This is a genomic window from Rhizobium oryzicola (assembly GCF_030504645.1).
In the GTDB taxonomy this organism is placed as follows: domain Bacteria; phylum Pseudomonadota; class Alphaproteobacteria; order Rhizobiales; family Rhizobiaceae; genus Neorhizobium; species Neorhizobium oryzicola.
Genome location: NZ_JAUKWQ010000003.1, coordinates 518155 through 633497 on the forward strand (window position 1 = coordinate 518155; position 115343 = coordinate 633497).

Consider the following 115343-nt stretch of genomic DNA (forward strand, 5'->3'; position numbering starts at 1 on the left):
TTGTCGGCCTCGTTGGCGAAAGCGGTTCCGGCAAGTCGATCACCGGCTTTTCGATCCTGGGCCTCGTCGATCCGCCCGGCCGGGTCGTCTCGGGCAGCATCCGTTTTCAGGGCGAGGAACTGACGGGCCTACCCCAAAAGGCCATGCGGACCATTCGCGGCAAGCGCATTGCGATGATCTTCCAGGATCCAATGATGACGCTGAACCCGGTTCTCTCCGTCGGCACGCAGATGATCGAAACGGTGCTGGCGCATGACAATGTCAGCCGCGCGGAAGCACGCGCCCGATCGCGCGATGCGCTGGGGCTTGTCGGCATCCCCTCGCCCGACGAGCGGCTGGATGCCTATCCGCACCAGTTTTCCGGCGGCATGCGCCAGCGCGTTGCGATTGCCATTGCGCTTTTGCACCGGCCGGAACTGATCATCGCAGACGAGCCGACCACCGCGCTCGATGTCACCATCCAGTCGCAGATCCTCTTCGAGATCAAGCGGTTGGCAAACGAATTCTCGATGGCTCTTATCTGGATCAGCCATGACCTCGGCGTTGTTGCGGCGCTGGCGGACCGGGTCATGGTCATGTATGCGGGCAAGATCGTCGAGGCGGGGCCGGTGGATGATGTTCTGGCCCGCCCCGCCCATCCCTATACGGTGGGCCTGATGCAGGCGATCCCGGCGGCGGTGCCGCGCGGTGAACCGCTGAAGCCCATTCCCGGCATGGCGCCCTCGCCGCTGGCACGTCCCTCCGGCTGCGCCTTCCGCGATCGATGCGACCGCGCCACGGACATCTGCGCAACGCCACCGGCACTCGATCTTTCCGAGGCTCGCGAATGGCGGTGCTTTCACCCCAAGGAATGGAGGGCTGCATGATGGATGCGCCGCTTCTTGAAGCCCGCGGCGTCAGCCGCCGTTTCTCCCGCAAGCTGGATTACGCGGAAAAGATTGCTCGCATGTTCGGGGCGAACCTCTCGGAACGCACCGTGCATGCCGTCGATCAGGTGGATCTCACCGTCAATCGCGGCGAGGTGGTGGGACTGGTCGGTGAATCCGGCTGCGGAAAATCCACCCTTGGCCGCATGATGGCCGGCATCATGCCAACCTCCGACGGCGAAGTACGCTGGAAAGGCAAATCACTTTCAGCCTTGACGGGGGCGGATAAACGTCAGGCCCGGCTCGCCGCCCAGATGATCTTCCAGGACCCGATGTCGACACTCAATCCGCGCAAGCGAGTGATCGACCTGATTGGCGAGGCGCCGCGTGTTCACGGGCTGGTGCCGGACGGCAATGTTCGCGATTACGTAGCGAAACTGGCGGAACGAGTGGGGCTCGATCCCTCCTATCTCGATCGCTACCCGCACCAGTTTTCCGGCGGCCAGCGCCAGCGCATCGGCATTGCCCGGGCGCTTGCCGTAAAACCTGAGCTCATCGTCTGCGACGAGTCGGTCGCGGCCCTCGATGTGTCGATCCAGGCCCAGATCCTCAACCTCTTCATGGATCTGAAGAAGGAATTCGGCCTGACTTACCTCTTCATCAGCCACGATCTCAGCGTGGTAAAGCATATCTGCGACCGCGTGGTGGTGATGTATCTGGGCCGCGTGGTGGAGACGGGAACGCCGGACGAGCTCTTCTCCTCCCCCAAACATCCCTATACGCAGGCGCTGATCCGTGAACTTCCCAGTATTACCGATCGCCGGCGTGACTTCACGCCGATCCGGGGAGAAATTCCGTCGCCGCTCAACCCGCCGTCCGGCTGTCATTTCCATCCGCGCTGTCCCTTCGCCATCGAGCGCTGCCAGCGGGAAAGGCCGCTGCTGGAGCCGGCGGGGAATGGACAGATGAGCGCCTGCCACCTGAAGGACCTGTTGGGTTCTGCGGGAGCCTCCAAGCTTGCACAGTCGGCCAATGTTTAAACAAGAAGGGAACACCAGCATGTACCGAAAGACACTTCTGATGGCGACTGTCGCAAGCGCGTTGCTTGCCGCTTCGCTTGTCCAGGCCGCCGATCTGACCATTGGCAGTTCGACCGAGCCATCTTCTATCGATCCACAGTTTTCGCGCACCGGCAACAACCAGAACATTGCCATGCAGGTGTTTGACCGACTGCTGGAGACGGATACGACCATTGGCATCCACCCGGCGCTCGCGGTCTCCTGGAAGAACGTCGATCCCACGACCTGGGAAGTAAAGCTGCGCGACGGCGTAAAATTCCATGACGGGTCGCCGCTGACGGCAGAGGACGTCATCTTTTCGCTAACGCGCGCCAAGAACATCCCGAACAGCCCGGCCCCCTTCTCCGGCAATGTGGCGGCGATTGCCAGCATGAAGGCGGTGGATGATCTGACCATCGAGTTCAAGACCAAGACGCCTGCACCTGACTTCATTGAGCAGATCGGCTTCGTCTATATCGTCAGCAAGAAGGTGGCGGAAAAGGCCACGATCGAGGATTTCAACAGCGGCAAGGCGGCGATCGGTACCGGCGCCTACAAGTTCAAGTCCTGGACGCCGGGCGACAATATCAGCCTGACGCGCAACGACGCCTTCTGGGGCAAGAAGCAGGACTTCGACAACGTCACGATCAAGTTCATTTCCAACGACGCCTCGCGGGTCGCGGCCCTTCGTTCCGGCGCCGTGGACCTGATCGACGCTGTGCCACCGCGTGACATCAAGACTTTGACGGGCATTTCCGGCCTCAAGGTGTTTTCCATTCCCTCGGCACGTCTGATCTATCTCGCCATCGACAGTGCGCGCGACAAGACGCCCTTTGTGACCGACAAGGACGGCAAGCCGCTGGACAAGAACCCGCTGAAGGACAAGCGCGTGCGCCAAGCCTTGTCCAATCTCATCAATCGCCAGCTGATCGTGGATCGCATTTTGGAAGGTTCGGGCGAGCCGGCCGGGCAGCTGGTTCCGGCAGGCGTTGCAGGCAGCGATCCCACGGTGACGGCACCGGCCTATGCGCCGGATGCAGCCAAGAAGCTGCTGGCCGATGCCGGTTATGCCGGCGGCTTCGGCATTACGCTGCACACCTCCAACGATCGCTTCCCCGGTGATGCGGACATCGCCCAGGCGCTCGGCCAGATGTTTGCCCGAGGCGGATTAAAGGTGAACGGCGTCGTCGCACAGCCTTACAACGTCTACACCAAGGCAGCCTCCGCGCAAGAATACAGCGCCTTCATCTTCTCGCTCGGCAATTCCACACCGACCTCCGCCACAGGCCTGCGCAACCTGCTGATGACCGTCAACAAGGAGGCTGGAACCGGGTCGTTCAACCGCACCCAGTACAGCGACAAGGTGTTTGACGACATGATGCGCCAGACCATGGCGGAGTTCGATCCGGAGAAGCGCATTCAGCTTCTGCAGGAGGCGACGAAGTATGTCTTCGAAGACACGCCGATCATCCCGCTTTACTGGCAGAAGATACATTGGGCTGGCAAGGCCAAGGTTTCCTACGAGGCCAACATGACGGAAGACACGAGCGCCACGCTGGCAAAGCTCGTCAAGTAATTGACCGCCGGGCACCATTGGCAGGTGTCCGGTTCTTGCCCGATAACATCAAGGATCACGCGAATGAACATCCTGGCGCCCTCTCGCCTGGAGGCGATTGCTGACGACGTATTGGTCGAACGCGACATCATGGTTTCGATGCGAGACGGCATCCGCCTCGCAACGGACGTCTATCGCCCCGCCAAGGACGGTGTGCTGGTAGCGACACCGCTGCCGGCCATCATGGAGCGCACGCCCTACGGCAAAACCCAACGCTCCCGCTCCGAAATCGAGGTGGGCATGGACAGGCCGATGACACGCGAGGAGGTTGCCCTCTACTTCGTGCGCGCCGGATATGTCGTCATCTATCAGGATTGCCGGGGTCGCTACGGCTCGGAGGGCGAATTCTCAAAGTATATTTCCGAGGCAGCAGACGGTTACGATACGGCCGAATGGCTGGTGGCGCAGGATTGGTCGGATGGCCGGTTCGGCACCATGGGTCTTTCCTATGCCGCCCATACGCAGGCCGCCCTTGCCTGCCTCAACCCACGCGGGCTCTCCTGCATGGTGATGGATTCCGGCGGCTTCTCCAACGCCTATCAATGCGGCATCCGCCAAGGGGGCGCTTTCGAACTCAAGCAGGCGACCTGGGCCTATAACAATGCCAAGGAGGCCGTGGATGATCAGGCTCGTGCAGCAATCGAAGCAGAGGACCTGCGCGCCTGGTTCAAGGCCATGCCCTGGCGTGAGGGTGTTTCCCCCGTTCGTGCCGCGCCGGAATACGAGGCCTATCTGCTGGACCAGTGGCGCAGCGGTACCTTTGATGACAGCTGGCGCCGCGTCGGCCTTTACATGGAAGGCTATTACGACACCTTCCCGGAAATCCCCGTGGCCATGATGTCCAGCTGGTATGATGCCTACGTCAAATCCACGCTCGACAACTACAAGGGCCTGAGCGGCAATGCGAAGCGGCCGCTCTCGCTGATCATGGGTCCCTGGCTGCACGGCAACCGCAACAGCACTTTTGCCGGCGACATTTCCTTCGGGGCGAAGGCACCTCTTGGCGGGCATATGGCGCCCAGCTGGCTGGAATTCCGCCGCAACTGGTTCGATCACTGGCTGAAGGGCGCGCCCGCGATCGCCGCAGAGCCATCGGTCCGCTACTTCCTGATGGGCGGCGGTACGGGCACCAGAAACGCGGAAGGTCGCCTCGACCACGGCGGCGATTGGCATGAAGCTGCCGAATGGCCGCTGCCCGGCACGGATTATCGCAAGCTCTATCTCGATCAGCGCGGACACCTGTCAGAAAGCCAGCCGGCAGCGGATGCGCCTCCATTCATTTATGACTTCGATCCAGCCAACCCGGTTCCAACCATTGGCGGATCGCTGACCAGCGGCCAGCCGGTCTTCGAGGGCGGCGGGTTCGACCAGCGGGAAGCGGATCGTTTCTTCGGCTGCAGCAATCTGGGCCTGCCACTCTCCGCGAGAGCGGATGTCCTTTCCTTCGAAACGGAGTTGCTGGAGGAAGATCTCGCGGTTGTTGGCCCAATCACCATCGATCTGCATGTAGCATCATCGGCCCTGGATACGGACTTCACGGCCAAGCTCATCGATGTCTATCCGCCGAGCAAGGATTATCCGGCGGGTTATGCCCTGAACATTACCGATGGCATCTTCCGCTGCCGGTACCGCAATTCGTTTGAAAGCCCGGAGCCGCTGACGCCCGGCGAGACCTTCCAGATCACCATCGAACCCTTCGCGACGGCCAACCTTTTCAGGAAAGGGCATCGCATCAGGCTCGATGTTTCCTCGTCCAATTTTCCGAAATACGATGTAAATCCCAACACCTATGCACCGGAGGGTACGGGACGCGTGAAGGAGATTGCCCGCAACACGGTGTTTGCCGACGCCGCCAGACCTTCGGCATTGATCCTTCCCGTAGTGCCAGTTGGTGCTCTGACACCGCTGCGCAAAACCAATCAGCGGTAAAGGAGGATAGTATGCCCCTCACCATCGCCGTTACCGGTCAAGCACTGATCCATCAACCCTTGCAACTGTCGGCAGAGGCCTCGCTGCTTGCCCACTTTCTGTCTTCGGATGCCACGCTTGCAAACTTTGAAGGGGTGGTCGAGGCTTATTGCGCGTGGCCGACGAAGACCAAGACGGTGCATGCCGTCAAGCGAGATGTAGTGCGTTCTCTCGCAGAGCTTGGCTTCAGGGCCATGGCACACGCGAACAACCATGCCTTTGACCTGGGACCGCCCGGCATCATCGCATCCCGAACGGCATTCGATGTGCATGGCATGGCTCTGACGGGCAGCGGAAACGACCTCAATGAGGCGCTGAAACCGGCTTACATTTCGACACCGCAGCGGCGGATCAGCCTCTACTCCGTCGATCTCGGCCCGCAGCCGGATATCGTCTATGCCGCCCCGACAAGGCCTGGCATCGCCCCGCTTCGGTTGCGCAGGCGCATCCGTCTTCCCGAATCGGAATACCAGATGATGACCAGCATCCAGCAGGCTCTCGGCGATGATCGGCGGCTCGCGGCGCGGCGCGCGGTGGGTTACAGCCCAGCCCAGACCGAGGGCTTTGATGCTTTCGGTACAACGTTCCTACCGGGCGACAGGGTAGCCGCCGATTGGCAGGTGGACCCGGAGGACTGGCAACAACTGGCCTCTCGCCTGCAGGCAAGCCGCGACAGGAATGAACTGATCGTTGTCGCCATCCACAACCACCATTGGGATGCCGACTGGGCCACCACGCCCGCATGGTTGGATGCACTAACCGATCAACTCGTTGAGTATGGCGCCGATCTGGTGATCGGAACCGGTGCCCCCGTGATGCAGCCAATGCGCTTTCATCGCGGTCGGCCGATCCTGTCCGGGCTGGGCAACTTCATCTTCCACACAGCACGCTCGGACACATATGATCGCGAAGGCGTCGACGTCTGGCGAAGCGTTGCCGTACGCCTGACCTTCAGCGATGAGGGGTTGCTGGAGCACGTGAACGTCATGCCGATCGCCGTCGGCCGTCCCTCGAACGGTGAGGAGGCAGACCAGCCCATGCCGCTGGAGGGACAGGACGCAGACGAGATCTACACCCGGTACACCTCCCGCCTGCTGGCGGATGAGGAACAATTGGTCAGCCGCTTTCAGCCGGAGAAAGCCGGCTGAAACTGAGCGTCACACGTCATCCGAACGGCTTCCAGACGGACAGGACGCCGATGAAGCTGAACACAATCGAGGTTGCCACCAGCAGCATCAACCCCGCGAACACGATCTTCCTTGCCATTCATTCTCACCTGATCGGCTGCAGCAGCCGCAAAGCGTTTATCGTTACCAGGACCGTGGCTCCAGTATCCGCGAGAATGGCGGGCCAGAGACCGGTGATACCGGCAATCGTGGTCACCAGGAACACGGCTTTGAGGCCAAGCGCAATGGCAATGTTCTGCTTGATGTTACGCATGGTGCGCTTCGAGAGATCAATCATCAGGGCGACATCGCACACGCGGCCATGAAGGACTGCCGCATCCGCCGTTTCGAGCGCCACATCCGTGCCGCCACCCATGGCGATGCCAATATCGGCTGCGGCAAGGGCCGGCGCGTCGTTGATGCCATCGCCGATTTTCCCCACGATGAAGCCCTGGCCTTTCAACTCACGTACGATGCGCTGCTTGTCTTCCGGCATCAGTTCGGCATGCACTTCGAGCCCGAGGTTGGCGCCGATCGCCTCCGCCGTCCGCTTGTTGTCACCCGTCAGCATCACGGTCTTAATGCCCGCATTTGCGAGCGCCTTCAGCCCCTCGACTGCATCCGCCCTCGGCTCGTCGCGCATGGCAATGGCACCGGCAAGTACGTTGCCGATGACAAGCACCGAGACGGATTTGCCTTCGGCATTCAGACTGGCGATGGTTCGAGAATGGGCAAGCGGCAGCGCGACGCGTTCCGCCGCAGCCTTGGGAGAAAGGAGAAGTACCTCCTCCCCGTTGACGGTGGCGCGCACGCCCTTGCCGGCGATGGCCGCGGCATCCGATACAGGCGGCACGACAATACCGTCCTCCCTCGCCTGCTCCAGAATTGCCAGCGCCAAAGGATGGCTCGAACCTGCTTCGAGCGCGGCTGCATAGGTCAGTACTTCTGGGCCTTTTCGGCCGAAGGGCACAATATCCGTCACCCTCGGCTTGCCTTCCGTCAGCGTGCCCGTCTTGTCAAAGGCGACAGCCGTCAGCTTGCCCAGCCCCTCCAGCACGGCACCACCCTTCATCAGCAACCCGCGACGGGCACCGGCTGAGAGAGACGCAGCAATGGCGGCAGGCGTCGAGATGACAAGCGCGCACGGGCAACCGATCAACAGAATGGCGAGGCCCTTGTAGATCCACTCACTCCAGGCACCGCCGAACAGAAGCGGCGGAAGGACGGCCACCAGCGCTGCGACGACCACGACGCCGGGAGTGTAATAGCGGGAGAAGCGATCGATAAAGCGTTCCGTCGGCGCTTTGGACTCCTGCGCCTCCTCCACCAGCCGCACGACGCGGGCGATGGTATTGTCCTCAGCCGCCGCCGTGACGCGGACACGAAGTGCGGCATCGCCATTGACAGTACCAGCAAAGACGTTGTCGCCGAGCGTCTTCTGCACGGGCACGCTTTCCCCCGTCACCGGCGCTTCGTTGATAGCGGATTGGCCGCCCACGATGACACCATCAGCGGATATGCGATCGCCGGGCCGCACCAAAATGACGGAACCGACCGCCAGCGTTTCCGCCGCCACTTCGACCGTGCCGCCATCCTGCTCCAGAAGTGCTGTCTTCGGCACCAACGCCGTCAGCGAGCGGATACTGTCGCGTGCCTTGCCGGCCGCAACGCCTTCCAGCAGTTCACCGACCAGGAAGAGGAAGACGACCGTGGCCGCCTCTTCCGTGGCATTGATGATCAGCGCACCAATGGCAGCGATGGTCATCAGCATTTCGATGGAAAAGGGCGTGCCGGCCAAGGCCGCCATGATGGCGCGCCGCGCAATCGGCACAAGGCCCACCGCCATGGCCAGGATGAAGGCGTAGGCGGCAATGGCCGGGAAAAGATGTCCGACCGCATAAGCCAGGACAAGCGCCACACCTGCGGCGATCGTCAGCCGGCCCTTGCGGCTCTTCCACCACGGGCCGTCGGTTGGGCCGTGATCGTGCCCATGCAACCCCTCCACCGCAGCGACCTTGTTTGCCGCGTGCGCATGGGAATGCCCCTGAGCGCCATGACTGTGGTCGTGGTCGTGGTCGTGGTCGTGGTCGTGGTCGTGGTCGTGGTCGTGGTGAGCATGATCACCGTGATCATGATTGCAAGCGGGCGAATGGCCATGCACTGCGGCGGCTGGCGCACCTATGGCATCTGTCGGGACGATAGGCCTTGTGGGATAACCGAGACGGGTGATCTTCTGGCTGACGGCACTGCCATCGATTTCACCCTCATGCCGGATGGTCATCGTGCCGGCCATGACCGAGACGGAGACATCGGACACGCCGGACAAGCGTCTGACGGCCGCATCGATCTTGCTGGCACATGAGGCGCAATCCATGCCCTCAACACGAAATTTCGTCTGCCGTACTTCGCTCATCGCATTTGTCTCCTGCTCGTTGGCCCTGTCTAGGACCTCTAGTCACTAGAGGTGCAAGGGCAAAATCTGCTCGAGCGCTGGTTTTTTATGATCCGAAATGCATGCATGTCCGCAGGAACCGTCGCCCTGCCAGAGATATGCCTGGCGATAAAAAGAACCCTCGGACGTCAACAGACTGTCGCATAAATCGGTCAGAGCTTGGCCTTCAGGAATCCCGGGTTCCAAGCCCTTTGGAACCAAGCCAAGAGAAGAATGCATCCATGACATTGCCAGATGCGCAGCCCACCGTTCCCTCCCATATGTCCAATGATCTCATTCTCTTGGCGGCGGCGGCGCTTGAAGCGGGGGAGCTGGCGCGCGCATCCCTGAAGCGGCGTTATGCGCATCAGATGGTGGCCAAGGCTCCACGCGATTACCAAACGGAAATCGATGTCGCTGTCGAACGATTGATCGTCTCACGTCTACGCGAGAATTTTCCGGGTCATGCGATCACGGGAGAGGAAGGCGTCGGAAACCGCGATACCGGCAGCGATGCGCCCCGCATCTATATCGACCCTATCGACGGCACCACCAATTTCGCCTGGGGCATTCCGCATTTCGGCATGACAATCGCCATTGTTGAGCGTGGCGAAGTGATCTGCGGTGTCGTTTACGACGCTATGCAGAATGAGTTGTTCTGTGCCGAAAAAAGCAAGGGCGCGTATCTCAACGGCGAAAAGCTGGTCTGCCAACCGGTGGCAACGGTACAAGACGTGTTGATCGGTGCTGGCCTTCCCGTACCAGGGCAAGTCAAGACTGTCGATGAAGAGGTCTACTTCCGGGCGCTGCGCCGGCTGATGGCAAATACCGCAGGTGTTCGCCGGCTGGGATCGGCGGCACTGTCTCTCGCCTATGTCGCCTGCGGCCGGCTGGATGGCTTCTTCGAGGATGGGCTATCCTTGCACGATTATGGCGCGGCTGCACTGCTGGTCAAGGAAGCCGGTGGCACGGTGACCGGTTTTACCGGTGGTATTGTTACCGCTAACGGAGACGTGCTTGCCTCGAACGGCGGCATGCATGCCTGGCTGCTGGAAGGCTTCAAATCCTGAAGCCTTCCAGATTTTGCATCTACACGCTGAGGGCAGGTTCGACCTCTGGTGCCTGTTCGGAGCCACCAACAGGCTGCCCAATCGTCAGAAGGTGATTGTCGCGATAAAGCGCAAACTGACCTACATTGAGATGAACCGAAGCTCTCTTTTGCCACCGCTGATCCGGCGCAGTCATTGCTTTCAGGCGCGTGCCATCACGCAGCTGAAGATCGACCATGATATGGCTGCCGAAGTCCGTCGAGCGCAGAACGATTGCCCCCTGGTCGGCCTGGGCGGAAGCCAGATCCAGCGCCTCCGGGCGAACGGCCAGAACAGCAGGTCCATCCGGCACATTCACCGGCAGCATAAAATCGGGATGCAGGAAGCGACCACCTTCGACGGAGGCTGAAATGAAGTTCATCTGGCCGATGAAGCCCGCCACGAACTGCGTTTGCGGGTTGCGGTAGACGACATCAGGCGCATCCGCCTGTTCGCACTGGCCGTTGCGCAACACGACGATGCGATCGGCCATGGCGAGCGCTTCATCCTGTCCATGCGTCACGAAGAGCGTAGTGATGCCAAGACGCTGCTGGATGTCGCGCACCTCTTCCCGAAGCCGCTCACGCAAATGCTGGTCAAGGCTGGCAAAGGGTTCGTCCAGCAGCAGGATCTTCGGCTCCAGCACCAGCGAGCGGGCAAGCGCCACGCGCTGCTGCTGACCACCGGACAGCTGAAACGTCTGGCGCGTACCATAGCCGGCAAGACCGACAAGCTCCAAGGCATGTTCAACCTTGTCGCGGATCTCGGCGCGTGACAAGCGGCGAAGCTTCAGGCCAAAGGCGATGTTGTTGAAGACATTCATGTGGCTCCAGAGCGCATGGCTCTGGAACACCATGCCCGTCGGCCGGCGCTCCGGCGAGAGGCGCGTCACGTCCTGCCCGTCAATGCGGATCGCCCCGGAGCTGGGCTGCTCGAAGCCGCCGATCATACGCAGGACGGTCGATTTGCCAGAACCAGAGGGTCCGAGCAGGCAAACAAGCTCTCCATCCGCCACATCCAGCGAAAAGTCATCGACTGCGACGGTACCGGCGAAGGCCTTGCGCAGGTTGTCGATCGTCAATCTGGCCATGCTCTACTCTTTCATTGTGTCTCGTGAGCGGCGTCAGGCGCCAAAACCCTTGGCGAAGGCGCCCGTGCCGATGACGCGGCGGGCAAACATCAGGGCGATGAAGGACGGAACCCAGAGGATGACGGACAGCACCGCACCGTACTGGATGACGACCTGGTTGTTAATGAAGTTGATCATCAGCACCGGCATGGTGCGGATCTGCGGCGCACCGATCAGCCAGGCCCCTTCCGTCTCATAGAAGGTTGAAACGAAGGTCAGCAGCACGGCGGCAAAAATGGTCGGGAAGGCCTGCGGCAAGGTGATGGACCAGAAAACGCGAAGCGGCCCTGCACCTACATCCCGCGCGGCCTCTTCCATGCGCCGGTCCACCGCCTGGAAGGCCGCAACCGGGATCCAGATCATCAGCATCAGCGTGCCGACGAGCTGGATCAGCACCACGCCCCAGAAGGTAGCAATCAGGTTAAGCTGCAGGAAGATCGACGCGATCGCCACCAGCAGGCCGAATTTGGGGAAGGCGTGCGACGCGAGGAAGGAGAGGAAGAACAGATCCCTCCCCGGAAATTTCATGCGCGCAAAGGCATAGGCCGCGGGCAGGCAAATCAGCGCCGAGAGGAAGGTAACGGTTGCCGAAAGCCTGAGACTGATGGAGAGAGCCTCCCAGACATCGGCGCGCGAGAGCGTCTGGTCCCAGAAGCGAAGGCCGAATTTCTGCGGAATGACGGAAGGATAGCGCCAGACCTCGGTAAAGGCCCAGGTGAAGACGACCAGCAGCGGCACCGCAATCACGATGGCCAGCAGGATGGCGAAGATGAAGCCGGTCCAGTCGAAACGGCCCGAAGTGGTAGAGAAACCCGCAATCATCGGCTCTGGCCCTTCTGGTTGCGGGCAATCGACCAGACATAGAAAATGCCAAAGAACAGGCAGAAGGCAAACGAGATGACGGCCTGCGTCTTGGCGTTCAAGGGATCATAGAGCGCATTGAAGGTGCGCAGCATGAAGGGGCCCATCATTTCCGGCGAGGCGGGGCCTAGCACATAAGGCAGAGTGAAAGCCGAGAAGATGCCGAGAATGGTGAAGGACACCGTGACCAGAATGGAATTGCCCATGCGCGGCAGGATGATGTGCCAGAAGACGCGCAGCGGTCCGGCACCGACATCGCGCGCGGCCTCGATAGCGCTGTTGGAAATGCTACCAAGCCCCGCCGTCAGCATCAGCACCGTCAGCGGCAGATGATCCCAGACAAGCCCAATCACCGGCCCCCAAGGGGTGAGGTACGGGCTTTTGATCTTGGGCAGGCCGACCGCGTTCAGGAGGATGTCGACCGTGCCGTTCGGCCCTATGGTGCGGATCAGCGCATAAGACAGGATGATCGAGGGAACGAACATCGGGAAGATGGCAAGGCTCTGCACCAGATCCGCAAAGCGGTTGGTGGAAAAGCGCAGATAAAGCGCAATCGGCAGGCCGACGATCAGCAGTAGCACCGCACACATGCCGGTCGTCCACAGCGTCAACGCCAGATTGGCCCGGCTGTAAGGATCGGAAATGAAGAACTGGTAGGAGGCCGTGCTGAACCGCAAGCCTTCCGGGCCGTCGAAAAACAGCGTCGACAGGATCGCGGCAAAGATTGGGTAGATGATCAGCCAGCCGACCAGGAAGACAGGAATGGCAATGAGGAGGAGGCCCTTCAGCCCCCTCCCCATAACCGGCCTTGTTCCGCTTGTCGCGGAAAGAACTGCCGAGGTCGCCATGGTCAGCCGCGTGCGAGACCGGTTGCCACATTGCGGTACCAGCCGTCATTGATAGCCGAGTTCCAGTCGCCGCCCGGGAAGGTGGGGATGGAATTCGGAACGACGTCCTTGTACTTTTCGCGCAGATCCGTGGAAATGTGATCCCAGGAAACGCCCGGGAAGCCGCCAATCTGGGTGATGATGGCCGATTGCATTTCCGTGGTCAGCAGGAAGTTGCCGAGCTTCAGGGCGGCATCCTTGTTGGCGCCGTTGGAGAAGACGGTCATGCGAGCAAAGCCGCCGCAGAGTGCCAGATCCGTCAACTGAACGAGGCCGGTCGTTTCCGGCAGAACGCCCTGCGAGATCGCCTGCAGCACCTGATCCGACCAGACCGGAACCATGGTGACGACGCCCTGCGACAGAAGCTGGATCGACTGGGTGTTGCCGGAGGTGTAGGCGCCCTTTTCGTAAAGGAAGGGCGCGAGGTCCTTCAGCGCAGCCCAGGCCGGCATCAGCGACTTCTCGGCAAAATCGGCCGAGTAGTTCGAGATCGTGAACTTGGAGGGGTCGCGACCATTGACTTCATGGATCGCGCGGCGGACGAAATTGCCGCCGGAGCCACCCTTGTCGGGGCGATTATAGATGAACTGGCCGGGGTTCTTCTTGATCCAAGCCACCAGCTGTTCCCAGGTCTTCGGCGCATCCTTGGGATCGAGCTTGGTCTTGTCATAGGCCAGCAAAACCTGTGAACCGCGATAGGGCAGCTCCTGCTTCAGGTTCTGGGCCTGCGGGTTGATGCGGCCATAGTTCGGGATGTTTTCCGCCGAGAAGGATACCCAGAGGCCCGCTTCCGCGGCACCGGCGGGCAAGCGGGCGTCGAAGTTTTCGAAGGCATCGACCTGCGGATCAGTCTTCGACTTCAGCGCGGCGAGCGCACGGTCGGCAATGGCGCGAACGCCGTTTTCATCGCCTCCGCTCGCCAGCTTGACCTTCAGACCGGGATTGGCCTTGGTGAAGGCTGGGATGACCGTGTTGTTCCAGAAATCAATGATGTTGTTGTCGGAGCTGCTGAAGACAGTGATTGTCTTGTCGTCAGCAAGGGCGAAGGAAGGCAGGGCGCTTGCGGCTGCAATGGCAGAACCTGCCGCCAGGAATTCGCGTCTGTTCATGAGTGTCTCTCCGGATCTCGAACGTCCAGACCCTATGCAGGGCAAATGACAGTTGGATGATCCTTCGATGACAGTTCGTTGTAATTTGCACAGCTGTGCGGAATTTAATCCACCGACAAAGCTTCAAGCTAACCGAATGATTGAACCACACAAAATCCTTGTAACCCAGACTATGTAAGAACGTGCTGAAAATCCCGATCATCGAAATTGGCAGGCAGCGGCAGCGTGATGATGCTTCGCGCTCTGGCGGAGGCGTAGAACGCAGTGATGAGCTCGACGGAATGATACGCCTCTTCCAATGTCGGCAGATACATATCTGGCTGACCAGTCAATTTCCGGTGGACGTCTGCAAAGAAACCGGGAAAACGAGGGGGCACTTCGTCGACGGAGGAAACAATAGCATCCACCTCTGCCTGTCGTGCCGGGTCGGCCGCGCGGAATATCCACGGCGCGGAGCACACCTCGTACGGTTCGTCGCTGGACGTGACCGTCAGGTGCTCGAAGCTGGCGCGCAAGCGCGAGAGATTACCAGCAGACCCAAGCGTCACGGATGAGGTAATGAGAGCGCCCTCGGCGCTTCTCATGGAGATTGCCGCGCAATCCTCGGTCTCGATCGGGTTGACACGCGTCTCCATGAAGGCAGCGACGTCCGTGATCGGTCCCACCAGATGGGTGGCAAGATTGTGAAGATGGCAGGCATGGCTGACCAGAACGCCGCCCAACTCTCCCTTCCAAGTGCCCCGCCAGGGTTCGGCGTAGTAATCGGCCCCACGCTGCCAATGGGTCTCCATGGAAAGCACGTAAGGACGGCCCAGCATACCGCGTTGTTTCAGCTCATGCAGGGCGCGGTAGCTGGTGCCATAGCGATACTGGAAGACGGGGAAGACGTGGCGACCACTTTCACGGGCCGCCCTTAGCAGACGGCGCGCATCACCCAGCGACCCGGCGAATGGCTTTTCACAGACCACATGTTTGCCTGCCGCCAATGCCCCCAGCGTCATCGGCACGTGCAACTGGGGCGGCAGGCAGATGTCGACGATATCGATGGTAGGGTCGGCGAGCACAACTTCGATATCTGTGACCGCAGCTGCACCCGGCACCAGTGTGGCTGCATCTTCGCCACGAGCCTGATTGAGATCGCAGACATAGACGACGTCAAAGGCATCAGGCAGATGGGCGTAACCTTTCACATGTGCCTTGCCAATACCGGCACCGACAACGGCGACGCGAACCCGATCAGTCATCGTGCTTTCCCTTTTCCGCCAGGACCTGTGATTCCAGAGCGAGCTGTGTCGCCAGAAACGCATGCGCCTGGGCCATAGCGCTTTGCGTCCGGTCTCTGACGTCCGCGATGAGCTTTGCAAAGAAAGGCAGACCGGCGCCCTCAGCGTTCACCCTCTCGACGCCTTTGCCATCCACGACGATCACGTGATCCTTGCCGGGACTACCACCGATATCGATATATTTGCGAAGCTCGATATAGCCGTCAGTTCCGAGGATGGTCATGCGTCCATCGCCCCAGGTCGGCAAGCCGGCGGGTGTCAGCCAGTCGACGCGGGCATAGCCGCGTCCGCCATTGCCTTCCAGCAGAACCTCGCCGAAATCCTGAAAATGAGGCCGGTCAGAATTCGCGACATTTGCGACATGCGCCGAAACCACACGCGCCTGCGTCGATCCCGTGAAATGCAGGAACTGATCGAATTGATGCGCGCAGATATCGGTCAGGATGCCGCCGCAACGGTTACGATCCCAGAACCAGTATGCGCGCAGCGTTGGATTATGACGATGCGGCCCCAGGCCTATAGTCTGCACCACCCGACCGATGCGGCCTTCGGCAATCAGTCGATCCGCAACTGTTACGCTTTCGACAAGTAGCCGCTCGGAGAAGCAAACCGCCCAGCGCCGACCGGTCTCGGAGACGACGCTGCGGATATCAGCCAGTTGCGCCAGGGTCGTGCAACCCGGCTTATCGACCAGCACATCCTTGCCATGCCGCATGGCGGCAATTGCGATCGCCGCTCGCTCATCATTAATCGCAGCGCAGAGGATCAGATCAATGCTGCGATCGTCGAGAATGACACCATCCTCCACCATCGGGGTGCCGGGGTAAGACTCCCGAAAAATGCGGCAGGCCGCAAGCGGCGTATCTTCGCCAGTTGCCCAGGCGACAAGCTCAGCTCCTTCAGAGAGCAAGCCGTTCACCATGCCATAGATGTGGTTATGATCGATACCGATCACACCGATTCGCAAACGTGCAGTCATGGTCATCACCGAGGAAGAACAATGCCACGGGCGCGCAGCATCTGCTCGATATGAACCACGGATCCCGTTTCGATCGAAGCATTCGCAGCTATGCCCGTCAGGATCGACCATGAGCCTCCCACGTGATCCGACGCGCGGTTATAGCGGTCCGGCTCCATGTTTTCAGGGTCAAAGATATAGCCCAGCATGACCGGATCTGCCCCGCCGTGGTGGCCCTTCGCCTTCGGCACCTCCAGCATCCTTGGCAGCTGCCCTGCCAGATGTAGTTCGGTAGAGATGGCATCCTCATCGGCATGCGCCCGCTCGCCGCCAAACACGCCGTGCACCTCCACATGGCGATGGGTGATGTCACCCTTGGTGCCCTGGAACTTGATCTCCAGCCCTTCCCATGGAGAATAGGCGGTCAGCGTGTAGTTGGCCGTAACGCCGGAGGCGTAGCGGATATGCGCCTGCATCGTGTCCTCGATGCCGATCTCGGCATCGAACACGCAGCGATCACGGAAATAGCCGTCATCACCTTCAGCATCGAGATAGAGCGACTTGAGGTTCTGGTCGGCAGCAAGGTCGAGACGGAAATCGCATTTATCCGCGACGGGACAGTCCGCACAGCGGCTGCCACGCCCTTCAAGCCCCAGTTCGACCGCCATTTCCGGGCGATAGAAAACGCGTCGACCGGACGCGAACACTTCCGTTGGCACCGTGCTCAGCCACCAGTTCAAGAGATCGAAATGGTGAGTGGATTTGTGCACCAGTAGACCACCGGAATTTTCCTTCTGGCGATGCCAGCGGCGGAAATAATCGGCGCCATGCACGCGGTCGAGATGCCAGCGGAAATCCACTGCCGTCACTGTGCCGATGGTGCCTGATGCTATCAACTCGCGGATCTGGGTGCGTGCGGGAGAGTAGCGATAGTTGAAGGTAACCTTGACCTTGCGACCGGTACGCGCCTGCGCATCCACGATCATCTTCAGGCGGGTGAGATCGATGGTGAGCGGCTTTTCGCAGATCACATCGCAACCCGCCTCGAAAGCGCGAACGATGTAATCGGCATGCAGGAAGTCTGGCGTGGCGACCACCACCGTATCCGGCTTCTGCTCGGTGATCAGGCGATCGAAATCCTGCGCGAGATAGGTTGCGACACCATTGGTGCCGGGTTTGGAAGCGGCCTCCGCCGCCTGGTTCAGGCGGTGGGCATTGGTATCACAGAGAGCAACGATGTCGTGCTTGTCGGCGTAGTCCTGGATCACGGAGTCGCGGAACATCTGGTGCCGCGAGCCGCATCCTACGATGGCGATTTTCACTGGAGTCTGCTTTCATTCTGGGTGGGTTCGATGCGCTGGCCGGCGTCATCGAAATAGTGGAGATCTGTAAGGTCAAAACCGATGGTGAGCGCATCCCCCATCCGAAATGCCGACCGCCCTCCATGGCTGACGAGTACAGTCTGGCCGCTGGTGAGCGCCACATGCAGCAGGGTTTCGCTGCCGAGATATTCTACCAGCTTGACCGTGACGGATGCCGTCACATCACCGCCATCGAGGCGGACATCGGCGGGGCGCACACAGAGGGTGGCATTGGCGGGAGCCGATGGCAGGTTTGGAATCGAGAATGCGGGAAGGCCAGCCACGCGCGCCTCCGTCAAACCATTCACCTGCGATAGGTTTGCCTGCAGCATGTTGATCTTGGGTGAGCCGATGAAGCCGGCAACGAAGAGATTCTGCGGCCGCTCGTAAAGCTCCTGCGGCGTTCCGACCTGTTCGATGTGGCCGCCCCGCAGGACCACGATGCGGCTTGCCATGGTCATCGCCTCCACCTGGTCGTGGGTAACATAGATCATCGTCGTGCCGAGGCGGGTATAAAGAGAGGCCAGTTCGGCGCGCATTTGCACGCGCAGTTCAGCATCGAGGTTCGACAGCGGCTCATCGAACAGGAAGAGCTGCGGTTCTCTAACAATGGCACGGCCGATGGCGACACGCTGCTTCTGCCCGCCGGAAAGCTGGCGCGGCTTTCGCTCCATCAGCTTTTCAATCTGCAGGATGCGGGCGGCTTCCGCCACGCGCCGCTCCACCTCCGCCTTCGGCATCTTGAAGTTCTGCAGCCCGAAGGCGAGGTTCTTCGCAACCGTCATATGCGGATAGAGCGCATAGGACTGAAAGACCATGGACAACTCCCGCTTGGAGGCCGGGAGATCGTTGACGATCTTGGGACCGATCGCAATGGTTCCGTCCGTAATGTCCTCCAGTCCGGCAATCATGCGCAACAGCGTGGACTTGCCACAGCCGGAGGGGCCGACCAGCACCAGAAATTCCCCATCGCGGATGTCGAGGTTCAGCCCCTGGATCACCGAGAGCGCGCCGTAGCGCTTGCCGACGTTTCGAAGCGTCAATCCAGCCATTCTACCTTGATCCTTACTTCATACCTGACGTGGCGATGCCACGGACAATCAACTTCTGGAACAGGACGAAGAAGAGGACGACCGGAACCAGCGACAAAACCGACATCGCAAACATCTGGCCGTAGGCGGACTGACCTTCCTGATCGAGGAAGAGGCGCAGCGCCAGCGGCACGGTGTAGCTCTTGATGTCATTCAAATAGATGAGCGGAGCGAGGAAATCCTCCCACACCCAGATCAGCGAGAAGATGGCCGCCGTGCCCATAGCCGGCAGCGATAGCGGCAGGATGATGGACCAGTAGATCTTGAAGGGCGAGCAGCCGTCGATCATAGCAGCCTCATCCAGCTCCTTCGGCAGCTGACGGAAAAACTGCACCATCAAAAAGATAAAGAAGGCATCGGATGCGAGGAAGCGCGGCACCACCAGCGGCAGATAGGTGTCCACCCATCCGAGCTTCAAAAACTGCACGTATTGCGGGATGAGCACCACGTGATACGGGATCATCAGCGTCATCATCATCAGCGCGAAGAAGAAACTGCGTCCGGTAAAGGTGAGCCTTGCAAAGGCATAGGCCGCAAACGAGCAGGAAATCAGGTTACCGACCACGGAAAGGCTGGTGACGATTACCGAGTTGATGGTGAAGACCGTGAAGGACTGCGGCAGGGCGTACCAGCCTTTCACATAATTGCCCCACATGAACTGCGAGGGCCAGAGCGACAACGTGCTGAAGATCTCGTCTTCCGGCTTCACCGATGACGACAAAAGCCAGAGCAGCGGATAAAGCATGATCGCGGAAAAGCCGATCAGGAAGGCATGTTTCAGAAGCCGCCCGACGCGCTGCTGGCGCTCCCGCTTCAAGCGCAGCACATGCGCCATGCGCGCCGCTTCATCTATCTCGAAATCCAGTTTACTTGCCTCCGACAGAGGGTGGCCCGACTTAATCGCGCTCGTTTTCATAATGCACCCAGTATTTCGAGGTCAGGAAGGCAATGCCGGTGAAGACAGCGATGATGATCAGCAGCACCCAGGCGAGTGCCGAGGCATACCCCATACGGAAGAACTTGAAGGCCTCGTTGAAGAGATAAACCGTATAAAACAGCAGACTATCGGCCGGTGCACCGCTGCCATTGGAAATGATGAAGGCGCTGGAGAAGGTCTTGAAGGCCTCAATCGTCTGCAGAACGAGATTAAAGAAGATCACCGGCGCCAGAAGCGGCAGCGTGATGCGCAGGAACTGGCGCCATTTCGGCGTACCATCGATTTCCGCAGCCTCGTAGAGATCGCGCGGAATGCTGCGCAAACCGGCCAAAAAGATCAGCATGGGAGAGCCGAACTGCCACATAGCCAGCAACACCAGTGTGTAGATCGACGTATTGGGGTCCGTGATCCACGCATGGCTGGGAATACCGAAATCGGCAAGAACGCGGTTTACGACACCGTCGGCGGCAAACAGCTGTCGCCACAGAATGGCGATTGCAATGGATGAGCCCAGAAGCGAGGGCAGATAGAAGATTGCGCGGTAGACGCCGATGGTCCGCAAGCCCTTGTCCAACAACATGGCAACCACAAGCGCCATAATCAGACGGGCCGGAACAGCGAGTGCCACATAGGTGAAGGTAACGTTCAGCGCCTTCCAGAAGCGCCGGTCGCGGGTGAACATGTAGACATAGTTGTCGAAGCCAACCCACCGTGGCTCCGCGACCATGTCGTAGCGCGTGAACGACAGATAAAGCGACGCAAGAATCGGCCCTAGTGCCAACAGGAAGAAGCCGAGGAACCAGGGCAGCAGAAACGCATAGGCTGGACCGTTGCGGGCAATAAAGCGGTTCATGACCGGGCCTTGTCAAAGGGAGAATGCCGGGCGGCCTTTCCGCCCGGCGCAATGAAGATCAGCTTATTGAGCGCGGTCGATAATCGCCTGTGCGTCGTCGATGAAGCTTGCAGCCGCATCCTTCACGCTGGTGCGGGCAAGAACGACATCAGAGCCGGTACGCATGAAGGCATCACGCACTTCACCTGCCCCCTTCGGCGCGGGAAGTGGCAAGCCGCCCACCTTGTTCTGGATCGCGGTGAAATAATTAATAGACAGCTTTTCAACTTCGCTGAGACCCGGCGCCAACTGATCACGGATTTTCTGCGAAACGGGGATACCGCGCTCAAGCCCCAAGACCTTTGTAATGGCCGGATCGTTGACCCAGGCATTCATATAGGCAATCGCAGAGGCCGGATCCTTCACATCGCGGCTGAGCGACATGAACATCGACGGCTTGATGTATTGCCCCGGCTTTCCTCCAGCCTTGTGCGGCACCATGGCAGCGCCGATCTTGTCCTTGGACACCGCCTGAATGCCAACGAGCTGGTTGGACCAGAATTGCGACATCGCGGTATCGCCAACCGCGATACCGGACTCTGCGATCGGCACATCAAGGATGACGGTCTTGTCCTTGCTGCGGACAACATCCTTCTTGCGAAGATCGGCCCAGAACTGCCAGAAGGTCGCGACGTCATCAACGGTCGCAGCCACCTTGCCATTGGCATCATAGAATTCGCGGCCGTTCTGGCGAACCCAGGACTCAAACACCTCAATCATAAGGGCCAGATCGTCGGCACCCTTGACTTTACCGCCCGACTTGGCGGAGATCTTTTCACACGCCTTCGCAAAATCATCCCAGGTCCAATTGATCAGATCTGCATCGACACCGGCTTCCTGGAAGACGCGGGTGTTGTAAACCATGACCTGCGAATTGGCTCCGATGTTGAGCGCGTAAAGCTTGCCATCAACGCGGCCGCCGTCGATAGGTCCCTTGTCGAAATCCTGGATCATCAGCGACTTGCCGATGTATTCGTCCAACGGCTTCAGCGCGCCGCGGCGAACATATTCAAACAGATAGCGGTAATCCATTTGGACCAAATCCGCCATGTTGCGGCCAGCGGTCTGGGTTGCCATCTTCGTCCAGTAATCACCCCAGCCGATCGTTTCGCCGGAGACCTCGATGCCGGGATTGGCTTTCTGGAAAAGATCAATCACCGCAAAGGTGCGCTTGTCGCGCTCCGGGTTGCCCCACCAATAATGGCGAATGCGGGTGGCGGCCAAGGCGGGAACACCGACCAGCGCCGATGCCGCCACACCCGCAGCTGCCGTTCCCAACAGCTTGCGTCTTGTCATTTCAACCATGGTTTCCTCCTCCATAGCGGGCGCCCCTCAGCACCCCGTTGCTTATCTGGCATGGCGATCTCCTCCACCGCCCCGCCGGCAATTTCAAATGTAGCTGCGCAGCAATTCCGTCAGGCTGAGCATGGCCATGGCCTGTCCATAGGGCATGGAGGTAAGCTTGATCTGCCGGTAAAAATCGAGATCATGACCCATCGCCGTGCCGAAGGACACCTGCTGCAATTCACCGTCCCGGCTGATATTGTCGACCACGCCGCGTAGCGCGCGCTCAGCAACCTCGCGATATTCAGGACCGAGATAACGCTTGCGCGCCCCCTTCATCAAACCATAAGCGAAGCCAGCGGTGGCGGAAGCCTCCAGATAGCTTTCGGGGTCATCGATCAACGTATGCCATAGACCGGATTCGTGCTGATGCTCCTTCAACGCAGCGGCCTGACGATTGAGCAAGGAGATCAGGTGACGGCGCAGCGGATCACCCTCCGGCAGATCCAGAAGCTCCAGGAATTCCGGAATGACAATCGTGATCCAGCTATTGCCCCGTGCCCAGCGCGCCTTTGCGAAGTTGTGGTTTCCGTCAAAGCTCCATCCGTGGAACCAGAGCCCTGTCTGGCTATCAAGCAGATACTGAGCATGGACGAGGAACTGGTACTTCGCCTCCTCCACATAGTGCGGGCGGTTCAACACGAGGCCGATTTTCGCGAGAGGCAGCACGCTCATCATCAGCGTGTCGTCCCACATCTGCTGGTCGTTCACGCTGTTATAGACGATGTGCTGCAGTCCGCCCTCTCGCGTCCTCGGCATTTCATGCATCACCCATTCGGCCCACGTGTCAAGGTAAGGGAGCCAATGGGGATTGGGCGTCATTTCATAGAGGTGCGCCAACGTCAGGAACGGCGCGACCGTGTTGATGTTCTTGGTCGGCGTCCCCTCAGCCAAACGCGCCTCGAACCACTGGGTAATGATGCTCATCGCCTGAGGGTTGCCGGTCAACTGCCAGTATTTCAGCAGACCATAGAGCCCGATGCCATGAGTCCATTCCCAGCCGGCCCAGCCTTTCGTATCGATGACCCGGCCATCTTCCAGCCGCAGCAGAAACTCGCCGGTGCGGTCTTCGATGTTGACGAGATTATTGGTGAGCCGGTCAATCAGCTCGCAGACATCCGCACGCTGGATGAAATACTGCTTCTGCCTCAGCAGCGGATGCATGCTTCAACTCCTCCCAGGTTGAAAATTCGGAATAATGTTCCGAAAATTAGGAAATCACAGTCCGTACGTCTTTTCAATCCTGTTTTTTCGATTACCTTCAACCGTGATCAAGCCCATCCACAAACCAGATGCAGTCCATGTCCGAAGCCCAGAGCAAAACAGAAAATGTCGCATCCGTCCTCAAGGTCTTCGCGGTTCTGGAAGCCTTGGTGGATGAGAAGCGAATTGGGCTGGCCGAACTTGCGCAGCGGGCGATGACGTCAAAAACCACTGCGCACCGCCTGCTGCAAACCATGGCGGAGCTCGGTTACATCGAGCAGGACCCGGAAACGGAGAAATACGGATTGACGCTGAAACTTTTCAGTCTGGGCGCCCGGTCGCTGAACGAGCAATCCGATCTGTTGCGGGTGGCGGACATGGTGATGGGAAAGCTGTCACGTGCCACCGGTGAATCCATTAATCTTGGCATTCTGGACGAGCGCGACCAGAAGGTACTCTACATCCACAAATACGACTCCATCTACAATCTATCCATGAAGTCGACGCTAGGCTTACGCAATCCTCTTCACAGCACCTCACTTGGCAAAGCCTTGTTGGCCTGGCGCGATGAAGAGGAAATCCGCGAACGGATGGCGAAGATGGACTTCGCGCGCCTTGCGCCACGTACCGTCACGGACCCCACAGCACTGCTGACGCAACTGCATGACATTCGCTCGCAAGGCTATGCGGAGGAAATCGAGGAGAGCGAGGCAGGCGTGCGCTGCATGGCGGCACCTATCTTCAATCATCTGGGCAAGCCCATTGCGGCAATCTCGATCAGTTTTCCGCTCTTCCGGTTTGATGAAACACGAAAGCCGGATTACGTGACCAACTTGACCGAGGCCGGCATGACTGCGTCCCGGGCTTTGGGATACCATACGGTCAAGAACTGACCAAACGCTCAACCGGCGCGAACCAGCGGGATATCCCGCTCCAGATCATAGCGCGTCAACCAATCGAGCAACTCACGGCCAGGCATGGGCTTTGCCAACCAATAGCCCTGCAATTCGTCGCAGCCTTGCGCTTGCAGAACATCGCGGAGCTCAACACTCTCCACGCCCTCAGCCACGACCTGGTAACCGAGACTATGAGCAAGATCGATCATCGAACGGACAAGGACCTGCTCGCGCTCGCCCTTGATCATGGGCTTGATGAAACAACGATCAATCTTGACCACATCAGCCGGAAGTTTCTGCATATAAGCAAGGCTGCTATAGCCGGTGCCAAAATCGTCGATTGCAAGACGAATACCGGCCTGCGTCAGGCGGTGTAGAAGATCGAGCGCGCGCTCCGTTTCCTTCATCATCGCAGTCTCAGTTAGTTCGAACTCGATCTGGCCCGCTTCGACGCCGAATTTTCGAAGGAGCAGGAAGAGACGATCAAAGAGATCAGGCTCCTGCAGGTTGAACGCCGAAAGATTGATTGAAAGCCGCAGGCGAATACCAAGCCTGTTCCACTGATGAAGATGTCGGACTGCGTGTTCAATGACCCAGGCAGTCAAGTGGCGGGCATAGCAGGAGGCTTCAACAATGGGAATGAACTCGGCTGGCGAAATAGCTCCAAGCGTTGGATGCGTCCATCGCAACAGCGCCTCTGCACTCTCGATTTCGCCGGTCACGAACGTCATGCGGGGCTGAAATACCAACGAAAGCTGTTCGTGTGACTCGAGCGCTGCAGGAAAATCTTCCAGAATCTGGAAATGTCTCTGGTGACGACGATGTGCCGCGGCACAAAAGATCGCAACACCAGTGTCCGTCTCCCGCGCGTCCTGAACAGCGCTTTGCAGGCAGCGCAGCACATCTTCAGGCGCCGTTTCGCCCGGAACGAAGCGCATGACGCCGATGGCAGGTGTCATCGTCATGCGAAAATCGGGCTGCTGTTGCAGATTTTGGAGCGCGTTGCGCACCTCCGTTACATACGCAGCCGTATCACTCGCGAATGGAGCGAAGAAAACAAACTGGGTCGGACCGATGTGATACGCCATGCCATGAGGGCCGACGTGATCTGCCAGAATGGCTGTCACACGCTTGATTACTCGATCCAAATAGCCGGCTCCGACAACACGCGATACCCGATCGAACTGCGCGGTCTGCGCCAGGTCAAGAAGGCCGGCAATCCTCGGAGTATGGTCGCCTTGCGCCAAATCGGTCAGATCATTGATCATCTGGATACGGTTCGGAAGACCGCTTGTGACTTCAATGCGACCAACAGCATGCTGCAGCTCAACCTGATCCATGACCATGGCTGCGAGATCGGCAAGCGTTGCCATTTCCTGTTCGGTGACTTGGCGCGGTTCTGTCCCCAGAACACAAAGGGCGCCGATGCCGTGACCATCCGGCGTCAGAAGCGGTGCACCAGCATAAAAGCGAATACCGGATTTACCGAGTACGCTGTCGCAATAGAATTCATCACGCACGAAGTCCCGGATAACGAGATTTCTGCCGGTTTCGGCCACTTCAGCACAGGGCGCACGTTCGCGGGGAATCTGGTTATGGGTGACACCAACTTTCGATTTGAACCATTGGCGATCGTGATCCGTCAGTGAAACCGCGGCTATTGGCAGGTTGAAGAATTGCGCGACCAACCGCGTGATCCGGTCAAAGCTCTCGCTGGGGATTGTATCGAGCAGGCGCAGATTGCGTAGACTGTTCAGGCGGGCAGTTTCGTCATGGCGGATCATCGATAGCCTCGCTGGAGCCCGCGCGCAGCGAGCCGCGGAAATAAGTTCGAGTATGAGCTCATCAGGAAAAAAGGAGGCATCAACAATGCCTTCCCCGCGGTTCCCCCCCGGCATCATGCCGCGCAACGCTATGGAGCTTGCCGTCAATATGGCGCACCCTTCTCAGGAACCAATGAAGGAAGATGACAAAGCATTCGAATATTAGGAACATCATTAACAAGATGCATCAAGAATGCTGATGGGTAGAGATTCCAACAACCAGTCACGCTACGGGAGACAACCCTCATGAAAGCATTGCGATGAAGCGATGATGGCGAAAAGTTTAACTGAGTATTGCCGGTCGTTGCACTAGGATCGTGCCAAGGAATCATGAACCACGACCAGACCCGCGTGCAAAACTGCGGCGAACGGTTTGCTCAGGCGACAAGGCTGAATATTGCATGTCACAAGGGGTTGCCCTTCAACGCCCACGTTCCACCCCCTTCAACCGCGGCAGGTTGAAGCGCCTCCTGTTTCGGCTGCGGCTGATCTCGGGATTGATATTGATCGTCTACGTCGCCATGCATCTGACGAACCTGGCGATCGGCCTGCATTCTCTCCACGCCATGGAAGAGGCTCGCCATGTTCTTCTGTTTCCTTGGATGAGTTGGCCTGGCACCGCGCTCCTGATGAGCGCAGCTTTGATCCATGCTATTCTGGGGCTGGTGACTGTTTCCCTGAGGCGTAGCCTGACACTTAGCCGCACTGATTGGGTGCAGATGTGCCTTGGTCTCATCACGCCGCCGCTTCTGCTGAATCACGTCGCAGTCGCAGGCATTCTGCATCACATCGATCCTGACTTTCGACCGGACTATACCTTCCTGCTATCCGTCTACTGGAACATGGCGCCGAAGTCCGCGCTACAACAGGTCCTTGTCGTCGTTGTCGTGTGGATCCACGGCTCTATTGGCCTTTACAACTGGCTTATCCTAAAGCCTGTCTGGCGGCGCATCGGCGCGTTCGTCACACCGCTCCTTTTTTTCGTCCCCATTCTCGGTCTCCTAGGTTTCGTACGCGGCGGAAAGGAAGCGCTGGCGAGGCTGGCAGCCGACGGGCAGTGGCAGGACCGGATGCGACAATCGCTTGACATGATGACTGCGGCCAAGCCGACGCTCGAGCTAGTTCAGAGCGCCATCCTCCTGATCTACGGAGCCTTAGCCCTGGTTGCGTGCGGCGTCCTCATCTGGCGTATACTGGAGCGGCAACGGATGCGCGTCACCGCCACCTATGAGACGGGGCAAACAGTTTCGGCGCGTCCGGCTCTTTCGCTGCTTGAAATCAGCCTGCTCAATAACGTGCCGCACGCCAACATCTGCAGCGGGCGCGGCCGATGCGGCACCTGTCTGGTGGCAGTGATGTCGGATGCCTCCGGGCTGACGGCCATATCAGAAACGGAAGCACAAACGCTAAAACGCATTCACGCGACACCTGGCCAAAGACTGGCCTGTCAGGCACGCCTGATAAAGGGCTCAGTCAAAATTTCGAGGCTCTTCCCTTTTCACGTCGATGCAGCGTTCATGCGCGACCCACATGGTCCTGGAGAGACGCTTTCTGCGGAGCAACGCCCATGATCCGTCCATTGGCACGTTCCATCGGAATGATCGGCTTAGCGGCGATGACGGCCAACTGTGTGATGTTTGCCAACGCTGCCTTGGCGCAGCAGGCAGCACCGCAATCTCATTCAGAAGGGCGCTTGCTGATACATGCGCTGCACAGTGCAAATTATCGGCTGGGGCAATTGGGAACCGCGCTGGTGAATGCGCCAGCCGAATTTGCCACCGTCTGGCAAAATGCTTCACAGGCAAGCGCAAGCACGGATGGCATCGTCACGCTGACCTATTGGTTGATCGTGATGCTGATCGGTTGCGGCCTGGAATGGTATTATTGGACCTATGCTGCTTCCAGCATGCGGGTCATCGACGAAACACTCATCCAGTCAGCAGCTCAGGCATTTCGACTTGCTCTCCGGCGTTTTGTGCTGCTTGCCGCAGGCCTCATCCTCTTCACCGTTTCCATTTCCGGCAGCCTGACATTCTTCGAATGGCCTGCAGGTTATGAAAACGCAGTCTTTACAAGCCTTCTCCTTATTCTCAGCCTTCGCGTTACTTGGCTGCTGGCAGACACCGTTTTGGCGCCGGGACGCGGGCGATTTCGGTTGATCGACGTGGAGCCTCGCTGCGCCGCACTCTGGGTCGCAACTGTCGTTGCTGTTGGCATGCTGCTTGCCATTTCCACCATTGTCGGTCCGGTGCTCGAACAAGCGCAAGCGCCAGATGCTGCGGAAGCCTTGCATATCCTGACCGCCTCGTTGGGTGCGATCCTTGTTCTTGCGGCCGTCCTGCGTCATCAATACGTCATTGCAACGGGTGATGAGACCGAGCACCGAAAACCACCAAAGTTTCCCGTCGAGCTGCTTCTGCCGCTGATGATTGCCGCCGTTTTTGGCCTTTGGCTCGTTGCTGGCTCGCTGGCCTCCACCTTGCTGGCAAGTGTTTTCATCGTATCCATCATTCAATGGCACTTGCGCCGCGTAATCTTCTTTTTCTGGAGCGAGCGGGACTTCACCCGCAGCCCTGGAGGTGTGACGCTTCACGAAGATGTCTCCGCTATTGCGAGCCGCCTTGCTCCCTCTGTCGCACTCTCGGTCGCGCGTTACGGCGTCTGCGTGGTCGGCATTGCCGCTGCCCTTTTGGCGGTCGGCGTTCCAATCAGCGAAGTCGAAAACAGCCAGAACGCCGTCACGCGCTTCGTCGTGCATCTCTTCGGCGTTACGGGGCTTGCCCTCGTCACCCACGTCGCATGGGTGGCGGTGCGTGTGCCGATCGACCAGCGTATCAGGGAGCTTGGCCCGAGCGATACACACGGACGACCCAACCCGAATGCGCGCCTCATGACCCTTCTTCCCATGCTGCGGATGGCGGCGGGTGTTGTGTTCGGTCTGATGCTGGTGCTTTCAGCACTCTGGACATTCGGCGTCGATGTCACTCCGCTTCTTGCCGGTGCGGGCGTGTTCGGTCTGGCGCTCGGCTTCGGTGCGCAGGCGCTCGTGCGGGACATCATTTCCGGCATATTCTATCTGGCGGAAGATGTATTTCGCGTGGGGGAATATATCGAAAGTGGCAACAACACCAAGGGCACCGTAGAGCGGATTACACTTCGTACGGTGGCGCTGCGCCATCAGAATGGGCCCCTGCACTTCGTTCCTTATGGATCGCTTGGCAGCGTTCGGAACAATTCGCGTGACTGGTCGATCGACAAATTCAACATCCCACTTCCCGTTTATGTCGATAGCGAGACGGTTCGCAAGATCATCAAGAAGGTGGGAGAGTCGATGATGGAAGATCCGGAAATCAGCAAATTGATGCTGGAGCCCTTAAAGGCCAAGCTCTACCGCATTGATCCCGGTGTCAAAATCTTCCGCTGCAAGTTTCGCTCAGCACCAGGTAACCAGTTCGAAATTCGCACGGAGGCCTATCGCCGCATCGAACAGTCATTGAAGGATGCAGGGATTCCGTTTGCGGCGGGAACACAGGTTCTCATCAATGAAGCGACAGGGCTGCCACAACTTGCTGCGCCTCAGCGAACTGCCATCGCCACACAATCGGCTCCCTCAGAACCTCAGGCGCCGCCCATGCAACAACCGCAAGCGCAATTATCGTGAGCCCGCCATGGCTGCACCCGCCAGCCTGAATGGGCTTGCAAGCGTCGTTCCCACACCATTGAGGACGAAAGCCCCGGCCTGCTGAAGGCTCGTCGCACTTGCGGTTTTGTCTCGCTCCATAAGCTTCGGCATCATGGCTGCGAGTTCCGTAAACCGGTTGTGACGGAAGTCATCGTCAGTTTTGAGCGCGGAGATATCCACGACCTGCACATTCGCCTTGCGGGCAGCTTCCGCAACCTGCGGGTGATCAACATCGAGCGCGCCCAGCCGGTTATGCTCCCCTGCGATAAACCGGGATACCGCAAGTGCCTTGTCATCCTTTGAGACCAGAAGCGTCATCGGCGGATTGAGCGGCCCGATCACCTCCAACTGCGAGCGAAATACATCGACGTCAATATCCGGCGCGGCCAGCACCACTTTCATACGCTTGAAAACATCATCACGATGCATCAGGCGAAGCTGGCGCAAACTTTCCGCAGTCAACCAGCCCCCCATACTATGGCCGAGAACGATGGTGTTCCCCAAATTTGGGTTTCGGCCGAGCATGGTCAAAACGTCGACGAGGCCGTCACGAGAAATGGTGACCCCATCCTTGTCTGCAACGTAGCCGCCGATGCTCGCCTCCGACGGCCAGGAAAACAAGATGACGCTTCCCCTGCCACCGGCATCGGCATGCATCTGCGCCAACCGGTAAAGCGCCTCCTGGAAATTATTGTTGAAGCCGTGCACGAAGACCCCGACATTCGGTTTGGCGCCGTTTTGCCGGGAAGCAACCGCCCGTTCAAAAGCCGGCCGATCGAGCGGGCGATAACTGACTGTCACGAAGGAAGTCTTAGGGTCGCGCGCCGCCGTCGGCCATTCGATAGCTCCGGGTTTGTGGTTTGGCGGCACAGAGATCTGGTATTCCGCATAATGGGTCTGCAGCGACCGTTCGGATGTGAAGGCGCCCGGATTCGCACTCGACGGCATGCGGGTTGTCGCGACATAGATTGTCTGAACCTTGCCACCCGCCGCACTGACCTTTGCAGGTGCCGTTGGTTTCAGCACATCAGGACCTGGCCGACCAGCACAGCCAATCAACATGCATAAGAGCACGAGCATCAAACAATGCATCGCTGGCGGTAGGTTTTTCATTGGGCTCAAGATCAACAAAACCACGGGCTCCGGCTTGTCTCAACAAGTAGGCCCGGCCGTAGCAGCCGGGCCATTTTATTAATCAGGCTGTAACGTCATGCGGGTTTGGCGGCCGGGGGGAAGTATCCCGGGGGATGCGGAACCATGCCGCATAAAGCGCCGGCAAAAACAGCAGCGTCAGAACAGTGCCGACAACGATACCGCCCATCATAGCGTAAGCCATCGGGCCCCAGAAGATCTCACGCGAGATGGGGATCAGAGCCAACGTGGCCGCTGCCGCGGTCAACATGATGGGACGCATTCGATGTTCAGTCGCCTCAATGATGGCGTGCCAAGCCGGCATTCCGTCTTTCCTGAGGTCCTCAATCTGGACCACGAGAATGACCGAGTTTCGGATGAGAATGCCGATCAACGCGAGGACGCCAAGGATGGCAACAAAGCCCAACGGAGCATTGCTCAGGAGCAGCGCGGCCACCACACCGATAAGGGCCAGAGGCGCCACCGCGAAAACGAGGAACAGGCGGCTGAAACTCTGGAGCTGGATCATGAGGATTGTCGCCATGACAAACAGCATTAGAGGTGCAACGGCGGCAATCGGACCTTGCGACTTCGCGCTCTCCTCGACAGCACCGCCAACGACGACATCGTAGCCAACCGGCAGCTTCGCCTTGAACTCATCGATCTTCGGCTGAAGTTCTGTGACAATTGTCGCCGGCTGCGTGGCCCCCAGGACTGCGGCCTTGATTGTAATCGTTGGTGTGCGTGAACGACGCCAGATCGTCGGCTGCTCAAGCTCATACCGCAGATTGGCAACGGCCGAGAGTGGCACTGACTTGCCGTTGCTCCCGCTGAGCGGAAGATCCTGCAATGTTTCAATGGAGCCACGCTCGGCATCCGATGCGCGGCCGATGACATTGACGAGATAGATATCGTCTCGCACCTGCGTTGCCGTCGCACCCTTGACGACGCTGTTCAACGCCGTCGCGATATCTTCCGAGGAAACGCCGAGCTGTCGCGCCTTGTCTTGAAGCACGTCAACCTTCACGACACGCGACGGCTCGTTCCAATCCAGCACCATGTTCGAAAGGCGCGGATCAGTCGCGACAATAACGGAAAGCTCTTGTGCATACTGTCTGACCTGCTGGATATCGGGACCGCTGATGCGGTACTGAACCGGCTTGCCCACCGGAGGACCAAGCTCAAGCAGCTTAATGAAGGCATCCGTTCCCGGAAACGTCTTGGTGAGATAGGCCTGCAGGTCGGCGCGCAAGCGGTCCCGGACTTCAAGGCTCTTCGAAACAATGACGATCTGGCCAAAAGTCGCGTCCGGCGTCTGCACATCGAAGGATAGCAGGAAGCGCGGCGCACCCTGGCCTACATACGTCGACCAATGATCGATGTCCGGGTTCTTTGCGAGCACTTCCTTTTCGAACTGCGCCATCTGCCGGTTGGTTTCGGCGATGGAGCTGTTGTGAGGCAGGTTCCAGTCAACGACCAGTTCCGGACGGTCCGAGCTTGGGAAGAACTGTTGCTGCACAAAGCCCATGCCGGCAACCGAGCCTGCGAATACGCCGATGGTGATAATGATGGTCACCCACCGGAAGCGCATCGCCACATTCAGAAGACCGGAGAAGCTCTTGGCAAACCAACCCTTGTGCTCGGAGTGCTTTTTCATGGACTTCGGCAGCAGGGTCACGCCGAGAAGCGGCGTGAAAAGGACAGCAACGATCCACGAAACAATGAGGGATACGGCAATTACGACAAACAGTGTGAAGGTGAATTCACCTGCAGCGCTGCTGTTGAGTCCAACGGGAATAAAGCCCGCGACCGTGACCAGCGTTCCCGTCAGCATCGGGAACGCTGTCGATGTATAGACATAGGTTGCGGCTTTTCGCAGGCTATCACCCAATTCCAGGCGTGCAACCATCATCTCGACGGCGATCATGGCGTCATCGACAAGGAGACCGAGCGCAATGATCAGGGCACCAAGCGAAATTCGCTGAAGCGAAATACCCGAATACTCCATCACCACAAATGTGATCGCAAGAACAAGCGGTATGGAGATCGCAACGACCAGACCCGCACGCATGCCGAGGCTGATGAAACTGATAGCAAGAACGATGGCGATCGCTTCGAAAAGGGCCTTGGTGAAACCTGAGACCGCCTCTTCAACCACCTTGGGCTGGTCGGATACCCGATGAATGTCCACCCCAATCGGAAGCTCGCCTTGGATGCGCTCTATCTGCGCTTCCAGCGCCTCCCCGAAATGGAGAAGGTTCGCGCCCGTCTTCATACCGATGGCAAGACCGATGGCCGGCTGTCCGTTGAAGCGGAAAAGGGCGCTGGGCGGATCAACGTAGCCACGCCTGATTGTAGCGATATCCGTCAGCGGAAAGAAGCGGTCGTTGACGCGTAGATTGATCGCGCGAAGACTTTCCTCGGAGGTGAATGCGCCACCAACGCGGAGCGCGATGCGTTCCGGCCCAGCATCGATGACGCCGGACTGCGTCACCGCATTTTGCGCCCTTAGCGTTGAAATGATGGTCTGGCTGTCGAGCCCGAGAGCCGCGATTTTGCGGGTGGAAAACTCAAGATAGATGGCCTCGTCTTGCGCGCCGATCACGTCGACCTTACCAGCGTTCGCAACCGTCAGGATCTTCGATCGCGCATTTTCAACGAGATCACGGAGCTGCCGCTGCGTGAGCCCGTCGCTCGTAAATGCGTAGATATTCCCGAACACGTCGCCGAACCGGTCGTTATAGAACGGCCCCACGACGCCGGAGGGGAAGTTACCCTGGATATCGGAAATCATGTTACGCACGCGCGTCCAGATAGCCGGCACATCCTTGGCCTTGGTCGTATCGAGAAGCTGCACGAAAATTGTCGTCGTGCCAGCAAGCGTCACGCTCTTTGTGTAATCAAGCGAGTCGAGTTCTTCGAGCTTCTTCTCGATGCGGTCCGTGACCTGGCGCGTCACTTCCTCGGCGGATGCCCCAGGCCACTGTGCCTGGATGAGCATGGTCTTGATGGTGAAGTTCGGATCTTCTTCTCGGCCGAGTTCGATATAGGAAAGCACGCCGACGAAGACGAAGACGAGCATGAAATACCAGACGAGCGAGCGATGCTCCAAAGCCCAGTCAGAAAGGTTGAAGGACTTCACAGGCTCTTCCTTTCGGTAATCTTGACGGCCTGGCCGTCCTTCAGTTGATGTACGCCAGCAGTCACGATCTGCTCGCCTTCCTTCAGGCCATCGAGCACTTTGACGATGGTGGACCCGGGCGCATGATCTTCAACTGCCACCTTGCGGCGGCTTACCTTGGCGGCCGCGGCATCAACCACCCACACATAGGTCTGCCCGTCCTGCTCTGTCAGCAGTGCACTTGCGGGCAGGGTAATGCTGGAACGACCACCGAGGATGGTGGACGCGGTAACAATGGAGCCGAGACGAAAGGCGTCCGGCGGATTGACAAGCGTTACCTTCACGCGGCGCGTGCGCGTGGTGGCATCAGCAATCGGCGAAATTTCCCGCACTGTGCCCGCGGTTCGGATCGTCGGATCCAATTGCAGCGCAATGTCAAAGTTTGAGCCTACCTGCAATCGACCAATATTGCCTTCCGGAATATCGATCACCACTTCGCGGGGGTCGGGCCGAGCAATCGTCACGACGCTCTGGCCGGCCGAAACAGTCTGTCCGACTTCCGCAGACGTCGCGGTGACAACACCGTCGAATTCTGCAAGTAGCTGTGCGTAGCCAAGCTGCTCCTCCGCCTTGTCGAGATTGGCTTTTGCCTTAGCAACATTGGCATCAGCGGTCTTGAGCGCCTGCTGGGCCTGCTCCAGCGCGCTTTCCGTACCCGAGCGAGTTTCAGCAAGCTTCTTCTGCCGGTCAGCCGTTGTGGTGGCATTGGCCTGCTGGGCCTTTGCATTCGAGAGATCGGCTTCAGCGCTCTTCACGGAAAGTTCCAACGCGACGGAATCCAGAACGGCGACAACCTGGCCTTTCTTGACCGTGTCACCAACGCTGACCTTGCGGGCGACGACACGCCCCAGGACACGAAAGCCGAGTTCCGTTACATATTGAGCCTGCACTGCGCCGGGGGCCACAAGGGCGGTTGCGGCATCGTTCATCGCGATGACGCTCAGCACAGGACGAACCGGGGCGGGCTTATGCTCCTCCTGCTTCTGGCAGGCTGATAGAGCAAGCAGGGCAGCAATGGCAGCTGCGGTGGTCATTCGCGTCATTGCTGTTTCATCTCCTCATAGGCGACTTTTTCGCCAGGGCGGATAAACTTGAGGCCTTCAACCACAACCATATCACCGGCTTTAAGGCCGCTGCTGACCAGCAAGATCCCCGTCTGATAGGACGCCACCTCAATGGGGTGACTTGAAACCTTCGACGTGGCCGGATCGACAACCCATACGCTGGGCTTGCCAAGCGTCGATGTCAGGGCAGACCACGGAAGTTCCAATTGCTCGAAAGTTCCTGATTGGAAACTTCCGACAACAGGCGCACCCAGCGGCAGTCCCGCGGATTGGTCGATCCCGACCTTCACCCGTATCGTGCCCGTGGTGGTGTCGATGGTGGGAGAAATTTCACGCACATCGGCAACCATCTTGCGAGAGGGGTCGGAAATGAGGGAAACGGTCACCCTCCCCTCGGGCTTGCGGTTCAGATAGAGCGATTCATACACATCGAAGACCGCATCGCGCGGGCCATCATGCGCCAGCGAAAACACGGATTGCGCAGCTTGTGCCACCTGCCCAACTTCGGCGTCGCGCGCCGTGATAATCCCGTCGGCATCGGCCCGCAGTTCGGTATAGGAGAGAGCATCACGCGCTGAATCCAGCGCTGCTTGGGCTGAGGCTACGCTTCCCTGCGCCGTGGTTAGGGTTTCACGGGCTGAATCAAGCGCTGCCTGCGTCGTGACTTGCGTCCCGAAAAGGCTCTGCTGGCGCTGAAAGGCAAGCCGTGCCTGCACCTCTTGCGCCTTTGCCGAATTGAGGTTCGCTTCGGCAACTGCGACATCTGCCAGCTGCTGTTCGGCATCAATCCTGGCAAGCAGGTCTCCGGCCTTGACCACAGCCCCAACGTCCACCTTGCGCTCAACGATGCGACCGCTGACGCGGAAAGATAAATTACTTTGTACACGTGCACTGATGTCGCCCGTTACCGACGCCACCTTGCGACGCTGTTCCTCAGCAACCTTCACAATCTTCACCGTTGTCGGCGCTGATGCTTTCTGCTGCTCTTCCTTTTGGCAAGCAGTTAGAAGCAACGCAGCGGTTGTGAACACAATTGATATTCGGGCGTTTCGCATCGATGAACCCTTGTGGCAGACATCAGATCGGATATAATTGACTGACCGGTTAGTCAATAGGAACTCGCTTCAAATTTGGAATTGGATGAAGGAAATGCGCTGCAAGCTTAAGCTGACACGAGCCGAACAGAAGGCGCTTAGACCGCAACAAATTATAGATGCAGCCTTTGAGGAATTCGCGAGAAATGGATTTGCCGCCACTCGCGTGGAAGATATCGCAGCACGCATAGGCGTTACCAAAGGTACCGTTTACGTTTACTTCGCGACAAAGGAAGACCTTTTCGCTGCTGTAGTAATGCAGGTATCGCAACCTTTCGCGGAAATGATTCCATATATAGAAGCCGTGGAAGGAACGTATCAGGAGCGACTTAAAAAGGTGATACGATTATTCTATGACAAGCTGATGGTTGATCGCCGGGCCCGAGAACTCATCCGCTTCATGATTTCCGAAGCACCGCGCTTTCCTGATCTTGTCGACCGCCATGACGACGAGTTCATGGCCCCGATTGCCACGCGCATAAAAAGTCTGATCGACCAAGGGGTCGCCGCTGGCGAATTTCGCGATGGACCCGCCAGCTGGTTTGCGGAGATTATCTGCGCGCCAGCGCTCATGATGACATTCACAAGGGTTCTTTTCGATAATCGGCGTCCGCTGGATGAGGCGAAGTTCGTCGAAGCTCACATTGATATCATGATGAATGGACTCGCGGCGAATTAGCGGGCACGGAACAATCACCCACAGGTAAGGTTAGAGCGCGGTTATCCTATGGAGGAATATTATGAATCGCGGCTCAATCCTGAAAGCTGCCAGTGCAGCCGCCCTCATTCCCGCCCTGTCCATTGCCGGCATCGCAACAGCTCAGCCCAGAACGAGTATGGGAAATGCCGCAAAAAAGCACGCGACAGAAACAAAAAGGGTTGGCTCCCTCTCGCTTGCGACAAGCCGCATTGCAACCTCCAAGGCCAGCGACCCGATGGTCAAGGAATTCGCCAAGTGGGAGGTGGCGGAACAAGAAACCATCGCCGACATCCTGACATCAGCTGAAACCGGTAAAGCCGAGGGCGCTCTGAACCCACCCACCGAGCGCGAAACGGAAGCCAATCTGGACGCCGCGGGCAGGACCAGCCTCCAGAAGCTACAAGGCCTTTCAGGCGCGGATTTCGACAAGACCTATATCGCTGCCCAGTTGGATGGCCATCGGCAGTTGCTCGCAATCCAGGAAGATTATCTGAAGATCGGCAAAAACCGCGCGCAGCTCAGCATCACGAAGCTCGCACGCGGCCAGATCCGGGAACATATCGATCATCTCGAAATGCTTCGTTCGAAGCTTGGCTAACCCATGGCTTCGTTGGCGCTCTGTATGTTGGGATACGGGGCGCCAAGATATTCAACGAGCCTTTAACTGCGCGACGCAACGGTCCCTCTGCTGCGTGAGTGAGACGTCGCGCACGCGCTTGAGCGCAGAACGTGCCTGAGATTTAAAACGCTTTATAAGATCCGGCTTGCCATCCAACCCCTTGTTGAAGCAGGCGGCTTCAAGATCAATGCCATTATCAGCCATTCGCAACACCGCAGTCGGGTTTCGGGTCAGAGCGTTGCTAACGGCAGAATCCAGGGCCTGCGTTTGCGCCGGGTCCGTTGCCGTGCGGATTGTCGGCACCAGATGAAGCCAGGAGGACTGCCCTGCCTCGATATGCGACAATAACTGTGGCCATTGTCCAGCCTTGACGATGGCAGCCAGCGTTGTTGCGGCTCCCTTCACCTTGAGATCATGCCGAACTGTGGATGGTTGAAGAGGTGCAGCGGCGAAGGCCGCAGCGGGAAACAGACCAAATGCCACTACCGATACGCGAATCAAACGCATGAAAAGCCCCTCTGAACACACGCAGAAGATAGTTCCTACCTTACGATCCTGCTGCAAGGTGGAAAATAGGAGTTTCCTTTGTCTTTTTCGTGATCACTAAGATGAGAAGCACTCACATCAGCATATTTTTTTAATCGATTAGCAAATGTTTTAGGAGCAGGTGATCTCACCCGCTCCTAAATTTAGGCAAATATCTCTTACGTCCCCGGCGTCAAGGTAACAGATGTGCCGGTTGCTGCGAGGTTGAGGCCAAGCTGACCGGTAACGCTCACGGTCTGCAGATGGATTGAACCGGAGGTACCGCCAATCAGAATGTTGGTACCAACGCCGGCACCCACGGTGACTTCAGCCGTGGCACCCTGATAGAGGCCACCGAGCGAGCCGTGGTGATAGCCAGCGGTCGGAGCGAAAACAGCCCAGATCAGACGGCTGCGGGTGGTGAAACCCAGATCGACGCCCATCTTGCGAATAACGCCGGTGTATCGATCCAGCGGCTCGCTGCCGATCGTCGACGTAAAGACGCATTCCGCTTCCTTGGCGGAACCGAGCACATAGCCAACGCCGCCACCGATCGAGCAATCCAGATAACCGATACGAACGCCACCGCGCTCATCCGTTTCCTGATAGACCGGCGCGCGATCACGACGAACCAGATCCGCGGAAAGCGCAGTACCTGCACTTGCCAACACAGGCAGCGATGCAACTGCCACGGCGAAAATCTTCTTCATCCCTGTACTCCTTATCATTATCTCATTTCACTGGCCGCCGGATTGAGACTCAAACCCCGACCTCACGGCAGTGCTGTTCAACGCTTATGGCAAAAGAATGATCCATGGCGTCAATCACGATTTCGCAGACCTATTATGTGTGGGCTTGGAGGATAGAACCGTGATCTGCATCAAGCCTGCCATCATGCGCTCAGATTGGCATCGGTCAGGTAAGCGCCTATAACGGCCTTGGGTGGAGACTGCGGAATGCGACTGCTGATCGTTGAAGATAATCATGAACTGGCGGCATGGCTCGGCAAGGCATTGACGCAGGCCAAATACGCGGTCGACATTGCCCATGATGGCGAGGAGGCCGAGCACCTTCTCGCGGTCGCCGATTACGCTGCCATCATTCTGGACCTGTCGCTGCCGAAAATCGACGGCATGACATTGCTGAAGCAGATCCGGCATGCCGGCCGCAAAGTGCCCGTCATCATCTTGACAGCCAATGCCTCGCTTGATGGCCGCGTGGCAGGCCTAGACTCTGGTGCCGACGATTACCTGGCAAAACCCTTCGACCTGCCGGAACTGGAGGCGCGGCTGCGCGCGCTCATTCGGCGTGGCCACGACAAGGCAAGCCCCGAAATTGCCTTGGGCGACCTTGTTCTCAACAGCCTGACCCGGCAGTTTCTCCTGAAGGGCGAGCTTCTGGCGCTCACGCCAAGGGAGCATTCCGTTCTGGAATACCTCATTCTCAAGGCCGGCAGCACGGTGACGAAAACCGCCCTTTCGGAAAACCTCTTCGGGTTTGACGGCGAAGCCGATCCGAGTGCTGTCGAAATCTATGTCCATCGGGTCCGCAAGAAGCTGGAGGGCGCGTCGGTACAGATCGCCACATTAAGAGGCCTTGGTTATATGCTGCGGGTGGCCTGATGGCTCTATCGCCCTCGGCAGCACTGTCGCGGATGATCCGGCGGCTACGCCACAGTCTGCGCATCCAGCTGCTGGCCTGGATCATGGTGACGCTGGCGGGAGTCGTCAGCTTCAACCTCTATGCCGGCCTGCGACAGGCGCGGGAAACGGCAACCCTCGTTACCGACCAGATGCTGCTGGGCTCCGCGCGCATGATTGCCGAGGCGGTGCGCGTCGATGCGGGCGGCAATATGGAGGTGGATATTCCACCCGCCGCGCTTGAAATCTTCGACACAGGCTTCGGCGACCGGGTCTATTATAGGGTGACATCGGTCTGGGGTAGTCTTGTTTCAGGCTATGTGGACCTGAAGAGCCCGGACATCGAGCGCGAAGGCCAGGATATTCTTTTCCGCAATACGAGCCTGCGCGCCATGACGCTGACCCATCCCGTCGTAGGACTTGGTCCGGATGGCGCCGTCAGCGTCACCGTTGCCGTCACCCGCTTCAGCCAACAGGCCATGCGAACCGATCTTTGGTTTTCTGATTTCAATGATCAGATCCTGCTCGTCATCGTGGCTGGCCTGGTCACGGTATTCGGGCTGCAGCGCGGTCTTGCACCTGTCCTGCGCCTTCGCGACGCGGTGCGTCAACGACGTCGCGATCAACTGGAGCCGTTTGACGAACAGCTGGTTCAAAGAGAACTGCGCCCGCTCGTAGCAGCGCTCAATGATTACATGACCCGCGTGCAAGGCCAGATGGCCGCGCAACGCCGGTTCGTGGCCAATGCCGCACATCAGCTGCGCACGCCGCTGACGCTGCTTGCCACACAGGCCAGCTTCGCCGCCCGCGAAAACGACCCAAGCCGCCGGGAAGAGGCGCTGCAGGCCCTGGTCCGCAGCACGAGGCAGGCAACGCGCCTGGCGGAACAGCTTTTGACCCTCACCCGCGCCGAGCCGGGAAGCCGTGCGCCCCGCGCCGACCGCATCGACATGACAGCAGTCGCCCGGCAGGTTCTCGAAGCACATGCGGAGCAGGCCCTTCGCAAGAACATCGATCTTGGTCTCGAAGCCGAAGGCGAAGCCATCGTCATCGGCGATGGCACCATGCTGCGCGAGATGGTGGTGAACCTCGTGGACAACGCTCTGCGCTATACGCCGGACGGCGGCCGCGTGACCGTCAATGTTCGGGGGACCGATGATCGGATCCTGGTAAGCGTGGATGACAACGGCCCTGGTATTCCCGAGGCCGAGCGCCATCAGGTGCTCGAGCGGTTTTACCGCATCATGGGCACGCAAGCCGAAGGCAGCGGTCTCGGGCTCGCCATCGTCAAGGAAGTCGTCGAAGGCGCAGGCGGCACGGTGACGCTTGGCACATCGGATGGTGGCGGGCTGCATGTCGAGGTAAAGATACCGGCGGCGAACTGAACACCGCCGGTCAAGTGGAAAGTTGAAAGGCCGACGCGTCAGAAGACCTGACGCAACAGGATGAACAGCAGGGAGGACAAAGCAATCGACGCAGGAAGCGTCAGCACCCATGCCAGCAGCATATTGCGAACGGTCGACCATTGCAGGCCGGAGCCATTGGCAGCCATGGTGCCTGCCACACCGGATGAAAGCACATGCGTGGTAGAGACTGGCAGCCCGAGATGGTCAGCTGCGCCGATCGTGACCATGGCAACCACCTCAGCAGCTGCACCCTGTCCGTACGTTAGATGTGTCTTGCCAATCTTTTCGCCGACAGTGACAACAATCCGCTTCCAGCCAACCATCGTCCCGAGGCCAAGCGCCAGCGCGACAGCCACCTTAACCCACAGCGGGATGAACTTGGTCGCATTATCCACGGCCGCATGATAGGCCTTGACCGCGTTGAGGTCGTCCGCCTGCATGGGCAGAAGCTTGTTCTTGTCGATCAGCTTCAGAGCCTCACCGATCAGATAGATGTCATTGCGAATATTGCCGATCAGCGAGGTCGGGACGGCTTCCAGCGTCGGAAACTTCGAAATCTGCTCCGTGGAGCTATGCACGAATTGCTGCAAGGCAAGCGTGGTATTGTCATTCCACTTCTTCGTTTTGACGGCATTGGATACTTCGGCACGTGCGTCAGTCACCGTGAGGCCAGGCTTCACGTATTTCTGCAGAGCGGCTTCCACGTTATGGGAAGCAATTTCGTAAGCGCGCAGATATTGCGCATCCGGCGTGCGGTTGAGTGCGAAGGCGGTCGGCACGAGACCGATCAGAATGAGCATGATCAAGCCCATACCCTTCTGCCCGTCATTGGAGCCGTGCGCGAAGCTGACACCGGTGCAGGTGAAGATCAGCAGACCGCGAATCCACATCGGCGGCGGCTGGTTGCCTTTCGGTTCCTCGTAGAGCGCCTTGTTCCTAACCAGAAGCTTCAGCGCCAAAAGCAGGAGCGCGGAGCAAACAAAACCGATAAGGGGGGAAATCAACAGCGAAAGGCCAATATTGCTGGCTTGTGACCAGTCCACGCCGCTGGTCGCACTGCCCTGTGATGCCATGAACTGGTTGGCAAGGCCAACCCCAATAATAGAACCGATGAGGGTGTGGGAGCTGGACGAGGGAAGCCCGAGATACCAGGTCCCGAGGTTCCATATGATCGCAGCTGCCAACAAAGCGAAGACCATGGCAAGACCGGCGCCGGACCCGACTTGCAAAATAAGCTCAACCGGCAGCAGAGACACAATCCCGAATGCGACGGCACCAGATGACAAGACAACGCCGAGAAAGTTGAAGAAACCGGACCAGATGACCGCGATCTCTGCTGGCAGCGAGCGAGTGTAGATTACGGTCGCGACAGCGTTGGCGGTATCATGAAAGCCGTTGACGAACTCGAAGCCAAGCGCAATCAGCAGTGCCAGTCCCAGCAGGATCCACGGCACATAGGTCGCGCTCTGCAAATCCTGCGCAAGCGCATAACCGATATAGGCAAGGCCACCCAGGAGGATCGCCAGAAAGATCGGCGTGAACCATTTACCGACCACCGATGGGTGCTCGAGAGGATGATGCGCACGAGTGTGTTGGGGAGAAAGGCCTGCATTGGTCGCGTCAGTCACGTCATGTTCCTCGCGTCTTGGCATGATTGACGAATGTTAAGCATTTCCTCATGAACCGGTTGTGACAGCGCTAACGGTCTGCACGCAGCGGCTAGAGCGGAGTTCGACCTGATTGAATCATTCTGCGGCAATGGATTTTCGTCAGGAACCAGGATTTTGCCGAAGGGCATATCTCGATACACGTCCGAGGCGAAAGCCGAAGTTAATGACGAAAATACATGCCGCCCACCGGTCACGCCGCTTTGCAGACGGCAAAGCGACAAGCGTGCCCGGTATGTCAAATGCTGGCCGGATTGCCTTAGCAATCCGGCGGGTGGGTTGGCCGAAACCGGCCGTCCACTTTGTCGAAGGGCTTGGCCGTATGCGAGAGCGACGACACGCGCCCTTCTCCTCGTGGAACGAACCGGTTTGGGTCAACAGAAGTGATCCAATCAGATCGAATTCTGCTCTATGGGCCTACAACACCGCACTCTCGATCAACCCGGCACGGCGATGATCCTTCTCCCGTCCGCAGAGCCGAAAGAGTGCCGCCAGTCCTTGGGGCGTAGGGAGGAAAACAACTTCGGATCCCACACGATGCGCACGGGTCTCTCCGACGCTTATTTCCGCCCAACCGGAAGCCGTTGAGATACAGAATCCGCCAAGCAATTCCACCGGAACAGGACCGAGGTTAGGGCGCAGAAGATAGTCAGACCGGAAACGGGCCGAGCGTCCATCTGCATGATTGTGCCAAGAGAAGGCTTCGCTCAAACGTGCGGCGGCAGTTGCCGATATAATGACGTCAATGTCGGCGACGGGACCCTTTTCCAAGCCGTAAAGAACCATGGCGGCACCGCCAAAGACCAGCCACGGCACCTCCTGCTCGTTCAGAAGCCGCGCCACGTTTTCGAGGCTTTGCCGGAAGAGGTCATCATCAACGGGGATTTCCATGCCTCCTGCCCTACAAACACCGTGTGACCGGTGCATGACATGACATGCACGGCACAGGATTCAAAGGTGAATTGTGTCGCCGAATTCACAGGCACTGAATGCCCAGCCGCCCGCAGCTTGCGCTGCGGGCGGCTGGGATTATTTCACAAGTGGTGTCAGTTTAATGCGTATCGAGGCTCTGTTGAGGACGCCACTTGGCGAGCCGGTTCTCGATCAGCGTCATCACATATTCAGCGGCGAGCGTAACGATCATGACCAGTACGATGGCGGCGAACATGCCGGCGGCATCGAAGGTGCCCTTGGCAATCGAGATCAGCTGACCGATACCGAAACGGGCGCCAACGAACTCGCCTACGATCGCGCCGATGATGGCGAAGCCGAAGGAGACGTGGAGGCTCGCAAAGATCCAGCTCATGGCAGACGGGATGATGACGGTACGCGTCACCTGCCAATCGGACGCGCCGAGGATGCGGGCATTGGCGATCATGTCGCGGTCTGCTTCGCGCACACCCTGGAAGGCATTGGCGAACACGACGAAAAATACCATGATGAAGGCGAGCGCCACCTTGGAGGCGAGGCCAAGACCCATGATCATGATGAAGATCGGCGCCAGTACCACACGCGGGATCGAATTGATTGCCTTGATGTAGACCGAGAAGATATCGGAGAGCAGCTTGTTGCGGCCGAGACCAATACCGACGACGACACCGGCGATGGAGCCGGAGAAGAAGCCGATCAGCGCCTCTTCCATGGTGATGCCCAGATTGTACCAGAGCGAACCTTCTGTCGTGCCGTTCACCGCCCAATCATAAAGGCGGTCAGCCACGGCGCTCGGGCTTGCGTAGAAGAAGGGATCGATCCAGTTCATTTGCGACGAAAGTTCCCACAGACCGAGCGAGCCGATCAGGATCGCGATCTGCCAGAACAGCACGACCTGCTTGCGTCGCTTGATGGACTTCAGCGCAGCTGCCTCGATTTCCTTGTCCGATGTGCCGGGCCGGAAGATGGCGGCGGGGGCTTCCATGGTGATATCTGCCATCGTCTTGTCCTCCCTCAAGCGGCTTCGCTGGCGCGGCGATAGCTGGTTTCGACTTCCTGACGAAGATCTTCCCAGATGGTTTTGCAATAATCGATGAAGTTCTGCTCGTAGCGGATCTCGGAGACGACGCGCGGACGCGGAAGGTCAATGTTATAGACCGACTTCACCGTGGCGGGGCCCGCCGTCAGAACATAGACCTTGTCGGCGAGTGCAACGGCTTCTTCCAGATCATGCGTCACGAAGACGACCGACGCCTGGCGCTCAGCCCAGAGCTTCAACAGTTCCTCATGCATCACGGTACGGGTCTGCACATCGAGCGCCGAGAAAGGCTCGTCCATCAGCAGGATTTCCGGCTCGTTGATGAAGGTTTGCGCCAGTGCGACACGCTTGCGCATGCCGCCCGAAAGCTGGTGCGGATAATGATGCAGGAATTTGGACAGTCCTACACGTGCCAGCCAGTCCTTGGCCATGCGTTCGGCCTCCGCCTTGGACTTGCCTCGGAAGAGCGGGCCTGCCATGACGTTGTCGATGACGTTTTTCCAGGGGAACAACGCGTCTTTCTGGAAGGCGAAGCCGACACGTCGGTCGATACCATTGACCGGTCCGCCCATCAGCCGCACTTCGCCGGCACTTGGCTTCGCAAGACCGGTCACGAGATTGAGTGTCGTGGATTTGCCGCAGCCGGTCGGGCCGACAACGGCCACGAACTCGCCGCGCTCGACGGTCATATTGAAATCGCGCAGCGCCATCAGCGTCTTGCCGGTGGGAGACACGAAGCGGCGTGTCACATTGATCAGTTCGATGGCCGGGCTGCGGCTCGGTTCACTGGCCATGGGGCATCCTTTCGGCGGCGCGATCTGCGCCCGCAGAGTAAAATGGAACGAGGTGAAAGGGAGCCGGCGGTGAAGCCGGCTCAATCAGCGCATCTGGCAGCGGATCAGTTGGTCGCCGCCTTCTTCACGAATTCGCTCGTGTAGGTCTTCGCTAGATCGATCTGCTTGCCCTTCACGTTCTTGGAGAATTCAGAGAGAACGGCGAGAACCGTCTTCGGACCATCTTCCGGCATCACGCCATCGGGCGTAAACATGCCCTTGCCGGCATCGAGAGCCTTGATATAACCCTCCTTGTCGCCAACGTAGAAGTCCTTCGGCATCTTCTCGGCAATTTCCGCCGCGGAATGCGTGTTGATGAATTTCAGCGTCTTGACGAAAGCGTTGGCCAGCTTCTGCACCTGCTCCTTGTGCGCATTCACCCAGGCCGTTTCCATGTAGAGCGAAGCCGCCGGATAGGTGCCGCCAAGCGCTTCACGGGTCTTGTCGACCGTGCGCAGATCGACGAGGACAGATGCCTCGCCCGTCTTCACCATGCGGGAAATGGTCGGCTCCGTCGTCATGCCACCCTGGATGGTGCCCTGCTGGATGGCCGCGATGAAAGTGCCACCGGCGCCTACGGGAATGGTAGTGATTTCACCCGGCTTCAGGCCGGCCTTGGCCGCCATGTAGAGCGTCAGGAAGTTGGTGGAAGAACCGAGGCCGGTTACGCCAAGGCTCTTGCCCTTGAAATCGGCGAAAGACTTGATTTCGGGATTTTTGGCCGAGACCAGTTCCACTTCACCCGGTGCCTGGCTGAACTGGACGACCGACTGCACGAACTTGCCCTTGGCCTGCAGATCGACGCAGTGATCGTAGAAGCCGACGACACCCTGTACGGCGCCAGCAAGAAGCTGGTTTTCGGCGTCGACACCGGCCGCTTCGTTCAGAAGCTCGACGTCGATGCCCTCATCCTTGAAATAGCCAAGCCCTTCGGCCAGCTTGGCGGGCAGATAGATCTGCTTTTCGTAGCCGCCAACCATGATGGTGATCTTGTCGGCAGCATGGGACATGGCGGTGCTTGCCAACAGTGAGGCAGCAGCAAAAGCAGACAGGGAAAGAGCGCGGAAAGTGGCGCGTGCAGAACGCATGGATGAACCTCCTCATGGTCATCGTATCGATGGCACGCTGCTTTGCGCGTCTCCTCCACGATACGTCGCTTGCAGCATAAGGAGCTTAGCTTTCAGTCCGCTTTCATTCGTCAATTTTTTATGAACTTTTCAAGTGGCGCAGGAATGCTAGAAACCATAGGCAAAGCTGCAACGGATTCTGATTGATGACGAAACAATTTACCGCTGACGATATCGACACAACCGCCCTTCTTGCGGAACTGAAGCAGTGGGTGGAAATGGAGACCCCAACGGCGGATGGCGCTGCCGTGAACCGTTTGGCGGATCGAGTTGAAAAACTTGCCAAGGCAGCAAATCTGGAGATCGAGCGCCATCCGGGCACTCTGGGCTTCGGCGACGTACTGGCCGTCGGCACGCCTCGGCCGGCGGGCAGCAATGCCAAGACGATCCTGATCCTTGCACATCTAGATACGGTTCATGCTCACGGCACACTGACAAGTCAGCTGCCTCTTCGGCAGGAGGGTGACAAGCTCTATGGTCCCGGCATCTATGACATGAAATCCGGCGCGCTGATGGCGCTTGAAGCGGTCAAGCTGGCAGCAAGCGCAGGCTCACATCTGCCTGTCGACCTTGTCTTCGTACCGGACGAGGAAATGGGTAGCCTCTCCTCGCGCCAGGTTATCGAGGCCTATGCCTCGAAAGCCGCCTATGCCCTGGTTGTGGAACCGGCGCGGGATGGCGGCAAGATCGTCGTCGCCCGCAAGGGGATCGCCATGTATGACATAGCCGTCCACGGGCGCGCCTCTCATGCCGGCACACGCCCGCAGGATGGCAGGAGCGCCATTCGCGCCGCCGCACGGCTGGTGCTGGAACTGGAGGCACTGAATGATCCTGAGCGTGGCATCACGGTCACCGTCGGGACAATCGAAGGCGGAACGGGGCGCAACACTGTGCCTGCCCTCTGCCGAATGCAGGTAGACGTGCGCATCCCGGACGCAAAGACGGCGCGCGAGATCACAGACAAGATCATGGCGATGAAGCCTGTTGATCCTGACATTACATTCGAGATCACTGGCGATCTGAACCGTCCACCGTTCTCGCAATCTGAGGAAAGCCGAAAGCTCTTTGCGCACACGGCGAAGCTTGCCGCGCAACTTGATATTAGACTGGAAGGCGTCACCACCGGCGGCGGGTCGGACGGTAACTTTACGTCCGCCATGGGCATTCCAACGCTTGACGGGCTGGGTGCCGATGGTGCCGGCGCGCACACGTTCAACGAGTATATCCTTGTCAGCAGCGTGGCGCCCCGAACGGCTCTCCTGACAAACCTCTTGCTGACTCTCACCTGAAGCCGCCCTGCGAAGACTGTTGTGGCTTGAGGTTGCAATAACCTTCGTTCTGTTGCGATTATTGAGCAAAGTAGTTGGGAACAAAGGCATCTTTGCCGAGACTTCTGACAGTTGCGAAGAGGCATTGGCGAGACCCATGTATTGTAATAGTTTATGCATCAGCAAATCTTGAAATAGACGGAAGGGAACGAAGGTGACCCACAGCGCTATGGAGGCAAGTCCACACGCACTGCGCGATCCTTTCGGTTGCCAGGTCGACAAGCTGCAGGAAGATCGGCAGATCAGCAGCCCCCATATTCGGTTCTTCCGAAAAGCTGCAGATAAGGGTCCGGGACAGGTCGTCAGTGCTGGCGGGAACGAGGGCTATTTGCTGGGTGTTTCACTGTCCGCAGGCCATCAGCGCAAGATCTTCAGGGAGCATCACGCGACGATTCACGATTTCGAGCGGGATGCGATTTATCTTCGCGCGGCATCGGAAGACTACAAGGCGGATCTCGCCGGATCTTTCAACTTCGTACTCATGGAAATCACCCGACACGATCTGGAGGCAATTGCCGATCAGGCGGATTTGCAGGATGTCTCTGCCCTCTCCATCGTGACCGCCGAGCCGGATGCCATGCTGGCAAGCCTGGTACGGTCGCTGTTTGCAGCACATCCCGCATCAAACAAACTCAACGAGTTGTTTGTGGACCAGATTGCCTGCGGAATTGGCGTCCATCTCGTCAATCGCTACGGCAATGGCCGCAAGTTTGGAGGGCACCCGGAACTGCTTCTCTCAGTCAGCCAGGAAAACCTGATCAAGGATGCTATGCTTCAGCAACTGGGCCGGGTTCCGTCGATTGATGAGCTTGCCGGATTACTTGGAATGGGCGCGGCAACCTTCATTCGCGCCTTCCGCAAGTCAACAGGCATGACCCCCAGCGCCTGGTATGAACAGGCACGCCTGGATATCGCATGTGCTCTGTTGAGACGCTCCTCGATGGATATTGATGAAATCGTGATAGCCTGTGGCTATAGCGGTCGGTCTCATCTGCGCCGGATCTTCGAATTCAAGCTCGGTGTAACGCCGGAGGCGTGGCGCAGTTCTGTGTTATGCTGAGGCCAGAGGGCTCCAGCGGGCGACTTGTTGAACATCAGTACGGTCTGGCTCTCAGTCATCGAACCATCCTTCAAGAGTAGCTCGAAAATTTCGAGGTATGGTTGCTGCTTGTCCTACACAACAGGCAGGCGATGGCACGGACGACCTCTACCAACAGAACCATGGACTATCTTCGCGTGAAGAACGCGCAGACTGTCACGTCATCCGTTTTGAACAAGGGTATTGTTACTGCAACCCGCCTTACACGCGAAAGCCTCAACCACGGCTTTGTGGATCAGCACGTCACGGAAGATGCGTTCATGATCGCCCTGCAGCTCAGGGATTATCATGGCGACCTTTGGGTCGATGGCCGAAAGGTCGATTTTCCTGCAAGCCGCCAGGGTCATTTCACGCTCTACGACTACAACCGTCTTTGGCAGGCCGATATGAAGTCAGCTTTTGACGTGGTCAATTTTCATGTGCCGCGCGCAGCTCTTGTCGCCTTCGAGGAAGACTTGGGCGGGAGACGGATCGAAACCCTCAATGTCACGCCCGGCGCAGATGTCGATGATGCCACGGTCAGGGGTATCGCACACGCGCTTCTGCCCGCCCTCGCGGATCCGCAGCAAACCAACAGACTCTTTCTGGATCACATGACCATGGCGCTTTCCACCCACCTGGCTGTAACCTATGGCGAAGCTTCAAGGCCCCGGCAGGTTCATTCCGGCGGGCTTGCTGGCTGGCAGTTGAAGCGGGCGATCGAGATAATGGAGGCTCGGCTGGATGGAGATATTCCCATCGCTGCCGTCGCTCAGGCCTGCGGTCTCTCCTCAGCCTATTTCACACGCGCCTTCAAGCTTTCAACGGGGCTGCCTCCGCACCGATGGCTTCAGCGTATGCGGATCGACAGGGCAAGGGATATGATGCGCGATACCGGCCAGCCCCTACCCGAGATCGCCACCCATTGCGGCTTTGTGGATCAAAGTCATTTCACGCGAGTGTTTTCCAGCATTGTCGGGATGACGCCGGGAGCATGGCGGAACATTGCAAGAGGCTGACGAGAATCCTCGTGGCACAAAGCCTGCAGGGCTCCTAGTCCCTATGTCGTCTGCGCCAGCTTCCGGGTGTTTCCCCACTCATCTGCGCAAAGACACGTGTCAGATGGCTCTGATCCGAAAAGCCGCAAATGAGGGCGATTTCGGCAATTGGGGCCCCCGTTGTCAGGAGTTCCTTCGACTTGCTGATGCGGTATTCCGTCAGCCACCTGTAGGGTGTCTTGCCAAAGGTTTCCTTGAAGGCCTTGATGAAGTGACTTCTTGACAGATCACATTCCTCGGCCAGGTCTGCAATCGAGAAATCCGCGTTGAGATGCGCGACCAGATATTCCGAAGCTCGCTTTTCCTGCCAAGGGGCGAGCGTGCCTTTGCGGCGGATGGGAAAATGCAGTCCGGCGTACGTATGGGTCAAATGCACCATCAGTGCCATGCCCATTTGGTCCAAGAACAACTTACTTGCAGTTTCAGGCTTTTCCAGCGCTGGCAGGAGGGCATGGGCCAGCCCACGCACAACGGCATCCGCAATCAAAGGTTCGCAATGCAGATCGGATGCCGCGGGATGACCGCTGTCGACCAGGAAATCGCGCATGTATGAGAGCGGAATCTGAAACGACACATGGTCGAAAGGCGACAGATGATGGCTGCGCCATTCCTCGCGCATATCGCTGATCATAAGCGCACCATCAGCACAGTGGCCATCAAATATCAGCTCCTTCGCACGCCAAAGCTTGTAGTCGCTCAGCGCAAGCAGCTGTGTGGTGACCTGGAACACATCGCGACGCTGGACTGCAGGCTCAAGCTGCAGATCACGACCAGCATAGCTTCGCCGAACCACCGACATGCCGGACATGCGGAGGTCCGCCTGGCGTAGCGAAGCAGGTGCCGATCTGTGATGTGGCTGAACGTTCATCGGACAACCCCTCCAGCGGTCGCAGAAGTGGACGGCGACGTCGTGATTGCAATGGCTTTCACCAAGCCCATGACATTCACCTTTCTTCCTCTCCAACCACAATTACACATTTCAAGTCGACAGTTAATTGCATTCGAATACATCAATGAAGGGTCCGCCGGCGCCGGGACGCGGCCTCCGCCGTTGTGCCTGCGTTGAGAGATTCGATCGTTGATCCTTCTTGTGACATCCAGTCGGCAATCGAGACGCCCGCCGTGGCCTGAAACGCGAGTTCGAAGTCTGCGCGGGCCATGCCCAGAACTTCCGCGACGACTTCCACGGACCGACTGTCATCGATGCCCTCCGACAGCAGCCCCTTGACCAACCGTTCCTGCGAAACGGACAGGCGGGGTACGTTCCAGTCCTCCACATCCTCGAGACCATAGTCATGCAGCAGGTGAGCGCAGATCGCCGTCGCGACGTGCCTCAACAGTTCGGGCGGATGAAACTGAGATGGATCGAATAGCGGCAGCAGTGCCGTGCCGATATTCAGCAGGACGGTATCGATCGTGCCGCGTGTACACCGCAGACGTCCGGCCGTGCCGCCTGTCATCTGCGCCACCTCTTCAAAGAGAGGGCGGGGCAGGACAAAAGCGAGTGCATGCAGGCTTTCATAAAGCTCAATCCTTGCACCCTGCGCCAGATCGACTAGGCAAACTGACCCCTGCCTGTACCGTCGAATTTTGCCACGATTGCCATTCGGCAGAATATCACAGTGGCGAGTATCATCCATGTAAAGCATGAGAAGGTAGACATCGCTGGGTGCGAAGCAAACATCCGCGACAGTGCCCTGGGGCACATCACGCACAATGTGAGTCACGCAAAAGCTGGCCTCCTGCATGGGGATTGCAGTCAGCGATGGCGCACCTGGAATACCGAAAAGCGCGCCCAGCGATCCACTATCCTGATCGTACAAAGTCAAGCACCGTCTCCCAACCAGTCGCTAACGCTGCAGTCGTGACCGGTCCTGAGGTTGGCTTCAGTGTCCGGGGAATTACATCCGGCAGGATCTGCACGGAGACAATCACCCTGCTTGAATAGCACTCTCGAATTCTTGCGTATTGTACATTTTTGCACGTCTTGGATCTTTAGAGCAGGCTAATGTCATAAATGTGCAAAAGGTGAGCCCATGTTTCAATATTTCCGTCGGCTGACGGCGCAATGTGTTGCCACTCAGGACTAGCCCCGCACACGTGGGCGGAAAGTTGCATGGCGGCCGTCGAAAAAACCACACTCAGTCAGAACATCCGTCGCGAGGAACACACTGCGATGAAGACGGATCGGCTGCGCTGGGCAATTGCGATCGTACTGGCGATCATTATTTTTCTGATCGATACGCTGACGTCAATCGGTAGCGCCGTAGCCATCGCCTACGTCCTGGTGATCGTAATGATCGCGGATATTACCGATGCACGCGGCATCAAGCTGACCGCTGGCGCCTGCGGTTTTCTTTCTATCGCGAGCTTTCTCTATGTGCATGCGCCACCGTTTGATGCCGCCGGTGTACTGAGATTGCTCTTCAGCCTGTCTGCCAATGCGATGACGACACTGCTGGCCGTCGAGCGAAGTCAGGACCAGAAAGCCCTGGAGATACAGGCACGGCTTCTGGAAATGGCCAGAGCGGCCATCTTTCTACGCAACGAAAAGGGTGTCGTCATCCAGTGGAGCCGAGGCGCTGAACTGCTCTACGGCGTAAAGGCTGAGGATGCCGTTGGCCGGCAGGTGGAAGATCTGTTTCAGATGCATTTCCCACGCGGAAGGCGGCATGCGGAGCACGCACTCTATTCCTCTGGCCATTGGGAGGGGGAGCTTGAAGTCACGTTGCCTGACGGGCGCAAATGCTTCCTCTTTAGCCGATGGCGCCTGGATCTCGACAGCAATCGCACACCCATCAGCATCCTCGAGACGGCTATCGATGTCTCGGAGCGCAAGGCCGCGGAGTTGGCGATCCAGGCAAGTGAAACTCGCTATCATACCATCTTTCAAACACTGGCAGTGGCCATCTGGGAACATGACTTCACGGCTGTCAAAGCGGAGTTGCTGGCCCTGAGAGCCAGCGGCGTCACCCATCTGCGCAATTATCTTGACGACCACCCGGAATTTGTCGCCAGAACGCGGCAACTTGTGCGCATCACGGATGTGAACCAGACCGCCCTGAAGCTGCTCGACTTCCCTTCAAAGGCGCAGTTCCATTCTCATCTCGGGACCTTGCTTCCAGAGACGGACGAGAGTTTCGTCTCCTGCCTGATCGCGCTTGATGAGGAACTGGAAAGCTTCACCGCTGAGACCACTGTCGTCGACAGACGAGGAACCAAGATCCCGGTCGTTGTTTCATTGAACTTCCCGGCAGACGGGAAAGGTCTGGACCGTATTCAGGGCAGCGTGATCGATCTGCGGGAAAGGCTTGAATTCGAAGTTGCCAAGGAATCTTTCCGTCGCGATCTGGAGCAGGCTGCCAGGGTTGCCATGGTTGGCGAGATTTCCGCCTCCATTGCCCATGAGGTCAACCAGCCGCTGGCTGCCATCACCACCTTCATCAACGCCGCTCAAAGCTGGCTGAAACACGATCCGCCCAATCTGGAGGAAACCAGACTGGCCCTCGATGATGCGGCACTTTCCGTCGACCTTGCCGCTCATGTCATCAAACGCGTTCGCATCCTGCTTGGAAATACCCAGTGGGATGCGGCCGATGTGGCTGTCGATCCGGCCCTGACGGAAGCAATTCATCTGCGCCGGCCGGAACTGACGGCTCAGGATATAAGACTGGTCTTGAAACTCGACGCGCAGGCCGCGGTGGTCGTCGGAGACAAGGTGCTGCTCCAACAAGCCTTCTTGAACATCATTTCCAATGCGATCCACGCGATTACATCAAGCGCGACGCGCCCGAAGGTCCTGACGATCTCGACGATGGTCGAGAGTGGGTGCCTGAAAATACGGTTCGAGGATTCCGGAACCGGGCTCGGCAGCCAGGTGGGTGAGGAGCTGTTCAAGCCGTTCAGGTCCACCAAGACCAACGGCATGGGCCTGGGCCTTGCCATGTGCCGGTCCATCATTTCAGCACATCACGGAACAATCACCATATCCAACGCACCCAGTGACAGCGGTGCGGTCGTGGAAATCGAGCTGCCCTGCAAGGCGGCGGAAAACGAGGCGGCGTAAACTATCACCGGCGGCCAAGATCGCCGGTGATTGAAGGTCAGCGCTGATAGCGCGCCTTGAGCGATTCGAAGAGAGCCAGTTGTTCGCCGATCAGCTCGCGCGCCTCGTTACGGCGCACGAACACCTTGAACATGGCAAAGCCTGCCGCATTCATGAACCAGATCGAGCAGGAGCGGCGCCCATGGAAGGCCCTGTCGACAAAGGTGATCCCGGCGCAATTTTCCTTGCGGATATGCCCGCCGATAGGGCTGTCGCCGTGGATATTGAACCAGCCATGGCCCTCGCTGCCGGCAGGCAGGCTGCCCGTCACCTCGAGAACGATATCCTCTGTGTGGACGATCAGCAGAACCTCGCCCCAGTTTCCAAGCTCCGTCCAGATGTCGTTGAAGGCGGCCGCATCGACGGTCAGCGCAGCACCCTCCGGCAAGATTGCAAGGATCTCGGAGGGCGTCACGTCGGCCTTGCTAGCGATGGCCTCCACCACGCCATCAGGCTTTTCTGCCAGCGCCGCCAGTGCGCGCTGACGCCGATCGTCGTTGGTGTTCGTGCTTGCCAAAACCGGACTACTCATGCTGCCTCAGCCTTTTCTCCGTCACGGGCTTCATGAATGATGACCTCGAAACCCTCGAAATGCGGGCCTGCGATATATTCCACTTTCGGACGGCCTTCCTGCCCTGCGCGCGCATGCGCCGCGCGAAACTCTTCGGAATTGGTCCAGGCGCGAAAATCTTCGAAAGTTTCCCATACGGTGTGGGAGGCGTAAAGCGTGTGGTCGTCTTGGCTGGCGCCACGCAACATGTGGAATTCCACATAACCCGGCCGCTTGGAAAGATGGCGTTCGCGCGTGCGCCAGATGTCCTCGAACGCCTCCTCATAGCCCCGGACGACGCGAAAACGGTTCATTGCAATATACATTCTAGTCCCCATAACTGGTGTTAGATACTCAAGATATCTATTGCCCCCAAACTTGGAAAGGCCTAATAGTTGAAAAAAATAGTCAACTTCAATGACCATTCAATGGATGGTCGAAGGGAGGCCTTGTGGTCTTGTTTTCTGTTCAGCGTCGGCGGCTCGGGCACTGCGTTTTGGCAGCCTTCGCACTCTTCATTGCTTTTCGCCCAGACACGACATTTGCCGCTGAAAGCCGCTATCCGGATGCCAAGCGCATTGTTTCCGTTGGCGGTACCGTGACCGAAATTCTCTACGCGCTGGGGGCGGAAAGCCGGATCGTGGCCGTAGACGCCACCAGCATTCACCCGGCCGCCGCGCGACAGAAGACCGATGTGGGCTATATGCGGGCGCTTTCGCCGGAAGGGATCATTGCGCAGAACCCGGACCTCATTCTCTTGCAGGAAGGATCCGGCCCACCGAATGCCCTTGCGGTTTTGCAGGCGAGCGGCATTCCGATGATCACGATCCGCTCCGAGCCACGCGGCGAGGCAATCGCCGAAAAGATTGAAGCGATCGGTCGCGCGGTCGGCCTTGAAACGGCAGCGCAGACACTCGCCGCCCAAAACCGTACGGCCCTGAAGGCGGTGCAGGATGAGAATGCGAAGCTTTCAGGCCCGCCCAAACGCGTGCTTTTCATTTTATCGCTTGCCAATGGCCGCGTGATTGCCGGGGGACGCAATACGGAGGCCGCCGCTCTCATCGAGCTCGCGGGCGGCGTCAATGCCGCGCAGGAAATATCCGGCTACAAGCCGCTGACCGATGAAGCCGTGATTGCCGCAAAGCCGGATTTCGTTCTCTCCATGGATGGGGGCAACCACCTGCTGACGGCGGACCAGGTGTTTTCCGTTCCCGCCCTTCAATCCTCCCCTGCCGCGCAGACACGCGCCTTCCTACAGATGGACGGCCTGCTCGTCACCGGCTTTGGACCGCGAACACCCGATGCCGCTAGAGCGTTGAGAAAGCAGCTTTATCCGGGGAGCCCGTAAATGCTGCGTGCCCTGCCCTCGGTGTTTTCCGTGGCGGAGCCTGATGGTGACCGGTCGCGCCAGGGCATGCGGGTCATCGTCATTCTGCTGCTGCTTCTGGTGATCGCATCTGCGGTGTCGCTGTCGCAAGGGTCCTCCAGCGTCGACCTCCATCATCTGTGGCTCTACCTGACCGGGCGGGGTTCTGAACTGACCCTGCAGGAGCGCGTGGTGGTGGAGGCGGTCCGCCTTCCCCGCACCGCAATGGCAATCCTTGTCGGAGCGGGACTTGCCGTATCGGGCGCCATGATGCAGGGCCTGTTCCGCAACCCGCTGGCCGATCCCGGCATTGTCGGCGTCACATCGGGTGCTGCCCTGTTTGCCGTGACGGCGATCGTTCTCGGCGGCAGTATTCTCGCGCCTGTGTCCGCGCTGCTCGGCAATCAGATGATCACGCTGATGGCCTTCATGGGCGGACTGATCAATACGTGGCTGCTGTACAAGATCGCCACCCGCGGCGGCTACACCAATACCAGCACGCTCGTTCTGTCCGGCATTGCGGTCGGTGCGATGAGCGGCGCCTTGACAGGTCTTCTGATTTTCGTCGCCGATGATCGGCAGCTGCGTGATATTACCTTCTGGAGCCTTGGCTCGCTCAGCGGCTCGACCTATCCCCGGGTTCTCTCCGTTCTGCCCTTCGTGATTCTGCTGACTGTCATCACACCCATGGTTGCGCGCGGGCTGGATGCATTGGTGCTGGGGGATGCCGCAGCCTTCCACATGGGCATTCGGGTCCAGCGCATAAAGCGGCTGGTGATCCTCGCCGTCGCCGCCGCCTGCGGTGCAACCGTAGCGGTCGCCGGCTCCATCGGCTTTGTAGGCATCGTCGTGCCGCATCTGTTGCGGCTCGTCATCGGCCCGTCGCATCGCTTTCTGCTGCCGGCTTCCGCCATCGGCGGCGCAACGCTTCTGCTTCTGGCCGACAGTGTGGCACGCACCATTGCAGCACCGGCCGAACTACCGATCGGCATTGTCACAGCCCTCTTTGGTGCGCCCGTGTTTCTTTTCCTGCTGATTGGGAAACGGAACGGGCGTGGCAGCGGAGACCTGTCATGATCGACGCACGCAACATAACGGTCATACGGCAGGGACGCACACTGCTTGACGAAGTCAGCATCGCCCTTGTGCCCGGCTCTCTGACGGTCGTCGTCGGGCCAAACGGTGCCGGCAAGTCGACGCTTTTGAAATGCCTGTCGGGAGACATCAAACCCAGTGCAGGCGGCGTGACCTATCATGGACACGATATCCACACGCAGGACGCAGTCTCGCTTGCTGCTCAACGCGCTGTCCTGCCACAGGCAACAGAACTTGCCTTTCCCTTCACGGCACTTGAGATCGTTCGCATGGGCGCCGTCGCCTATGGTGCGACCGAACCCGGTCTTGCCGCACGTTCAGCACTTGCGCGTGTGGGGCTTTCCGGCTTTGAGGCGCGTTCCTTTTCCTCCCTGTCGGGCGGCGAACAGCAGCGCGTTCAGTTCGCACGCGCACTTGCGCAGGTGCCCCAGCCGTTGGAAGCCGGGAGACCATGTGCGCTGTTTCTGGATGAGCCAACGGCAAGCCTTGATCTTCGCCATCAGATCGGCGTTCTCGAAATCGCCAAGGCCTTTGCCCGCAGTGGCGGGATCGTTCTGACCATTCTGCATGATCTGAACCTGACCGCGGAATTCGCCGATCAGGTCGTGGTGCTGAGCCATGGCCGCATCATTGCCAAAGGCAGCACTCAGCAGACCATGACCGACGATATCATCCGGGAAGTCTATGGCATTGGCGGCGCGGTTAATCGCCTGCCGCAGGCATCCGTGCCATTCGTTCTGCCGCAATCACGGCATATCGGCGGCCTCGACTTGTAACGGTCCAAGCCGCCTCAAACGACGACAATCCTTTCCGGTATAGACGAAGGCCCTGCACCTTGTTCGAGTGCAGGGCCGATCAACTTTCCAAGTCAAATTGAGCCGCTCGAAGAATGGTCTTCGAGCGACTAGTTTGTGTCTGCTCAGAACCGCTGCGTTAGCGAGATCTTGAAGCTGCGACCGCTTTCCGAATAGTATTCGCGTGCCTGCGTGGCTGAGTTGGTTCTGACGGTGCTATAGTCGTAATAGGTCTTGTCAAAGACGTTATAGATCCCGGCATTGATGCGCAGCCCCTTGGCCTGCTCCGGCTCCCACCAGGCGGTCAGATCCACAAGACCGTAGCCCGGCGTCTGGAAGTAGGTGCCGCCCTTGCCGTCATCCTTCTTGGACTGCGCAACGCCGATCACGTCAACGCCGACACCCCAATGCTCCGTATCGTATCCGAAGCTTGCCACGGCTTTCAGCGGTGCGACCGAGCGGATGAAGGTGTCGTTGTCGAGATCCTTGCTGCTCAGCGCCGCAAGGCTGCCACCGATACGGAAACCGCTGTCGAAGACCTTATGGCCGGACACTTCGAGACCATAGATCTCGGCATCATTGATGTTGCGGAACTGGGTGATGCCGCCCTGGCGGTAGTCGTTGAGGTTGAGGCCGATTGCAGCGGCTTCGGCGGCCGTCAGGCTGCGGCTGTCGATGAAGTTCTTGTAGCGGTTATAGAAGAGACTAATGCGCCCGCCGAAGCGTTCGTCACCCAGGTTCGCACCGAGTTCAAAGCCGTTGCTCGTCTCGGATTCAAGATCGCTGTTGCCGATGCGCAGATAGGTCCCGTCGGCGCCAAAGCGGCTGTAGAGTTCGTTGGCGGTCGGCGCACGGAAGCCCATGGCCCACTGCGCGTAGATTTCCGTCTGCGGCGCGAGATCATAACCGAGGCGGACCTTCGGCGACACGGCCGTATCCTCGAACGAACCCGGCAGGCTCGGCTTGCTGGCGTTTCGGGCAAACGCATCCGTCATCTTGGGGTCGTACTGAACCCAGTCGAAACGGAGCCCGGGTGTGAGCTTGAGGCCGGTTGCGCCCAGTTCGATCGTGTCATCCAGGTAAAGGCCAACGCGATTGCCATCCACCTTCGGCGTATCGGCCTGGTTGGTGTGCAGATTGTTGCAGCCGGATGACGCGCCTGTGTAAACTCCGCTCGCAGGCTTGGCCGGGCAATTGTCGGAGCCCGCCGAGTATTGATGCATGCTGAGCGTGGCGAGGTCGAATCCGAATGTGAAGAGATGATTATATCCACCCAGTTCGACAGACTTCTGCATGGCGCCGACCAGACCGTAGTCCTGTTCTGATGTGGTGTTCCGCCGCACGATCGGGCCGATGATGCTGGTGGAGCGGTACCCCGTATAGCCGTCGAGAGCACCGAGCTTCTGGTAATAGAGCGAAGCCCAGGCGTTATCGATGAAACTGTCCTTGCTTTCGCTCTCATACTTGTAGTCGATCGAGACGCGATCGCGGTCGGCATCTTTCTGGGTGTTGTAATTGCCGGGGCGATAATTGCCTGTGGTGGACTGGTTGGTGCGGGCATCCGTGTCCCGGTCCTTGCGATAACGCTCCGCCGTCAAGCCGATCGTGTGACCATCCGCCAGTTCCTGGCGCAGCTTGAACAGCAGGTTATGCTCGTTGAAATCCGAGGGATTGGCCTTGGTGCGGGTGGTGCTATAGCCACCGACACTGCCATTGGTGCTGGTTTCGTGGCCCTTCTTGTAGCTCCCCTGGAAAAGGACGGATGTGCCGTCGATCTTCGTGGCAACCGCCACGGTACCCTGCCAGCTTCTGTCGCTGCTGTCATAGGTGGTTTTTGCAACCCCGCCCCATGTCTTGCCCTGGCCGATGAGATCGGCCGGTTCCAGCGTGCGATAGGCCAGCACGCCACCCAGCGCGCCAGCGCCAGCGCGGCTGGAATCGGCGCCACGCATGACATCGACAGATGAAAGGGCGCTGAAGTTCACCGTGTCCGAGCCACCGGTGTTCGAACGGGTCGTGTCGCTCAAATAGGGCAGCGGGATGCCGTCGACCGTGGTCAGTACGCGGCTGCCTTCAAGGCCACGGATATTGACGGCACCCGTCGACCGGTTGAAATTGACGCCGGGCTCCTCGACACGCCCCAGATCCTGAACACTGGTGATCTGCTTGTTATCCAGCTTTTCGCGACTGACCTGCGTGGCAAGCGGGGTGTCAGTTGCGCCTCCCTTTTGAGCCGAGACCCGATTCCCCTTCACGAGAACCTGCTCCAGCACAGTCGTATCGTTGGCAGGTTTCTCCTCCGCCTGGGCTGCAAAGGCATATCCAACAGGAATGATGCTGGTGCAGGCGAGAAGAAGACGGACTGTACGGCTCGGCATAAAGGACCCTTTCGGCAAGGCAAGGACGCTCACGGGCACACGTCAGTGCCCGCGCCAGATGCGCGTCGTTGCGGTCAGAAGATGAAATGCGGCGGCGAGCGCCTTATTCCTGTCGAATAAAAAACATGATGATTTTTGTCAACATAATAAGCGCATCACCGACCGCCACATAGGCTTCCTCCAGTTTCAGCCGATAAATCCAGTTGGGCTTCGTTCATCAATCGTCATAGGCATAACTCTTAGACTTCAGATCTTGGCTTATTGCTCCGCAAACGCTAAACCTATCAGACAGGCTTTGACGACAAGGGGCAGACATGACAGCCACGACACATGAGGAGGTTCGGGACGGACGGTCTCTGGCATCCAAGATCAGTGCCGCGCTGAGGCAGGACCTGCTTGGCGGCGTTTTTCGCCCTGGAGATCGTTTACCCAGCGAAAGCGAATTGACACGCGAATATTCCGTCAGCCGCACCGTCGTGCGGGAAGCGATTGCTATTCTGCGGGCCGATGGGCTGGTCGAGGCGCGCAAGGGCGCGGGCGTTTTTGCGCTCCAGGCGAAGACAGAGCCACAGCGGCCTTTTGACGATCTAGCCACGCAACGCATTTCCTCCGTCATCGAACTGCTTGAACTGCGAACGGTCTTCGAGGTCGAATCAGCCGGCCTCGCGGCCTCTCGCCGGTCGGCCGCCCAGATCGAAGCGATTCTGGAAGCCCATGGAAAGGTTGCGCAATGTTTGGCCGAAGGTGCGCCGACACGCGATGCGGATTTCAATCTTCACTTCGCGATTGCCGAAGCGACCCAGAACCGGCGTTTTCCAGAATTCCTCCAACTCATCCGCCAAGGCATCATTCCGCGCGGCGACCTTCAGGGCTCGCCGCCAGGCTCGCGCCCCAAGGACTACAACCTGCACCTTCAGGAAGAGCACGGCCTGATCGTTGATGCGATCATTGAAGGCGATGCGGAAACCGCGCGGGCCCATATGCGGTCTCACCTGCGGGGCAGTCTGGAGCGCTACAAGGTTTTGCTGCGGTCCCAGACCAGTGCGACGAGCGCTGCAAGGGAAGCCTGATCAAGCCTTGTCAGACAGGAATGGCAAGATATATGATGTGATGGTCCATCATCTCATCAGAGGTCTTCCATGTCGCCAACCAGTTTTCCCGCTGCCTATCCCGATCCCGGCGTGACACGCCGAGTCCTAGCAGAGTCACCCGAGTTGATGGTGGTATCCTTTCAGTTTGAGACAGGGGCGGAAGGAAAGCTTCATCAACACCCTCATGTCCAGTCGACCTATGTAGCGCGTGGGAAGTTCCGGTTCTTCCGCGGCAGCGAAACCCATGAACTTAACGTCGGCGACAGCCTCGTCATCCCGGGGAACGTGCAGCATGGCTGCGAATGCCTGGAAGCCGGCGAATTGATTGATTGCTTTACCCCGAGACGCGACGATTTCCTTTAAGCCTGTCCAAGAAGATTGAAGCCACAGCTCAGGCGGCTTCTATGATCCGCCCCCACTGACGCGATCACATTCTCCGCGATTGGACCGCTTTCAACACCCACAGGCAACGGCAGTGGTTGACACCTCGCCACGCCTGTGACAGGTTCAGGCAAACTTGTCAGACAGGACGGGAGCTTGTCGCCGGCATGCATGCCGGACCGTATCGGAGGACCCATGTCATTCAGTCGCTTGCGCCTTGGCGGTGCGGTCGGTCAGCTCGGTAGCATCATCGTCACGCTGCTGGGCTTGCTGGTGTTGACTTTCTTTATAGGCCGCATGATGCCCGCCGACCCCGTGCGGGCCATCGTTGGCGAGGATGCAACCCGCGAAACCTACGAACAGGTCTATCACGCACTTGGGCTTGATAGACCTGTCTGGGAGCAATTTGTCTATTACATGCGGGATGTGCTGACAGGCAATTTCGGCACATCCATCCGCACGGGCCAGCCGGTCATCCAGGACATCCTCCATGTCATGCCTGCAACGATCGAGCTTGCGACCTTCGCCATTCTCATCGGCGCCTGCCTCGGCATCCCCATGGGCGTGTTCGCAGCGGTCAACAAGGATCGCTGGCCGGACCACGCAGTGCGCGTATTCAGCCTGTTCGGCCATTCCATGCCGATTTTCTGGACCGGTATGATCGCGCTCATTGTCTTCTACGCGCATCTCGATCTCGTCGGCGGCAGTGGCCGCATGGACCAGTTCTACATCGGCCTCGTGGATGAACGCACCGGTTTCCTGTTGATCGATAGCCTCAGAGCTGGCGAGATGGATGTCTTCTGGTCGGCGCTCAACCACCTGATCCTGCCGGCCACACTTCTCGGTTATTCGTCATCCGCCTACATCACCCGCATGACCCGCAGCTTCATGCTGGACCAGTTGGGCCAGGAATATGTGACGACAGCCCGTGTAAAAGGCCTGTCGCGCGGCCAGACGATCTGGCTGCACGCCTTCGGCAATATCCGCGTGCAACTCGTCACCATTATCGCGCTGGCCTATGGCTCGCTGCTCGAAGGTGCTGTCCTGATCGAAACCGTTTTCGCCTGGCCGGGCTTCGGGTCCTATCTGACCAGCAACCTCATTATTGGCGACATGAACGCCGTCATGACTTGCGTGTTGATCATCGGTGTCATCTTCATCGGCCTCAACCTGTTGTCAGACATCCTGTATCGCATCTTTGACCCGAGGACACGCTGATGAGTGCCGCAGTCGAAACACATACGCTTCCCGGCTGGTTGAACGCGCTCAAGAACATCCTACTCTTCCTTCTGCGCAGCCCAACTTCAGCCTTCGGGCTGGCGGTTCTCGCCGTGCTGATCCTCTGTGCCCTGTTTGCGCCTCTGATTGCGACACATGACCCGTACGTCCAGGCGCTAGGCAACACGCTGAAACCACCGGGCAACGGCCATCTGTTCGGCACCGACGAACTGGGCCGCGACATTTTCAGCCGACTGGTCTATGGCGCACGGATCACGCTGACGATCATCTTTCTCGTGTCGATCATCGTCGGGCCAGTGGGGCTGCTGATCGGAGCCTCTGCCGGCTATCTCGGCGGCAAGTTCGATACGGTGCTGATGCGTATCACGGATATCTTCCTCTCCTTCCCAAGCCTGATCCTGTCGCTTGCCTTCGTGGCGGCCCTTGGCCCCAGCCTGAACAATGCAATCATTGCCATTGCACTCACTTCCTGGCCGCCGATCGCCCGCCTGGCCCGTGCGGAGGCCATGACGTTTCGCAAGGCGGATTATATCGCAGCCGCCCGACTGCAGGGGGCGTCACCGCTCAGGATCATCGTGAAATCCATCATGCCCATGTGCCTGCCCTCGGTGCTGATCCGCCTGACGCTGAACATGGCAACCGTCATCCTGACCGCCGCCGGCCTTGGGTTTCTGGGCCTCGGCGCGCAGCCTCCGCTGCCGGAATGGGGCGCCATGATTGCCACCGGCCGTCGCTACATGCTCGACAACTGGTGGCTGGTGACCTTTCCGGGGCTGGCGATCCTGACCGTCAGCCTGTCCTTCAACCTACTGGGCGATGGCCTGCGTGACGCGCTCGATCCCAAGCAGATGAACAAGAGGTGAGGCGTGGAAAAGACCATTCTTGATGTCCGTAACCTGCGCATCCGCTATGGTGGTGCGTCGACAGATGCGGTTCGCGGCGTAAGCTTCACCCTTGGTCGCGAACGGCTGGGGATCGTCGGCGAATCCGGCTCCGGCAAATCCACGATCGGGCGGGCGCTCCTGCGGCTTCTGCCGGGCGCAACCATAACAGCCGATAGCTTGCGGTTCGAAGATGTCGATCTTCTCGCGCTCTCCGAAAAAGAGATGCTGAAGGTGCGCGGGCGTCGCATGTCGATGATCCTGCAGGACCCGAAATTTTCGCTGAATCCCATCCGCCGCGTCGGCGACCAGGTCGCGGAAACCTATCTGCGCCACTTCAAGTGCAGTCGTGGGGAGGCGCGGGAGAAAGCCATTGCCATGCTGGAGGCCGTGAAGATCCGCGACGCGGAGCGGGTCTACGCGCAATATCCGCATGAGATTTCAGGCGGCATGGGTCAGCGTGTGATGATTGCGATGATGCTGCTTGCCGATCCCGACCTGGTCATCGCAGATGAGCCCACCTCCGCGCTCGACGTGACGGTGCGCCTGCAGGTCTTGAATATCCTCGACGGGCTGGTGCGTGATCGCGGCATCGGCCTGATCATGATCAGCCATGACCTCAACCTCGTGCGTAATTTCTGTGATCGTGTCCTCATCATGTATGCCGGCCGCGTGGTGGAAACCCTGCAAGCCTCCGAACTGGACAGTGCGCAGCATCCCTACACTCAGGGGCTGCTGGCCGCGCAGCCCCGCATCGGAGGCTCCCGCGCACCGCTTGCCGTTCTCGATCGCAAACCCGAATGGCTGGAGGAGAAAGCCTGATGTCCGTATCCGTCGAAGTTCGCGATCTTTCCATCACCTTCGGTGAGGGCGCGACGGCTGTGAAGGTTCTGCCGGGCGTTTCATTCTCAGTGCAGCCGGGCGAATGCTTCGGGCTTGTGGGCGAGTCAGGGTCCGGCAAGTCGACGGTTCTGCGCTGCATGTCGATGCTGACTGATTTCTGGAAGGGTGATGTCCTGATCAATGGGCGCTCCGTGCGCGACATGCCTCTCATCGAGCGGTGCCGCACATTGCAGATGGTCTTCCAGGATCCTTACGGCTCGCTCCACCCGCGCCAATCCGTCCGCACCGTACTGAACGAACCGCTTGTCATCCATAAGCTCGGGGATCGTGAAGAGCGCATGCGGCGTGCCATCACCGATGTCGGGCTACCGGTTTCCTTCCTGGACCGCTTTCCGCATCAGCTGTCCGGCGGCCAGCGCCAGCGTGTCGCTATTGCCCGCGCGCTGATCCTCGAACCCTCTCTGCTGCTGCTGGATGAACCCACCTCTGCGCTTGATGTTTCGGTGCAGGCGGAAATTCTCAACCTGCTGCAAAGACTGCGGGAGGAGCGTGGCTTCACCTACATCATGGTGACGCATGACCTCGCGGTCGTCGACCACATGTGCGACCGGTTCGCCGTCATGTTGCGGGGAGAGGTGACGGAAATCCTGCCGCGTGATGCGATCGACAAAAACCGGGCGACGCATCCTTATGCCCGCCAGTTGATTGCAGCATCCCTGGAATATGAAGGAGCGGCCTGAGGAGCGTCTCCACGAAGCGCGCTATCTCAGATCGAAAGCAATATGCAAAGAGGGCGCGTGCCCGGCATGGCACGCGCCCTCTTCTGCTTGGGAGCATCAAACCGAGGTTATCGCTTTTTGATGATCACCTCGAAGCGCGACAGCCAGGGGCTGACGATCATACCCTGCACTTCGGCGCGATAGGCAGCCGTGTCCTCAACCTCGGAGAAGGGCTGGATCGAGGGGACGATCTCATCGATGTAGACCTGAATGTCCTCATACATCTTGGTCTGCTTTGCGACATCCCGCTCAACGAGGGCGGCCTCGATCATCTTGTTCAGCTTCTCATCGTAGAAACTCGTCCGCCAACCCTGATAATTCGTCAGCTTGGCATCGTCCGAATTGTTCGGATTATAGACCATGGACCGCAGATTATTGTCCGGGTGAGGCTGCTGGCCGCCGCCGCCGCGGCCAACCACGAGCTCGAACTTGCGGTCACGCATCGCGCCATAGATCTGGTCACCGGAGCCGCTGATCAGGTCTGCCTTGATACCGGCCTGCGCAAGCGTATTCTGGATCGCGGTAGCCGCCTTGAGGAACGGATCTTCCGAGAGAACGCGCAGCGTCGTCTGGAAACCGTTGGGATATCCCGCTTCCGCCAGCAAAGCCTTCGCCTTGGGAATATCCAGCGTATAGCCCTGATCCGGCAGTGAGCCCATGAAGCCCGAGCTGAGGGGGCGCTGATGCAGCTTGCCGTAATAGGGCATGACGGCCTGATCCAACCCCTTGTAATCGATCAGGTATCGGAGCGCTTCACGGACCTTGCGGTTTGCAAAACGCTCATCCTTCATGGAGACGGCAAGGTAATAGAAGCCGGAGCCAGGCACCGATTCGATCTTGACGTTCTTGTCGCTTTCCAGCGCTTTCAGATCCGGCGCCTGCAGCGAATAGGCAACATCGATATCCCCCTTCTCCAGCATCAGACGCTGAGATTGGGATTCGGGCAGGTGGCGCATCAGCACACGACGCATGGAAGGCTTCTGCCCCCAATAGCCGTCATTGCGGGTGAGGATGATGAATTCGTTCGACTTCCACTGCGTGAGCTTGAACGGGCCGGAACCGGCGGAATTGAGGGTGAGCCAGGCGCCACCCATGTCCCCATCTTTTTCGTGGCTCATCACCGTCTTACTGTCGATGATGGAGCCTGGACCATTCTGCGCGAGGATCATCAGCAGCAGATTGGGATCATCGGGATTGGGCAGATTAAGGACGAATGTCTGTTCGTTTTCGACAACGAACAGCTTGTCCGCCGCCTCCAGCTTGAAGCCACGTGTTTTGAGGAAGGACGATTGCGCCAGGTTGCGCACCAGCAGACGCTTGAGGCTCCAGGCCACATCCTGTGCCGTGACAGGGTTGCCGGAATCGAACTTCACCCCCTTGCGCAGGTGAAAGCGGATCGACTTGCGGTCCTCGGAGATCTCCCATTTTTCGGCGAGGCGCGGCTTTATCTCCCGCCCCTCCGGCGCCAGCATGACCAGCGTGTCATACACGTTGTTCAGAACCTGTACCGTTTCGCGCCCGGTGATCGCGGCGGGATCCAGCGTCAGGATATTACTCAGGGTGGTTGCCACCACCAGCTGGTCCTTCGGGGTATCCGCCAGGACCGGAAGGGGCGAGACGCTGCTGAGGAGCGCGCCCAGTGCCGCTGCTGCTATGAAGTGTTTCATGTTTCCTCCCTTTTGGTGCCATCGCAAATGGTCACCTTTGCTGTGCGATCCGGCTGTCTCTCCTCCGTGAGAGCAAGCGGATCATTCGAGAATGGAACGAACCGGCGCTGCCAGCGCCTGTCCGATGGCAACCGTTGCATCCTGGCTGAGATGTACGCCATCGATTGCTGACGCTGTCGCAACCGTACCCGCATCAAAGAACGAGCATCCGATTTCCCTAGAAAGCTTCTGGTAAAGCGGCGCGAGCCTTTCGGACTCAGCTATGCTGCGGCCTGCCGCAGGCAGACCATCCGGTCCAGCCACGCAAGGCGGCGGCGCAACGATCAATAGGGCAGGCTTTGCGCTGCGCGGCTTGTAGGGGAATGTTTCGACGATTTCGGCCAGCCGTCGCATGCCCGAGACCGCGGCCTCCGCCTTGCCGCCATAGACGGTTTTGAGATCGTTGGTCCCCAGCATGATGATGACAAGATCGAGCGGCATGTGGCTCGCCAGCGATACCTGCAGCGCCTTCGCACCGTTACGGCAGGAGGGGCCGGTGTGGTCATCATAGCAGGTGGTGCGACCGCCAAGCCCTTCCGCAATTATCTTCACGCGACCATCCAGTCCGCGCTCCAGAACATCCGGCCAGCGAAATTCTGCAGGATGCCGAAGACCCGTCGCCGGATCGGAACCCCAGGTCAGGCTGTCGCCGAAGGCCAGAACCGTCTTCATCGCGCCTCACTGCACCCGGTTGTTTTCAATGAAGTCGAAGTCAATCTCTTCGCCGAGACCCGGGCGGTCCGGCACATGCACATAGCCATCCTGATCCATCGGGTCTGACAGCGACTTGAGATAGTCATGCCCGTCGTCGTATTCGAGGAAGGGGTGCAGAAGCCCTCGCTCGTACCAGCGGCAGTTCTTGGAGGCGGCCACCACATGCAGGTTCATGGCGGTGTTGCCGTGCACCTCGCATTCCATGCCAAAGCATTCGGCCATCCGCATGGTTTTCAGCGCCGGGGTAATGCCGCCGACATCATTCACGCCTGTGCGCAGGATGTCGCAGGCGCCGCTCTTCACCCATTCGGCGCGGTGCCAATGCTTGCCCGCAGCACTTTCAGGACCGACGACAGGGATATCGAGATTGTCCGCCAGCCATTTATAGGAGGACATGGATTGCTCATCCATCGGCTCCTCGATCCAGTCGAAGCCCAGTTTCTCAAGCCCGCGGCCCAGTTCCAAAGCATCCGTGCGCGAGTACCAGTGAAAGGCATCGATCATCAGCCGGATATCCGGGCCGACGGCCTCGCGCACCGCTGCGCAGGCCTTCAGGTCCATCTTCACATCCGGCGCCCAGCTGACTGGCGGCATCCAGGTGTGCAGCTTGATGCCCTTATAGCCGCGCTTCACCAGCGCTTCGGCAAAGCGCCCGTAATCTTCAGGCGTTGCCAGCCCACCCTCCAGCTCGTCGCCACACATGATGGAGCCATAGGCGAGCACCTTGTCGCGATAGGCGCCGATCAACTTGTATACAGGTGTATTGGAAGCGCGCCCGGCGAGATCCCAGAGCGCGCAATCCACCACCGCCAGCGTGCGATCCGTCAGCTGCGCGGCAGATCCACGCTGCCAATGCGCCAGATCCTGCCACAGGCGTTCGCGATCACGGTAATCCTGGCCGATCAGCACCTTCTTGACGAACTTGTCGATTACATGCGGTCGAACGATCTCCGGCGCCGTAAAGGAATGCCCCTCCTGACCATCTTCGGTCTGGATCGTCAGTATGGCCTGCTGAACCTGATGCGGCGGACCGGGATGCGCGTGGCCTGCGCTATCGGAATGGCGGCGGGTCGTGGTGCGGAACACACGGGCGGTAACCTCGGTGATGATCATCAGGCATCCTGTCAGCTGAGCGGTCAGCGCATATCATGTCTGGTAAATTCCTACACAAACCATACATGTATGTCAAACTTGTCTGACGTGACTACCGACCGAATGCATTGCGCCTTTCATCGTGCTCTTCATCGACAAGTGATGAGTGGCACTGATGAAAGTTTGCGAGCCCGCGCTATTGTTGCGAGGCGCGTGGGCCGCCATGTTCTCCAAGGCGAGATCTATGGAAGCCGCCGAATAATTGGGACGCTTGGGAGGTATCGATGGTCACACGCATGCTCACAGCCGCATCGGCGGCACTGGTCCTGGCGCTTGCCACGCACGGGCAAACAAATGCGGCCAGCATCAATGCGGGCAATCACGCAACCAGCGCCACACAGCCCTTCCAGGTTCAGGTTATCTCCCAATTCGATACGCCTTGGGCTCTGGCCTTCCTGCCGGATGGACGCTTGCTGGTCACCGAAAAGCCAGGCAGCATCTATCTTGTCACCCAGAGCGGACAAAAGCAGAAGATCGGCAATGTGCCGCGTGTTGCCGCTTCCGGCCAGAATGGCCTTCTGGACATCGCGCCCGCTCCCGATTTCGCCAGATCCTCGCTTGTCTATTTCAGCTATGTCGAACCGGACACGGGCGGCAGCCGGCTGGTGCTGGCGCGTGCCAGGCTGGCCCTTTCGTCAGGCAGTGCCAATCTCGACGATCTGAGGGTCATTTGGCGCCAGACGCCCGGTGGCGGCGGCGGCCAGCCGGGCGGCATCATCGCCTTCGATCCGAAGGGCGACACGCTGTTTTTGTCCGTGGGAGACCGCATGCAACCGGCAACGGCTCAGGATGAAAAACAGGCGCGCGGCAAGGTTCTTCGCCTGAACCTCGATGGGTCCACGCCGCAGGATAATCCCAATGCCGCAAAGGGCGGCATCGACGGTCAAACCTGGACGACGGGACATCGCAACCCCTACGGCCTTGCCTTCGCGCCGGATGGAAAGCTGTGGCTGCACGAGATGGGGCCGAAGGGCGGTGACGAACTCAATCTGATCGAGAAGACGAAGAACTATGGCTGGCCGCTCGTCTCGAACGGCGATGAATATAGCGGTGCGCCCATTCCGCGCCACTCCACCCGCCCGGAATTTGCAGCACCTCTGCTCTACTGGAACCCGGTTATCGCCCCTGCCGGTCTCGTCTTCTACAAGGGCGCCATGTTCCCCCAATGGAACGGATCAGCGCTGATCGGCGGACTGCGCGTTCAGTCCCTTGTTCGGGTAAGCTTCGACAGCCAGGGCCAACCGGACGAAGCTGACCGCTGGAACCTGAAAGCCCGTATTCGCGACGTGGCCGTCGCGCCGGATGGAGCCGTTTGGCTGATCGAGGACAACAATCCCGGCAAGCTGATACGGCTGACGCCTCGACAGTAAAGAGGAGCGTGTTTTCCGAATGAAGAAGGCCGCTGCAAAGACAGCGGCCAACAAATGGATTTGATCTCTTCCGGCGTGACGATTTTCGAAGCAGACGTCACGCTGCCTGATGAAGCCGATAGCTGAAGACCGGGCCACGGCTGAAACGATCCAGAGCCTTGGCGACGGCCAAAACACCGAGATCAATCACGGGTTCGACCAGGATGACGCTCATATAGGCGAGGCCGAAGGAGCTGATCTCGGCAAGGTTCTGCATGTTGAAGCCGTGTCCATACAATGCCCAGAACGCGACCCATGCGACGATGCCTCCCTGATAGGCCGTAGAAAGCTTGAACGCCTGACCATAGGTAAGGTCTACATAGGCCGTTCTGGCTGTGATGATCCTGCGAGCCAAAAGGTTGATACCCCAAAGCGGCATCAGCAGGGTCGTCACGTTCATGCCATATTGCGGCAGGTCGAAGGGAGCGAAAAAAAGTCCCTGCAAAAGCAGCCCCATCGCCAGGCCAATGGACGCCGCACCGGCACCGAACAGCAGAAGCAGCGTGGAGCCCAGAATAAGGTGGACCTCCGAAACGCCTACGGGATGATGCGGAAGAACTTCGAAGAAGCAAAACACCAATGCTGTGGTGAAGACGCTCCGCATGGCGAGCGCGGCTGCGCCGCCATCTTTCCGAATGCTTTGTGCCGCCATTTTGGCCGTCAGACCAAAGGCGACAGAAGCTGTTGCGTAGCTCAGGATGATTTTCGCGCCGTCAACGACGCCGGGTTCGATATGCATTTTTGATCCTCTCGCGCCCACCGCGCGGCTGGAATTGAGAAACAGGCGTTGCCGCCCGGCATGTAATGGCAGGTCTCCTGGCTTGCGGTTCCTCACTTCGCCCGCCTTCCCAATCCATCATGGATCAGTGGCTTCAGGACGTCGTTCGCCGCTTACAGTTGCGGGGGCAGCCATGGAATAGGGGCTCAAACAGCACCTCACCATGTTCCCTTTTAACCGAATGCCCTATCAGGGGCATCCGGACCATCGGCTAATGATAGCTTCCCCACGCATGGCATTACAAGTACCGGCACAGCTTATCCCTAACGTTGTATCCGGGCCGTGCCCTTCTCCCGAGAACAAAGGTCGTTGCTCGACGGTTCATATTGAAGGCGGGCGCAAACCCCTGTAGACCACGCCTATGCCTTTCCGGTTCGTCCACACCGCCGATCTCCATCTTGATTCGCCGCTTCGTTCGCTTGCGCTCCGCAACGCGGAGCTTGCGGCACTGGTGGGGGATGCCACGCGCCAGGCATTGGTGAGGATCGTCGATCTCTGCATCGATGAGGCCGTCGATGCGCTGATTATTGCGGGCGATCTCTATGACGGCGAACAGACCTCCATGAAGACGGCGCGGTTTCTGGCGACGCAGATGGAGCGCCTGCATCAGGCCAGCATTTCCGTGTTCAAGATCCGTGGCAATCACGATGCCATGTCGAAGATCACGCAGGAGCTTGTCCTGCCGCCCTCGGTGAAGATCTTCAGCGGGCGGGCGGAGATCGTGGAAGCACGTCATGGGGACCTCACCGTCGCGATCCAGGGCCTGAGCTTTGCGCGCCCGCAGGCGCCCGAAAGCTTGCTGCCCAAGTACAAGCCGCCCGTGGCGGGTGCCGCCAATATCGGCATCATGCATACCAGTCTCGCCGGCGCGCCGGGTCATGATCCCTATGCCCCATGTACGGTGGCAGAACTGCACGCCAGCGGTTTTGACTATTGGGCGCTTGGCCATATTCACCAGCGCACACACCATGCGGGTGAGCGAACCATTATCATGCCCGGCATGCCGCAGGGGCGGGATATCAACGAAGCCGGAGAGAAGAGCGTTTCGCTGGTCACCATCCACGACGACCGGACGGTGGAGGTTGAGGAGCGGCTGACCAGCATCGCACAGTTTGCCCGCATTTCCGTCGATATTTCACAGGCGGAAGATTGGCGTGCGCTGGCCAATCTGATTGGCGTGGCGCTGGAACGCGAGCGAGACCGCACCCGCTCCGACCATCTGGTGGCGCGTCTGACGCTGACCGGCGCATCCCCGCTTGCCTGGCGCATGCGCCGCGATGCCGACCTTCTGCGCACCGAGGCAGAACAGCGTGGCCAACGCACCGGCAATGTCTGGATCGAAAAGCTGGAACTCGCTGTCTCCGCTGCGGAAGCAGCAACGGCTGCGCCAGGCGCAGACCCGGTGGTGGAACTGGGACAGCTGATGCGCCGGGACGTGATGAGAACCAGCGCCTACCGCGAACAGGTGCGCGCTTTGGTGGAAGAGCTTCTGGATGATCTTCCACCGGAAAGCCGCCGCTTTGCCGGAGACGACGCGGAAGAACTGGAGCGCTTTCTGGACGACGTTATCAGCGATGGCGGCGAAGAGCTTGTTGCCCGGCTGTCCGCCAAAGATCAGGGAGAGAGCTGATGCGTCTGCGTCGCCTGGATCTCACGCGCTACGGCAAGTTTACTGATCGCGTCATTGATTTCGGCGAGGCGAAAGCCGGGTCGCCGGACCTGCACATCGTCTACGGCCTGAACGAAGCGGGAAAATCCACCGCCTTCTCCGCCTATCTCGATCTGCTGTTCGGCATACCGGAGCGCAGCACCTATAACTTTCTGCACGCCTATAATGCCATGCAGGTGGGTGGTGCCCTGGAAATCGCGGGTTTCACCCATGAACTGGTGCGCGTGAAGCAGCGCACAAACGGCCTGCTCGATGCCTGCGGCCAGCCCGTCAACGAAGCATTGCTGGCGTCCGCCATGGGCGGCCTCGGCCGCGATTCCTACCGCACCATGTTTTCCCTTGACGATCGCAGCCTGCAGGAAGGCGGCGCAGCAATTCTGGAAAGCAAGGGAGATCTGGGCGCTTTGCTGTTTTCCGCCAGCGCGGGGCTCGCCGATGTCAGCCGAACGCTGACCCAGGTGTCGGAAGAAGCGCTGCAGTTTCACCGCAAGCGCGCCCGCAATACGCAGCTGGCGGAATTGAAGCATGCTCTGGCGGAGCTCAAAAGCGAGCGTGACGCTATCGATACCTATGCCGCGAGCTTTGCAGGTCTGGTTTCTTCGCAGGCACAGGCGGAAAAGGCCTATGAGGAGGTGCTGGCGGAACTTAGCGCAAGCCGCACACGGCATGAGCGGCTGACCGGCACCTTGCGCGCCCTGCCCTCGTTCCGCGATCTTCAGCGACTGGAAGATCAGCTCGCAGCCTATGAGGGGCTGCCGCGCCCGCCACGCGAATGGCAGAGAAATCTCGAAAACCTGCTGCGAGACGAAACGCGGCTTCACACGCAGGCAGCGGGCCTCGATGCATCGATCGAGCGATTGGCTCAGGAGATTGAGGCTTTCACTGTCGATCACCCCATCCTGGAGCAGGCCTCCCGCATTGCCGCCCTTGAGGATGGCCGTGCGCGGTATCGGACGGCAGAAAACGATCTTCCCAAGCGGCGTATCGCGCTGACGGAACAGAATGCTCTCCTTGCCGCGCTCTTGAAAGCGCTGGACCGCAATGATCAGGACGACCCCGCGTCGCTCCAGCTTTCAGCAGCGACAACGGCAACACTCAGGGATTTGATCGAGCGTCGGTCCGGCATCGATGCCGAGCTGAAAAATGCAGACCGCGAGCACTTCCGCGTTCAATCGGATCTGGAAGCGGCGCAGGCCGAGACGGAAACATCCAAGGGTTCCGAAATCAGCAAGGCGGAGCTGAAACAGCTGGAAATGCAGCTTTCGGGCCTGCAGCAGGGAGGCGAACAGGCAAAGCTTGCGCTTGCAGAACGCCGCCTCGCCGAATTGCAAGAGGATGGCGCAAGGGCATTCAAGGCCTTGCAGCCATGGGCGGGATCGCTCGAAGATCTCTCAAGCCTGTCCGTACCCGCGCCGGCAGATCTGGAATCCTGGCGCAGCCGCGGAAGCGAAATCACCCGCCGCATAGAGCGTGCAACCGATCGCCTGCGGGAGCTTGGCAGCCGGCAGCTGGATTTGCAGGCGCGGATTTCCGAGCTCTCAAAGTCTGGCGAGGTCATTGACGATGAGGCCGCCGCCAAGCTGCGTGAAACACGTGATCAGGCCTGGGCGCTTCATAAGGCGCAGCTGACGAGCACGAGCGCGGAACAATTCGAAGCCCTTCTGCGCCGTGACGACCAGCTTTCCACGGCGCGTCTTACCCGCGCCAATGATCTGGCAGAACTGCGCAAGGCGCAAGAAGAGCTGCGGCTTCTGAAGGTCACGACGGTTCGCGAAAGCGTGCTGCATCAGGAAGCCACAGCAGAGCTGGCCACCTTGCAGGCCGATCTCGTGAAGGCTCTTCCAACAGAATTGCTGCCCACGGAAGCCGAAGTCGGCCGGAGCCTGACGATTGCCGAGACCTGGTTGAAACGCCGGCAAAGAGCGCTTGATGTGGCCGACGAGACGAGGCTAGTCCAGCGCGAGGTCTTGAGTCTGAGACGCGATATTGAAACCGATCTCGGTGAGCTCAGGCAAATCCTGTCGCAAATGGGAGAGAGCACCGCCGAGACATGGGATGCGCGAAGGCTCATCGCACATGCCGTGACTTGCCTTTCGGAGGCTGAATCCAGCCGCCGGGCGCAGGAAAATCGCACAGCACGGCTTGCCGAACTGAAGCGCGCGGTTGCGGAGCGGCAGCAGGAGCGGCGCGAGGCACAGGCAAAGGACCATGCCTGGAGAGAACACTGGGACTCCACACTGGCGGGTACGTGGTTTGCCGATCAGACTGATCCGGCCGCCGTCCGGGCCATCCTCGATACACTCACCGAGCTGCCGGCCATTCTTCGCGAGCGGGACCAGCTTTCCCAGCGCATCGCCTTCATGGAACGCGATCGCCAGCAATTCGCAACCGAAGTCGGTGACATACTGCAGGCTCTTGGCGAAATCGCCGATGACGCGAGGGTTCTGGAGAGTGCCGAAATGCTGGCGCGGCGGGTGGCCGATGCCGAACGCGCGCAGGAGCACCGACGCGCACGCGACGCGGAACGCGCAAAGGCGGAGGAGGAGCGGAAAGGTCTTAGCCAGCGTCTGCTGGAGCATCAACAGCAGAGGGCAGAGATCACCACCTTCTTCGGCGTCGAGACGCTTTCGGAAGTCTCGGCCTCCCTGGAGCGGTCGGCCGAGCGGGATCGTCTGGAAAACCGTTGCGAAGAGCTGCGCCAACAAATCCTGCGGGATCTCGCCCTGAACTCCTTCGAGGAAGCGAGCGACCTCATGAACCAGCTGGATCAGGACGAGGTGCGCCGGGAAGAGACAGAGCTTGGCGAGCGGCTGGAAAATTTGAGCGAACGCAGTCGCGTTCTCTATGCGGAGCTGACGCGGGCGCGCGACAGGATAGCCGCAGTTGGCGGCGACAATGCCGTGGCTCGGATCGAGGCGCGACGGGCGACCATTCTGGCAGAGATTGAGGAGCTGGCCGTCAGGCATCTGAAATTGCGTGCCGGTGCGCTGGCCGCCAAAACGGCCCTCAGCCTCTACAGGGACAAGCACAGAAGCTCGATGATGGCGCGCGCCTCCGACGCCTTCAGCCAGATCACGCGAGGCGACTATTCCGGCCTGACCACCCGGCCGGAAAAGGACCGCGAAATCCTCATCGGTGTTGCGAAAGACGGTGCGTCGAAGCTTTCGGATTCGATGTCGACCGGCACGCGCTACCAGCTTTACCTGGCGCTGCGCCTGGCCGGTTACGAGGAATTCGCGGCAGTTCGTCCCGCCGTTCCCTTCGTGGCTGACGACATCATGGAAACCTTCGACGAACTCCGCTCGGAGGAAGTATTCCGGCTGTTCGGCCAGATGGCGCAACTCGGTCAGGTGATCTATCTCACCCACCACAGGCATCTGTGCGAAATCGCCCAGGTGGTGGTGCCAGGCGTCAGAATTCACGCACTGTGATGGGAAAGGCCATCACAGTGTGCTCTTATGGATTCAAGCCAAAATCGATGGCGCCGACAACAGGCCAGCGCTACGCCTGAAGCGGGCCGCTATTCGATGTCGAATGAAACACCCTGCGCCAGCGGCAGGGATTTCGAGTAGTTCACGGTGTTGGTCGCCCGGCGCATATAGGCCTTCCATGCATCGGAACCGCTCTCGCGGCCGCCGCCGGTTTCCTTCTCGCCGCCGAAAGCGCCGCCGATTTCCGCGCCGGATGTGCCGATATTGACATTGGCAATGCCGCAATCCGAACCATCGGCTGCGAGGAAACGCTCAGCCTCGCGCATGTCGAGCGTGAAGATGGAGGAGGACAGCCCGGCGCCGACCGCGTTGTGATCGGCAAGCACGGCGTCGAAATCGCTGTACTTCAATACATAGAGAATCGGCGCGAAGGTTTCTTCCAGCACAGGCCCGGCATGGGCCGGCATCTCCACCAGCGCAGGCTTCACGTAATAGGCATCCGCGCTGCCGGTATCCACGCGCTCGCCGCCATGCACAGTGCCGCCATGCGCCCTGGCTTCGCCCAACGCCTCCTGCATGGCATCAAAGGCCAGTTTGTCGATCAGCGGGCCGACCAGTGCGCCGCCATCCAGAGGGTTGCCGACGGAGACGCTGGCATAGGCCTTTTTTAGGCGCGGAACGAGTTGATCATACACGCTGTCATGCACGAAGAGACGGCGCAGCGTCGTGCAGCGCTGGCCCGCCGTACCCATGGCGCCGAAGGCGATGGCGCGCAGCGCCATGTCGAGATCGGCAGACGGGCAGACAATCCCACCATTGTTGCCGCCGAGTTCAAGGATCGCACGGGCAAAGCGCTTGGCAAGGCGCGGTCCAACCTCACGGCCCATGCGCGTGGAACCGGTGGCGGACACCAGCGGCACCTTCGGGTGATCCACCAGCACTTCGCCAACAGTGCGATCGCCGATCAGAACCTGAGCCAAACCTTCCGGCGCGTCACCAAAGCGCTTGATCGCACGCTCCAGAATAGCCTGTGAAGCAAGCGCCGTGAGTGGCGTCTTTTCGGATGGCTTCCAGACGACGCTATTGCCGCAAACGAGTGCGAGGGCCGCATTCCACGCCCAGACCGCGACAGGGAAGTTGAAGGCGGAAATGATGCCGATGACGCCGAGCGGATGCCAGGTTTCCATCATGCGGTGACCGGGGCGCTCGGTCGCAATGGTCAGACCGTAGAGCTGACGCGAGAGACCGACTGCAAAATCGCAGATATCGATCATTTCCTGCACTTCGCCCAAGCCTTCGGACGGGATCTTGCCCGCTTCAATTGAAACGAGACGGCCGAGATCCGCCTTCGCGGCGCGCAGTTCCTCACCCAAAAGGCGCACCAGCTCGCCGCGCTTCGGCGCGGGCACCAGGCGCCAGGTGCGGAAAGCGGCATCAGCGCGATCGATGACGGCGGTCGCTTCGCTCGCGGAAACAGTCTTCAGGCTACCCGTCTGTTCGCCTGTGATCGGCGAGAAGGATTTCAGATCGCCGTTTGTGTAGGCGGCCTTATCGACGCCGAGACTCTCCAGAATGGCGGCGGCTTCTGCGGCGATGGAGGTGGGCTTTGCTGCAATGTTCATCGTGGAGTACTCCATTAACGTCTGTGCGCATTCGGCAGTTCGCTGTGCGGCACCTCTGCAGGAAAGGCAACTGGCGCGATCGTCTACAGAACCGCATCATGATCGAACCATTGGCCGAAGGAATGGTGGTCATTTCTGCCAGAAAATGCGAATTCATTCTGAAAGTGCACCATATGCGCGTTCGCGAGGGCTGTCTTGTGAATTTTCGAGCTTGGTTGATGCAAGGAGGGAATGATCATGCGTCGTAGCTTCACGCCAGACTTCATCAACCTGCAGGCATTCGAATGCGCTGCTCGCCACGAAAATTTCTCCCGCGCTGCGGAGGAACTGCATCTCACTCAAAGCGCCATCAGCCGGCAGATTGCAGATTTTGAACGGCAGACGGGTTTGAAACTTTTCGAGCGCGTCCGTCAGCGGGTCGTACTCTCCGAGGCAGGCGCAAGGCTTCTTCCCGAAGTAAGACAATTGCTGGTGCAGGCAGAGCGGCTGATGATTGAAGCCGTGGCCACGGGCAAGATGGCTTCGTCGCTCAGAGTCGCGACATTGCCGACCTTCGGCGCCAAGTGGCTGGTACCACGATTGGGCAGATTTCTCGCAGAGCATCCCGATGTGGCTCTCTCGATTGAGTCTCGCTCTCATTCCTTCAGCTTTGCAGAAGAAAATTTTGATCTGGCCATCCACTTCGGCCAGCCCACTTGGGCCAATGCGATATCGACCTTTCTGTGCCATGAAACGGTCCTGCCGGTCGCCAGCCCCTCGCTTGCGTCAAAAACATTGGAGGCATGCATGCAAGATGCCATTGCCTCCACACCGCTGCTTCATCTTACTACCCGACCGAAGTTGTGGTCCGACTGGTCGCAGCATCATAGGGTCGCCATATCGCATGCTTTCCATGGACTGCGTTTCGACCAGTTCTCGATGTTGATCTCCGCAGCGGTCACTGGCTTGGGCATGGCTTTGCTGCCAACCTATCTGATCGAGGAAGAACTGCAGTCTGGCGCTTTGGTCGCCGTATGCAACCTCACCATGCGCACTGAAAATGGGTATTACATCGTGCGGCCGGAGAACAAGAGAACCCAAGTGACGGCGCAGGCTTTTGAGGCATGGATCCTTGGCGAGGTGGCACGCCCCCGTGAAGCACCTGCACCTCAGGCAATTGGCCGAACGACGACCGATTTTCCGTAGCCTTGAACATCAATCAGATTGAAGTTCATCGTTTGCGCGACGATTGAAAAATGGGCCGCCGCATTCATTCGTTTGACATGATCAATGTCGGCTACACCGCCCGGCGCCAAAGCGGGCACAAACCCGTAGCACTCTCCGATTTCCAACGGGCCACATTTCTTTACAGAGCGCTGGAATAAGAAGTTGCCAGCTTCATCGGTCGCATCTAACGCTTCGTCACTCACGCTGAACGGGACAAATATCTGGTTTTCGATTAAGGTGCCCTGCTTTATCTTGCCCAAAGCGCCGCGACTGCTAATGGATCCCTTGAGAAGATCTACGGTCGCTACGCCCATTTCTTTTGACCAGATATATATCGTTCCAAAACACGAATAGGCGAAAGCATGCCAACTTTTATGATGAAACTGAGTATCTGAGCCAAAAATTATTGCCAACGTCCCAGCAAACTCTCCAGGCAGACAGGTTTGTATAAGCCCCCCCTTAAATAGGCGGCACCCAAATTTCTGGTAGGCGCGCACCAAATCCGAAGGAAAAATATCACGCAATTCGTTCAACATTCCATCCGGAACGGGCTGCCCTTTTGCGTCGCCATTTCGAATTTCATCTAGATAAGAAACAAGATCAGAGCTCATTAGCACATACTCAATTTAACGCGCATTTTTTCTTTTTCCAAAACCGCGTTCTTGAAGTTACTTTGCATAATCCTCTACAGATTGAGAACCTCGCCCCTTCCATTGTGATCCAACCGAGGAGTTTGCGACAGTGTCTGGTCGGGAATGCGTTGATATCGCTGCAAAGGATCGTCCAATCATCGAACAAACTCATGTTAGGTCCACATCAAGATGATCACGCAGCTATTGGTGTATTCCGGCATATCGGGTGCCGCCTCGTAGGAGCGGTCCACCACTTCATGGCGGATTGAGATGATGACATGCTCTTCTTAATTGTGATCGGGATGCGCCACCTCATAGGGCGTAAGCCGGCGGCCTGCCTCCAGAATGCATGAGGTGGAGCCGCCGGTGACTCGCTCGTGATCGGCTTCGGTTGATTGAGCACGAAGCTTCCCCGCCAGCTCCGCTTCCTCGACCGACGAGATGCGGGCTGGATATTCGTAAAGCTCGCGCTTCACCGCATCCGGCATCTGGATCAGCGAGGGCGTCATCGTGCCCGGCACCAACGAGGGCACAAAGCAGGCACACTAACTCTGCTGATGATCCCCTAGCTAGCTACCGATGATTTTAATCGATCAGCTTTTGGCTGCGCAGATGATCAAAATATTTCGGATCGGACTCCTCGAAAATTTCTTCGCCCTCTGCCATGAAGGCACGCAGCAGATGGTCCGTGCTTTCCGCTTTGCGGCCAAGGTCGAAGAGGCAGGTACCGATACCGAGTTGAACGAAACCATTCGCATAACCATCCGCACTCTCCGCAGCTTCCTGAAAGGATAACAGCGCAGCCTCAGTCTCTCCTTGTTGTTGCTGTGCGTCACCGATGGAAGCATGAAGCCACATTGCCGCCTCCCATTTCCGCCGTGGCTCCGGCAAAAGAGCGAGCGCCGATTGCCAGGCGACGATCGCTGCATCTGCCTGGCCCGCTTCCAAAAGATCGTTACCGCGCTCAGACAGATCGGATACGCGGTCATAAATGTCGTCTGGCAGTTCTTCTTCCATATTAATTCTGCCCCTTTGCACGCTCCTTGAGGTAAAACTCAAGATAGGGCGCATCTTCACCCGAAAAACCTTGCCGTCCGAAAACTTCGTAGACCTTGGCGAAAAGACCGTAGGCCTCGTCGTATAAACCGAGTTGGTGAAGTGCGCGTCCTTCCGGCATCAGGACAAAATGGTCCCTGTGTTCGGGGTCGTCATACATGCGATAGGTGATCTCGATCCACTTCTTGGTGGAAATAGCATCGCCGATGGCGGCACACTTCGTCGCCATACTGCGCGCCATGATCTGGGGATAGAAATCCCACTCCTCCTGAGGTGGTGGTAACAGTTCCCATGCCGCTTGGCCGAGTTCGAGCGACTCTGCAACCTTTCCCTCACGATTCTTGGCACCAGCCGCCTGCAGTAGACCATCGAGCTTTTGTGAAAGGTCCGGCGATATTTGCCATTTTTCCATTGGTCCTCGCTATTTAATTGGCGGGAAATCGAGGTCTAAGCGCCGCCTCCACGCGCGAACAGCGGCGTATCCATTAAGATGGCGATCGAGCTCTTGTGCATCCGGGCAACAAGATTGCTCCTAGTATATAACAAATCGGCCATTGGGAAAATCGCCGGAAAATCCGCACGGGAAGTGTCCACTGACGTAGTAATATGAAAGCGAAGCAAAAAATCCCGGCTTCACAATATCGGAATATTCGGCTTCCATGCACAAATGGAATATATCCCAGCGCACACAGTCCGCAAATACCTGAGGTAATTTTTTTGATTGAGTGACAGAACCAATTTTATCGCTCACCAAGGCATCTGAAAACGGCTTTACGACATCACGGATCTCATTCCACTTATTTAAACGCTCCTTATTAACTTCGAATATTCGCTCTCTGAGCTGATTTGCCGCCTCCATAGTGAGGCTTTCCCAATCGCCGCTGGCGCAGTGTTGGATTGCCTCCGTCCAGGATTCGACGAAATCAACATTACTCTGATCTTTGTCGCCGACCCTTCGGAACCACTCAACAGAGTCAAGTTTGTCGAGTGTAGCGATTATGCGAGGAGAGGCACCTGACAACATATTCGCTCTTCCTCAATCAGTGGCTCTCATCCCATCGATAAGGATTGTCATATTCGAATTCTATATCAAAATCGTCGTCTTCATTGACTTCCACCCGCACCGCCTTCCATTGCTCACCGTTTGAGGAAAAAACGGTCCAAAAAGCAGCAAGCTCTTTTTTCAATTCATCATCATAGTCGAAAAAATTGCGCGGGTAGGCTTTTTCTCCACCCTTGGTGAAATATTCCGCCGTAACACCCACCACTCCGTCCAGCACCATCCCGACAAAAATGAGGCCATCTACATCGTCAGGAGCATCTTGCTGAAGAATCTCAACAATTCTTCCGATGTTTTGGTTGATCGCATCGTCTTTCCACATTTTTCCACCTAAAACTTCTGGCCAGATACATTTTCGAACGAACGGCTAAACGGCTTCCCGTCTATCTTATACTTGACATCGAAACCAGAAGGTCTCAATGCACTTCCGTTATAAATTGGCTTCACATCCACATACACTTCCTTTCCGGACTTCAAGGCTTGCTCCCAGGAATTTTCCATGGCTTTCCAGGCACCCTGATTCAGATTCTGGTTCTGGGCGACTGTATTGAACAATTCCGAAGGCCCATTAAAGCGCGACCCAATCAAATGACCGCCTTGATCAGACTTAAGGCGGTCCGGCCCTCCCGCTTTCCTTTGGTTGCCGGTATTACGCGGAGCTTTTTTTAATTTCAATTTTCCTTTGGCTCTTACGGTGCGACCAAGCTCATCAATTTCGTACTCATAGCTGTTAGCCGTAATTCTCCCTCCAGCCTTTCCGCTTGCCTGGACCGCCTCCGCCTCCGCCTTCTTCTTTGCTGCGGCATCCGCCTCTTTCTTCGCCGCCGACTCTGCCGCCTCCTTTGCGGCCCTCTCCTCCGCCGCCTTGACTGCCGCCTGCTCGGCCTCTTTCTGAACGAGTTTCTCTGCACCCTTGGTCAAGCCCTTGGTGGCAATCTTTCCAACGCCTAAACCTGTTGCGGCACCGACCGTCTGTATACCGCCGAGAAGATATTGCCCGGATTTGAACGAACGCTTGGCATCGTCAGCGTCCATCGCATTCCCAAGACCCGGAACGAAGCCGGCGACCGTTCCGGCTCTGCGCCCGTATTCACCGGCCCAGTATTTGTCCATGCCGAGCGACATCAAGCCACTTTGCACCGAGCCTTCGATCCGCTCTGTCAGGGAAGGTTTGTAGGCTTTGAGTTCGGACGGGCCGGACCCCAGCGAAAGCGGCTTAACATTGCCGCGCCCGCTGTTCACATAGTCCATCTCCTCGCCGACTTTTTCGTTGGAGGCCCAACCGAAGCCACCGGGATTGGTGTTCCAGCCGCCATCGGCCGCCCGCGTCCAGCCCTTCGACTTTGCGTATTCGGCGATCTTCTCATCGCGCGTCTTGTCGTGGGCATCCTTGCCGTCCGGAGCTTTATGAGTCTCGGTCGACTTGACGTAGACGTATTCACCGGGGGCGTTGCCCTTGTTCAGCGTGCATCGATCCGTGTGCCGCTGCACCCACTGCCCGTTAGCCCTGACGATGGTGGATGAGGTTACAGGTTCGACAACGTCCCCGACCGTGCCTGACTTGACCCCCTTGCCGACCCCCGGTTCGTCACCGTAACAGCAAAAGAATTTCGACGTCTGGAGCTTGATCACCTTGCCGTTGGCGCGAACGTTGGGGGAGTAGTTCAGATCGTCTTCCCCCATACCCCAGGTCATATAGGGGATTGGTACCTTGGGAGATCTGCAGACATCGGGCGATGTCACGATCGCCAGCGCCTTGCCTTCCTTGTTCACCACTTCAGGCGGGGCTGGGTTGGGCGCTGTCGGCTTCTGGATCGCTGGCTTATTTTGGTTTGCCGAAGATAGGGGCTGCAGTTTCCCCGTCACCGGGTCAACACGAACATACTCCATCGGTTCTGGCTGAGAGGCTGAAGGTTCGTCGTCGCTCATCAGACGCCCTCCACCACATGCGCCATTTCAAGTCTCGGAAGCCCTTCTCTCTCCGGCCAAAGGAAATTGCAGCGCCACGTCAGAAACACGCGACCAACCCCCGGACGCATATAGAAATGCACGCCATCCAGAACCATCAGACCCGATTGTGAGCCCGCGCCTTGTTCAATCGAGACCTGAAGCGCCAAACCGGGAAGCGAGCCTCTGAGGTTCTCAAAACCCGGCAGAAGGTTTGTCAGTTCGAAGGGCTCGTTACCTTCCAGCCATGGTTCGGCAATCTGGTCGCGCGGGGCTGCCTGCCAGAAGGCGTAGTCGAAATCCTCCGGCAGCAACGGATGACGCTTTTCCACCCAATCCTCGTCATAGGTGCCGGCAAGCTCAGCGCGGTCTTTCCAAAATGGGGAGATTGGGGCAAAGCCCGCCGGCTGCGGTCGATCCGTGACGGATTGGATTGGCTGATCTTCAAGCTCGATCCGAGGTGCAGGCCATTCCGGCTGCTGCTTGAACCGGGTCTGGCCCACCAGGCCCATTCCTAGCGGGTTCGCCTCGAGCTCTCCTTCATCGCGACGCCCCCCGAAGGCTAACCGCCAATCGATTGGAACATAGGCCACAGGATCGCCCGGCGTCAGCTCCCAGCCGTCGAGCGCATCCTCCTTGTCGCGGTCAATCAGGCCTCGCCAGGTCTTGCGGGTTCTGGCGCGCCACAAGCGCGGCCCATGCACACGCAGACGCTTATCCACCGACCCCACTTTCAATCCGCATGTCCAGCTGGATTGCGCCTTCCCGCCCGGTGCAAAACTCGCGCCGACGAACGTGACATCGGTTCCCGGCTTGAAAGGTGCCAAATCGGTGCAAGCCAGATGCGGGGTCTCGTGCGGATCGCCTTCATAAGTGTCGGACATCACGAGCGGATATTGCTCATCCGCCAGTTGAAGCGGGCCATCCTTTGTTAGTTTGAAGGTTCCGCGCGCCACGACCACGCCCATCAGCTCGCCGACCATGTTGTATTGGCGGAAGGCCAGGGCCGGAAACGGTGTGTGGTTCTCCACCGACATCGCGCGCCTACCCCTTGGCCGTGCTGTCTGCCGATGTGGGTTCGGCTTCCGAGAAACCGCCGCCGGGTTTATTCAGATCAACGACGACGCCATTGATCTGGGTGGGGCCGGAGGCGGTAAAATTGAATCGCGAGCCGAGGATGATCACAGTGCCATCCTTGCGCATGATGAACTTCGACGCGCCGCATTCGATGACGAACTCTTCGCCAACGATGATCTTCTTGAACTTCCCAACACTCTCCAGCGAGGTCTGCCCCACATTGGTGACCTTGCTGACCCCGATCTGCTCAACACGGGCGACGCCGACGCTGTCGGATTTGAAGGTGGAGACGATCGTGTTCATGATGCCGGGCAGCGGGAACAGGCTGGAGGCCGCGTCACCCACGCCTGTGCCTGATCCGGCAAGCGCCGTGCCCGCATCCGCCCGCGGGCTGGGGCCGGAGACGACGCCCTCGCGGGCCGAAAGCCCCCTTGCACCGAGGAAGCCGAGCGCAGAGGAGGCGAGCGAGGTTGCAAAGGCGGCAATGCCGGGCCCGCCACCGCCGGCAATCTGCGCGGCCTGGCTAAGAAGCCCCGCCGTCTGGCCGGACAGCGCCTGCACGCCCGCCATCGCCATCATTGCCATGGGGCCGGTGCCGCCGACCACCGTGTTCACCGAGCCGCCGATCTCGTGCTTCTGGTTGCCGGAGACTTCGACCGCCCGGTTGCCGCCGATGGAGGCCACCTCGTGCCGGTCGATCCGCTTGGTGCGGTCGTTCAGCACCCGGGTGGTCTGGTCCTTCTGGGCGTGGAAGAACTGATTTTCGCGGCCATTCTCATCCTCAAAACTGATCTCGTTAAAGCCCTGGCCCTTGTGGGTGTTGGAGCGCAACACCATGCGCGTCTTGTTGGCCGGAAGGTCATACGGCACGGCATTGGCGGGGTTGGGCACCACGCCAATGACAAGCGGGCGGTCGGGATTGCCATCCACGAAGGCCACCATCACCTCCATGCCGATGCGCGGGATGACCTGTGCTCCCCAGGTGCCGCCGCCCCAGCTTTGCGCCACCCGCACCCAGCAGGTATCTGAGCCATCCTTCTTGGCCTTCCGGTCCCACGGAAACCAAAGCTTGATGCGGCCATATTGATCCGGATGGATTTCCTCGCCTTGCGGTCCGGCGACGATAGCAACCTGCGTACCCTCGATCACAGGTCGCTTGGTTTCCCGGTGTGGGGTCAGCGAAACGCGCGACGGCAGCGCTTCGAACGTGTTGGTGTATTCCGGCATGTCGGGTGCCGCCTCATAGGAGCGATCCACCACCTCATGCTTGATGGAGATGATGACGTGCTCTTCGTAACTGTGATCGGGATGCGCCACCTCATAGGGTGTGAACCGGCGGCCCGCCTCCAGAATGCGTGAGGTGGAGCCGCCGGTGACCCGCTCATGATCGGCTTCGGTCGCCTGAACACGCAGCTTCTCCGCCCGCTCGGCCTCTTCCACCGAGGAGATGCGCGCCGGATATTCGTAAAGCTCGCGCTTGATGGCATCCGGCATCTGGATCAGCGACGGCGTCATCGTGCCCGGCACCATTGACGGTGTCTCGAAATTCCAGTCGGCGCCGGCCCGCTGGCCGGGCACGTAGGAGAAGCGCCGCTGCCATTCGTTGATGTGGTTGCGGTCGGACGAGCCTTGTGCCAGCCGCACCCGCCCCTCGCCTTGCGCGGATGGCGATGGGCCCAGCCAGCCGGAGGCGCCGTCCGCCACATGCAGCTTGTGGCGACCATCCTCATGGCTGAACCAGTAGAACAACCCGTCTTCCTCGAACCGGCGTGTGAGGTAATCCAGATCCGTTTCGTTGAACTGCACGCTGTAATGACGCACCGGCGGCGGCGTCACCACGCCCGATGTATCAGCAGCAGGAATGCCGTGTTCGGACAAAAGCGTGTTGAGGATGTCGATCGAGGTCTTATCCATCCAGATGCGGCAGTCCGACCGGCGCGACAGCAGCCACATCTGCGGCCGCAGCACCATGGAATAGGCACGAAGCCCGCGCGTGATCGGCGGCCCCTCGTTCAGCTCCGTCACCAGCCCGTTGAAGGGGCGGCGCACGGCAGAACCTTCCTCGCCACCACCCTGGGAAATCTCCAGCGATACATCCATCAGCCGGCCGATCAGCTCTTCCGGCTTCACCTGCGGCTTCTTGGAGCGGGCAGAAACCTTGATCTCGAACAGACGGTTCACCCCCTCCTCAATCACCACTCGCTCCGGCAGCAGCTGATCCTCACCGAGCGGCGAGACGATCTTCAAGACGCGGCTCGCCTGGATGAAATCCGATGCAGATGGCTGGTCGTTCATGAGATCCTCACCTCGGTTCAGTTTTGATGGAGCTTCGGATTGGTCTTCAATTGGCCTGACAGTTGGCGAAAGAATGCGTCCAGCATCTTGAAGTTGGCGTCCTCGGAGGCCTGTCGATATCCAGCCACCAGCGCCTCCCGCTTCGCCTTGCCAGCGTCGCTTTCGTAGAAATCCGACAGTGCCTTCAGATCGTCCGGCGCGAGATTGGCAAGCATCAGAGCGAGGCGATTTTTTTCCTGCGCTCTAGCGACATCCTTCGGCAGTGGTTTTTCATTGCTGGTGCGGGCGCGCAAAGTCTTAAGAACGCCCGCCATTTGTTGGTTGAGCGTGTCCAGGGACATGTCGCGCAATTCTGCGGCGCTGGAATTGGTGAAGGTTTCCAGGGCCACATACATGACCTGCCCGGTAAACGCCGTTTCGCCCGCCAAGTCCGGAGACGCCATCGCCTCTACCAGCCTTGCGATCCGCGCGCCGCTTTCACCGTCCGTCAGATGGGATTTCACTTCAGGTGTCAGTCCCTCGCCCGAGATGGCGGCTGTCTGCCCTCCATAGGCCTTGCTGGCCTTTGCGAAAGCCTGGGCGGCTTTTGCGAAGGCCGTGCTGTCAGCGGCGATAGTCCCGCCCGTGCCCAAGTCTTCCGAGAGGCGCTCCTCGATTGCGTCAGCCTTGAAGGAAGCCGCGACCGCCTTCTCCAGCAGTGGCTTGAGGTCAGACACACCCCGCACACCATCCGCTTGAGCGGCTTGAGCGGCGCCTTCCACCAGCGTGGGCACAGCTTGAAGGCGGCTGTGGATCTGTTCGATCTGCAAGAGAGACTGGTCCACGGAGGCGGGATCCGCTCTGGCCGCAGACCCAGCGGACAGGCAAAATGCGGAGGCGAGGACGACGCCCGCGAGACGATTCCCCAGTCCTGCAAAAGGCTGCTTGCCTAGCATGTGAGGCCAATTCCCTGTCACGTCAGATCATCCGGACATCAGTCAACTGGCGGGGACGCGCTTCCGTCGCCAGACGGTTGATGATCTGCTCGGCCTTGACCATCTGCGTCATGCTGGTCGGGTCGATCAGCAGTTTTTCGGCAAAATTCTGCTGCGGATAGAATTGGCCGTTGCCGGTCGCCATGCTGAGCTTGTTGATGCGGTCGCGAATGCCGGAACCGATATTGTTGTATTCGATCTTCTGCCCAGGCTCGAAAGGCTGGAATGGTCGCCCGGTGTAACGCGGGGCCGTTGCCTTGGGATAATCCGTCGCGGACGGCATCTGCGCGATGGATTTCCGGCTGTATTCAACATCACGGCCCATGCCTGCGACAGTGTCGCCGCCGGTTGCGGGTGCGTAGGTTACGAGCTGATCGGAGTCCAGGACAGCCGCCATGTAAAAAAGCAGCTCCATTTTCTGTGCAAGACGTTGCTCGTCGATGCGATTGCCCGATGGCGGATTGCAGAAAGGAATGGATGCCGCCAGATCTGCCACCTTGGCTTTATCGCTTTCCGAAATAGAGCTGTCATCGCGCACGCCTTTCAGCAGTTCATGCAAACAACTGCCACTGCGCTTAATGAAATCGCTGATGCGCGTCATGTAATTGACGGATGTAGGTGCCGACGCGATAGAGGTGCTGGCGACTAATCGTTCGGAAGCAGTTTTTACATGCTCGCCGGCGATCTTCTTCGCCTGATCAAGCACACCGCCCAGAGCGAACATAACGGTCTTGTTGCCGGATGCGGCATGGACCATTTCGAAAGTACGATTGAGGTTGTTGTTGCAGATGACGTTGAGCATCGCGCGACCAGCGAGAACACGCACTGACGTCGTCGCAAATGCAGCCATCATGATACTGCCCGTCAGGATCGAGGCGCCGAACACGAAAAGTTCGGCAAGAGCACGATCACGCTCACCCTGAGCCTTCGTTTCGCGATTGAAGTTATCAACGGCGGCATCGTAAGCGCGCACGTAAGGGCTGCCGACATTTACCTCCCACCGCGATTTGATATCGTCGATGTCGATCATGATATTGTTCAGGCGTTCTTTCGCGGAAGACATGATCTTTCTCCGTTGTCCAAAGCGGGAGGATTCTCCCGGTCGTCTTTGCAAAGAGCGGATCGATCGCGTGTCCGCAAAACCGCAATGCGACCGATCATCTGAAAAGCGGCGCCGGCCGAAGCCGGCACCACCCTGGGAGAAAGCGTCAGGCCGCCTTCGTGGTCGCAAGATCGTACGACGCAATCATCGGCGACTGCGGCGACTGGTTCTCGTCGAACGGGGTGTACTTCACTTCCATCTTGGTGAAGTTCAGCTTGATGGTTTCCACCGGGCGATCGCCGTTGGAATCGATCGAATAGCTGGCGAGCAGCGTGTTTGTCAGCGTGTATTCGATATAGGTTTCACCCGGGTTGCCCGTGGTGACCATATGAATGGTCGCACGTTTGCCAGTGCGGCCGGAGCAAGCTTCCTGGAAAAGCTTCGTCGAGGAGGAATCGCTCACCTTGGTGAGGATCACTTCCGAAACGGTTGGCTCCGATGCTTCGCGGTTTGCCGCAGAACCTGCGGACGTATTCATGTTGCGGGAAACATTCCAGTGGATGGCCTCGATATCCATCCATTTGCGATGCTGCTCATGGGTAGCGTCACCCTGAATTCCATCGATCTGCAGGTAAATCGGCATGCGTCAGCTCTCCTGTGCAATTTTTGGTTTGCTGTTTACGGCACGTCGGCACGGCGTCGTGCTCCTCCCCTGGCGCGCTTGCGAACCGGGGCTTCTTCATCCGGAGAGCCTGCCGATGCAGCCTCCGCGGATTCCGGGATGGCATCACGGCTCTGCGTTTCCACACGGAAACCGGATCCGTCATGCCTGATATCGATACGCTCGATCCTCTTGCGGTGTGTGAGCGTTTCCAGAAGTGATGACGAAAGGACCGGCATCAGATCCCGCATGATCATCACTTCGATGGCGCGCGCGCCCATCTCGCTATGGCGGGCTTTTGCAGCCAGTGCAGAGCGCGCTTCGGAAGCGATCACCAGATCGGCACCATAGGTGTCTCGAACCCGGTCGCGTATGCGCTCAAGATGGATGTCAACGATGCCGAGCAGGCTCTCGCTACCGAGCGGCATGAAAGGCAAAATAGTCGTGCGGCCTAGGAAGGCAGGCTTGAACTGCTTCTGAAGTTCGGGGAGCAGAAGGGCCTCAAGCGCCTCACCTTCCGGCATTGTGTCGGGATCAGCGGCCAGCGAAGCCAGAAGTTCCGATCCCGTATTCGCTGTCATGAAGATGGTGGTGTTGCGGAAATCGATGTCGCGTCCTTCTCCATCGCGCAACGTTCCCTTATCGAAGACCTGATAGAAGATCTCCTGGACGCCGGGATGTGCCTTGTCGATCTCGTCCAGCAACAACACGCCGTAAGGCCGCCGCCGCACCGCCTCCGTCAAAACACCGCCCTCACCATAGCCGACATAGCCCGGCGGCGAGCCGAGGAGCATGGAAATCTTATGCTCCTCCTTGAACTCCGACATGTTGATGGTCGTCATATGCTGGTTGCCGCCATAGAGCATGTCTGCAACGGAGAGCGCCGTCTCCGTCTTGCCCGTGCCGGACATTCCCACCAGAAGAAATACCGCAGGCGGTCGATTGGGATCAGAAAGGCCTGCGCGCGCGGCCCGCATCGCATTGGCGATCCGGGATAGAGCAGCTTCCTGCCCAAGCACTCGACGCTTCAACTGATCGTCAAGCGATCTGACCGCATCGATATGATCTGACAGAAGCTTGCCAACCGGGATGCCGGTCCAGCGCGAAACCACAGCCGCCACCACGTCGCGATCCACGACACGCGAAACAAGGGGCTCATCTCCGGCGATTTCGCCAAGGCTCTTCTCGATCTGGCGAAGCGCGATCACTGGGGAATCCGATGATCGCAAGGAGGCCTGCAATGTCGTGATTTTAGCACCCGCCTCCTCGTCGGCCTCCCGTTCGACAGGCGCGGGAATGTCCTCATCGGCAGCGAGAAGATGTTCCAGCCGATCAGCCTCAGAAGACAGACGCAATTCCGCCTCGAGCTTTGTCTCCAGATGTGAAATTTCCGCTTCGATAACCTCAATGTTTCGGGCGATTGAGGAGAGGCGTTCATCACGATCATCGGCGCCATGCTCGGATTTCAGCCAAGTCTCCTCCGCCTCTAGGAGTTCCAGTTCTCGGCGACGGTCATCAAGAGCGCCAGGCGTCGCTTGCCGGGATAGGGCCACAAAAGCTGCGGCAGTGTCGAGAACGCTGATGGCCTTATCGGGTAGCTGGCGAGCGGGAATGTAGCGGGCCGTCAATTCAACTGAGGCCCGTATCGCCTCGTCCCGAATACGAACGCCATGATGCTTTTTCAGACCATTGGCTATTCCGCGAACCATCTGGATCGCTGTTGCCTCGTCAGGCTCCAGAACTTGCACTGTCTGGAAGCGCCTCGTCAAAGCCGCATCTTTTTCGATGAAGCGCTTGTATTCGCTCCATGTGGTGGCGGCGATGGTTCGCAACTCTCCCCGCGCAAGCGCCGGCTTCAGAATGTTGGCTGCGTCACCCTGCCCGGGCGCGCTACCCGCGCCTATAAGCCCGTGGGCTTCATCGATAAAAACAATGATCGGTTCAGGTGAGTTCTTCACCGCGTCCACGACGCCGTGAAGACGCCGCTCGAATTCACCCTTAACCCCCGCGCCCGCCTGCAACAGCGTAAGATCCAGCGAAAGAAGGCGAACATCGCGGAGACGCTCCGGCACTTCGCCCGCGGCAATCCCTATGGCAAAGGCTTCAACGACGGCCGTTTTTCCAACGCCGGGCTCGCCGACCAGAATTGGGTTGTTCTGGCGTCTACGCATGAGAATATCAATGACTTGGCGAAGCTCTCGCTGACGGCCGATCACGGCATCCAGCTTGCCATGGCGCGCCTCGGCCGTCATGTCACGCGTGTAGAGGCGCAGAAATTCGTTCGTACCAGCCGTACTGGGCGGCACACTTGCGACCTTATCTTCGGCACCCTCGCTATGCGCATCCCGTGCAGCATCGACGCGCGTACGGTCGGCACGCAACAGAGCTGGGACTGTGCCGCGGACATAGGCGCGGAGGGTACTATCCTCCAGCATCGCCACCACGATATCGCCGAGATGGATCGCGTTTCGCCCCGCTTGAAGAGAGCTCAGCAGCCAAGCCTCGCGACAAAGAGCCAGCACATTCTGCGAAAGCACCAAGGAAGCACCATCGCCTCGACCAAGCTCCGCAATCGATGCATCGAGCTCTCGGCGCATGGCTTCCTGATCGACCCCGAAATTGACAAGCGCTGACGTGGCGTCTGCACTATCCAGCAGACCTCGCAACCAGTGTACGACGTCCACGCTCTGGTGTTGAAGGCGCGCAGCGATAGAGGCACCTGTCTCAAGACCGACACGCAAAGAAGGGCCGAGGCGGCCTACGAGGCGGTCAAGATCGATGTATGGCATACGAAAAACTCCGTCCTCTTCGAAGTCGTAATTCCACGCATTGGTTGCGCCGATAGAGCTAGGGCGGCCTCGATCAGAAGTCCAGAGAAAAAAGCGACCATCACTCAACTTTAGAGCAAATCTAAATTTGACGCAGTTTTGTCACATTTTTTGGATCTTGATTATAAGTCACACTCCTCCATTTATGGTGTCGAATGACATCTAATCTGTCCATGCACGGAGACGGAGCTGAGATGAATATCGAAACTTTAGCGGACCCCATTAGTTCAATTCAGCCATGCGGCGAAAACATCAGAATTAATACTTCATACAAGGATGTATATTTTAAAATTAAAGACGCCAGAGGTATGGCTAGAGCTTCTGAGCGTGCGGTTACACCGGGTGAAAATATTGGCACTTCTCCTTTGTGGCAGGAGGTTAACAATCTTGGATTGCAGATTTTTGCTTCTTTTGGCAAGGATATCGAGGTGCTTGCCTGGCTGACGGAGGCGCAACTGAGGCTCGAAGGCTACCGTGGTTTGCGCAACATGTATCGGGTGACGGTGTCGCTTTTAGAACAATACTTCGAGGAGCTGCATTCGATCGGCGAAGAGGACGACGAAGAAAGATTTGCGCCGCTGGCAGGTCTCAACGGCGTTGGCAGCGAAGGGACACTGATTCAGGCTATCCGTCTGACTTCACTGGTACCAGGCGCAAAATATGGCCAGCACACGCTTTGGGATTTCCAGGTGTCGCAACGTCCGGGTGAGGAGCGTAAACGAGAGGCGCTGGAGAATGCCATCGCAGATGCGAATGTCGCTCACATTGCAGAACATCTGAACGTTCTGATGGAGTGCATTTCGCTGTTCGACCGAATCACAGAAATACTTAGCGAGCGCTGCGGGGACAGCGCGCCCCCCAGCTCCAATACACGCAATGTTTTGCATGAAGCGCTGACGGCACTGCGTTTTCTGTCCAAAATTCCTGAGAATGAGGCGATCTCCGCAAGTTCAGCGCAGGCCGCAGCTCCAAGTTCTGAAAATGCGGATGCTCCTGATAGCGGGAGCAATGGGGCTATCGCCATGACCCGTCGACAGGCGGCGGAGCAGATTTCCTCTCGAGAGGAAGCCTTCGACATTCTTCAGGCGGTCGCCCGCTACTTCCGAAAAGCAGAGCCCCATTCCCCCATGTCGATGTCGATCGAAACGCTGGTCCGTCGCGGTCGGATGGATTTTTCGGAGCTGCTGACGGAGTTGCTGCCCGATGCCCACCAACGGCAGGCGGTGCTGACTGCAGCAGGCATTCGGTCCGGGGCAGACACCAGTTGATGTCATTGAAAACTTCAGAAGGCGCAAGGCGCCACAGCTGAACACTTTCACCAATGAGTATGCCAGACGCCAACAAGGAGACGTTCAATGGCAAGCGTACATGAAAAGTTGGAGCGAGTTCGCAAACCGAGAGTCCACATCAAGTATGAGGTGGAAACCGAAGGTGCGATGGTAGTCAAGGAGCTTCCTTTCGTTGTGGGAGTGCTGGGGGATTTTTCCGGCAATCCCACTCAGCCTCTCAAGCCTTTTGGGGAACGCAAGTTCGTCCAGATCGACCGCGATAACTTCGACGATGTCATGCGGCGCATGACGCCAGGCCTGCAGCTCTCCGTCGAGAACACCCTTCAGAACGATGGAAGCATGATGAATGTTTCCCTGAAGTTCGAAAAAATGGAGGACTTCGAACCCGGCGCGATTGTGGAGCAGGTACCGGCTTTGAAAGCGCTGCTGGATGCGCGCAACGAGCTGCGGGATCTCATGAGCAAGGCCGATCGTTCCGAGGAACTGGAGCGCCTGCTGGAGGACATTCTTCAGAACAAGGGCGACCTGGCCAAGCTTGTTGCGCAGCTTGGCGAAAAGAAATCCGCCACGAACTGACCACTGACAGCCGCCCGGATACCCTGACCCTATCAGGTGACCTGGAATTGAGAGCGCGAGACGATCGGCTCGCCGCCACTGGAAGGATCGAGACATGAGTGCTGATACACAGGTACAGCTTAAAGAGCTTGCGGGCATTGAGGAGGAAGATCTGCTGTCCAAGGTGGTTGCCGCCACTCGTCAGACAGAACCGGACCGCGCCCAAAATCTTCTGCGCACACTGACAGACCAGGCGCTGAAGGGCACGGTTTCCTACGACCGCAACCTGACCATCACCCTGAACAAGGCGATCGCCGAAATCGACAAGGCAATCTCCTCGCAGCTTGCGGCGATCATGCACACACCGGAGTTCGTCAAGCTAGAAGGCGCATGGCGCGGCCTGAACTATCTGGTCAAGAACACCGAGACGAGCGTCAACCTGAAGATCCGCGTCCTGAACGCATCCAAGCGGGACATCTCCAGGGACCTCGCCAAGGCCGTGGAGTTCGATCAGTCCCGATTGTTCAAGTCGGTCTATGAAGACGAATTCGGCACACCCGGCGGTGAGCCGATGGGTGCCCTTATCGGCGACTACGAGTTCGACAATTCGTTCGAGGACGTGCAACTGCTTCAGGGCGTTTCCATGATTGCCGCTGCGTCCTTCGCGCCGTTCATTTCAGCTGCCAGCCCGCACATGTTCGGCTTCGAGAATTTCACTGAACTTGCAAAGCCGCGTGATCTCGAAAAGATCTTCGAAACGGTGGAATATGCGAAATGGCGGAGCTTCCGCGACAGCGATGACTCACGCTTTGTCACGCTTGCCATGCCCCGCGTTCTCTCTCGTATGCCGTATGGTCCTAAGACCATTCCGGTGGACCAGTTCAACTATGATGAGACTGGCGGATCGGAGACAGGTGAACTAACGCACGATTCCTATTGCTGGATGAACGCTGCCTACGTCCTTGGGACGCGACTGACGGATGCATTCGCCAAGAGCGGCTGGTGCACAGCCATCCGCGGCGCTGAAAATGGCGGCAAGGTCGAGAACCTGCCGATGCACATCTTCTCCAGCGACGATGGCGACCAGGATCTGAAATGCCCGACGGAAGTCGGCATCACCGATCGCCGCGACGCCGAACTCGGCAAGCTCGGCTTTTTGCCGCTCTGCCATTATAAGAACACTGACTACGCGGTCTTCTTCGGTGCACAAACGGCACACAAACCGAAGATCTATGACCGCCCGGAAGCGACTGCCAATGCGGCCGTCTCGGCCCGCCTGCCTTACATGATGGCGACCTCTCGCTTTGCCCACTATCTCAAGGTGATGGGACGCGACAAGATCGGCTCCTTCATGGAAGCAAAAGATTGCGAAGCCTGGCTCAACCGCTGGATTTCCAACTATGTCAACGCCAATGACGAGGCAGGCGAAGAATCTCGAGCGAAGTATCCGCTTCGCGATGCGAAGGTGACCGTGCAGGAAATTCCGGGCAGGCCCGGCTCCTATAATGCCGTCGCCTGGATGCGCCCATGGCTGCAGATGGAAGAACTGACCACCTCGCTGCGAATGGTGGCGCGTATTCCTTCCAAGAACTGATGTCACTGGAGGGGCGGCCTTAAACCGTCCCTCCACGGCCAATTGTTTCGCGAGCACAGCCATGCTGGACAGTCCGACCGACGCACGGAGACTGGCAGATCGCCTGATCTGCCTGATCGACGAGGCACTGAACACACAGCTGAACGTTATCATTCACCACGCCGAATTCCAGGCGATGGAGGCGCGCTGGCGCGGTCTTGCCATGCTGGTGCGGCGGTCGTCTCACAGTCGCGATGTCAAGATTAAGCTGCTCAGCGTCGGATGGAGAGAACTCGCCCGCTCGCTGGAGCGCGCCGCCGATTTCGACCAGAGCCACCTGTTCGAACTGATCTACAGTCGCGAATTCGGCATGCCGGGAGGTGAACCCTTCGGCCTCCTGCTAGGGGATTTCAACTTCTCTCCCACCGAGCCGGAAGAGGCTGACGCCGTCAGCAGTCTCTCGCATATCTCCACGGTTGCGGCGGCAGCCTTTTGCCCCTTCATCGCGGGCGCTACTCCTTATTCTGTCGGGCTGCAGGATTTTTCCGAACTGAACCGCATCCAGGATTTCTCCTGGCTCTCGACAGATCCGCAGCGGCTGCGCTGGAACAGTCTGCGCGCCAGCGACGACGCGCGCTTCGTAGGCCTCGTCGCGCCGCGGGTGTTGATGCGTCAACCGATGAAGCCAAATGACCGCAATCGCTGCGATCCATTTCCGTTCCGGGAACGCATTGCTGCCGATGGCAGCACCCTCCTTTGGGGCAATGGCGCCTTTGCATTTGCAGCCGTGATCATCCGCAATTTCATCGAGACCGGCTGGTTTGCGGACATCAGGGGTGTGACGCAGGATGCTGCCGATGGCGGTCTGCTCTCCTATGACGAGCTTTCGCCGCTGGAACTTGGTATTGAAAGCGAAAACCTTGGCGCACAGCCACCGGTCGAGGTGCGTCTTTCCAGCTATCATGAGCAACTCCTGAGTGAACTGGGGATCATCCCGATCGGCGTGACCTACCTGACCGCCAATGCCATCTTCAATTCCAACCCGTCGCTGCACTCGCCCTCCCGCTACACCAACGACAGTGCACGGCAGAATGCGCGGCTGGCCGCGATGCTGCAATATGTTCTATGCGCCTCACGCTTCAGCCATTACCTCAAGGTCATCATGCGCGACGAGATCGGCAAGCTCACCGATGCGCAAAGCCTGGAGAGACGCCTGGATGGATGGCTGACCGGCTACACCCTCGGCAATGACGATGCGGACTTGTCACTGCGCACGCGTTATCCGCTTCGTTCGGCGGGCATTTCCGTCTCCGAGCTGCCCGGCAAGCCTGGCAGTTTCGCCTGTACCGTCCGTTTGCAGCCGCATTTCCAGCTCGATGACATCTCGACGAGCTTCCACCTGATTGCCGAAACGAACCCCGAAGGCGTGTCCCGGTCGGCAGGCCCAGACAGACGCGAAAGGATCCCCGCATGACCCTGTTCGAAGACATTTCCAGCCTGCTGCGCAAGAGCCATCTTCACGAGGCGAGCGAACTTGCCAAGGCAAAACTGAAAAGCAATCCGTCCGACGTGGACGCGCGTCATCTCTATATCGACCTCCTCATTCTGGCGGGAGACTACGAGCGGGCCGACAATCAGTGCGGCATTGCGGCGACACTGGAACCGCAGGCGGTGATGGGTTTCGCGCATTTGCGCAATCAATTGCGGGGCATGGCGGCGCGTGCCGCATGGTTTGAGCATGGCGCTGCTCCGGACTTTCCGGAGGGACCGACAGATCTGGACAAACTGGCACTGAAGCTCGGCGTCTCCCATCGCGAGGGAGATCGCGATGCCACCGTTGGCGCGCTGGCGGCGCTGGAGGCAGAGCGCGGGCCGCAAGCAATGCGGTGGAAGGGCCATGATATCGCGGATCTTCGCGATCTCGATGACCGCACGCCGCACGCGCTGGAAGTGGTGATGTCGGGAGGTGCCTATCTTTGGATCGATTTTTCCCGCATCGCCGCGTTGTCGATCGATCCCATCAGCCGCCCGCGCGATCTCGCTTTCCGTCCTGCGCAATTGACGCTGGTGGACGGGGCAGTCGCACCTGTTTTGCTGCCCGCCATCTACTACGGCACGGATCCGCAGAGTGAAAACCTACGACTGGGCCAGGCGACGGACTGGGTCGAGGAACCGACCGGCATCACGACCGGGCGCGGACAGCGCTGCTTTCTCGCCGGCGACGACCTGGTGTCGTTGGATGAAATCCAGCAGCTGCAGGGTGTGTCGCCGCAAGCGCAGGCCATTGCTTTGAGGCGCGCCCATGGCTGATCCGCTTGACAGTTACCGTCCTCGCGAAAGACAGCTGGCCCGCTCGGTTCTCGACAGGCTTCTGGATGACGCGCCCTACAGCCCGGCGGACCCGCCGGTGAGCTATGTCACGCAGGTGCGGGAAATGCGCGAAGCCATCCGCCGCGACTTGGAAATGCTGCTCAACACGCGGCGCTGCATCCGATCCCCGGCATCGGAACTGCGCGAACTTCAGGACTCCTTGCAGACCTACGGTGTCGATGCGGGCGTATCCGTCAATCTGATGACTGACGAGGCCAAGCTTTCGCTTGCCCGCTCCATCGAACGCAGCATCAGCCGCTTCGAAACCCGGCTCTCCAATGTACAGGTGACGATCCTGAAAAGTCGGAGTGTGACGGAGCGAGCACTCCGAATGCGCATAGAAGCGACCTTCCGTCTGCACGATGGCATGCCGCCAATCAGCTTCGAGTCGACCATCGACCCATCGACGCAGCGGTTCCATGTGGAGGGCGGTGATGGCTGAAGGTTTTCTGGCGCGCTATAACGAGGAGCTGGCGGCGCTCAGGCAGCGGGCCAGCCGTTTTGCCGAGAGCTTTCCCAAGATCGCCGGGCGCCTGCGCATGACTGGCGAAGTGGTGGACGATCCACATGTGGAACGTCTCATTCAGAGCTTTGCCTATTCGGCCGCCCGCGTGCGCCAGAAGCTGGATGACGAGTTTCCCGAGCTGACCGACAGCATGCTGGAGACGCTCTATCCGCATTACCTGGCGCCCCTCCCCTCCATGTCTGTTGTCCAGTTTGAGCCGTCAAAGACGCTTGCCGGCGAACAGCGCATTCCACGGCACACGGAAATCCTCACCGAAGCGATCGGTGGAGAAAGCTGCCGTTTCCGCACCACTCAGGACGTCAATATTGCCCCGGTCGAACTGGCGGAGGCGAAACTGATGGGACAGCCGATCGATGCGCCGGCTAGCCCCTTTGGTGGTGTGACGGGTTGCCTGAGGCTTTCTGTGCGCAGCCTTGATCCGCGTCGCTCGCTTTCCAGCATCGGCCTTTCCGGCTTGACCTTCCACATTACCGCGCCCTGGCAGCAGGCGATCTCCATCCATGAACTTCTGTGCAATCACACGGTCGGGATCGCTCTCGCCCGCCATTCCGGAGATACCGCTCCGCTATACCTCCGACCCTCGCAATTAAGACCGCTCGGCTTTGATGCCTCGCAATCCATGCTGCCTTACCCGGCACCCAGTTTCGAAGGATACCGGCTGCTGACCGAGTTCTTCGCGCTTCCGCAGAAATACCTCTTCTTCCAAATCGACGGACTGCAAAACTGGCGGGAAGACGTGCTGGAGATCTTTGTCTATCTGGAGCAGGCGAACCCGAAGCTGGAGCGAACGGTTTCGAAGCAGGACTTTGCCCTGCATGCCACGCCGGTGGTCAACCTGTTTCGCCGGTCCTGCGAACCTGTCGCCATCGATGGCGCTCGCACGGAATACCGGCTGGTGGCGGACGCCCGGCGCCAAAAGACCCGGGAAATCTACGGCGTCGAACGGGTCGTGCTGACCGATGCGCGCGGCCAGCAGGAAACGAGCCGCCCGTTTTTCGGCCAGTCGCATCGCACGGAGGCGACTACCACCTTCTGGCAGACCTATCGCCGCTTCGAGGAAGAGGATGGTACGAGCGACACGGACATCGCCTTTATCGACCGGCATCGCCGCTATGCCAGCCCGGTCGGTACGGTCGCCAGCATCGAGGCGCTTTGCCTCAACCGGGAGCTCCCGGAACAATTGCCCTTCGGCGGCGGACACCCCCATCTTCAGCTAGCATCCGGCCACGAGGCGGTTGGAGCTGCGAAAGCGCTCATCCCGCCGACATCGTCGGTCCGCATGAACGACCAGCAAGGCCGAAGCTGGCGTCTGATCTCGCATCTGCTGCTCAACCACCTTTCGCTGACCGATGGAAACGGCGGCGCGCTGAAGGACATTCTCTCGCTCTACGCCTTCCGTGACAGTCCGGAGACACGCCAGTTTGCAGAAGCGATCATTAGCGTCGATGCGCAGCCTTCGCTCGCCCGCATGCCGCAAGGAAGCATGGTGCCGGGAACAGATATCACCATCACTTTCGATCCGAACGTGATCGACGATGCAGCTGCCTATCTGTTCGCGAGCGTGCTGGATCGCTTCCTGGGCCTCTATACCTCGATCAACAGTTTTACGCGCCTAACCGCGCGGATGCGGGGGAAGAACGAACCCATTGCCCGGTGGCCCGCACGGGCTGCCGAACGGCCGTTGCTGTAGGAGGAGATGCAATTGGATCTTCGCTCCTCACATCAACAATCCGACGCGCTACTCGATCTTCTCGAAAGCGATCCGGGCCGTTTCGAGCCGACGACAGCGCTGCGCATCGCGCAGTCTGCAGACCCTTCAACGCTCGACATCGTCGCCCCCATCGGCGTCGCACCAGTCGCGGTTGCTGTCAGCGGCTATATCAGATCCGGCAAGCGCGCCAAAATACGCAGCCTGTTCGCCAACCTCACGGGTCCGGTAGGGTCGCTTCCACAATCTTACAATGAACTGATCATGCGCGAGGAGCGGCAGCGCTCGCGCTCGCTTGCGGCGTTCTTCGATGTTTTCAATGGCAGGATCAGCGAGCTGTTTGCAGACGCCACCGAGAAATATCGCCTGGCCCGGTGGCTGCGTTGGCAAGGCAGCCACCGAGACAACGGGTTCCTGCGCGCATTGTTTTCGCTTGGGGGCCTCGGAACGCGACGGCTGGTGGACCGGGCGGGCATCACACCGGATCTGACCTTGCGATTTTCCGGCTATTTTTCCAGCCGGAACCGCCACGCCAGCGGCCTTCGCGCCATGCTTCAGGAGGTCACCGGAGCACCGGTCGAGATCCAGCAATTTCGTCCGAGGTGGCTCAGCATGCCCGCGGCAGAGAAAAGTCGGATCGGGCAGCCGCGGGGACTTCAGCTGGGTGTCAACGCCACTGCCGGCGACAAGTTGAAGGATCTGACGGGAAGCTTCCGGATCGTGATCGGACCGGTTGCCTACGGCGACTACATGCGGCTTTCCCCCGATAGCGCTTCGATGAAGGAAATCACCGCGCTGACCCGGCTTTATGTGGGCGCAGCACTGGACTTCGATATCCAGGTCATCCTTCGCAAGGAAGATATTCCCGTTTGCCAGCTGGGCAGGGCCGGCGACCCGCCGAGGCTTGGTTGGAACAGTTGGGCGCGGACGGCACCGGCCGCAGCCGATAGCGGTGATGCGGTGATTCAGGCAGCGACCGTGGAGCGGCAAGACCGGGAGGTGACGCATGCGTCTTGAACTGTTGCCTTCCGCAGGCAGTTCACTGTCGCGGCCGCCTGCTACCCGATGGATGCTGGAGCGTGGCCGCCGGACAATCGGTCGTGCCGACGATTGCGACTGGCGGCTGCCGCAGGACCAGCGGTCGATCTCCAAGCTTCACTGCATCATCGAGCGCAAGGGCAATGCCTTTATTCTGGAAGACCGAAGCTCGAACGGTTCGCTCGTGGATGGCAAGCTGCTGCGGGATGGCGCGACCGTCACGCTGCGCAACGACAGTCAGGTGCAACTGGGCAGCCTGAGCTTCGACGTGAGAATCAGTGGCGCTGCGGCCTTCGAGGAGCCCGATGCCGACGACAGCCTTGCCATCAGCAATGAGACGCTCACCATATCCTCAATCCTGGCCGATATCGTTCCTGCGGGCCATGTCGCGACAGGCGTTGCCGGACCGCGTGAAGCGGATGATCCGCTCGCCTTCAGCGTCAAATCGAGGACGAGCCCCCTGTCGTCGCGTAACGTCCAGATCGGCTGGAACGGACCACCGACACCAGAAACCATCAGCAAGGTCATTCCGGATGACTGGTACGGCGAAGCCGATATCCAGCTTGCCCATAGTCTTGAACACAGTACGGCCACCCGCGTTTCCGTGCATGTCGGTTCCGCCACCAGAACAGAGGCCCCAAACCTCTCCCCGAAGGACGCTCCTCTGCCTTTCGAGGAAGACATCGCACCGGACGCAAGCATAGGCGGCTTATCCAGAGAGACGGAGCGGCTGCTTCACCAGCTGGAGCTTGCCCTGGAACAGGGCGCTGAACTGTTGGGCGTGAAGCTCAATTCGACGGGAGACGATCCGTTTTCTCAGCGAGCCGGCGCGCAGTCCCCCACCGACCGTGTCGCGTCTCTTCTCTCGAAGCAGCGCCAGATGAATGCGGCGCTGGAGGGACTCATTCACAACAGCGCCAGGACATTCGATCCGACGATAATTGAGGCGCGCGTTGACGCCGCCCAGAAGAAGCACATCGCCTGGCTGCGCGAAGCGGCCTACTGGCGGGCCTATCGCGCCCAGTTCGACCAAAACGGACGAAGGCTATCGGTCGCCAATCTCTTGGTGAGTGGTAGCAGCAGCAAGCGGACGGATGCGACAGGGCCAAGAGCAGATGACCTTGAAGAAGGAAACAAGCTGAATGAGGTATGAGAACCGCGTGGCCTGGAGCGAGGGAATGTTCCTCCGGGTCCAGCACTTTCAGCAGGCGGACCGCTGGACCGAAAGGCTGGTGGGCACGACGCTGCGCACGCTTTCGCCCTACCCCTGGGGCATTTCCGAAATGGTCATAGACCGAAGTGCACTAGCCATCGGGCGCTTCGCGGTCACCACCCTCAGGGGCATCCTGCCGGATGGAACGCCGTTCGAGGCGCCTGTTGACTGCGACCTTCCACCGCCGCTGGACCTTGATGAATCGATCAAGAACGCAGTCGTCTATCTGGCCCTGCCGACGCGCCAGCCGGGACGCGCGGACGTTGCTTTGAATGGTGGCGCAGCGCTCCATCAGGTGCGCCACGTGGCCTCTCCCTATGAGGCGCCGGACGCCAATGTCGAGACAGATTTTATGGCGCCAATCGAGGTCGGCCGCCTCAATCTGCGTTATCTCAAGACCGGGGATGAACTGGCGGGTTTCGATCTGATCGGGCTGGCGCGCGTGATCGAGGTCCGCTCCGACAAGGCGGTCATTCTCGACCCTGACTACATTGCCCCAAGCCTGAATTGCGCAGCCGAAAGCCGGCTGGAGGAGTTGGCCAAGGAGCTGCTCGGTATCGTCCGGCACCGGGCGGAAGCCATCGCGGACCGGATTGGCGACCCCACCATCCGGGGTACGGCGGAAGTGGGCGACTACTTCCTGCTGCAGATCCTTAATCGGGCCGATCCGCTACTGAAACATCTGGTGGCCAACGCGACGCGCATCCACCCGATCAGCTTTTATGAACTATGCCTTCAGCTGGCTGGCGAGTTGGCGACCTTTACCACCGAGCGGAAACGCGCGACCGATTTTCCGCCCTATCGTCATGACGATTTGAAGGCGACCTTTGCAGCCGTGTTCGACGACCTCAGGGCTTCGCTCTCCGCGGTTCTGGAGCAGTCGGCTGTCGCGATCGAACTGGCGGAGCGCCGCCACGGTGTGCGGGTCGGCACGATCCACGACCGCACGCTGCTCAAGGATGCGGGCTTCGTTCTCGCCATCCGCGCCGATATGCCGGCGGAGGAAATCCGCCGAAAGCTTCCGGCCCAGATCAAGGTCGGGCCGGTGGAGCGTATCGCCGAACTCGTCAATGTCGCGCTGCCCGGCATTCCGGTCCGGCCCCTGCCTGTTTTGCCGCGGCAGCTGCCCTACCGGTCCGGTACCATCTATTTCGAACTCGATACGCAGAACCCCTTGTGGAAGCAACTCGACACCTCGGGCGCCATCGCTCTGCATCTTTCCGGCGATTTCCGCGGTCTTGAGATGGAACTGTGGGCCTTGAGAGAATGAGCAACGACGCATCATCCTGGCAGAACCTGCCCACCATTGTTGAGCTCAACGAGAATGGCGTGAACAAGCGCCGGACGGCGAGCCAGATCTCGGATCTTCTGGACGACATCATCGCGCCGCCCGGAGAAGGCGACCGCAATGCCGCACAGGACGCCTCCTCGGGCTGGTCGACGGAAAAGCTGGTGCGGGATTTTCACTTCGGCGGTCAGGAGGTACCGACGCTGGTGCGCTCCGCAGCGCCTCTGCTCAATCTTTCCCATGCCATTCGCCACACGCAGGCACAGCCCGATATCGAGGAATTGCGACGGGTCGCGGTGACCGCCGTCAATCGCTATGAGCGCGATTTAAGCGCCGCCCGGATCAGCCCGGAACGCGCCCGCGCGGCGCATTATATCGTCTGTGCCACACTGGATGATGTTGTGTTGAGCAAGCCCTGGGGCGTCTCCGCCGGCTGGGCGCGTTCCGGTCTTGTCTCCACCTTCCACATGGATGTCACCGGCGGCGAACGCGTCTTCGACCTCTTGGATCACTTTCACCAGACACCCGGCTCGGCCAAAGACATCCTGCTGCTGATCTATCTCTGCCTGTCCCTCGCCTTCGAGGGACGCATGAGGGTCTCGCCGCGCGGAACGCTGGAGCTGGGGCGCATCCGCGACAGCCTCTACAAGACGCTTCTCGCCCAATACGGCATTTTCGAGCGGGAGCTTTCACCCCATTGGAAAGGCGTGTCGGCACGCCACAAGCCGCTGAAGACCGCCGCTGCCCTGTGGACGGTCCTATCCATCCTCGCGTTGATCTTCGCCCTCGGCTACCTGTTCTTCACCTTCTCGCTGAACGGCATTTCGGATGGTACCTTCAGCCGTCTTGCGAGCCTCCCGCCAAACCAGTCACCCAGTGTCGAACTGACGATACCGCCGGTCCCCCAAACCGCACCGGTCGAGACCGTCAAGAAGCCCGATCGGGTCCCTGAAACGCCACCGGTCGAACCACCAAAGCCGACGCCATTGCAGAACTTCCTCGCCTTCCTCCAGCCGGAGGTGGAGAAGAACCTGGTCTCGCTCTCCGACGCCAATGGCCGCCTCAGGATCCGCATCAACAACTCAGGACTTTTCGAAGTCGGCAGCGCCGAGGTGAAGGACCAGTTTCGCGGCCTGCTGGAACGGATCGGCGGCGCGCTGGCCAACGAGCAGTTCCGCGCCGTGGTCGTCGGCTATACCGATAATACCCCGATCCGGACGGTGCAGTTCCCCTCGAACTGGCACCTTTCGGAGGCGCGTGCCAAAGCGGTCGGGGACATTCTCACCGCCTATACCGGGCAGGACGCCATCCTGACGGAAGGCCGCGCCGACAGCGATCCGATCGCGCGGAACGATACGCCGGAAGGTCGCGAGAAGAACCGAAGGACCGAGATCCTCGTGCTGACAGATCCCAAGCAGCGCCTCAACGATGCCGGCATCACCGCCCCTGCCGTCCGTTCTGAAGAAAAGCCTGCGACCTCTGACAATCCGGGTGCATCACGATGAATCCGCTTAGTCTTTTCTATTCTCTCCGCTCCTATGTCGAAGCCTATGCCGGCCTGATCGGGCGCCGCTTCATTTCGGTGATCTGGGTCGTCGCACTGTGTGTCGTCATCTGGTTCTACGGCTATCTTCTGGCCTTCGGCCAATACAAGCCGCTCGCCCCGGCCAGCACGCGAATGATGGTGATCGCGGCGATCATTCTTGCATGGATCGGCTATCTCATCTTTGTCGTGATCCGCAGCCGCAAGCGCGAGGAAGCGCTGGTGGAAGGGCTCGAGCAAAGCGCACAGGATCAGGCTGCCGCCAGCCAGAAGGCGGAAGTCAGCGAAATTCACGCCAGGCTGAAGGACGCCCTGCACCTGCTGCGCCGCGTCACGCGCAAGCGGTTCGGCTACATGTACGAACTGCCATGGTATGTCATCTTTGGCGCACCGGGCTCCGGCAAGACGACCGCGCTCACCAATTCGGGTCTAAGCTTTCCTTTGGGCGACGCCCTCGGCGGCAATGCCGTGCAAGGCATTGGCGGCACACGAAACTGCAATTGGTGGTTCACGGATGAAGCCATCCTGATCGATACCGCCGGACGCTATACGACACAGGATGACCTGAACGGCGCGGCCAAGGCCGGTTGGGAAGGCTTTCTCGGTCTGTTGCGCAAGTATCGCCGCTCTCAGCCGATCAACGGCGCGCTGATCACGCTCTCGATCGGCGATCTCCTCAGCCGCGATCCGGAAGCGCAGCGGGAAGAAGTGCGCATCATCCGGCAGCGGCTGGCGGAACTCGACCAGCTGTTGCAGGTGCGCGTGCCGGTCTATCTCGTCCTGACCAAGGCGGACCTGCTGACGGGCTTCGTCGAATTCTTCGACGGCTTCAACAAGAGCGACCGGGAGCAGGTCTGGGGGATGACCTTCGGCCTTGACGAGAGCGACAAGGCCGCCACACTGCCGGAACGTTTTGCGGAAGAATTCACCCTTTTGCAGGAGCGGGTGGGTGCGATGCTGCTGGAGCGCCTTCAGCAGGAACCGAACTCGGAAATCCGCGGCCGCATTTTCCGTTTCCCCGCACAGCTGGCGGCTCTGAAGGAAAGCCTGACGGAGATCGTGACTGAACTCTGTGCCGGAAACAAGCTGATGGAGCCGCCCCTCGTGCGCGGCCTCTACTTTGCCTCAGGAACGCAGACAGATGTCATCGAGGCCGATGCGTCTGTTCCCCGCCCCCGTCGTAGCTATTTCCTGACCCGCCTGTTCAAGGAGGTCATCTTCGAGGAGGCGTCGCTCGTCGTCCGCGACAAGCGTCTCACCCGGCGGCAGTTGATCCTGCGGCGCAGCACCTATGCTCTCGCCAGTCTCGTCGTCGTCTTTGTTCTCGTCAGCTGGATCGCCACCTATTTCCAGAACGCACAGGCTCTGGCCAACGCCGAGCGGCGGCTCGATGCCTATGAGCAGCAGGTTCGCGGCATTCCGGTGCAGAAGGTCAGCGATACCGATTTTCTGCGCATTCTTCCCGCGCTCGATAACCTCGCTGCCATTTCGACGGACTTCGACCAGACCCGCAAATGGCCGGTCAGCTTTGGGCTCGACCAACAGGGCAAGGTGGAAGGACGCCAACGCGACGCCTACCAGCGGGCGCTGAACGCATTGCTGCTTCCGCGCCTGATGGTGCAGCTGCAAAAGCAGATGGAGACGGTGCAAGACCCGCAGAAGACCTTCAACGCCTTGAAATTCTACGGGATGCTCGGCGGCATCGGCACCATGAACCCGGACTTTGCGGGCCAGCAGGCAGAGGACATGTTCGCGTCGCTTCTGCCGGGCGATGCGCGTTCGGCAGCCCGCAACGCCCTTGTTCGTCATACCGTTGCGATGACGCGCGGCGTCATCCCACCGATCGAACTCGACAACCGTTTGATGATCGAGACGCGAGCGAAGATCCGAGATATCGGCGTTGCCACCCGCGCCTTCGAGATCCTCCAAAACTATCCCGAGGCGAGGCTGATACCGTCATGGACACCCAGTAGCGCGCTTGGTCCTTTGGGCGAACAGGCCTTCCGGCGCGCAACCGGCGCACCCTTGCGGGATGGCGTGCCGGGTGTCTTTACCTCGGACGGCTTTCGAAAGATTGTCTCTGCCAAGCTGGACGATGCAGCCCGCGAGGCCATTGCGGAAGAATGGGTGCGGGGGGTGGCCAATCCGGCGGAGACGACCGTCAGCCAGGTCAGCCAGGCGGCGCTGCAACTTTACCTGACCGAGTTCGAGCGCCGCTGGCAGACGATCCTGACCGACCTTCGCGTCAGGCCTTCGCAAACGATTGCCGAGGCGGCGGAAACCATGCGCATCCTGTCCGCCGACCCCAATCCGGTTGAAGGTCTGGTGCGATCCGTCGCAAGTGCGACGGACCTGCGGCCGTCAGCGGAGGATGCGACGGTAACGCTGGCGACGAGCAGACCAAACGCGCTGGTCACCGCGGACCTCAGCACCCTGCCTGATCCCTATGCGAAGCTGCGCGAATTGCTTCAGCCGAACCAGACGGCCGCCATCTCGCCTGCAAACCCGCAGGCGGCGGAGAGGCAAATGCCGCCTCTGAAGCAGCTGATCGGAAGCCTGCAGAAGCTGCGTGAACAGCTTTCGCGTGCGTCCACCTCCTCGGCAGCCATTGCCAAGGTCTTCGACGTCGACAGCCAGCTGACGAGTGCCAATCAGGATCTGCTCCAGCAGGCCCGGCAGATGCCGGCGCCGCTCGATACCTGGATGGCCGGCGTTGCCGCCGACATCGGTTCCTTGGCGGTGAGGTCTGCAAGGGCCCGCATCAATGATGCCTGGGCTGCCGACGCGGCCAACTATTGCTCAAGCGTGGTCAGCAACCGCTATCCGTTCGACCGCGAGGCCGCAACGGATGTGGCCATGAGTGACTTCGTCCGTCTCTTCGGCCCGGACGGATTGATGAGAACCTTCTTCAAGGAAAAGCTGGAGCCGTTCGTGGACACCAATGCCTCTCCCTGGGGATGGAAGGGCACATTCGGCGCGCCGAGCATCCCGAGCGAAGCCGTGGCGCAGTTCGAAAAGGCGGATCAGATAACCCGCGCCTTCTTCCCCAATGGCGCCAAGCAGGCCAAGGTGTCGATCAATATTACGCCGGTTTCGCTCAGCGACTCCGCTAACGCCGTGATGCTTGAACTGGCCGGTGAAAAGCTGGTCTATTTCCATGGACCCGTGCTGTCGAAGTCGATCACCTGGCCGCCGACACAGACCAGCAACAGTTCGCGGCTCGCCTTCCAACCGGGAGGCTGGCAGCAGGCACTGACCACGACCGGTGACTGGTCCCCCTTCAGGCTGTTCGACAACGCCAAGATCCGCCAGGGCGACAAGAACGATCTGTTTCGTGCGAGCTTCGAACGCGGCGGCGAGACGGCGGAGTTCGATGTGCAGTTCGGCTCAGTCTTGAACCCATTCCGGCTGGAGGCGCTCAGCCGCTTCTCCTGCCCAAGGCAGTTCTGACGATGCAGGATCGCGCCCTCAAATCCCCACCGACGGCAGACACCAAGCAAATCGGATTCTTCGGCAAGCTGCCAAGCCATGGCGACTTCGTCAGCTGGGGGCTTGCGGCGGATCTGGAGCGGCAGGTGCAGGACTGGCTGCAAGCGGGTCTGAAGGAGGCGCGTGAACAGCTGGGAGAGCGGTGGGAAGCCAGTTTCAAGGATATGCCTCCCTGGCGCTTCATCATCGAACCCGGACTGTGGAGTGCAGGCGCTCTGGCGGGTGCCGTATTGCCAAGCTGTGACCGGGTCGGGCGGAACTTTCCGCTCGTGATCATTGCGCAGATTGCCGATTTCCGGGAGCACCCCCATCAGCTTTACAAGGATGAAACCTGGTTCACGGCCGTCGAAGCGATCGCCGAAGGATGCATCCGCCGCGACATGCCGCTTGATGAATTCACCGGCAATTTGCAGAGGCTCCGAAAACCGCGTCCGGTGGACCCATCGGAACCCGGTGCTCGCCCGACGCAACGACAGGTGCCGGAAACGCTCTGGTGGACGGTGCAACCAGGAACGCGCCATGTGCGCGGTTTCCGCAATGTCGGAGCGCCGCGACCCGCCGATCTCATGACCCTTATTGGCGCGGCCGCGGAGCATGGTGTCGCGGAAACACCGCAACAACACACATTATCCGCGACGGTCGCAAGCCCCGCCGCCGCCAAGCCAGCGATGGTTCCGCCTCTTCCCGCCAAGCCCGCTCTGACATGGACCCACGCCTTTGCCACACACGCCGGTACGCGCGACAAGCTGAATGCCGATGCATTGCTGGCATCCAAAGCAACAGGTCTCTTTGCGGTGGCTGACGGCGTGGGCGATGCGCCCGCCGCCGCAGAAGCTGCCAAGCTTGCCGTCCATCTGCTGGGTCAGGCCGTGATGGAGGATGGATTGGAGGCGCGGCTGCAGGAGGCAAAGGGAAAGCTTGGGCGTGCCAACAGCCTGCTTCAGTCACGCGTGAGAAGCGAGCAGGATGGTGCCTCTGAAAGTGCCAGTGTGATTGCTCTGCTTTTTGCCGGACATACCTTTGCCACCTTGTGGGCAGGCGATGCGCGCTGTTATCTGCTGCGAGACGGCATGTTGCGCTGCCTTACCCGCGACCATGTCAGGGTCGGCATGAAGCGGTCTCTGTCACGTGCGGTCGGTCTAACGCCGTCCTTCAGCCCGGAATGGGTGATGGACGATCTTGAGCCGGAGGACCGGTTCCTGCTTTGCACTGCACCGCTACTGCGCGCCCTCCCCGAACGCGCCATTGCGGAAATCATGTTGGCGGAACAGCCCGCAGCTCTGCCCGGCAGCCTCATCGAAAACGGCCTGATTGCCGACTGCCGCGACAACATGACGGTTCTGAGCATCCATGTCCGAAGCGAACGAGACACATACTGACCGGCAGCGCGAGCTGGCCTTGCGCTTTGCGGCGTTGTGGCAATTGCTCGACCCGGCAACCGACGGAGGGCAAGCGGAGTTGCGACGGACGATGCTGGACCAGGTCCGCAATGCATTGGACCGGGCGAGCGGTCAGATCGACAATAGCGCTCCAGTGTCGAAGTTCATTGCCAATACATTTGCCTGCGAAAGCGTTCTGGCGCAAAGCGAGCTATCGGAGGTTCTGCTTCTGCGGCATCGCGACCTCGGCACGCGCCACGCACTCAAACAGCTTCGTCGCGACCGCGCAAACGATCCGGTGGCAACTGCGATGCTCCTCCACGAAGCGCGCACGCTCCTGTCCCTCAACCACCCCTGTATCGTCCGAGGCCACACGCTACTGCGATTGCCTGACGGCCGCCCCGCCCTGCTCATGGAATATTGCGGGCCCTCCGTCGCGGCTCGAATGGCCGAGGCTCCGCTGCTGGCTGAGGACATCGTGAAGATCTTGAGCTGCGTCTTGCAGGGGCTGTCTTACCTGCATCAGAAAGGGTTGGCGCACGGCGATATTTCGCCTGCCAATATTCTCAAAGGGGAAGATGGCGCCAGCCCGTGGAAGCTCGCGGACTTCTGCCTCTGCCGTCTGCGAGGCCACGCACTGACGGATTACGATCTGCGCTTTGCCGCCACCATGGACTTCGCGGCTCCTGAGCTTGTCGAGGTTCAGGCCGCCGATGCCCGATCGGATCTCTATAGCACCGGGCACGTACTGTCATATCTGCTGAGCAGCTGCGGCGATAACCTCGGCCTGCTCAAGGAACCGTTGTTGAAGCTGGCTGATACTCTGACACAGCCGAACCCTGATCTTCGCCCTCAAAGCGCGGAGGAATGCCTGACCATCCTTGCGAACTTACCTCAGAGATAAGGGGCCTATTGGCCGGGAGCAGACGGAAGCGGTGCCGCCGCGGTCGGCGGTACCTTTTGATAGATCGTAAACAGCTTGCCGAAATCGACCAGTCCCGAATTGCCGGCAAAGATCATGTCACCGTTCATCATCTTGAACTGCTGCATCAAAGCCAGGTTGGACACGTCCTTCAGATCCGCCCGATAAATCACCGGCTTCACCGAAACCGCGCTCGTTGTCGGAAGAAGTTTTCCGCCACTCGTAATCACGGGAGAATAGGTTGTCTGACTGCGCAGCACATAGACTTGGCTTGCATCGGCGCGGTCATCAATCAGGCCGCCGGCTCGACCGATCGCCTGGGCAAGCGTCAGGCGCCCCGGCTCGAACTTGAATTCGCCGGTGCTCTTGAAGGCACCCATGGCAGTGAAGCTGGGAGCGCTATCTTCGAGGAAAAGCTGATCGTCCGGCAGAAGATAGACGTTCTGCGGATCTTCCTTCAGAACCCGTTCAAGCGGCGCGCTGGCCTTCTGCTGGCCTCGGGTCAGGGTGACAGTGGTGCTGCCGGGTGCGGCGGAGGCGCCGCCAGCCATGGCAATCGCATCGACCACCCGCTCCTTGCGGGCCGACAAGGCGAAGCGGCCCGGCGAGCGCACAAGCCCGCCAACGGTGAAGCCGTTGCCGGGGCGATCGACAACCGTGACCACGGCTTGCGGATTGACCGCCGATCCTTTCAGGCCGGCGACAATCCGGCTTTGCAGCGCCTCGGGTGACGAATCAAGCACACGCTGCTTGCCGACAAACGGCAAGGTCACATTGCCGCTCGAATCTACCGTGAAACGGCCGAGATTGAGTGTCTTGCTGTTGGCCGAGGAGAACAGACCCTCCTCACCCGTATCGAAGATCGTGACCTCGATCACATCGCCGCGCCGCAGGCGCACATCGTTGTAGCCCCGCGACCGGAAGATGGAAAGTCCTGCATCTGTGGGCGAATAGGTGGGTTGCGCCTGGGTGATCTGGCTGATCGGTGCCTGTGAAAGACGGATGACCGGGACATCCCGACCCGTCACCGGATCTTTCGCATTGTAGAAACTGGATGGTGATGGTCCATCGGATGGTCTTGCGCATGCCACCAGTAATGCAGCGACAAAGACTGGACCAAGCTTCCGCATCGTTCACCCCCAGAATGATTTGACGGCAGGAGAGATAGCACCGTTAACCTCTGAGACAATATCAGTTTCATGACTGCTACAGGAGTTTCTGATAATATGAAAAGTTGTGGCGGATAGGCAACTATTCGCAGCGGATATAACTCGTTGATCCGCTGCCAATCACTTCTGCACACCCTGGCCCTCGGCGTAGCCGACGTTATCAGAGGCGATGTTTCGACAATCCGCGATCGACAGACACGAACGAGCGATTAGGGATCGATTAGCCGTAGCTTGATCGCCTTGGAAATAGCCTGCGGAATATTGGCGCAGCCTAGCTTGTATCGTGCCGATTTCAGATAGTCGCGTGCCGTGTGTTCGGAGATAGCCAGAATGAGGGCGATCGTCTTGTAATCCTTCCCTTGAGCGGCCCAGGAAAGACATTCAAGTTCGCGCGGGCCAAGATTTGGAACCGGGTCATTTTCTCCATAAAGCTCGCGAAGGGCCAGCTTGTGGATACGGTGGGACAGTTCCAGCCAATCGCCCCGATGACGCTTCAGGAATTCTGGCCAATCCGCCTGCCTTGCATCATTGATGGAAAGAAGAGCGCGGCGATTTGCGCGATCAATCACAGGAATCGAATAGCCGCTCGGGCCAAGTCCGTGACTGATAGCATCCATCAGAAGCTGTGCCGCTTCAGGTGTCACCTCCACCTCTGCCCAGTCAAACGGCAGCGTGCTTTGAAACCCGCGCTTTGCGATGGGATCTGCCTGGACGTAACCCTTTAAAAGGTAACGCGAAACCCATTCAGGCGAATAGGTCGTACGCACGAAGGGTGCATCGACCTTGTCGGCAATGGTTTGAGCGAGATGGTAGGTGACGTGACTGACCGCATAAAGGTCTCGGAACCGGAGCAAAGCAGCTTCTACATCCTCACTGCCCTCGATAGCGGCGAACGCCTTCTCGAACAACGAGTTTTCCTCGGTCGATTCCGTCATTTCATGCCCCCACAGCAACCGTTGATAGACTTAGTTCATTCAGCAATGAATGTACAAGGGCATCCCCCTCATATGAGGGGAATGACACAGCGCAAATCCGGCTTAGATTAATTTTTGTAAATTATCGGGTGGAGCTGGATGCCATGAAGGACCAGCGGACTTTGGAGTCCTCTCTGGCTCCGAAGGCGTGCAAAATCTTGTGTTCGACCTTCGGCGAGCTTGCCGGATCAGAGGCGCTTACCCGCGCGCTCGTTGCAGAGCGCGCGGGCGATGCGGAGGGCGCGTGTTTCTGGGCCGGTGTTTATCACCTCATCGCGAAGAAGGTGTCTGCCGACGGGGTCGCGCCCGAGGCAGAATTTCGCCCTTGAGGCTCGCAGATCAGGCAGATCGGCTAGAACCCTTCCAGCACGACCTTGCCTTTGGCCTTGCCGCTTTCGATAATCCCATGCGCCTTTCTCAAGTTCTCCGCATTGATGGGAGACAACGTTTCCGTCACAGTCGTCTTGATGCGACCGGCATCAATGAGGTTGGAAATCTCGTTCAAAAGCCTGCCCTGCTCGGCCATGTCCGCGGTCTGATAAAGGGAGCGCGTAAACATCAGCTCCCAGTGCAACGAAACCGCCTTGCGCTTGAAGCCAACGGCATCAAGGCTTTCTGGATCATCGATCAATCCGAAGCGCCCTTGTGGCGAAATAAGCTGGATAATCTCGTGCAAATGGCGATGCGTCTCGGTGGTCGAAAAGACGAAAGCCGGGTCTCCCAGCCCAAGCGCCTGAACCTGCTCCGCAATCGGCCTTGAGTGATCGATCACGTGGTGGGCGCCCAGTTCCTTGGCCCAGGCCTGTGTTTCCGGACGTGAGGCTGTCGCAATGACGGTGAGGTCCGTCAGTGCGCGAGCAAGCTGGATGGCAATGGAACCGACGCCGCCGGCCCCGCCGATAATGACGATGGCATTGGCGGCACCCGGCACGGGCTTGAGGACATCAAGCCGATCAAACAGCATCTCGTAGGCTGTGATCGCGGTCAGTGGCAGTGCCGCGCTCTCTGCATTGGAGAGCGACGCCGGTTTATGGCCGACGATGCGCTCATCGACCAGATGCAATTGTGAGTTCGCACCCGGGCGGACGAGCGAACCCGCATAGAACACCTCATCACCCGCTTTGAAACTTGTGACATCGGAGCCAGTCTCGATCACGGTTCCCACGGCATCCCATCCCAGCACCTTCCATTGGCCCGGCTCTGCCGACACATTCTTTCGGATCTTGGTGTCGACCGGATTGACGGAAATGGCGGCGACCTGAACCAGAAGATCTCTAGGGGCCGGGATCGGACGTGGCAGCTCAATGTCGACGAGCGCATCTGCACGGTCGATGGATCCCGCTGTTTGATAGGCGACGGCTTTCATGTCTCTTGCTCCTTCTTGGCAATTGATATGCGCCAGAAGTGGCTCTACATAATCATTTTCGCAATATGCACAAAAACTGCATATACTATCAAAAAGGATAGCGTTATGGCAA

Annotated in this window: 96 protein-coding genes, 1 pseudogene and 1 riboswitch (2 of these 98 only partly in view); of the genes and pseudogenes, 46 read left to right on the plus strand and 51 right to left on the minus strand. The window is 59.1% G+C overall.

All coding sequences use genetic code 11. The features are described from left to right. From Q2T52_RS13025 to Q2T52_RS13045, 5 genes are all read left to right on the plus strand, one after another. Window positions 1-866: the 3' portion of an ABC transporter ATP-binding protein gene (locus Q2T52_RS13025; protein WP_302077164.1), read on the plus strand. It extends 109 nt beyond the left edge of the window; the window shows 866 of its 975 coding nt (coding positions 110-975); its start codon lies beyond the left edge, outside the window; its stop codon occupies window positions 864-866. Continuing rightward, complete coding sequence (locus Q2T52_RS13030) at window positions 863-1906, plus strand: ABC transporter ATP-binding protein (RefSeq protein WP_302077165.1); 1044 nt, start codon at window positions 863-865, stop codon at window positions 1904-1906. Before Q2T52_RS13025 ends, Q2T52_RS13030 begins: the two co-directional genes overlap by 4 nt. Window positions 1907-1925: 19 nt before the next feature. Beyond that, window positions 1926-3500 (plus strand): ABC transporter substrate-binding protein, encoded by a 1575-nt coding sequence (locus Q2T52_RS13035; protein ID WP_302077166.1) that lies wholly within the window; start codon window positions 1926-1928, stop codon window positions 3498-3500. A 63-nt stretch (window positions 3501-3563) separates the two neighbouring features. Beyond that, the gene (locus tag Q2T52_RS13040) at window positions 3564-5468 is read left to right on the plus strand and encodes a CocE/NonD family hydrolase (protein WP_302077167.1); all 1905 of its coding nucleotides are present in this window, start codon (window positions 3564-3566) and stop codon (window positions 5466-5468) included. Between the two features lie 11 nt (window positions 5469-5479). Continuing rightward, a complete protein-coding gene (locus Q2T52_RS13045) occupies window positions 5480-6655 on the plus strand; it encodes a CapA family protein (RefSeq protein ID WP_302077168.1) in 1176 nt (391 codons plus the stop codon). A 124-nt stretch (window positions 6656-6779) separates the two neighbouring features. On the opposite strand, the gene Q2T52_RS13050 is transcribed toward Q2T52_RS13045, so the two are convergent. Then, window positions 6780-9086: a heavy metal translocating P-type ATPase gene (locus Q2T52_RS13050; RefSeq protein WP_302077169.1), complete on the minus strand. Its 2307-nt coding sequence runs from the start codon at window positions 9084-9086 to the stop codon at window positions 6780-6782. 260 nt (window positions 9087-9346) lie between these two features. On the opposite strand from Q2T52_RS13050, the gene Q2T52_RS13055 reads away from it, so the two are divergent. Then, window positions 9347-10174, plus strand: a complete 828-nt coding sequence (locus Q2T52_RS13055; protein WP_302077170.1) for an inositol monophosphatase family protein — start codon at window positions 9347-9349, stop codon at window positions 10172-10174. Between the two features lie 19 nt (window positions 10175-10193). On the opposite strand, the gene Q2T52_RS13060 is transcribed toward Q2T52_RS13055, so the two are convergent. From Q2T52_RS13060 to bglB, 12 genes are all read right to left on the minus strand, one after another. Next, window positions 10194-11282: an ABC transporter ATP-binding protein gene (locus Q2T52_RS13060; protein ID WP_302077171.1), complete on the minus strand. Its 1089-nt coding sequence runs from the start codon at window positions 11280-11282 to the stop codon at window positions 10194-10196. A gap of 33 nt (window positions 11283-11315) precedes the next feature. Continuing rightward, window positions 11316-12143: an ABC transporter permease gene (locus Q2T52_RS13065; protein WP_302077172.1), complete on the minus strand. Its 828-nt coding sequence runs from the start codon at window positions 12141-12143 to the stop codon at window positions 11316-11318. After that, window positions 12140-12982, minus strand: coding sequence for an ABC transporter permease (locus Q2T52_RS13070; protein ID WP_302077291.1), 843 nt, complete (start codon window positions 12980-12982; stop codon window positions 12140-12142). The genes Q2T52_RS13065 and Q2T52_RS13070 overlap by 4 nt, the downstream gene beginning before the upstream one ends. A 50-nt stretch (window positions 12983-13032) precedes the next feature. Continuing rightward, on the minus strand, window positions 13033-14178 hold the full coding sequence (locus Q2T52_RS13075; RefSeq protein WP_302077173.1) for an extracellular solute-binding protein: 1146 nt from the start codon (window positions 14176-14178) through the stop codon (window positions 13033-13035). Between the two features lie 170 nt (window positions 14179-14348). Next, a complete protein-coding gene (locus Q2T52_RS13080; RefSeq protein WP_302077174.1) occupies window positions 14349-15422 on the minus strand; it encodes a Gfo/Idh/MocA family protein in 1074 nt (357 codons plus the stop codon). Continuing rightward, window positions 15415-16440 (minus strand): Gfo/Idh/MocA family protein, encoded by a 1026-nt coding sequence (locus Q2T52_RS13085; protein WP_302077175.1) that lies wholly within the window; start codon window positions 16438-16440, stop codon window positions 15415-15417. The genes Q2T52_RS13080 and Q2T52_RS13085 overlap by 8 nt, the downstream gene beginning before the upstream one ends. A 5-nt stretch (window positions 16441-16445) precedes the next feature. Next, window positions 16446-17741: a Gfo/Idh/MocA family protein gene (locus Q2T52_RS13090; protein ID WP_302077176.1), complete on the minus strand. Its 1296-nt coding sequence runs from the start codon at window positions 17739-17741 to the stop codon at window positions 16446-16448. Further along, on the minus strand, window positions 17738-18832 hold the full coding sequence (locus Q2T52_RS13095) for an ABC transporter ATP-binding protein (protein WP_302077177.1): 1095 nt from the start codon (window positions 18830-18832) through the stop codon (window positions 17738-17740). The genes Q2T52_RS13090 and Q2T52_RS13095 overlap by 4 nt, the downstream gene beginning before the upstream one ends. 13 nt (window positions 18833-18845) lie before the next feature. Then, on the minus strand, window positions 18846-19706 hold the full coding sequence (locus Q2T52_RS13100; RefSeq protein WP_302077292.1) for a carbohydrate ABC transporter permease: 861 nt from the start codon (window positions 19704-19706) through the stop codon (window positions 18846-18848). A 61-nt stretch (window positions 19707-19767) separates the two neighbouring features. Continuing rightward, window positions 19768-20661, minus strand: coding sequence for a carbohydrate ABC transporter permease (locus Q2T52_RS13105; RefSeq protein ID WP_302077178.1), 894 nt, complete (start codon window positions 20659-20661; stop codon window positions 19768-19770). Between the two features lie 63 nt (window positions 20662-20724). Then, window positions 20725-22005 carry an ABC transporter substrate-binding protein gene (locus Q2T52_RS13110; RefSeq protein ID WP_302077179.1) on the minus strand — a complete coding sequence of 427 codons (1281 nt, stop codon included), beginning with the start codon at window positions 22003-22005 and terminating at the stop codon, window positions 20725-20727. A gap of 84 nt (window positions 22006-22089) precedes the next feature. Beyond that, complete coding sequence (gene bglB, locus Q2T52_RS13115; RefSeq protein ID WP_302077180.1) at window positions 22090-23208, minus strand: beta-galactosidase BglB; 1119 nt, start codon at window positions 23206-23208, stop codon at window positions 22090-22092. A 137-nt stretch (window positions 23209-23345) separates the two neighbouring features. Between bglB and kdgR the strand changes: the two genes are divergently transcribed. After that, on the plus strand, window positions 23346-24140 hold the full coding sequence (gene kdgR / locus Q2T52_RS13120; RefSeq protein ID WP_302077181.1) for a DNA-binding transcriptional regulator KdgR: 795 nt from the start codon (window positions 23346-23348) through the stop codon (window positions 24138-24140). Between the two features lie 8 nt (window positions 24141-24148). Here the strand turns inward: kdgR and Q2T52_RS13125 are convergent, their stop codons facing one another. Next, window positions 24149-25927, minus strand: a complete 1779-nt coding sequence (locus Q2T52_RS13125) for a sensor domain-containing phosphodiesterase (RefSeq protein ID WP_302077182.1) — start codon at window positions 25925-25927, stop codon at window positions 24149-24151. Between the two features lie 542 nt (window positions 25928-26469). On the opposite strand from Q2T52_RS13125, the gene Q2T52_RS13130 reads away from it, so the two are divergent. Both Q2T52_RS13130 and Q2T52_RS13135 read left to right on the plus strand, forming a co-directional pair. Then, window positions 26470-27537, plus strand: coding sequence for a 2Fe-2S iron-sulfur cluster-binding protein (locus Q2T52_RS13130; RefSeq protein ID WP_302077183.1), 1068 nt, complete (start codon window positions 26470-26472; stop codon window positions 27535-27537). Then, window positions 27534-29627: a mechanosensitive ion channel family protein gene (locus tag Q2T52_RS13135; protein WP_302077184.1), complete on the plus strand. Its 2094-nt coding sequence runs from the start codon at window positions 27534-27536 to the stop codon at window positions 29625-29627. Before Q2T52_RS13130 ends, Q2T52_RS13135 begins: the two co-directional genes overlap by 4 nt. On the opposite strand, the gene Q2T52_RS13140 is transcribed toward Q2T52_RS13135, so the two are convergent. The 4 genes from Q2T52_RS13140 to Q2T52_RS13155 all read right to left on the minus strand — a co-directional run bounded on the left by Q2T52_RS13140 (window position 29619) and on the right by Q2T52_RS13155 (window position 36079). Next, complete coding sequence (locus Q2T52_RS13140) at window positions 29619-30674, minus strand: alpha/beta hydrolase (protein ID WP_302077185.1); 1056 nt, start codon at window positions 30672-30674, stop codon at window positions 29619-29621. The genes Q2T52_RS13135 and Q2T52_RS13140 overlap by 9 nt on opposite strands. A 169-nt stretch (window positions 30675-30843) precedes the next feature. Then, window positions 30844-33921 (minus strand): efflux RND transporter permease subunit, encoded by a 3078-nt coding sequence (locus tag Q2T52_RS13145; protein ID WP_302077186.1) that lies wholly within the window; start codon window positions 33919-33921, stop codon window positions 30844-30846. After that, window positions 33918-34994, minus strand: coding sequence for an efflux RND transporter periplasmic adaptor subunit (locus Q2T52_RS13150; RefSeq protein WP_436799538.1), 1077 nt, complete (start codon window positions 34992-34994; stop codon window positions 33918-33920). Before Q2T52_RS13150 ends, Q2T52_RS13145 begins: the two co-directional genes overlap by 4 nt. Before the next feature lie 5 nt (window positions 34995-34999). After that, a complete protein-coding gene (locus Q2T52_RS13155) occupies window positions 35000-36079 on the minus strand; it encodes an efflux RND transporter periplasmic adaptor subunit (protein ID WP_436799539.1) in 1080 nt (359 codons plus the stop codon). A 94-nt stretch (window positions 36080-36173) separates the two neighbouring features. On the opposite strand from Q2T52_RS13155, the gene Q2T52_RS13160 reads away from it, so the two are divergent. Both Q2T52_RS13160 and Q2T52_RS13165 read left to right on the plus strand, forming a co-directional pair. Then, complete coding sequence (locus tag Q2T52_RS13160; protein ID WP_302077189.1) at window positions 36174-36797, plus strand: TetR/AcrR family transcriptional regulator; 624 nt, start codon at window positions 36174-36176, stop codon at window positions 36795-36797. 61 nt (window positions 36798-36858) lie between these two features. Beyond that, on the plus strand, window positions 36859-37416 hold the full coding sequence (locus Q2T52_RS13165; protein WP_302077190.1) for a DUF4142 domain-containing protein: 558 nt from the start codon (window positions 36859-36861) through the stop codon (window positions 37414-37416). A gap of 51 nt (window positions 37417-37467) precedes the next feature. Here the strand turns inward: Q2T52_RS13165 and Q2T52_RS13170 are convergent, their stop codons facing one another. Together Q2T52_RS13170 and Q2T52_RS13175 are read right to left on the minus strand one after the other, a co-directional pair. After that, window positions 37468-38001, minus strand: a complete 534-nt coding sequence (locus Q2T52_RS13170; protein WP_302077191.1) for a hypothetical protein — start codon at window positions 37999-38001, stop codon at window positions 37468-37470. A 140-nt stretch (window positions 38002-38141) separates the two neighbouring features. Further along, window positions 38142-38672, minus strand: a complete 531-nt coding sequence (locus Q2T52_RS13175) for a DUF992 domain-containing protein (RefSeq protein ID WP_302077193.1) — start codon at window positions 38670-38672, stop codon at window positions 38142-38144. Between the two features lie 246 nt (window positions 38673-38918). Between Q2T52_RS13175 and Q2T52_RS13180 the strand changes: the two genes are divergently transcribed. Together Q2T52_RS13180 and Q2T52_RS13185 are read left to right on the plus strand one after the other, a co-directional pair. Then, complete coding sequence (locus Q2T52_RS13180; RefSeq protein ID WP_302077194.1) at window positions 38919-39584, plus strand: response regulator; 666 nt, start codon at window positions 38919-38921, stop codon at window positions 39582-39584. After that, complete coding sequence (locus Q2T52_RS13185; RefSeq protein ID WP_302077195.1) at window positions 39584-40987, plus strand: sensor histidine kinase; 1404 nt, start codon at window positions 39584-39586, stop codon at window positions 40985-40987. Before Q2T52_RS13180 ends, Q2T52_RS13185 begins: the two co-directional genes overlap by 1 nt. A gap of 38 nt (window positions 40988-41025) precedes the next feature. Here the strand turns inward: Q2T52_RS13185 and Q2T52_RS13190 are convergent, their stop codons facing one another. The 5 genes from Q2T52_RS13190 to Q2T52_RS13210 form a co-directional block, all read right to left on the minus strand. After that, window positions 41026-42660, minus strand: coding sequence for an inorganic phosphate transporter (locus Q2T52_RS13190; RefSeq protein WP_436799531.1), 1635 nt, complete (start codon window positions 42658-42660; stop codon window positions 41026-41028). Window positions 42661-43092: 432 nt separating this feature from the next. Then, entirely contained in the window at window positions 43093-43566 is a 474-nt protein-coding gene (locus Q2T52_RS13195; RefSeq protein WP_302077196.1) for a hypothetical protein, read from the minus strand. A 160-nt stretch (window positions 43567-43726) separates the two neighbouring features. Then, complete coding sequence (locus tag Q2T52_RS13200; RefSeq protein ID WP_302077197.1) at window positions 43727-44605, minus strand: ABC transporter permease; 879 nt, start codon at window positions 44603-44605, stop codon at window positions 43727-43729. A 14-nt stretch (window positions 44606-44619) separates the two neighbouring features. Further along, a complete protein-coding gene (locus Q2T52_RS13205) occupies window positions 44620-45438 on the minus strand; it encodes an ABC transporter ATP-binding protein (protein ID WP_302077198.1) in 819 nt (272 codons plus the stop codon). A gap of 104 nt (window positions 45439-45542) precedes the next feature. After that, window positions 45543-46565 (minus strand): ABC transporter substrate-binding protein, encoded by a 1023-nt coding sequence (locus Q2T52_RS13210; protein WP_302077199.1) that lies wholly within the window; start codon window positions 46563-46565, stop codon window positions 45543-45545. Between the two features lie 185 nt (window positions 46566-46750). Between Q2T52_RS13210 and Q2T52_RS13215 the strand changes: the two genes are divergently transcribed. The 3 genes from Q2T52_RS13215 to Q2T52_RS13225 all read left to right on the plus strand — a co-directional run bounded on the left by Q2T52_RS13215 (window position 46751) and on the right by Q2T52_RS13225 (window position 50029). Continuing rightward, entirely contained in the window at window positions 46751-47893 is a 1143-nt protein-coding gene (locus tag Q2T52_RS13215) for a M20 family metallopeptidase (RefSeq protein ID WP_302077200.1), read from the plus strand. Window positions 47894-48086: 193 nt separating this feature from the next. Then, the gene (locus tag Q2T52_RS13220) at window positions 48087-48992 is read left to right on the plus strand and encodes an AraC family transcriptional regulator (RefSeq protein WP_302077201.1); all 906 of its coding nucleotides are present in this window, start codon (window positions 48087-48089) and stop codon (window positions 48990-48992) included. Between the two features lie 131 nt (window positions 48993-49123). Then, the gene (locus tag Q2T52_RS13225) at window positions 49124-50029 is read left to right on the plus strand and encodes a helix-turn-helix domain-containing protein (RefSeq protein ID WP_302077202.1); all 906 of its coding nucleotides are present in this window, start codon (window positions 49124-49126) and stop codon (window positions 50027-50029) included. Between the two features lie 34 nt (window positions 50030-50063). On the opposite strand, the gene Q2T52_RS13230 is transcribed toward Q2T52_RS13225, so the two are convergent. Together Q2T52_RS13230 and Q2T52_RS13235 are read right to left on the minus strand one after the other, a co-directional pair. Beyond that, entirely contained in the window at window positions 50064-50936 is an 873-nt protein-coding gene (locus Q2T52_RS13230) for a helix-turn-helix domain-containing protein (RefSeq protein WP_302077203.1), read from the minus strand. A 142-nt stretch (window positions 50937-51078) separates the two neighbouring features. Then, window positions 51079-51897, minus strand: a complete 819-nt coding sequence (locus Q2T52_RS13235; RefSeq protein ID WP_302077204.1) for an AraC family transcriptional regulator — start codon at window positions 51895-51897, stop codon at window positions 51079-51081. 287 nt (window positions 51898-52184) lie between these two features. Here Q2T52_RS13235 and Q2T52_RS13240 point away from each other — a divergent pair, with 287 nt between their 5' ends. Further along, window positions 52185-54134, plus strand: a complete 1950-nt coding sequence (locus Q2T52_RS13240; protein ID WP_302077205.1) for a PAS domain-containing sensor histidine kinase — start codon at window positions 52185-52187, stop codon at window positions 54132-54134. A 37-nt stretch (window positions 54135-54171) separates the two neighbouring features. On the opposite strand, the gene hutX is transcribed toward Q2T52_RS13240, so the two are convergent. After that, window positions 54172-54705 carry a heme utilization cystosolic carrier protein HutX gene (gene hutX / locus Q2T52_RS13245; protein WP_302077206.1) on the minus strand — a complete coding sequence of 178 codons (534 nt, stop codon included), beginning with the start codon at window positions 54703-54705 and terminating at the stop codon, window positions 54172-54174. Continuing rightward, window positions 54702-55049, minus strand: coding sequence for a heme-degrading protein HmuQ (gene hmuQ, locus Q2T52_RS13250; protein WP_302077208.1), 348 nt, complete (start codon window positions 55047-55049; stop codon window positions 54702-54704). The genes hutX and hmuQ overlap by 4 nt, the downstream gene beginning before the upstream one ends. A 131-nt stretch (window positions 55050-55180) precedes the next feature. Between hmuQ and Q2T52_RS13255 the strand changes: the two genes are divergently transcribed. From Q2T52_RS13255 to Q2T52_RS13265, 3 genes are read left to right on the plus strand one after another with little or no spacing between them, the layout of a single operon-like run. Then, on the plus strand, window positions 55181-56071 hold the full coding sequence (locus Q2T52_RS13255; RefSeq protein WP_436799540.1) for a heme/hemin ABC transporter substrate-binding protein: 891 nt from the start codon (window positions 55181-55183) through the stop codon (window positions 56069-56071). Continuing rightward, window positions 56072-57166: a FecCD family ABC transporter permease gene (locus Q2T52_RS13260; protein ID WP_302077210.1), complete on the plus strand. Its 1095-nt coding sequence runs from the start codon at window positions 56072-56074 to the stop codon at window positions 57164-57166. It abuts the gene before it with no gap. After that, window positions 57163-57960, plus strand: coding sequence for a heme ABC transporter ATP-binding protein (locus tag Q2T52_RS13265; RefSeq protein ID WP_302077211.1), 798 nt, complete (start codon window positions 57163-57165; stop codon window positions 57958-57960). The genes Q2T52_RS13260 and Q2T52_RS13265 overlap by 4 nt, the downstream gene beginning before the upstream one ends. A 143-nt stretch (window positions 57961-58103) precedes the next feature. On the opposite strand, the gene Q2T52_RS13270 is transcribed toward Q2T52_RS13265, so the two are convergent. Further along, complete coding sequence (locus Q2T52_RS13270) at window positions 58104-60356, minus strand: TonB-dependent hemoglobin/transferrin/lactoferrin family receptor (RefSeq protein ID WP_302077212.1); 2253 nt, start codon at window positions 60354-60356, stop codon at window positions 58104-58106. 314 nt (window positions 60357-60670) lie between these two features. Here Q2T52_RS13270 and Q2T52_RS13275 point away from each other — a divergent pair, with 314 nt between their 5' ends. From Q2T52_RS13275 to Q2T52_RS13300, 6 genes are all read left to right on the plus strand, one after another. Continuing rightward, on the plus strand, window positions 60671-61426 hold the full coding sequence (locus Q2T52_RS13275; RefSeq protein ID WP_302077213.1) for a FadR/GntR family transcriptional regulator: 756 nt from the start codon (window positions 60671-60673) through the stop codon (window positions 61424-61426). 69 nt (window positions 61427-61495) lie between these two features. Further along, complete coding sequence (locus tag Q2T52_RS13280) at window positions 61496-61810, plus strand: cupin domain-containing protein (RefSeq protein ID WP_302077214.1); 315 nt, start codon at window positions 61496-61498, stop codon at window positions 61808-61810. Window positions 61811-62023: 213 nt separating this feature from the next. After that, complete coding sequence (locus Q2T52_RS13285) at window positions 62024-63046, plus strand: ABC transporter permease (RefSeq protein ID WP_302077215.1); 1023 nt, start codon at window positions 62024-62026, stop codon at window positions 63044-63046. Next, window positions 63046-63930: an ABC transporter permease gene (locus tag Q2T52_RS13290; RefSeq protein ID WP_302077216.1), complete on the plus strand. Its 885-nt coding sequence runs from the start codon at window positions 63046-63048 to the stop codon at window positions 63928-63930. The genes Q2T52_RS13285 and Q2T52_RS13290 overlap by 1 nt, the downstream gene beginning before the upstream one ends. 3 nt (window positions 63931-63933) lie before the next feature. After that, window positions 63934-64770 carry an ABC transporter ATP-binding protein gene (locus Q2T52_RS13295; RefSeq protein WP_302077217.1) on the plus strand — a complete coding sequence of 279 codons (837 nt, stop codon included), beginning with the start codon at window positions 63934-63936 and terminating at the stop codon, window positions 64768-64770. Then, entirely contained in the window at window positions 64770-65531 is a 762-nt protein-coding gene (locus Q2T52_RS13300) for an ABC transporter ATP-binding protein (protein WP_302077218.1), read from the plus strand. The genes Q2T52_RS13295 and Q2T52_RS13300 overlap by 1 nt, the downstream gene beginning before the upstream one ends. 107 nt (window positions 65532-65638) lie before the next feature. Here the strand turns inward: Q2T52_RS13300 and Q2T52_RS13305 are convergent, their stop codons facing one another. The 3 genes from Q2T52_RS13305 to Q2T52_RS13315 all read right to left on the minus strand — a co-directional run bounded on the left by Q2T52_RS13305 (window position 65639) and on the right by Q2T52_RS13315 (window position 69103). Beyond that, the gene (locus Q2T52_RS13305; RefSeq protein ID WP_302077219.1) at window positions 65639-67237 is read right to left on the minus strand and encodes an ABC transporter substrate-binding protein; all 1599 of its coding nucleotides are present in this window, start codon (window positions 67235-67237) and stop codon (window positions 65639-65641) included. Between the two features lie 81 nt (window positions 67238-67318). Continuing rightward, the gene (locus Q2T52_RS13310; protein WP_302077220.1) at window positions 67319-67948 is read right to left on the minus strand and encodes an SGNH/GDSL hydrolase family protein; all 630 of its coding nucleotides are present in this window, start codon (window positions 67946-67948) and stop codon (window positions 67319-67321) included. Window positions 67949-67954: 6 nt separating this feature from the next. Next, window positions 67955-69103 (minus strand): mandelate racemase family protein, encoded by a 1149-nt coding sequence (locus Q2T52_RS13315; RefSeq protein ID WP_302077221.1) that lies wholly within the window; start codon window positions 69101-69103, stop codon window positions 67955-67957. 275 nt (window positions 69104-69378) lie between these two features. On the opposite strand from Q2T52_RS13315, the gene Q2T52_RS13320 reads away from it, so the two are divergent. Next, entirely contained in the window at window positions 69379-70512 is a 1134-nt protein-coding gene (locus Q2T52_RS13320; RefSeq protein ID WP_302077294.1) for a PQQ-dependent sugar dehydrogenase, read from the plus strand. Between the two features lie 97 nt (window positions 70513-70609). On the opposite strand, the gene Q2T52_RS13325 is transcribed toward Q2T52_RS13320, so the two are convergent. Beyond that, a complete protein-coding gene (locus tag Q2T52_RS13325; RefSeq protein ID WP_302077222.1) occupies window positions 70610-71290 on the minus strand; it encodes an energy-coupling factor ABC transporter permease in 681 nt (226 codons plus the stop codon). 50 nt (window positions 71291-71340) lie between these two features. Then, window positions 71341-71553: riboswitch (cobalamin riboswitch) on the minus strand. Window positions 71554-71690: 137 nt separating this feature from the next. Here Q2T52_RS13325 and Q2T52_RS13330 point away from each other — a divergent pair. Further along, on the plus strand, window positions 71691-72959 hold the full coding sequence (locus Q2T52_RS13330; RefSeq protein WP_302077223.1) for a metallophosphoesterase family protein: 1269 nt from the start codon (window positions 71691-71693) through the stop codon (window positions 72957-72959). Beyond that, window positions 72959-76429: an ATP-binding protein gene (locus tag Q2T52_RS13335; RefSeq protein WP_302077224.1), complete on the plus strand. Its 3471-nt coding sequence runs from the start codon at window positions 72959-72961 to the stop codon at window positions 76427-76429. Before Q2T52_RS13330 ends, Q2T52_RS13335 begins: the two co-directional genes overlap by 1 nt. An 89-nt stretch (window positions 76430-76518) precedes the next feature. Here the strand turns inward: Q2T52_RS13335 and amaB are convergent, their stop codons facing one another. Beyond that, window positions 76519-78051 (minus strand): L-piperidine-6-carboxylate dehydrogenase, encoded by a 1533-nt coding sequence (gene amaB / locus Q2T52_RS13340; RefSeq protein WP_302077225.1) that lies wholly within the window; start codon window positions 78049-78051, stop codon window positions 76519-76521. Window positions 78052-78282: 231 nt separating this feature from the next. Between amaB and Q2T52_RS13345 the strand changes: the two genes are divergently transcribed. Beyond that, window positions 78283-79236, plus strand: coding sequence for a LysR substrate-binding domain-containing protein (locus tag Q2T52_RS13345; protein WP_436799532.1), 954 nt, complete (start codon window positions 78283-78285; stop codon window positions 79234-79236). Here the strand turns inward: Q2T52_RS13345 and Q2T52_RS13350 are convergent. The 13 genes and pseudogenes from Q2T52_RS13350 to tssH all read right to left on the minus strand — a co-directional run bounded on the left by Q2T52_RS13350 (window position 79200) and on the right by tssH (window position 92790). Next, window positions 79200-79868 (minus strand): GAD-like domain-containing protein, encoded by a 669-nt coding sequence (locus Q2T52_RS13350; protein WP_302077227.1) that lies wholly within the window; start codon window positions 79866-79868, stop codon window positions 79200-79202. The two genes, Q2T52_RS13345 and Q2T52_RS13350, sit on opposite strands and share 37 nt — an antisense overlap. Window positions 79869-80089: 221 nt before the next feature. Continuing rightward, window positions 80090-80419: pseudogene (locus tag Q2T52_RS13355) on the minus strand (contractile injection system protein, VgrG/Pvc8 family); the annotation flags it as partial. A 55-nt stretch (window positions 80420-80474) separates the two neighbouring features. Continuing rightward, window positions 80475-80948, minus strand: a complete 474-nt coding sequence (locus Q2T52_RS13360) for a tetratricopeptide repeat protein (protein ID WP_302077228.1) — start codon at window positions 80946-80948, stop codon at window positions 80475-80477. Continuing rightward, entirely contained in the window at window positions 80908-81357 is a 450-nt protein-coding gene (locus tag Q2T52_RS13365; RefSeq protein WP_302077229.1) for a hypothetical protein, read from the minus strand. The genes Q2T52_RS13360 and Q2T52_RS13365 overlap by 41 nt, the downstream gene beginning before the upstream one ends. A gap of 120 nt (window positions 81358-81477) precedes the next feature. Next, window positions 81478-81969 carry a hypothetical protein gene (locus tag Q2T52_RS13370; protein ID WP_302077230.1) on the minus strand — a complete coding sequence of 164 codons (492 nt, stop codon included), beginning with the start codon at window positions 81967-81969 and terminating at the stop codon, window positions 81478-81480. Window positions 81970-81985: 16 nt separating this feature from the next. Continuing rightward, window positions 81986-82327, minus strand: coding sequence for a hypothetical protein (locus tag Q2T52_RS13375; RefSeq protein ID WP_302077231.1), 342 nt, complete (start codon window positions 82325-82327; stop codon window positions 81986-81988). 8 nt (window positions 82328-82335) lie between these two features. Then, a complete protein-coding gene (locus Q2T52_RS13380) occupies window positions 82336-83934 on the minus strand; it encodes a DNA/RNA non-specific endonuclease (RefSeq protein WP_302077232.1) in 1599 nt (532 codons plus the stop codon). Then, on the minus strand, window positions 83934-84989 hold the full coding sequence (locus tag Q2T52_RS13385; protein WP_302077233.1) for a DUF2169 family type VI secretion system accessory protein: 1056 nt from the start codon (window positions 84987-84989) through the stop codon (window positions 83934-83936). Before Q2T52_RS13385 ends, Q2T52_RS13380 begins: the two co-directional genes overlap by 1 nt. A 7-nt stretch (window positions 84990-84996) precedes the next feature. After that, complete coding sequence (gene tssI, locus Q2T52_RS13390) at window positions 84997-87324, minus strand: type VI secretion system tip protein TssI/VgrG (protein WP_302077234.1); 2328 nt, start codon at window positions 87322-87324, stop codon at window positions 84997-84999. A 17-nt stretch (window positions 87325-87341) separates the two neighbouring features. Next, on the minus strand, window positions 87342-88148 hold the full coding sequence (locus tag Q2T52_RS13395) for a hypothetical protein (RefSeq protein ID WP_302077235.1): 807 nt from the start codon (window positions 88146-88148) through the stop codon (window positions 87342-87344). A 133-nt stretch (window positions 88149-88281) separates the two neighbouring features. Next, window positions 88282-89361 carry a hypothetical protein gene (locus Q2T52_RS13400; RefSeq protein ID WP_302077236.1) on the minus strand — a complete coding sequence of 360 codons (1080 nt, stop codon included), beginning with the start codon at window positions 89359-89361 and terminating at the stop codon, window positions 88282-88284. A 145-nt stretch (window positions 89362-89506) separates the two neighbouring features. Further along, window positions 89507-89983: an Hcp family type VI secretion system effector gene (locus Q2T52_RS13405; RefSeq protein ID WP_302077237.1), complete on the minus strand. Its 477-nt coding sequence runs from the start codon at window positions 89981-89983 to the stop codon at window positions 89507-89509. 35 nt (window positions 89984-90018) lie between these two features. Next, window positions 90019-92790 carry a type VI secretion system ATPase TssH gene (gene tssH, locus Q2T52_RS13410; RefSeq protein WP_302077238.1) on the minus strand — a complete coding sequence of 924 codons (2772 nt, stop codon included), beginning with the start codon at window positions 92788-92790 and terminating at the stop codon, window positions 90019-90021. 233 nt (window positions 92791-93023) lie between these two features. Here tssH and tssA point away from each other — a divergent pair, with 233 nt between their 5' ends. The 14 genes from tssA (at window position 93024) to Q2T52_RS13480 (ending at window position 111704) form a co-directional block, all read left to right on the plus strand. After that, window positions 93024-94097 (plus strand): type VI secretion system protein TssA, encoded by a 1074-nt coding sequence (gene tssA, locus Q2T52_RS13415; RefSeq protein WP_302077239.1) that lies wholly within the window; start codon window positions 93024-93026, stop codon window positions 94095-94097. Window positions 94098-94184: 87 nt separating this feature from the next. Continuing rightward, entirely contained in the window at window positions 94185-94694 is a 510-nt protein-coding gene (tssB, locus tag Q2T52_RS13420) for a type VI secretion system contractile sheath small subunit (RefSeq protein WP_302077240.1), read from the plus strand. A gap of 94 nt (window positions 94695-94788) precedes the next feature. Beyond that, window positions 94789-96267: a type VI secretion system contractile sheath large subunit gene (gene tssC / locus Q2T52_RS13425; protein WP_302077241.1), complete on the plus strand. Its 1479-nt coding sequence runs from the start codon at window positions 94789-94791 to the stop codon at window positions 96265-96267. A 61-nt stretch (window positions 96268-96328) separates the two neighbouring features. Beyond that, the gene (gene tssC, locus Q2T52_RS13430; protein ID WP_302077242.1) at window positions 96329-97720 is read left to right on the plus strand and encodes a type VI secretion system contractile sheath large subunit; all 1392 of its coding nucleotides are present in this window, start codon (window positions 96329-96331) and stop codon (window positions 97718-97720) included. Further along, complete coding sequence (locus Q2T52_RS13435) at window positions 97717-98556, plus strand: type VI secretion system accessory protein TagJ (protein WP_302077243.1); 840 nt, start codon at window positions 97717-97719, stop codon at window positions 98554-98556. Before tssC (Q2T52_RS13430) ends, Q2T52_RS13435 begins: the two co-directional genes overlap by 4 nt. Further along, a complete protein-coding gene (gene tssE / locus Q2T52_RS13440) occupies window positions 98549-99058 on the plus strand; it encodes a type VI secretion system baseplate subunit TssE (RefSeq protein ID WP_302077244.1) in 510 nt (169 codons plus the stop codon). Before Q2T52_RS13435 ends, tssE begins: the two co-directional genes overlap by 8 nt. Continuing rightward, entirely contained in the window at window positions 99051-100832 is a 1782-nt protein-coding gene (gene tssF, locus Q2T52_RS13445; protein ID WP_302077245.1) for a type VI secretion system baseplate subunit TssF, read from the plus strand. The genes tssE and tssF overlap by 8 nt, the downstream gene beginning before the upstream one ends. Before the next feature lie 12 nt (window positions 100833-100844). Continuing rightward, the gene (gene tssG, locus Q2T52_RS13450; protein WP_436799533.1) at window positions 100845-101867 is read left to right on the plus strand and encodes a type VI secretion system baseplate subunit TssG; all 1023 of its coding nucleotides are present in this window, start codon (window positions 100845-100847) and stop codon (window positions 101865-101867) included. Next, window positions 101857-103041 (plus strand): FHA domain-containing protein, encoded by a 1185-nt coding sequence (locus tag Q2T52_RS13455; protein WP_302077247.1) that lies wholly within the window; start codon window positions 101857-101859, stop codon window positions 103039-103041. The genes tssG and Q2T52_RS13455 overlap by 11 nt, the downstream gene beginning before the upstream one ends. Continuing rightward, a complete protein-coding gene (gene tssK / locus Q2T52_RS13460) occupies window positions 103031-104371 on the plus strand; it encodes a type VI secretion system baseplate subunit TssK (RefSeq protein ID WP_302077248.1) in 1341 nt (446 codons plus the stop codon). Before Q2T52_RS13455 ends, tssK begins: the two co-directional genes overlap by 11 nt. After that, window positions 104368-105894 (plus strand): type VI secretion system protein TssL, long form, encoded by a 1527-nt coding sequence (tssL, locus tag Q2T52_RS13465; RefSeq protein ID WP_302077249.1) that lies wholly within the window; start codon window positions 104368-104370, stop codon window positions 105892-105894. Before tssK ends, tssL begins: the two co-directional genes overlap by 4 nt. Then, window positions 105891-109382, plus strand: coding sequence for a type VI secretion system membrane subunit TssM (gene tssM / locus Q2T52_RS13470; RefSeq protein ID WP_302077250.1), 3492 nt, complete (start codon window positions 105891-105893; stop codon window positions 109380-109382). The genes tssL and tssM overlap by 4 nt, the downstream gene beginning before the upstream one ends. Window positions 109383-109384: 2 nt before the next feature. Beyond that, on the plus strand, window positions 109385-110800 hold the full coding sequence (gene tagF, locus Q2T52_RS13475) for a type VI secretion system-associated protein TagF (RefSeq protein WP_302077251.1): 1416 nt from the start codon (window positions 109385-109387) through the stop codon (window positions 110798-110800). Continuing rightward, window positions 110772-111704, plus strand: coding sequence for a serine/threonine-protein kinase (locus Q2T52_RS13480; RefSeq protein WP_302077253.1), 933 nt, complete (start codon window positions 110772-110774; stop codon window positions 111702-111704). The genes tagF and Q2T52_RS13480 overlap by 29 nt, the downstream gene beginning before the upstream one ends. Window positions 111705-111709: 5 nt before the next feature. Here Q2T52_RS13480 and Q2T52_RS13485 read toward each other — a convergent pair whose 3' ends face one another. After that, window positions 111710-112852, minus strand: coding sequence for a polysaccharide biosynthesis/export family protein (locus Q2T52_RS13485; RefSeq protein WP_367187310.1), 1143 nt, complete (start codon window positions 112850-112852; stop codon window positions 111710-111712). A gap of 248 nt (window positions 112853-113100) precedes the next feature. Continuing rightward, window positions 113101-113826 carry a helix-turn-helix transcriptional regulator gene (locus Q2T52_RS13490; RefSeq protein WP_302077255.1) on the minus strand — a complete coding sequence of 242 codons (726 nt, stop codon included), beginning with the start codon at window positions 113824-113826 and terminating at the stop codon, window positions 113101-113103. Between the two features lie 143 nt (window positions 113827-113969). On the opposite strand from Q2T52_RS13490, the gene Q2T52_RS13495 reads away from it, so the two are divergent. Continuing rightward, entirely contained in the window at window positions 113970-114194 is a 225-nt protein-coding gene (locus Q2T52_RS13495; RefSeq protein WP_302077256.1) for a hypothetical protein, read from the plus strand. 23 nt (window positions 114195-114217) lie between these two features. Here Q2T52_RS13495 and Q2T52_RS13500 read toward each other — a convergent pair whose 3' ends face one another. Beyond that, window positions 114218-115231 (minus strand): zinc-binding alcohol dehydrogenase family protein, encoded by a 1014-nt coding sequence (locus Q2T52_RS13500; protein WP_302077257.1) that lies wholly within the window; start codon window positions 115229-115231, stop codon window positions 114218-114220. A gap of 105 nt (window positions 115232-115336) precedes the next feature. Between Q2T52_RS13500 and Q2T52_RS13505 the strand changes: the two genes are divergently transcribed. Next, window positions 115337-115343: the 5' portion of a winged helix-turn-helix transcriptional regulator gene (locus Q2T52_RS13505; protein ID WP_302077259.1), read on the plus strand. The gene runs 371 nt beyond the window's last position; only the first 7 of its 378 coding nucleotides appear in the window; it begins with the start codon at window positions 115337-115339; its stop codon lies off the right edge, out of view.

Coding starts and splice junctions, on each gene's coding strand:
- Q2T52_RS13195 (WP_302077196.1), bottom strand. CDS start 43,566: ATGGAAATCCCCGTTGATGATGACCTCTTCCGGCAAAGCCTCGAAAAC.
- Q2T52_RS13240 (WP_302077205.1), top strand. CDS start 52,185: ATGGCGGCCGTCGAAAAAACCACACTCAGTCAGAACATCCGTCGCGAG.
- Q2T52_RS13185 (WP_302077195.1), top strand. CDS start 39,584: ATGGCTCTATCGCCCTCGGCAGCACTGTCGCGGATGATCCGGCGGCTA.
- tssA (WP_302077239.1), top strand. CDS start 93,024: ATGAATATCGAAACTTTAGCGGACCCCATTAGTTCAATTCAGCCATGC.
- tagF (WP_302077251.1), top strand. CDS start 109,385: ATGCAGGATCGCGCCCTCAAATCCCCACCGACGGCAGACACCAAGCAA.
- Q2T52_RS13070 (WP_302077291.1), bottom strand. CDS start 12,982: ATGGGGAGGGGGCTGAAGGGCCTCCTCCTCATTGCCATTCCTGTCTTC.
- Q2T52_RS13500 (WP_302077257.1), bottom strand. CDS start 115,231: ATGAAAGCCGTCGCCTATCAAACAGCGGGATCCATCGACCGTGCAGAT.
- Q2T52_RS13315 (WP_302077221.1), bottom strand. CDS start 69,103: ATGATCATCACCGAGGTTACCGCCCGTGTGTTCCGCACCACGACCCGC.
- Q2T52_RS13030 (WP_302077165.1), top strand. CDS start 863: ATGATGGATGCGCCGCTTCTTGAAGCCCGCGGCGTCAGCCGCCGTTTC.
- Q2T52_RS13385 (WP_302077233.1), bottom strand. CDS start 84,989: ATGTCGGTGGAGAACCACACACCGTTTCCGGCCCTGGCCTTCCGCCAA.
- Q2T52_RS13435 (WP_302077243.1), top strand. CDS start 97,717: ATGACCCTGTTCGAAGACATTTCCAGCCTGCTGCGCAAGAGCCATCTT.
- tssC (WP_302077242.1), top strand. CDS start 96,329: ATGCTGGACAGTCCGACCGACGCACGGAGACTGGCAGATCGCCTGATC.
- tssI (WP_302077234.1), bottom strand. CDS start 87,324: ATGAACGACCAGCCATCTGCATCGGATTTCATCCAGGCGAGCCGCGTC.
- tssM (WP_302077250.1), top strand. CDS start 105,891: ATGAATCCGCTTAGTCTTTTCTATTCTCTCCGCTCCTATGTCGAAGCC.
- Q2T52_RS13200 (WP_302077197.1), bottom strand. CDS start 44,605: ATGGCAGATATCACCATGGAAGCCCCCGCCGCCATCTTCCGGCCCGGC.
- Q2T52_RS13045 (WP_302077168.1), top strand. CDS start 5,480: ATGCCCCTCACCATCGCCGTTACCGGTCAAGCACTGATCCATCAACCC.
- hutX (WP_302077206.1), bottom strand. CDS start 54,705: ATGAGTAGTCCGGTTTTGGCAAGCACGAACACCAACGACGATCGGCGT.
- Q2T52_RS13350 (WP_302077227.1), bottom strand. CDS start 79,868: ATGAGCTCTGATCTTGTTTCTTATCTAGATGAAATTCGAAATGGCGAC.
- Q2T52_RS13290 (WP_302077216.1), top strand. CDS start 63,046: ATGAGTGCCGCAGTCGAAACACATACGCTTCCCGGCTGGTTGAACGCG.
- Q2T52_RS13055 (WP_302077170.1), top strand. CDS start 9,347: ATGACATTGCCAGATGCGCAGCCCACCGTTCCCTCCCATATGTCCAAT.
- Q2T52_RS13190 (WP_436799531.1), bottom strand. CDS start 42,660: ATGCCAAGACGCGAGGAACATGACGTGACTGACGCGACCAATGCAGGC.
- Q2T52_RS13085 (WP_302077175.1), bottom strand. CDS start 16,440: ATGACTGCACGTTTGCGAATCGGTGTGATCGGTATCGATCATAACCAC.
- bglB (WP_302077180.1), bottom strand. CDS start 23,208: ATGCATCCGCTGCTGAGGCAGAAGCAGTATTTCATCCAGCGTGCGGAT.
- tssK (WP_302077248.1), top strand. CDS start 103,031: ATGAGGTATGAGAACCGCGTGGCCTGGAGCGAGGGAATGTTCCTCCGG.
- Q2T52_RS13060 (WP_302077171.1), bottom strand. CDS start 11,282: ATGGCCAGATTGACGATCGACAACCTGCGCAAGGCCTTCGCCGGTACC.
- Q2T52_RS13210 (WP_302077199.1), bottom strand. CDS start 46,565: ATGCGTTCTGCACGCGCCACTTTCCGCGCTCTTTCCCTGTCTGCTTTT.
- Q2T52_RS13405 (WP_302077237.1), bottom strand. CDS start 89,983: ATGCCGATTTACCTGCAGATCGATGGAATTCAGGGTGACGCTACCCAT.
- Q2T52_RS13080 (WP_302077174.1), bottom strand. CDS start 15,422: ATGACTGATCGGGTTCGCGTCGCCGTTGTCGGTGCCGGTATTGGCAAG.
- Q2T52_RS13265 (WP_302077211.1), top strand. CDS start 57,163: ATGATCGACGCACGCAACATAACGGTCATACGGCAGGGACGCACACTG.
- tssL (WP_302077249.1), top strand. CDS start 104,368: ATGAGCAACGACGCATCATCCTGGCAGAACCTGCCCACCATTGTTGAG.
- Q2T52_RS13335 (WP_302077224.1), top strand. CDS start 72,959: ATGCGTCTGCGTCGCCTGGATCTCACGCGCTACGGCAAGTTTACTGAT.
- Q2T52_RS13100 (WP_302077292.1), bottom strand. CDS start 19,706: ATGGCGCATGTGCTGCGCTTGAAGCGGGAGCGCCAGCAGCGCGTCGGG.
- Q2T52_RS13400 (WP_302077236.1), bottom strand. CDS start 89,361: ATGTCTTCCGCGAAAGAACGCCTGAACAATATCATGATCGACATCGAC.
- Q2T52_RS13160 (WP_302077189.1), top strand. CDS start 36,174: ATGCGCTGCAAGCTTAAGCTGACACGAGCCGAACAGAAGGCGCTTAGA.
- Q2T52_RS13110 (WP_302077179.1), bottom strand. CDS start 22,005: ATGGTTGAAATGACAAGACGCAAGCTGTTGGGAACGGCAGCTGCGGGT.
- Q2T52_RS13305 (WP_302077219.1), bottom strand. CDS start 67,237: ATGAAACACTTCATAGCAGCAGCGGCACTGGGCGCGCTCCTCAGCAGC.
- Q2T52_RS13280 (WP_302077214.1), top strand. CDS start 61,496: ATGTCGCCAACCAGTTTTCCCGCTGCCTATCCCGATCCCGGCGTGACA.
- Q2T52_RS13095 (WP_302077177.1), bottom strand. CDS start 18,832: ATGGCTGGATTGACGCTTCGAAACGTCGGCAAGCGCTACGGCGCGCTC.
- Q2T52_RS13480 (WP_302077253.1), top strand. CDS start 110,772: ATGTCCGAAGCGAACGAGACACATACTGACCGGCAGCGCGAGCTGGCC.
- Q2T52_RS13485 (WP_367187310.1), bottom strand. CDS start 112,852: ATGCGGAAGCTTGGTCCAGTCTTTGTCGCTGCATTACTGGTGGCATGC.
- Q2T52_RS13330 (WP_302077223.1), top strand. CDS start 71,691: ATGCCTTTCCGGTTCGTCCACACCGCCGATCTCCATCTTGATTCGCCG.
- Q2T52_RS13205 (WP_302077198.1), bottom strand. CDS start 45,438: ATGGCCAGTGAACCGAGCCGCAGCCCGGCCATCGAACTGATCAATGTG.
- Q2T52_RS13155 (WP_436799539.1), bottom strand. CDS start 36,079: ATGCGAAACGCCCGAATATCAATTGTGTTCACAACCGCTGCGTTGCTT.
- Q2T52_RS13300 (WP_302077218.1), top strand. CDS start 64,770: ATGTCCGTATCCGTCGAAGTTCGCGATCTTTCCATCACCTTCGGTGAG.
- amaB (WP_302077225.1), bottom strand. CDS start 78,051: ATGAACATTGCAGCAAAGCCCACCTCCATCGCCGCAGAAGCCGCCGCC.
- Q2T52_RS13325 (WP_302077222.1), bottom strand. CDS start 71,290: ATGCATATCGAACCCGGCGTCGTTGACGGCGCGAAAATCATCCTGAGC.
- Q2T52_RS13125 (WP_302077182.1), bottom strand. CDS start 25,927: ATGATCCGCCATGACGAAACTGCCCGCCTGAACAGTCTACGCAATCTG.
- Q2T52_RS13455 (WP_302077247.1), top strand. CDS start 101,857: ATGCGTCTTGAACTGTTGCCTTCCGCAGGCAGTTCACTGTCGCGGCCG.
- Q2T52_RS13050 (WP_302077169.1), bottom strand. CDS start 9,086: ATGAGCGAAGTACGGCAGACGAAATTTCGTGTTGAGGGCATGGATTGC.
- tssE (WP_302077244.1), top strand. CDS start 98,549: ATGGCTGATCCGCTTGACAGTTACCGTCCTCGCGAAAGACAGCTGGCC.
- hmuQ (WP_302077208.1), bottom strand. CDS start 55,049: ATGTATATTGCAATGAACCGTTTTCGCGTCGTCCGGGGCTATGAGGAG.
- Q2T52_RS13310 (WP_302077220.1), bottom strand. CDS start 67,948: ATGAAGACGGTTCTGGCCTTCGGCGACAGCCTGACCTGGGGTTCCGAT.
- Q2T52_RS13345 (WP_436799532.1), top strand. CDS start 78,283: ATGATCATGCGTCGTAGCTTCACGCCAGACTTCATCAACCTGCAGGCA.
- Q2T52_RS13035 (WP_302077166.1), top strand. CDS start 1,926: ATGTACCGAAAGACACTTCTGATGGCGACTGTCGCAAGCGCGTTGCTT.
- Q2T52_RS13180 (WP_302077194.1), top strand. CDS start 38,919: ATGCGACTGCTGATCGTTGAAGATAATCATGAACTGGCGGCATGGCTC.
- Q2T52_RS13175 (WP_302077193.1), bottom strand. CDS start 38,672: ATGAAGAAGATTTTCGCCGTGGCAGTTGCATCGCTGCCTGTGTTGGCA.
- Q2T52_RS13040 (WP_302077167.1), top strand. CDS start 3,564: ATGAACATCCTGGCGCCCTCTCGCCTGGAGGCGATTGCTGACGACGTA.
- Q2T52_RS13365 (WP_302077229.1), bottom strand. CDS start 81,357: ATGGAAAAATGGCAAATATCGCCGGACCTTTCACAAAAGCTCGATGGT.
- Q2T52_RS13215 (WP_302077200.1), top strand. CDS start 46,751: ATGACGAAACAATTTACCGCTGACGATATCGACACAACCGCCCTTCTT.
- Q2T52_RS13165 (WP_302077190.1), top strand. CDS start 36,859: ATGAATCGCGGCTCAATCCTGAAAGCTGCCAGTGCAGCCGCCCTCATT.
- Q2T52_RS13260 (WP_302077210.1), top strand. CDS start 56,072: ATGCTGCGTGCCCTGCCCTCGGTGTTTTCCGTGGCGGAGCCTGATGGT.
- Q2T52_RS13075 (WP_302077173.1), bottom strand. CDS start 14,178: ATGAACAGACGCGAATTCCTGGCGGCAGGTTCTGCCATTGCAGCCGCA.
- Q2T52_RS13380 (WP_302077232.1), bottom strand. CDS start 83,934: ATGAGCGACGACGAACCTTCAGCCTCTCAGCCAGAACCGATGGAGTAT.
- Q2T52_RS13135 (WP_302077184.1), top strand. CDS start 27,534: ATGATCCGTCCATTGGCACGTTCCATCGGAATGATCGGCTTAGCGGCG.
- Q2T52_RS13230 (WP_302077203.1), bottom strand. CDS start 50,936: ATGAACGTTCAGCCACATCACAGATCGGCACCTGCTTCGCTACGCCAG.
- Q2T52_RS13275 (WP_302077213.1), top strand. CDS start 60,671: ATGACAGCCACGACACATGAGGAGGTTCGGGACGGACGGTCTCTGGCA.
- Q2T52_RS13490 (WP_302077255.1), bottom strand. CDS start 113,826: ATGACGGAATCGACCGAGGAAAACTCGTTGTTCGAGAAGGCGTTCGCC.
- Q2T52_RS13225 (WP_302077202.1), top strand. CDS start 49,124: ATGGCACGGACGACCTCTACCAACAGAACCATGGACTATCTTCGCGTG.
- Q2T52_RS13270 (WP_302077212.1), bottom strand. CDS start 60,356: ATGCCGAGCCGTACAGTCCGTCTTCTTCTCGCCTGCACCAGCATCATT.
- tssB (WP_302077240.1), top strand. CDS start 94,185: ATGGCAAGCGTACATGAAAAGTTGGAGCGAGTTCGCAAACCGAGAGTC.
- tssH (WP_302077238.1), bottom strand. CDS start 92,790: ATGCCATACATCGATCTTGACCGCCTCGTAGGCCGCCTCGGCCCTTCT.
- Q2T52_RS13105 (WP_302077178.1), bottom strand. CDS start 20,661: ATGAACCGCTTTATTGCCCGCAACGGTCCAGCCTATGCGTTTCTGCTG.
- Q2T52_RS13065 (WP_302077172.1), bottom strand. CDS start 12,143: ATGATTGCGGGTTTCTCTACCACTTCGGGCCGTTTCGACTGGACCGGC.
- Q2T52_RS13370 (WP_302077230.1), bottom strand. CDS start 81,969: ATGTTGTCAGGTGCCTCTCCTCGCATAATCGCTACACTCGACAAACTT.
- Q2T52_RS13320 (WP_302077294.1), top strand. CDS start 69,379: ATGCTCACAGCCGCATCGGCGGCACTGGTCCTGGCGCTTGCCACGCAC.
- tssC (WP_302077241.1), top strand. CDS start 94,789: ATGAGTGCTGATACACAGGTACAGCTTAAAGAGCTTGCGGGCATTGAG.
- tssF (WP_302077245.1), top strand. CDS start 99,051: ATGGCTGAAGGTTTTCTGGCGCGCTATAACGAGGAGCTGGCGGCGCTC.
- Q2T52_RS13285 (WP_302077215.1), top strand. CDS start 62,024: ATGTCATTCAGTCGCTTGCGCCTTGGCGGTGCGGTCGGTCAGCTCGGT.
- Q2T52_RS13495 (WP_302077256.1), top strand. CDS start 113,970: ATGAAGGACCAGCGGACTTTGGAGTCCTCTCTGGCTCCGAAGGCGTGC.
- Q2T52_RS13150 (WP_436799538.1), bottom strand. CDS start 34,994: ATGACCACCGCAGCTGCCATTGCTGCCCTGCTTGCTCTATCAGCCTGC.
- kdgR (WP_302077181.1), top strand. CDS start 23,346: ATGTCCGAAGCCCAGAGCAAAACAGAAAATGTCGCATCCGTCCTCAAG.
- Q2T52_RS13375 (WP_302077231.1), bottom strand. CDS start 82,327: ATGTGGAAAGACGATGCGATCAACCAAAACATCGGAAGAATTGTTGAG.